General features: G+C 72.6%; 106 protein-coding genes and 2 riboswitches (1 of these 108 running past the window's edge). Of the genes, 59 read left to right on the top strand and 47 right to left on the bottom strand.

Translation table 11 applies throughout. The features are described from left to right. On the bottom strand, positions 1–320 hold the beginning of the coding sequence (locus ACWDAS_RS08155; protein WP_450388032.1) for an NAD(P)/FAD-dependent oxidoreductase. Its footprint begins 967 nt before the window's first position; only the first 320 of its 1287 coding nucleotides appear in the window; the start codon lies at positions 318–320; the stop codon falls past the left edge of the window. A 109-nt stretch (positions 321–429) separates the two neighbouring features. After that, entirely contained in the window at positions 430–1332 is a 903-nt protein-coding gene (locus tag ACWDAS_RS08150; RefSeq protein ID WP_450388031.1) for a TIGR01777 family oxidoreductase, read from the bottom strand. Between the two features lie 50 nt (positions 1333–1382). Here ACWDAS_RS08150 and ACWDAS_RS08145 point away from each other — a divergent pair, with 50 nt between their 5' ends. Beyond that, positions 1383–1868 (top strand): N-acetyltransferase family protein, encoded by a 486-nt coding sequence (locus tag ACWDAS_RS08145; protein ID WP_450388030.1) that lies wholly within the window; start codon positions 1383–1385, stop codon positions 1866–1868. Positions 1869–1885: 17 nt separating this feature from the next. Here the strand turns inward: ACWDAS_RS08145 and ACWDAS_RS08140 are convergent, their stop codons facing one another. From ACWDAS_RS08140 to ACWDAS_RS08110, 7 genes are all read right to left on the bottom strand, one after another. After that, complete coding sequence (locus ACWDAS_RS08140) at positions 1886–2401, bottom strand: DUF4240 domain-containing protein (RefSeq protein ID WP_450388029.1); 516 nt, start codon at positions 2399–2401, stop codon at positions 1886–1888. A 141-nt stretch (positions 2402–2542) separates the two neighbouring features. Next, positions 2543–3508: a helix-turn-helix transcriptional regulator gene (locus ACWDAS_RS08135; RefSeq protein WP_450388028.1), complete on the bottom strand. Its 966-nt coding sequence runs from the start codon at positions 3506–3508 to the stop codon at positions 2543–2545. A 107-nt stretch (positions 3509–3615) separates the two neighbouring features. After that, positions 3616–4410, bottom strand: a complete 795-nt coding sequence (locus tag ACWDAS_RS08130; protein WP_450388027.1) for a hypothetical protein — start codon at positions 4408–4410, stop codon at positions 3616–3618. A 200-nt stretch (positions 4411–4610) separates the two neighbouring features. Continuing rightward, a complete protein-coding gene (gene sucB / locus ACWDAS_RS08125; protein WP_450388026.1) occupies positions 4611–6371 on the bottom strand; it encodes a 2-oxoglutarate dehydrogenase, E2 component, dihydrolipoamide succinyltransferase in 1761 nt (586 codons plus the stop codon). A gap of 51 nt (positions 6372–6422) precedes the next feature. Then, a complete protein-coding gene (lpdA, locus tag ACWDAS_RS08120) occupies positions 6423–7811 on the bottom strand; it encodes a dihydrolipoyl dehydrogenase (protein WP_450388025.1) in 1389 nt (462 codons plus the stop codon). Between the two features lie 303 nt (positions 7812–8114). Continuing rightward, entirely contained in the window at positions 8115–9626 is a 1512-nt protein-coding gene (locus ACWDAS_RS08115; RefSeq protein WP_450388024.1) for a leucyl aminopeptidase, read from the bottom strand. A 301-nt stretch (positions 9627–9927) separates the two neighbouring features. Beyond that, entirely contained in the window at positions 9928–10737 is an 810-nt protein-coding gene (locus ACWDAS_RS08110) for an adenosylcobinamide-GDP ribazoletransferase (protein ID WP_450388023.1), read from the bottom strand. Positions 10738–10806: 69 nt separating this feature from the next. Between ACWDAS_RS08110 and ACWDAS_RS08105 the strand changes: the two genes are divergently transcribed. Next, entirely contained in the window at positions 10807–11544 is a 738-nt protein-coding gene (locus tag ACWDAS_RS08105) for a hypothetical protein (protein ID WP_450388022.1), read from the top strand. Here the strand turns inward: ACWDAS_RS08105 and ACWDAS_RS08100 are convergent. The 4 genes from ACWDAS_RS08100 to ACWDAS_RS08085 are packed head-to-tail and all read right to left on the bottom strand — an operon-like array spanning position 11511 to position 16238. Continuing rightward, positions 11511–12209 carry a hypothetical protein gene (locus ACWDAS_RS08100; protein ID WP_450388021.1) on the bottom strand — a complete coding sequence of 233 codons (699 nt, stop codon included), beginning with the start codon at positions 12207–12209 and terminating at the stop codon, positions 11511–11513. The two genes, ACWDAS_RS08105 and ACWDAS_RS08100, sit on opposite strands and share 34 nt — an antisense overlap. Continuing rightward, on the bottom strand, positions 12206–13912 hold the full coding sequence (locus ACWDAS_RS08095; protein WP_450388020.1) for a phosphatidylglycerol lysyltransferase domain-containing protein: 1707 nt from the start codon (positions 13910–13912) through the stop codon (positions 12206–12208). The genes ACWDAS_RS08100 and ACWDAS_RS08095 overlap by 4 nt, the downstream gene beginning before the upstream one ends. Before the next feature lie 39 nt (positions 13913–13951). Further along, positions 13952–14995 (bottom strand): nicotinate-nucleotide--dimethylbenzimidazole phosphoribosyltransferase, encoded by a 1044-nt coding sequence (gene cobT, locus ACWDAS_RS08090; RefSeq protein WP_450388019.1) that lies wholly within the window; start codon positions 14993–14995, stop codon positions 13952–13954. A 40-nt stretch (positions 14996–15035) separates the two neighbouring features. After that, positions 15036–16238, bottom strand: coding sequence for a bifunctional adenosylcobinamide kinase/adenosylcobinamide-phosphate guanylyltransferase (locus ACWDAS_RS08085; RefSeq protein ID WP_450388018.1), 1203 nt, complete (start codon positions 16236–16238; stop codon positions 15036–15038). A gap of 69 nt (positions 16239–16307) precedes the next feature. On the opposite strand from ACWDAS_RS08085, the gene ACWDAS_RS08080 reads away from it, so the two are divergent. Continuing rightward, a complete protein-coding gene (locus tag ACWDAS_RS08080; protein ID WP_450388017.1) occupies positions 16308–16514 on the top strand; it encodes a hypothetical protein in 207 nt (68 codons plus the stop codon). Between the two features lie 105 nt (positions 16515–16619). Here ACWDAS_RS08080 and ACWDAS_RS08075 read toward each other — a convergent pair whose 3' ends face one another. From ACWDAS_RS08075 to ACWDAS_RS08065, 3 genes are all read right to left on the bottom strand, one after another. After that, positions 16620–17720 carry a S1C family serine protease gene (locus ACWDAS_RS08075; protein ID WP_450388016.1) on the bottom strand — a complete coding sequence of 367 codons (1101 nt, stop codon included), beginning with the start codon at positions 17718–17720 and terminating at the stop codon, positions 16620–16622. Positions 17721–17769: 49 nt separating this feature from the next. Beyond that, positions 17770–18480 (bottom strand): class I SAM-dependent methyltransferase, encoded by a 711-nt coding sequence (locus tag ACWDAS_RS08070; protein ID WP_450388015.1) that lies wholly within the window; start codon positions 18478–18480, stop codon positions 17770–17772. Between the two features lie 68 nt (positions 18481–18548). Next, positions 18549–19139, bottom strand: a complete 591-nt coding sequence (locus ACWDAS_RS08065; protein WP_450388014.1) for a DUF3043 domain-containing protein — start codon at positions 19137–19139, stop codon at positions 18549–18551. Between the two features lie 198 nt (positions 19140–19337). On the opposite strand from ACWDAS_RS08065, the gene ACWDAS_RS08060 reads away from it, so the two are divergent. The 5 genes from ACWDAS_RS08060 (at position 19338) to ACWDAS_RS08040 (ending at position 25719) form a co-directional block, all read left to right on the top strand. Continuing rightward, on the top strand, positions 19338–20129 hold the full coding sequence (locus tag ACWDAS_RS08060) for a PspA/IM30 family protein (protein WP_450388013.1): 792 nt from the start codon (positions 19338–19340) through the stop codon (positions 20127–20129). Positions 20130–20150: 21 nt separating this feature from the next. After that, positions 20151–20429 (top strand): PspA-associated protein PspAA, encoded by a 279-nt coding sequence (pspAA, locus tag ACWDAS_RS08055; RefSeq protein ID WP_450388012.1) that lies wholly within the window; start codon positions 20151–20153, stop codon positions 20427–20429. A 110-nt stretch (positions 20430–20539) separates the two neighbouring features. Then, positions 20540–21718, top strand: coding sequence for a sensor histidine kinase (locus ACWDAS_RS08050; protein WP_450388011.1), 1179 nt, complete (start codon positions 20540–20542; stop codon positions 21716–21718). A gap of 37 nt (positions 21719–21755) precedes the next feature. Next, positions 21756–22421 (top strand): response regulator transcription factor, encoded by a 666-nt coding sequence (locus ACWDAS_RS08045; RefSeq protein ID WP_450388010.1) that lies wholly within the window; start codon positions 21756–21758, stop codon positions 22419–22421. Positions 22422–22578: 157 nt separating this feature from the next. Then, positions 22579–25719, top strand: coding sequence for an efflux RND transporter permease subunit (locus ACWDAS_RS08040; RefSeq protein WP_450388009.1), 3141 nt, complete (start codon positions 22579–22581; stop codon positions 25717–25719). 72 nt (positions 25720–25791) lie between these two features. Here the strand turns inward: ACWDAS_RS08040 and ACWDAS_RS08035 are convergent, their stop codons facing one another. Continuing rightward, on the bottom strand, positions 25792–26676 hold the full coding sequence (locus tag ACWDAS_RS08035; protein ID WP_450388008.1) for a GNAT family N-acetyltransferase: 885 nt from the start codon (positions 26674–26676) through the stop codon (positions 25792–25794). A gap of 15 nt (positions 26677–26691) precedes the next feature. Continuing rightward, entirely contained in the window at positions 26692–27867 is a 1176-nt protein-coding gene (nadA, locus tag ACWDAS_RS08030; RefSeq protein WP_450388007.1) for a quinolinate synthase NadA, read from the bottom strand. A 243-nt stretch (positions 27868–28110) separates the two neighbouring features. Here nadA and ACWDAS_RS08025 point away from each other — a divergent pair, with 243 nt between their 5' ends. Further along, complete coding sequence (locus tag ACWDAS_RS08025) at positions 28111–28464, top strand: HesB/IscA family protein (protein ID WP_431946412.1); 354 nt, start codon at positions 28111–28113, stop codon at positions 28462–28464. Positions 28465–28547: 83 nt separating this feature from the next. On the opposite strand, the gene ACWDAS_RS08020 is transcribed toward ACWDAS_RS08025, so the two are convergent. Together ACWDAS_RS08020 and ACWDAS_RS08015 are read right to left on the bottom strand one after the other, a co-directional pair. Then, on the bottom strand, positions 28548–29906 hold the full coding sequence (locus tag ACWDAS_RS08020) for a hypothetical protein (RefSeq protein ID WP_450388006.1): 1359 nt from the start codon (positions 29904–29906) through the stop codon (positions 28548–28550). 102 nt (positions 29907–30008) lie between these two features. After that, positions 30009–30212 (bottom strand): hypothetical protein, encoded by a 204-nt coding sequence (locus ACWDAS_RS08015; protein ID WP_450388005.1) that lies wholly within the window; start codon positions 30210–30212, stop codon positions 30009–30011. Positions 30213–30349: 137 nt separating this feature from the next. Between ACWDAS_RS08015 and ACWDAS_RS08010 the strand changes: the two genes are divergently transcribed. Beyond that, positions 30350–31324, top strand: coding sequence for a carbohydrate kinase family protein (locus ACWDAS_RS08010; RefSeq protein ID WP_450388004.1), 975 nt, complete (start codon positions 30350–30352; stop codon positions 31322–31324). Between the two features lie 336 nt (positions 31325–31660). On the opposite strand, the gene ACWDAS_RS08005 is transcribed toward ACWDAS_RS08010, so the two are convergent. Further along, entirely contained in the window at positions 31661–33058 is a 1398-nt protein-coding gene (locus tag ACWDAS_RS08005) for an aminotransferase class V-fold PLP-dependent enzyme (protein WP_450388003.1), read from the bottom strand. Positions 33059–33326: 268 nt separating this feature from the next. Here ACWDAS_RS08005 and ctaC point away from each other — a divergent pair, with 268 nt between their 5' ends. The 4 genes from ctaC to ACWDAS_RS07985 all read left to right on the top strand — a co-directional run bounded on the left by ctaC (position 33327) and on the right by ACWDAS_RS07985 (position 37812). Beyond that, entirely contained in the window at positions 33327–34292 is a 966-nt protein-coding gene (ctaC, locus tag ACWDAS_RS08000) for an aa3-type cytochrome oxidase subunit II (RefSeq protein WP_450388002.1), read from the top strand. Continuing rightward, the gene (gene ctaD, locus ACWDAS_RS07995; protein ID WP_450388001.1) at positions 34289–36028 is read left to right on the top strand and encodes an aa3-type cytochrome oxidase subunit I; all 1740 of its coding nucleotides are present in this window, start codon (positions 34289–34291) and stop codon (positions 36026–36028) included. The genes ctaC and ctaD overlap by 4 nt, the downstream gene beginning before the upstream one ends. After that, positions 36025–36423: a cytochrome c oxidase subunit 4 gene (locus ACWDAS_RS07990; protein ID WP_450388000.1), complete on the top strand. Its 399-nt coding sequence runs from the start codon at positions 36025–36027 to the stop codon at positions 36421–36423. Before ctaD ends, ACWDAS_RS07990 begins: the two co-directional genes overlap by 4 nt. 123 nt (positions 36424–36546) lie before the next feature. Further along, positions 36547–37812, top strand: a complete 1266-nt coding sequence (locus tag ACWDAS_RS07985) for an Ig-like domain-containing protein (RefSeq protein WP_450387999.1) — start codon at positions 36547–36549, stop codon at positions 37810–37812. A 62-nt stretch (positions 37813–37874) separates the two neighbouring features. Here ACWDAS_RS07985 and ACWDAS_RS07980 read toward each other — a convergent pair whose 3' ends face one another. Continuing rightward, positions 37875–38276: a hypothetical protein gene (locus ACWDAS_RS07980; RefSeq protein WP_450387998.1), complete on the bottom strand. Its 402-nt coding sequence runs from the start codon at positions 38274–38276 to the stop codon at positions 37875–37877. Between the two features lie 169 nt (positions 38277–38445). Here ACWDAS_RS07980 and ctaE point away from each other — a divergent pair, with 169 nt between their 5' ends. The 6 genes from ctaE (at position 38446) to ACWDAS_RS07950 (ending at position 45602) form a co-directional block, all read left to right on the top strand. Then, positions 38446–39066: an aa3-type cytochrome oxidase subunit III gene (gene ctaE, locus ACWDAS_RS07975; protein WP_450387997.1), complete on the top strand. Its 621-nt coding sequence runs from the start codon at positions 38446–38448 to the stop codon at positions 39064–39066. Between the two features lie 81 nt (positions 39067–39147). Next, positions 39148–39957, top strand: a complete 810-nt coding sequence (gene qcrC / locus ACWDAS_RS07970; protein ID WP_450387996.1) for a cytochrome bc1 complex diheme cytochrome c subunit — start codon at positions 39148–39150, stop codon at positions 39955–39957. An 8-nt stretch (positions 39958–39965) separates the two neighbouring features. Continuing rightward, positions 39966–41006, top strand: a complete 1041-nt coding sequence (qcrA, locus tag ACWDAS_RS07965) for a cytochrome bc1 complex Rieske iron-sulfur subunit (protein ID WP_450387995.1) — start codon at positions 39966–39968, stop codon at positions 41004–41006. Further along, positions 41003–42640 carry a cytochrome bc1 complex cytochrome b subunit gene (gene qcrB, locus ACWDAS_RS07960; RefSeq protein ID WP_450387994.1) on the top strand — a complete coding sequence of 546 codons (1638 nt, stop codon included), beginning with the start codon at positions 41003–41005 and terminating at the stop codon, positions 42638–42640. The genes qcrA and qcrB overlap by 4 nt, the downstream gene beginning before the upstream one ends. Positions 42641–42768: 128 nt before the next feature. Continuing rightward, positions 42769–43833: an anthranilate phosphoribosyltransferase gene (gene trpD / locus ACWDAS_RS07955; RefSeq protein ID WP_450387993.1), complete on the top strand. Its 1065-nt coding sequence runs from the start codon at positions 42769–42771 to the stop codon at positions 43831–43833. A 141-nt stretch (positions 43834–43974) separates the two neighbouring features. Beyond that, a riboswitch (SAM riboswitch) is annotated at positions 43975–44091 on the top strand. Between the two features lie 143 nt (positions 44092–44234). Beyond that, positions 44235–45602, top strand: coding sequence for an aminotransferase class V-fold PLP-dependent enzyme (locus ACWDAS_RS07950; protein ID WP_450387992.1), 1368 nt, complete (start codon positions 44235–44237; stop codon positions 45600–45602). Positions 45603–45635: 33 nt separating this feature from the next. Here the strand turns inward: ACWDAS_RS07950 and ACWDAS_RS07945 are convergent, their stop codons facing one another. Further along, entirely contained in the window at positions 45636–45917 is a 282-nt protein-coding gene (locus tag ACWDAS_RS07945; RefSeq protein ID WP_018557042.1) for an Lrp/AsnC family transcriptional regulator, read from the bottom strand. Next, a complete protein-coding gene (locus ACWDAS_RS07940) occupies positions 45914–46693 on the bottom strand; it encodes a rhomboid family intramembrane serine protease (protein WP_450387991.1) in 780 nt (259 codons plus the stop codon). The genes ACWDAS_RS07945 and ACWDAS_RS07940 overlap by 4 nt, the downstream gene beginning before the upstream one ends. 114 nt (positions 46694–46807) lie before the next feature. On the opposite strand from ACWDAS_RS07940, the gene ACWDAS_RS07935 reads away from it, so the two are divergent. The 6 genes from ACWDAS_RS07935 (at position 46808) to ACWDAS_RS07910 (ending at position 53468) form a co-directional block, all read left to right on the top strand. After that, positions 46808–47059: a hypothetical protein gene (locus tag ACWDAS_RS07935; protein WP_450387990.1), complete on the top strand. Its 252-nt coding sequence runs from the start codon at positions 46808–46810 to the stop codon at positions 47057–47059. A gap of 89 nt (positions 47060–47148) precedes the next feature. Continuing rightward, positions 47149–48552: an NYN domain-containing protein gene (locus ACWDAS_RS07930; RefSeq protein ID WP_450387989.1), complete on the top strand. Its 1404-nt coding sequence runs from the start codon at positions 47149–47151 to the stop codon at positions 48550–48552. A gap of 315 nt (positions 48553–48867) precedes the next feature. Then, positions 48868–49893, top strand: a complete 1026-nt coding sequence (locus ACWDAS_RS07925; protein WP_450387988.1) for an NlpC/P60 family protein — start codon at positions 48868–48870, stop codon at positions 49891–49893. Between the two features lie 152 nt (positions 49894–50045). Beyond that, positions 50046–51098, top strand: coding sequence for an NlpC/P60 family protein (locus ACWDAS_RS07920; RefSeq protein WP_450387987.1), 1053 nt, complete (start codon positions 50046–50048; stop codon positions 51096–51098). A 31-nt stretch (positions 51099–51129) separates the two neighbouring features. Next, entirely contained in the window at positions 51130–52308 is a 1179-nt protein-coding gene (locus ACWDAS_RS07915; protein WP_450387986.1) for a hypothetical protein, read from the top strand. Beyond that, positions 52305–53468, top strand: a complete 1164-nt coding sequence (locus ACWDAS_RS07910) for a M48 family metalloprotease (protein WP_450387985.1) — start codon at positions 52305–52307, stop codon at positions 53466–53468. Before ACWDAS_RS07915 ends, ACWDAS_RS07910 begins: the two co-directional genes overlap by 4 nt. 52 nt (positions 53469–53520) lie before the next feature. Here the strand turns inward: ACWDAS_RS07910 and ACWDAS_RS07905 are convergent, their stop codons facing one another. Continuing rightward, positions 53521–54045 carry a PadR family transcriptional regulator gene (locus ACWDAS_RS07905; RefSeq protein WP_450387984.1) on the bottom strand — a complete coding sequence of 175 codons (525 nt, stop codon included), beginning with the start codon at positions 54043–54045 and terminating at the stop codon, positions 53521–53523. Positions 54046–54160: 115 nt separating this feature from the next. On the opposite strand from ACWDAS_RS07905, the gene ACWDAS_RS07900 reads away from it, so the two are divergent. Next, on the top strand, positions 54161–55558 hold the full coding sequence (locus ACWDAS_RS07900; RefSeq protein ID WP_450387983.1) for an MATE family efflux transporter: 1398 nt from the start codon (positions 54161–54163) through the stop codon (positions 55556–55558). Here the strand turns inward: ACWDAS_RS07900 and ACWDAS_RS07895 are convergent. Beyond that, a complete protein-coding gene (locus ACWDAS_RS07895; protein WP_450387982.1) occupies positions 55443–56690 on the bottom strand; it encodes a glycosyltransferase 87 family protein in 1248 nt (415 codons plus the stop codon). The genes ACWDAS_RS07900 and ACWDAS_RS07895 overlap by 116 nt on opposite strands. 134 nt (positions 56691–56824) lie before the next feature. Between ACWDAS_RS07895 and ACWDAS_RS07890 the strand changes: the two genes are divergently transcribed. Together ACWDAS_RS07890 and ACWDAS_RS07885 are read left to right on the top strand one after the other, a co-directional pair. Further along, the gene (locus tag ACWDAS_RS07890; RefSeq protein WP_450387981.1) at positions 56825–57955 is read left to right on the top strand and encodes a glycosyltransferase family 4 protein; all 1131 of its coding nucleotides are present in this window, start codon (positions 56825–56827) and stop codon (positions 57953–57955) included. A gap of 55 nt (positions 57956–58010) precedes the next feature. Next, positions 58011–59630 (top strand): GMC oxidoreductase, encoded by a 1620-nt coding sequence (locus ACWDAS_RS07885; RefSeq protein ID WP_450387980.1) that lies wholly within the window; start codon positions 58011–58013, stop codon positions 59628–59630. Between the two features lie 76 nt (positions 59631–59706). Here the strand turns inward: ACWDAS_RS07885 and ACWDAS_RS07880 are convergent, their stop codons facing one another. Further along, a complete protein-coding gene (locus tag ACWDAS_RS07880) occupies positions 59707–61503 on the bottom strand; it encodes an AMP-dependent synthetase/ligase (RefSeq protein ID WP_450387979.1) in 1797 nt (598 codons plus the stop codon). 285 nt (positions 61504–61788) lie between these two features. Between ACWDAS_RS07880 and ACWDAS_RS07875 the strand changes: the two genes are divergently transcribed. From ACWDAS_RS07875 to ACWDAS_RS07850, 6 genes are all read left to right on the top strand, one after another. Further along, entirely contained in the window at positions 61789–62556 is a 768-nt protein-coding gene (locus tag ACWDAS_RS07875) for a metallophosphoesterase family protein (protein ID WP_450387978.1), read from the top strand. Between the two features lie 98 nt (positions 62557–62654). Beyond that, positions 62655–63098, top strand: coding sequence for an SRPBCC family protein (locus ACWDAS_RS07870; RefSeq protein ID WP_450387977.1), 444 nt, complete (start codon positions 62655–62657; stop codon positions 63096–63098). A 1-nt stretch (position 63099) separates the two neighbouring features. After that, positions 63100–64332 carry an ArsA family ATPase gene (locus ACWDAS_RS07865; protein ID WP_450387976.1) on the top strand — a complete coding sequence of 411 codons (1233 nt, stop codon included), beginning with the start codon at positions 63100–63102 and terminating at the stop codon, positions 64330–64332. A gap of 67 nt (positions 64333–64399) precedes the next feature. Beyond that, on the top strand, positions 64400–64801 hold the full coding sequence (locus tag ACWDAS_RS07860; protein WP_450387975.1) for a DUF5304 family protein: 402 nt from the start codon (positions 64400–64402) through the stop codon (positions 64799–64801). Positions 64802–64906: 105 nt separating this feature from the next. Further along, complete coding sequence (locus ACWDAS_RS07855) at positions 64907–65848, top strand: ROK family glucokinase (RefSeq protein ID WP_450387974.1); 942 nt, start codon at positions 64907–64909, stop codon at positions 65846–65848. Positions 65849–65995: 147 nt separating this feature from the next. Beyond that, positions 65996–66760, top strand: a complete 765-nt coding sequence (locus ACWDAS_RS07850) for an endonuclease/exonuclease/phosphatase family protein (RefSeq protein WP_450387973.1) — start codon at positions 65996–65998, stop codon at positions 66758–66760. A 197-nt stretch (positions 66761–66957) separates the two neighbouring features. Here the strand turns inward: ACWDAS_RS07850 and ACWDAS_RS07845 are convergent, their stop codons facing one another. Further along, on the bottom strand, positions 66958–67539 hold the full coding sequence (locus ACWDAS_RS07845) for a hypothetical protein (RefSeq protein WP_450387972.1): 582 nt from the start codon (positions 67537–67539) through the stop codon (positions 66958–66960). After that, entirely contained in the window at positions 67532–68317 is a 786-nt protein-coding gene (locus ACWDAS_RS07840) for an alpha/beta hydrolase (protein WP_450387971.1), read from the bottom strand. The genes ACWDAS_RS07845 and ACWDAS_RS07840 overlap by 8 nt, the downstream gene beginning before the upstream one ends. Positions 68318–68444: 127 nt before the next feature. Here ACWDAS_RS07840 and ACWDAS_RS07835 point away from each other — a divergent pair, with 127 nt between their 5' ends. The 5 genes from ACWDAS_RS07835 to ACWDAS_RS07815 all read left to right on the top strand — a co-directional run bounded on the left by ACWDAS_RS07835 (position 68445) and on the right by ACWDAS_RS07815 (position 73120). Continuing rightward, a complete protein-coding gene (locus ACWDAS_RS07835) occupies positions 68445–69155 on the top strand; it encodes a lysophospholipid acyltransferase family protein (protein ID WP_450387970.1) in 711 nt (236 codons plus the stop codon). A 141-nt stretch (positions 69156–69296) separates the two neighbouring features. Further along, entirely contained in the window at positions 69297–70433 is a 1137-nt protein-coding gene (macS, locus tag ACWDAS_RS07830) for a MacS family sensor histidine kinase (RefSeq protein ID WP_450387969.1), read from the top strand. A gap of 17 nt (positions 70434–70450) precedes the next feature. Continuing rightward, entirely contained in the window at positions 70451–71110 is a 660-nt protein-coding gene (locus ACWDAS_RS07825) for a response regulator (protein ID WP_450387968.1), read from the top strand. A 187-nt stretch (positions 71111–71297) separates the two neighbouring features. Next, the gene (locus tag ACWDAS_RS07820) at positions 71298–72326 is read left to right on the top strand and encodes a 6-phosphofructokinase (RefSeq protein ID WP_450387967.1); all 1029 of its coding nucleotides are present in this window, start codon (positions 71298–71300) and stop codon (positions 72324–72326) included. A 131-nt stretch (positions 72327–72457) separates the two neighbouring features. After that, positions 72458–73120, top strand: coding sequence for a uridine kinase family protein (locus ACWDAS_RS07815; RefSeq protein ID WP_450387966.1), 663 nt, complete (start codon positions 72458–72460; stop codon positions 73118–73120). Positions 73121–73298: 178 nt separating this feature from the next. Here the strand turns inward: ACWDAS_RS07815 and ACWDAS_RS07810 are convergent, their stop codons facing one another. Then, positions 73299–75242: an anthranilate synthase family protein gene (locus ACWDAS_RS07810; protein WP_450387965.1), complete on the bottom strand. Its 1944-nt coding sequence runs from the start codon at positions 75240–75242 to the stop codon at positions 73299–73301. Between the two features lie 286 nt (positions 75243–75528). Here ACWDAS_RS07810 and ACWDAS_RS07805 point away from each other — a divergent pair, with 286 nt between their 5' ends. Further along, positions 75529–76113 carry a Uma2 family endonuclease gene (locus tag ACWDAS_RS07805; RefSeq protein ID WP_450388217.1) on the top strand — a complete coding sequence of 195 codons (585 nt, stop codon included), beginning with the start codon at positions 75529–75531 and terminating at the stop codon, positions 76111–76113. 25 nt (positions 76114–76138) lie between these two features. Here ACWDAS_RS07805 and erm read toward each other — a convergent pair whose 3' ends face one another. Continuing rightward, positions 76139–76891: a 23S ribosomal RNA methyltransferase Erm gene (gene erm / locus ACWDAS_RS07800; RefSeq protein WP_450388216.1), complete on the bottom strand. Its 753-nt coding sequence runs from the start codon at positions 76889–76891 to the stop codon at positions 76139–76141. 245 nt (positions 76892–77136) lie between these two features. On the opposite strand from erm, the gene ACWDAS_RS07795 reads away from it, so the two are divergent. From ACWDAS_RS07795 to ACWDAS_RS07785, 3 genes are all read left to right on the top strand, one after another. Continuing rightward, positions 77137–77661, top strand: a complete 525-nt coding sequence (locus ACWDAS_RS07795) for an anthrone oxygenase family protein (RefSeq protein ID WP_450387964.1) — start codon at positions 77137–77139, stop codon at positions 77659–77661. A 295-nt stretch (positions 77662–77956) separates the two neighbouring features. Beyond that, positions 77957–79306, top strand: coding sequence for a class II 3-deoxy-7-phosphoheptulonate synthase (locus ACWDAS_RS07790; RefSeq protein WP_450387963.1), 1350 nt, complete (start codon positions 77957–77959; stop codon positions 79304–79306). A 124-nt stretch (positions 79307–79430) separates the two neighbouring features. Then, the gene (locus ACWDAS_RS07785; protein WP_450388215.1) at positions 79431–79751 is read left to right on the top strand and encodes a (2Fe-2S)-binding protein; all 321 of its coding nucleotides are present in this window, start codon (positions 79431–79433) and stop codon (positions 79749–79751) included. Positions 79752–79764: 13 nt separating this feature from the next. Here ACWDAS_RS07785 and bfr read toward each other — a convergent pair whose 3' ends face one another. Beyond that, entirely contained in the window at positions 79765–80244 is a 480-nt protein-coding gene (bfr, locus tag ACWDAS_RS07780; protein WP_450388214.1) for a bacterioferritin, read from the bottom strand. 161 nt (positions 80245–80405) lie between these two features. Between bfr and ACWDAS_RS07775 the strand changes: the two genes are divergently transcribed. After that, complete coding sequence (locus ACWDAS_RS07775) at positions 80406–81020, top strand: sulfite oxidase-like oxidoreductase (RefSeq protein ID WP_450387962.1); 615 nt, start codon at positions 80406–80408, stop codon at positions 81018–81020. A gap of 29 nt (positions 81021–81049) precedes the next feature. Here ACWDAS_RS07775 and ACWDAS_RS07770 read toward each other — a convergent pair whose 3' ends face one another. From ACWDAS_RS07770 to thiO, 6 genes are all read right to left on the bottom strand, one after another. Further along, a complete protein-coding gene (locus ACWDAS_RS07770; RefSeq protein ID WP_450387961.1) occupies positions 81050–81607 on the bottom strand; it encodes a DUF4396 domain-containing protein in 558 nt (185 codons plus the stop codon). Between the two features lie 78 nt (positions 81608–81685). Further along, entirely contained in the window at positions 81686–82591 is a 906-nt protein-coding gene (locus ACWDAS_RS07765) for a deoxyribonuclease IV (RefSeq protein WP_450387960.1), read from the bottom strand. Continuing rightward, a complete protein-coding gene (gene pknB / locus ACWDAS_RS07760; RefSeq protein ID WP_450387959.1) occupies positions 82579–84462 on the bottom strand; it encodes a Stk1 family PASTA domain-containing Ser/Thr kinase in 1884 nt (627 codons plus the stop codon). Before pknB ends, ACWDAS_RS07765 begins: the two co-directional genes overlap by 13 nt. A gap of 128 nt (positions 84463–84590) precedes the next feature. Further along, entirely contained in the window at positions 84591–85394 is an 804-nt protein-coding gene (locus ACWDAS_RS07755; protein WP_450387958.1) for a thiazole synthase, read from the bottom strand. Between the two features lie 6 nt (positions 85395–85400). Continuing rightward, positions 85401–85619, bottom strand: coding sequence for a sulfur carrier protein ThiS (thiS, locus tag ACWDAS_RS07750; RefSeq protein WP_450387957.1), 219 nt, complete (start codon positions 85617–85619; stop codon positions 85401–85403). Beyond that, positions 85616–86770 (bottom strand): glycine oxidase ThiO, encoded by a 1155-nt coding sequence (gene thiO, locus ACWDAS_RS07745; RefSeq protein WP_450387956.1) that lies wholly within the window; start codon positions 86768–86770, stop codon positions 85616–85618. The genes thiS and thiO overlap by 4 nt, the downstream gene beginning before the upstream one ends. Further along, a riboswitch (TPP riboswitch) is annotated at positions 86767–86879 on the bottom strand. Its footprint overlaps the gene before it by 4 nt. 82 nt (positions 86880–86961) lie before the next feature. On the opposite strand from thiO, the gene ACWDAS_RS07740 reads away from it, so the two are divergent. The 5 genes from ACWDAS_RS07740 to ACWDAS_RS07720 all read left to right on the top strand — a co-directional run bounded on the left by ACWDAS_RS07740 (position 86962) and on the right by ACWDAS_RS07720 (position 91567). After that, positions 86962–88167 carry an NAD(P)/FAD-dependent oxidoreductase gene (locus ACWDAS_RS07740; RefSeq protein ID WP_450387955.1) on the top strand — a complete coding sequence of 402 codons (1206 nt, stop codon included), beginning with the start codon at positions 86962–86964 and terminating at the stop codon, positions 88165–88167. A 161-nt stretch (positions 88168–88328) separates the two neighbouring features. After that, on the top strand, positions 88329–88694 hold the full coding sequence (locus ACWDAS_RS07735; protein WP_450387954.1) for an Rv2175c family DNA-binding protein: 366 nt from the start codon (positions 88329–88331) through the stop codon (positions 88692–88694). Between the two features lie 46 nt (positions 88695–88740). Beyond that, on the top strand, positions 88741–89433 hold the full coding sequence (gene thiE / locus ACWDAS_RS07730) for a thiamine phosphate synthase (RefSeq protein WP_450387953.1): 693 nt from the start codon (positions 88741–88743) through the stop codon (positions 89431–89433). Positions 89434–89615: 182 nt separating this feature from the next. Next, entirely contained in the window at positions 89616–90533 is a 918-nt protein-coding gene (metF, locus tag ACWDAS_RS07725) for a methylenetetrahydrofolate reductase [NAD(P)H] (RefSeq protein ID WP_450387952.1), read from the top strand. 56 nt (positions 90534–90589) lie between these two features. Further along, complete coding sequence (locus ACWDAS_RS07720) at positions 90590–91567, top strand: hypothetical protein (protein WP_450387951.1); 978 nt, start codon at positions 90590–90592, stop codon at positions 91565–91567. A gap of 85 nt (positions 91568–91652) precedes the next feature. Here the strand turns inward: ACWDAS_RS07720 and ACWDAS_RS07715 are convergent, their stop codons facing one another. The 5 genes from ACWDAS_RS07715 to ACWDAS_RS07695 form a co-directional block, all read right to left on the bottom strand. Then, the gene (locus ACWDAS_RS07715) at positions 91653–93182 is read right to left on the bottom strand and encodes a phytoene desaturase family protein (RefSeq protein WP_450387950.1); all 1530 of its coding nucleotides are present in this window, start codon (positions 93180–93182) and stop codon (positions 91653–91655) included. Positions 93183–93192: 10 nt separating this feature from the next. Next, entirely contained in the window at positions 93193–93807 is a 615-nt protein-coding gene (locus tag ACWDAS_RS07710) for a DUF4126 family protein (RefSeq protein ID WP_450387949.1), read from the bottom strand. 298 nt (positions 93808–94105) lie between these two features. Beyond that, a complete protein-coding gene (locus ACWDAS_RS07705) occupies positions 94106–94717 on the bottom strand; it encodes a TetR/AcrR family transcriptional regulator (protein ID WP_450387948.1) in 612 nt (203 codons plus the stop codon). A gap of 43 nt (positions 94718–94760) precedes the next feature. Continuing rightward, positions 94761–96875: a YhgE/Pip family protein gene (locus ACWDAS_RS07700; RefSeq protein WP_450387947.1), complete on the bottom strand. Its 2115-nt coding sequence runs from the start codon at positions 96873–96875 to the stop codon at positions 94761–94763. Then, positions 96847–97617, bottom strand: a complete 771-nt coding sequence (locus tag ACWDAS_RS07695; protein ID WP_450387946.1) for an ATP-binding cassette domain-containing protein — start codon at positions 97615–97617, stop codon at positions 96847–96849. Before ACWDAS_RS07695 ends, ACWDAS_RS07700 begins: the two co-directional genes overlap by 29 nt. Positions 97618–97816: 199 nt before the next feature. On the opposite strand from ACWDAS_RS07695, the gene ACWDAS_RS07690 reads away from it, so the two are divergent. The 3 genes from ACWDAS_RS07690 to ACWDAS_RS07680 all read left to right on the top strand — a co-directional run bounded on the left by ACWDAS_RS07690 (position 97817) and on the right by ACWDAS_RS07680 (position 99811). Continuing rightward, positions 97817–98308 carry an SAV_6107 family HEPN domain-containing protein gene (locus ACWDAS_RS07690; protein ID WP_450387945.1) on the top strand — a complete coding sequence of 164 codons (492 nt, stop codon included), beginning with the start codon at positions 97817–97819 and terminating at the stop codon, positions 98306–98308. A gap of 87 nt (positions 98309–98395) precedes the next feature. Then, the gene (locus tag ACWDAS_RS07685) at positions 98396–99166 is read left to right on the top strand and encodes a methyltransferase (protein ID WP_450387944.1); all 771 of its coding nucleotides are present in this window, start codon (positions 98396–98398) and stop codon (positions 99164–99166) included. A 234-nt stretch (positions 99167–99400) separates the two neighbouring features. Then, complete coding sequence (locus ACWDAS_RS07680; RefSeq protein WP_450387943.1) at positions 99401–99811, top strand: DUF3040 domain-containing protein; 411 nt, start codon at positions 99401–99403, stop codon at positions 99809–99811. Positions 99812–100065: 254 nt separating this feature from the next. Here the strand turns inward: ACWDAS_RS07680 and ACWDAS_RS07675 are convergent, their stop codons facing one another. The 4 genes from ACWDAS_RS07675 to ACWDAS_RS07660 all read right to left on the bottom strand — a co-directional run bounded on the left by ACWDAS_RS07675 (position 100066) and on the right by ACWDAS_RS07660 (position 105630). Beyond that, on the bottom strand, positions 100066–102624 hold the full coding sequence (locus ACWDAS_RS07675) for a transglutaminase TgpA family protein (RefSeq protein ID WP_450388213.1): 2559 nt from the start codon (positions 102622–102624) through the stop codon (positions 100066–100068). Continuing rightward, positions 102624–103967: a DUF58 domain-containing protein gene (locus tag ACWDAS_RS07670; protein ID WP_450387942.1), complete on the bottom strand. Its 1344-nt coding sequence runs from the start codon at positions 103965–103967 to the stop codon at positions 102624–102626. The genes ACWDAS_RS07675 and ACWDAS_RS07670 overlap by 1 nt, the downstream gene beginning before the upstream one ends. Positions 103968–104001: 34 nt before the next feature. Next, positions 104002–104979, bottom strand: coding sequence for an AAA family ATPase (locus ACWDAS_RS07665; RefSeq protein ID WP_450387941.1), 978 nt, complete (start codon positions 104977–104979; stop codon positions 104002–104004). A 108-nt stretch (positions 104980–105087) separates the two neighbouring features. Continuing rightward, the gene (locus ACWDAS_RS07660) at positions 105088–105630 is read right to left on the bottom strand and encodes a beta-class carbonic anhydrase (protein WP_450387940.1); all 543 of its coding nucleotides are present in this window, start codon (positions 105628–105630) and stop codon (positions 105088–105090) included. A gap of 235 nt (positions 105631–105865) precedes the next feature. Here ACWDAS_RS07660 and mraZ point away from each other — a divergent pair, with 235 nt between their 5' ends. The 6 genes from mraZ to ACWDAS_RS07630 all read left to right on the top strand — a co-directional run. After that, entirely contained in the window at positions 105866–106297 is a 432-nt protein-coding gene (gene mraZ / locus ACWDAS_RS07655) for a division/cell wall cluster transcriptional repressor MraZ (RefSeq protein WP_450387939.1), read from the top strand. Between the two features lie 157 nt (positions 106298–106454). Continuing rightward, positions 106455–107423, top strand: coding sequence for a 16S rRNA (cytosine(1402)-N(4))-methyltransferase RsmH (gene rsmH, locus ACWDAS_RS07650; protein WP_450387938.1), 969 nt, complete (start codon positions 106455–106457; stop codon positions 107421–107423). Next, a complete protein-coding gene (locus ACWDAS_RS07645; RefSeq protein WP_450387937.1) occupies positions 107420–107851 on the top strand; it encodes a hypothetical protein in 432 nt (143 codons plus the stop codon). Before rsmH ends, ACWDAS_RS07645 begins: the two co-directional genes overlap by 4 nt. Before the next feature lie 652 nt (positions 107852–108503). Next, the gene (locus tag ACWDAS_RS07640; protein ID WP_450387936.1) at positions 108504–110351 is read left to right on the top strand and encodes a peptidoglycan D,D-transpeptidase FtsI family protein; all 1848 of its coding nucleotides are present in this window, start codon (positions 108504–108506) and stop codon (positions 110349–110351) included. Between the two features lie 169 nt (positions 110352–110520). After that, entirely contained in the window at positions 110521–112152 is a 1632-nt protein-coding gene (locus ACWDAS_RS07635) for a UDP-N-acetylmuramoyl-L-alanyl-D-glutamate--2,6-diaminopimelate ligase (RefSeq protein WP_450387935.1), read from the top strand. Further along, on the top strand, positions 112149–112853 hold a 705-nt coding region (locus ACWDAS_RS07630), incomplete at its 3' end, for a UDP-N-acetylmuramoyl-tripeptide--D-alanyl-D-alanine ligase (RefSeq protein WP_450387934.1). The genes ACWDAS_RS07635 and ACWDAS_RS07630, both read left to right, overlap by 4 nt.

The following is a 112853-nucleotide window of genomic DNA, read 5'->3' as shown; positions in this document are numbered from 1 at the left end:
CGCGGATCGCCGACGCGGTAGCCACGGCCGTCGGCCCGGACCAGGACGCCGGGGGAGAACGGCCGCAGCTGCAGGCCCCGCAGGACCGGGGTACGGCGCAGCTCCGGGTAGGAGGTGTTGAGCAGTTGTGGGCCCCGGTCGAGGAGGAAACCGTCGACCTTCTCGGTGGCCATGCGGCCGCCGACCCGGTCCTCGGCCTCCAGGACGGTGACGGTGAGCCCCGCGCTGGTGAGGTGATGCGCCGCGGAGAGCCCGGCGAGGCCGGCCCCGATCACGCACACGTCCGTCAGTGAACCCGTAGAGCGTGCTGTAGAGAGCACGATGCCCCTCCCCGAGGTCGGCACGTTTCCCCGCTCGCGTCAGCTGGCGCTGGAACCGTCATGCCCACTCCCGTGCCAACTGATGCCGGAAAACGGGCCCAGGTGGCATTCAGTGCCTTTCTTCGGCCAGCGCGGCGCGGATCGCGTCGTCGATCCCGGGGTGGGTGAAGGCGAATCCGGAGTCCAGGAGCACCCGCGGCACCGCGCGCGTGCTGCTGAGGATCTCGGTGGCGAACTCCCCGACGACCGTGCGCACTACGGGCCCTGGGACCGCGAACACCGTGGGCCGGCGCAGCACCCGCCCCATCGCCTCGGTCACCTCGGCGTTGGTGAGGGCCTCTGGCGCGCACATGTTGACCGGGCCCGAGACGGACTCGGTGCCGATGATGTGGCGCAGCGCGGCGATCTGGTCGTACAGGGAGATGAAGCTCCAGTACTGGCGCCCGTCGCCGAGCCGCCCGCCCAGGCCCGCCTTGAAGAGCGGGAAGAGCCGCGCCCACGCCCCGCCCCTGCCGGACACGACCAGACCGGTGCGGATGAACGCGGTGCGGATGCCCGCCTCGCGGGCCGGATTGGCGGCGGCCTCCCAGTCGCGGCAGACGGAGGCGAGGAAGCCGGTGCCGAGCGGGGCGCTCTCGTCGACCCGGCGGTCGCCGGTGTCGCCGTACGCGGTGATCCCGGAGCCGCTGACGAGCACCCGCGGCGGTGCGTCCAGGGAGGCGAGGGCCCGCGCGAGGGTGGCGGTGCCCAGTACGCGGCTGTCGTGGATGGTCTTCTTGTACGCGTCCGTCCAGCGGTGGTCGCCGACCCCGGCGCCGGCGAGGTGGACGACGGCCTCCACGTCCGTGAGGCCGGAGGTGTCGACGGTGCCGCCTTCGGGGTCCCAGCGCACCTCGTCCGGCCCGGACGGCTCGCGCCTGACGAGGCGTACGACCTCGTGCCGGTCGGAGTGCAGGGAGCGGATCAGGGCGGAACCGATGAGCCCGGACGAGCCGGTGATGGCGATGCGCATGGGGACATCGTCGCGCGGAAGGGCCCCGCCGGTGTGGGAGGGTGACACGCATGTCCGACATCCGTGTGCGCCCGGCCCTGCTGTCCGACGACCCCGTGCTCGCCCGTCTGGAACGGGCGACCTGGTCCACCCTGCACGCGGTGCGGCCGCCGCTGGAGGAGCACGAGGACTTCTTCAGCGACCGCTTGGGCCCGGACGTGTGCCTGGTGGCGGAGGTCGAGGGCCGGGTCGCCGGATTCGTCGGGGTCGTGCCGCCGACTCCGCTGGCGTCCAACGCCCACGTACGCCAGATCCAGGGCCTGGCGGTCGACACCTGGGCGCGGGGCCGCGGGGTCGGGCTGGAACTCGTCATGGCGGCCGTGGACGCGGCCCGCCGGCAGGGGGCGCTGCGCGTCACGCTGCGGGTGCTGGGCCACAACACCCCGGCCCGCCGGCTGTACGAGGCGGCCGGGTTCGTGGTGGAGGGCGTCCTTCCGGGGGAGTTCCTGCTGGACGGCGCCTATGTGGACGACGTGTTCATGGGGCGCTCGCTGTGACGTGGTGACCGGGGAGTTCAGCCGAAGCGTTCCCAGAGCCTGGGGAATCGTTCCGCCACGGCGGCCGCGTTCTCGAAGTCGATGTAGACGCCCTCCGGCTCGGCGGGCTGCTCGGGAAGGCCGAGGTCCGGCAGCCGGACACCGGTGAGCTGCTCGTACGCCTCGTCCGCGGCGTAGCCGAGGTCCTCGGCGTCGCCGTCGACCTCCGGGTCGAAGGAGTCGCCCATGTCCGCGAGGGTGTCGGGGTCGTGGACGGCGCTCTCGAAGACGTGCCGGCCCTGCCCGATGAGCCAGCACCGGAAGAAGTCGAAGGCGTCGTCACCGGCGCCGCCCAGCATCAGGTCCGCGGCGGCCCACACGTCCCAGCGGTAGGCCCGGTTGAAGCGGCTCTCGAAGTGCCGTGCGAAGTCGACGACGGACTCCGGGTCCAGCTGGGTCAGCCGTTCCACCAGCAGGTCGGCGTGCTCCTCCGGATCGCCTCCCGCTGCCCCGCGTGTGCTGTCGACGATCTCCCAGAACTCCGTCTCGTCCATCACCGCTCCAGCATCCTGGCTGCGGCCCCCGGACGCACGCGGAACGGCGCAGACGCGCCCGTGTCGTGGGACATCCCGTGCGCGGCGGCGCCCTGATGACGGTCCGTCCGCAGCGTGTCCTCGCGCCGCACCGCGCGGTCCTCAGGCGTACGCGGCCGCCATCGCCCGGGCCGCCTCGGCCAGGCGCTTCCGCAGGGCGGCCGGGCGGAGGACCTCGGCGTCGGGGCCGAGAGCCAGGAGCTGGTCGTAGGCGACGTCCTGCGTCTCGACGGGGAGTGTGACGGTGACCCGTCCCCGCGGGTCGGGCGGCGCGGCGGCCGTGAGGGCCTCGCGGGCCGCGGTGCGGTCGGTGACGTACGGGAGGCGGCGGGCGCCGTCGGCCGAGAGGCGGACGACGACGGCCTCGCGGAGCACCGAGCGGGCGAACTCGGCGGCGCGGGCCTCCCAGAACGCGGGCAGATCGAAGTCCGGGTCTCTGCTGAAACGATCCGGCGAAGGTTCCGCGGCGCGGAAGCGGTCCACCCGGTAGACCCGGAAGTCCGTGCCGCAGCGTGCCACCGCGTACCAGACGCCCCCCTTCAGCACGAGCCCGTACGGATCCAGCTCCCGCTCCACCTCCTCGTCCCCGCGCCGGTAGCGGGCCCGCAGCCGCCGGTCCCCCCACACCGCCTCCGCGAGCGCCGGCAGCAGCCGAGGGGTCTCCGGCTCCTGCCACCAGCCGGGCGCGTCCAGATGGAAGCGCTGCGCCGCCGAGCGCGGCGCGTCCCGCAGTTCGGGAAGCAGGGCGGCCGAGACCTTCAGACGGGCCGAGGAGCCCGCGTCGTGCAGGCCCATGGCCCGCAGCGCGGCCGGCACCCCGGACAGGAAGAGCGCCTCGGCCTCCGCGCGGGCCAGTCCGGTCAGCCGGGTGCGGTAGCCGTCGACCAGCCGGTAGCCGCCGGAGCGCCCCCGTTCGGCGTAGACCGGCACGCCCGCCTCGGAGAGCGCCAGCACGTCCCGGCCGACGGTGCGCTCGGACACCTCCAGGGCCTTGGCGAGTTCGGTCGCCGTCATCGATTCACGGGACTGGAGCAGGAGGACGAGGTGGATCAGCCGTGCCGCACGCATACCCCCGAGGCTATGCGGTCTGCGCGGGCACCGGGACGGGGCCGGTCCGAGAGGTCCGGACCGGCCCCGCCGGGGCCCGCTGCGTGCGCGTCAGCGCGGGGGGAAGGTCAACGCAGCGCGCAACCCGCCAGGGCGGCCAGGCCGGTGGGGGCGGTGGCGCCCTGGCGGGAGATGGCGATGGTGATGCGGTCGATCACCGCGGCGCGCTTGCCCCGGAGCGGACCGAGGATCGCGTTGCCGACGAAGTTGGGCCCGCCCTGCCCGCGGGTGGTGACCAGCCGGTTCTCGGCCTCCTGGATCTGCCGTTGCAGCAGGGCGAGTTCACGGTCCACCTCGGCGCGGGCGGCGGCCGGGACGGCGCCCACGCGGGACGCCACGTCCGGGCACACGATGGAGTCGCCCGCGGCGGCCGGGGACCCGCCGGACGGGGCCGCGGACGCGGCCGGTGCCTGGGCGGCCGGTGCCGCCGTGGTACCGCCGGTGCTCAGGGCGCAGCCGGCGAGGGCCTCCAGCCCGGTGGGCCGGGCGGCGTGCCGGCCGATGGCGATGGCGATGCGGTCGAGTGTGGCGACCCGCTTGTCCTTCAGCGGCCCCAGGATGGCGTTGTCGACGAAGCCGGGCCCGCCCTCGCCCTGGGAGGTGACGAGCCGGCGGTCTGCCTCGGCGATCTGGGTGTCGAGCAGCGCGAGGTTGCGGTCGACCTCGGCCCGGGCCTGCGAGGGGATCGCCGGGAGAGCGCCCCGCACCGCGGGGCAGCTGACCGTGGGCGCGGCGGTGGCCGTGGGCCGTGCCTGGCCCGCCATGGCCGCTCCCACCACCACGACTCCCGACACCAGGGCACCGCCCACGACGCCGGCCACGAGCACGCGTCTGCGGTTGAAGGACGGAAGGGCACGCGACATCTGGTCTCCTCGACAGTGATCGACTGCTGGTCGCGCCCGTCTGGCCCCTCACGGGCGGTGCATGGCCTTGCCCCCTCCTATACGTCCGTCCGGCCCGAACCGCTCAACCCCGTACGGGATTTCCCGGAAAAGGCAGAGGCCCCAGCCCGGGAGGGGCTGGGGCCTCGGCCGCGGTACGGATCCGCGGGGTTCCCGGTCGGTTACAGACCCAGGTCGCCCTCGAACTCGCCGGCCTCGAGACGGGCCTTGACGTCGTTCAGGTAGCGGGCGGCGTCCGCGCCGTCGACCAGCTGGTGGTCGTACGACAGGGTCAGGTACGCCACGTCGCGGATCGCGATGGTCTCACCCAGGTCCGGGTGGTTGACCACCATCGGGCGGCGCACGGTGGCGCCGATGCCCAGCTCGGCGACCTGCGGGTAGTTCACGATGATCGTGTCGAACAGCGCACCGCGCGAGCCGGTGTTGCTGATCGTGAACGTGCCGCCGGACAGGTCGTCCGGGCTGATCTTCTTGTTGCGGACCTTGCCGGCCAGCTCGGCGGTCTTCTTGGCGATGCCGGCCAGGCTGAGGTCGCCGGCGCCCTTGATGACCGGGACCATCAGGCCCTGCTCCGAGTCCACCGCGATGCCGATGTTCTCGACGTCGTGGTAGGTGATGGTGCCGTCGTCGTTGATCTTGGCGTTGACGACCGGGTGGGCCTTGAGCGCCTCGGCGGCGGCCTTGACGAAGAACGGCATCGGCGAGAGCTTGACGCCCTCGCGGGCCAGGAAGGACTCCTTGGCCCGGGCCCGCAGCCTCATGATCTTGGTGACGTCCACCTCGACCACGGTCGACAGCTGCGCCTGGCTGTGCAGGGCCTTCATCATGTTGTCGGCGATGACCTTGCGGATGCGGGTCATCTTGACGGTCTGACCGCGCAGCGCGGCGGCCGCGGCCGGCACCGTGACGCCCGCGGCGGGAGCCGGGGCGGACGGGGCGGGAGCGGCGGCCTTGGCGGCCTCGGCGGCGGCCAGGACGTCCTGCTTGCGGATGCGGCCACCGACACCGGTGCCCTTGACCGTGGCGAGGTCCACGCCGTTCTCGGCGGCGAGCTTGCGGACCAGCGGGGTCACGTACGCGCCCTCGTCGGTCGGCGCGGTGGCCGACGGAGCGGCCGGGGCCGGGGTGACCGGAGCCGGAGCGGCGACGGGGGCCGGAGCGGGAGCCGGGGCCACCGGGGCGGGCGCGGGAGCCGGGGCCGACGGAGCGACCGGGGCGGGCGCCGGGGCCGGAGCCGCGGCGGCCGGGGCCGGGGCGGGAGCGGCGGGCGCCGGGGCCGGGGCGGGAGCGGCGGGAGCCGGGGCGGCGGCGGGCGCGGCACCGGCAACACCGATGACGGCGAGCTTGGCGCCGACCTCGGCGGTCTCGTCCTCGCCGACCAGGATCTCCAGCAGGGTGCCGGCGGCCGGCGACGGGATCTCGGTGTCGACCTTGTCCGTGGAGACCTCGAGCAGCGGCTCGTCGGCGTCCACGGTCTCACCGACCGACTTCAGCCAGCGGGTGACGGTGCCCTCGGTCACCGACTCGCCCAGCGCCGGCAGCAGCACCGGGGTGCCCTCGGCGGCGCCGGCCGGGGCCGGGGCGGGGGCGGGGGTCTCGGCGGCGGGCGCCGGGGCCTCCTGCACCGGAGCCGGCGCGGGCTCGGCCGCGGCGGCCGGGGCCGGGGCGGCAGCGGGGGCGCCCGTGCCGTCGTCGATGACGGCCAGCTCGGCGCCGACCTCCACCGTTTCGTCCTCGGCCACCTTGATGGAGGAGAGGATGCCCGAGGCGGGCGCCGGGATCTCGGTGTCGACCTTGTCGGTCGACACCTCGAGCAGCGGCTCGTCGGCCTCGACGCGCTCACCCTCGGCCTTCAGCCAGCGGGTGACGGTGCCCTCGGACACGCTCTCGCCGAGCGCCGGCAGGGTTACGGAAACCGCCATGGTTTCGGTTGCTCCTAACGATCTGTGCGGATGGTTCTGCGTGTCCGTGAATCAGTCGTGCGAGTGCAGCGGCTTGCCGGCCAGCGCCAGGTGGGCCTCGCCGAGGGCCTCGCTCTGCGTCGGGTGCGCGTGGATGAGCTGCGCGACCTCCGCGGGCAGGGCCTCCCAGTTGTAGACCAGCTGCGCCTCGCCGACCTGCTCGCCCATGCGGTCACCGACCATGTGGACGCCGACCACCGCACCGTCGCGGACCTGGACGAGCTTGATCTCGCCCGCGGTCTTGAGGATCTTGCTCTTGCCGTTGCCGGCCAGGTTGTACTTCAGGGTGACGACCTTGTCGGCGCCGTACAGTTCCTTGGCCTTGGCCTCGGAGATGCCGACGGAGGCGACCTCCGGGTGGCAGTACGTGACGCGTGGCACGCCGTCGTAGTCGATCGGGACGGTCTTCAGGCCGGCCAGCCGCTCCGCGACGAGGATGCCCTCGGCGAAGCCGACGTGGGCCAGCTGCAGGGTCGGGACGAGGTCGCCGACCGCGGAGATGGTGGGCACGTTGGTGCGCATGTACTCGTCGACCAGGACGTAGCCGCGGTCCATGGCGACCCCGGCCTCCTCGTAGCCCAGGCCCTGGGAGACCGGCCCGCGGCCGACGGCGACGAGCAGGACCTCGGCCTCGAACTCCTTGCCGTCGGCGAGGGTGACCTTGACGCCGTCGGCGGTGTACTCGGCCTTGGAGAAGAAGGTGCCGAGGTTGAACTTGATGCCCCGCTTGCGGAAGGCGCGCTCCAGGAGCTTGGAGCTGTTCTCGTCCTCGGCCGGCACGAGGTGCGGCAGGCCCTCGACGATGGTGATGTCGGCACCGAAGGACTTCCACGCCGAGGCGAACTCGACGCCGATGACGCCGCCGCCCAGGATGATCGCGGACTTCGGCACGCGGTCCAGGACCAGCGCGTGGTCGGAGGAGATGATGCGGTCGCCGTCGATGGCCAGGCCCGGCAGCGACTTCGGCACGGAACCGGTCGCGAGCAGCACGTGCCGGCCGGTGTAGCGCTGGCCGTTGACGTCCACCGTGGTGGGGGAGGAGAGCCGGCCCTCACCGGTCACGTAGGTGACCTTGCGGGAGGCCACCAGGCCCTGCAGGCCCTTGTAGAGGCCCGAGATCACGTCGTCCTTGTACTTGTGGACCCCGGCGATGTCGATGCCCTCGAAAGTGGCCTTGACACCGAACTGCTCGGCCTCGCGGGCCTGGTCCGCGATCTCACCGGCGTGCAGCAGAGCCTTCGTGGGGATGCAGCCGCGGTGCAGGCAGGTGCCGCCGAGCTTGTCCTTCTCGATCAGGGCGACGTCCAGACCGAGCTGCGCCGCGCGCAGGGCCGCGGCGTAGCCGCCGCTACCGCCACCGAGGATCACTAGGTCGAAAACGGTGCTGGCGTCGTTCGCCACGTCACGTCCTCCATGCATGGATACGCCGGAGCCGGTCCGTCGTGACCGGGCGGCGGCTTTTGTTCGGCCGCTTCTGTTAAACGGGGCCCTGTCGTGCCGAGACAACATCTTCGCACTTGTTCGGGGCGGGCGAGGCACCGGGCCGGTGTCTGAGACGTACGGAACGTCCCTGGCCGGGGCTACTCGCCGGTATCCCCTGCGAAATGCGAAGCGGTTGCACTCTTTGCTCGCTCTTGGCGAACGCGTACGGCCCCGGATGCCATACCCGGGGCCGTACCGAATGTGCTGAGGCTTACACCGCGGCTAGAGCAGCTCGCCCTCGCCCGCCTTCTCGGCCACGCGCACCAGGGTGCGGATGGCGGAGCCGGTGCCGCCCTTGGGGGTGTAGCCGAAGGGGCCGGACTCGTTGAAGGCCGGACCCGCGATGTCCAGGTGCGCCCAGGTGATGCCCTCGCCGACGAACTCCTTCAGGAACAGGCCGGCCGCCAGGCCGCCGCCCATGCGCTCGCCCATGTTGGAGATGTCCGCGGTGGGGGAGTCCATCGCCTTGCGCAGGTCGGCCGGGAGCGGCATCGGCCAGGACTGCTCGCCGACCTCGGTCGCGGTCTCGTGCACCGCGGTGCGGAAGGCGTCGTCGTTGGCCATGACACCGAAGATGCGGTTGCCGAGCGCCAGCACCATGGCGCCGGTCAGGGTCGCCACGTCGATGATCGCGTCGGGCTTCTCCTCCGAGGCGCGGGTGATCGCGTCGGCCATCACCAGGCGGCCCTCGGCGTCGGTGTTGAGCACCTCGACGGTCTTGCCGCTGTACATCTTCAGCACGTCGCCGGGACGGGCCGCGCTGCCCGACGGCATGTTCTCGGCGAGGGCCAGCCAGCCGGTGACGTTGACGGACAGGCCGAGGCGCGCGGCGGCGACCACGGTGGACAGCACGGCGGCGGCGCCGCTCATGTCGCACTTCATGGTCTCGTTGTGGCCGGCCGGCTTCAGGGAGATGCCGCCCGAGTCGTAGGTGATGCCCTTGCCGACCAGCGCGAGGTGCTTGGCGTCGCGGCCCTTGGCGCCCGCGTACGAGATCTTGACCAGGCGCGGCGGGTTCGCCGAGCCCTGGCCGACGCCCATGATGCCGCCGTAGCCGCCCTTGATCAGCGCCTTCTCGTCCAGCACCTCGATCTTGAGGCCGTGCTCCTTGGCGGCCTCCTGCGCGAGCGCGGCGAAGGACTTCGGGTTGAGGTCGTTCGGCGGCATGTTGATCAGGTCGCGCGCCCGGTTGACCTCGGTCGCGATGACGGTGGCCCGCTCGGCCGCGGCCTTGAACGCCTTGTCGCGCGGCTTCGCGCCGACCAGCGCGATCTCGGCGAGCGGCGCCTTGCCGTTGGCCGACTGGTACGCGGTGTACGCGTAGGCGCCGAGCAGCGCGCCCTCGGCGATCGCCTGCGCGGCGTCCGCGTCCTGCACCGGCAGCGCGTACGCGGCCTTCTTCGACCCGGCCAGCGCGCGGGCGGCGGCGCCGGCGGCCTTGCGCAGCGCCTCGGTGTCGTACGCGGCGCCGTCGGCCGGGGCCTCCCCGAGTCCGACCGCCAGCACGACCGGGGACTTCAGACCGTCCGGTGCGGGGAGCTTGGTCACCTCACCCTCAGCGCCCGAGGCGCCCAGTGTCTCGAGCGTCGCGGCGAGCCGGCCGGCGAAGGCCTGGTCCACCGCCTCCGCCCCGGCGGCGACCTCGGGGCCCTTCGCGCCCTTGGCCACGCCGACGACGACGGCGTCAGCGCGCAGCGCTGCCGCGGAGGAGGTGCTGAGAGTCAGTGCAGTCACGGTGATGCGGATCCTGTTCCTTCGGGGGTCCAATACTTGACGCCGGACTCCGTCCGGCTCCCCTCGTGTCTCGACGCCGGACTTCCTTCGCGGCACGGGGCGGGGGGTGCAGCACCGACCTTACGCTCACTCCTGTCGCTTGCGACCACGACCTGCGCCCATGGCGGTGAAGGCGCGGGTTTTCCCTATGGGAGCGCGGCCGCCCGGCATTCCGGGGGGATCCCCGAACCGGCGCCGCCCGGCGGGAGTTGGGGCCCCGCCCGGCGCGGGGGCCGGACGGCGGCCGCGCCGGCGCCGGCTCTCAGCCCAGGGAGAGGACCACCAGCGCTGCCGTCGCGGCGGTCTCGCACAACGCGCCGAAGACGTCACCGGTGACACCCCCCAGCCGCCTCCGGCAGCGGAGCAGCAGCAGTTCGGCGGCGGCCAGCGCCAGCAGCGCCGCCGCCGCGCAGCGCACGGCGTCCGGCACGCCGAAGGCGGCCCCGCAGGCCGCGCAGGCCAGGACCGTCAGCGCGGCGAGCGACCAGGCGGTACGGGCGGGGACGGCGCCCGCCACGGCCGCGCCGAGCCCGCCGGGGCGGGCCGGGGGCACACCCGCGCGGCAGGCGAGCGTCATGGCGGCGCGGGCGGTGAGGCCGGCCAGGGCGGCGGCCGCCGCGCCCCGGGTCCAGGACTGGCCGTACAGCCCGGCCAGCGCGGCGACCTGCGCCAGCAGGACGAGGACGAGGGTGAGCACGCCGAAGGGCCCGATGTCGGACTGCTTCATGATGCGCAGCGCGTCCTCGGCGGGCTTGCCGCTGCCCAGCCCGTCGGCGGTGTCCGCCAGTCCGTCCAGGTGCAGCCCCCGCGTCAGTGCGGCCGGTACGGCGGCACTCGCGACCGCGGCGAGCAGCGGGCCCGAGCCCAGGAGCAGCAGCACTCCGCCGGCCGCCGCCGAGCACAGCCCCGCGACCAGCCCGACGAGCGGCGCCCAGAGCATCCCCGCGCGGGCCGCCGGGCGGTCCCAGCGGGTGACCCGGACCCGCAGCACCGTCAACGTGCCGAAGGCGAAGCGCAGTCCGTCGCCGGGTGCGACGACGACAGGGTCAGCGGGGGAGGGGCCGGCGGTCATGGCGTGCAGGGTAACCGCCGGGCCGGAACCGTATAGTGCCGCGTACGGGGCGAAACGGGAGCAATCGGCATGAGCGACTGGTGGTATCGCAACATCATCGAGCCGGGGAAGCTGCCGCTGCTCCTGGCGCTCGGCGCCTTCGTGCTGACCTTCCTGATCACACGGATGATCACCCGCCTCATCCGGGCCGGGAAGGGCCCCTTCCGCAACATCTCGTCCGGCGGCACGCACATCCACCACGTGGTGCCCGGGATCGTCCTCATGACGATCGGCGGCTTCGGGGGCGTCGCCAGTTCCTCCCGCGGCTTCGGCGCCTACCTCTCGGCGCTGGTGTTCGGCGCGGGCGCGGGACTGGTCCTGGACGAGTTCGCGCTCGTGCTCTACCTGGACGACGTGTACTGGAGCGAACGCGGCCGCAAGAGCGTCGAGGCCGTCGTCGTCACCTTCTCCGTCCTCCTGATGATGCTCTGCGGACTGGTGCCCTTCGGCGTCAACTCGCTCACCCCCGACGAGCAGCAGAACCGCCTCTCGGTGATCGTCACCATCGTCGTCAACTTCCTCTTCGTCCTCGTCGCCCTCGTCAAGGGCAAGCTGCGCACCGCCGTCGTCGGCGTCTTCGTCCCCTTCGTCGCGCTGTACGGCGCCCTGCGGCTGGCCCGTCCGGGGTCCCTCTGGGCCGAGCGGTTCTACCACCGCAGGCCCAGGGCGGCCCGCCGGGCGGAGGTGCGCGCCGCCAAGCACGACGCGCGCTGGTCGGGACCGCTGAGGCGGCTTCAGGACTGGCTGGGCGGCTTCACCGAGCACTGAGCCCGGCGACGGGCGGCCAGGCGCTCCGCCAGGCACACCGGCAGCACCGCGGCGAGCGCCGCGCAGTGCTCGTACCCGGCGAGGTTGGGGACCAGCGCGGCCTCGGCCGCCATGCACACCACGACCGCCGACGCCGTCGCCCACGCCCGGTGGCGCACCGCCACGTACACCGCCAGCGCCGCGACGGCCGCCGACGGCCCGGTGTCCCGGACCGTCACCCACTCCGTGGGCAGGCCGAGGAAGCCGTCCGGGCCCACGGCCAGCGCGTAGCGGGCGTACGAGGTGCCGGCGAGCGTCGCGAGGTAGGCGACGGCGAGCGTGGGCAGCCGGCCGACGGCGATCTCCGCGACACCGAAGACGATCAGCACCTGGGCGAGCGCGCCCCACACCGGCAGCCCGAGGGCGGGCACGAACAGCGACAGCGGGGTGCGCAACAGGACCTGCCCGAAGGGCATGCCGGCCCGGACCACGCCGATGTGCGCGACCGGCCCGGCGCCCCAGGAGGTGATCTGCACCAGCTGCAGCAGACCGACGAGGCCGACCGCGCCGAGGGTCAGCGGCACCGCGCGCAGCCGCCGGCGCACCAGCGCCTCACGCACGTCCCACGCCAGAGCGCCCCACTCCGCGCGGGCGAACTCCCGCAGCCGCTTGCCGAGGCCCCTCACCGCCGCAGCGAGGGCAGCCGGGGCGCGGTGAGGAAGCCCTCCGCCCGTGCGCTGGCCAGCCCGATCCGGGGCAGCTCGCCGCCCTTCTCGAAGAGCAGGAAGCGCGGCTCCCAGATGGGCCGGTACTTGGCGTTGGCGCGGTACAGCGACTCGATCTGCCACCACCGGGAGAAGAAGGTCAGCAGTGCCCGCCACACCCGCAGCACCGGCCCGGCGCCCAGCCTCGCCCCGCGCTCGAAGACCGACCGGAACATCGCGAAGTTGAGGGAGACCCGTTCGACCCCGACCTCGTCCGCGTGCCGGATCAGCTCGATCACCATGAACTCCACCAGCCCGTTGTCGGAGTCCCGGTCGCGGCGCATCAGGTCCAGCGACAGCCTGTGCCGCCCCCACGGCACGAAGCTGAGCAGCGCCCGCGGCGCACCCCGCGCGTCCGCGCACTCCACCATGACGCAACGGCCGTCCGCCGGGCCGCCGAGCCGTCCCAGCGCCATGGAGAATCCCCGCTCTGTCTCCCCGTCGCGCCAGCGGTCCGCGCACTCCAGCAGCGCGTCCATCTCGGCCGCAGGGATGGACTCGTGACGCCGGATGCGGACCGTGTACCCGGCGCGCTGGACCCGGTGGTACGCCTGCCGAACGGTGCGCATCGCGCGGCCCTCCAGCGTGAACTCCTCGACCTCGACGATCGCCTCGTCGCCCAGCTCCAGGGCGCCCAGTCCGTGCCGCGCGTAGATCGTGCCGCCCTCCTCGCCGGCCCCCATCACGGCCGGCACCCAGGCGTGCGACCGGGCCTCGGCGAGCCAGGCGTCGATGGCCCCGGGCCACGCCTCGGGGTCGCCGATCGGGTCGCCGGAGGCCAGGGAGACCCCGCCGACGACGCGGTAGGCGATCGCGGACTTGCCCGTCGGCGACCAGACCACGCTCTTGTCGCGGCGGAGCGCGAAGTAGCCGAGCGAGTCCCGTTCGCCGTGCCGGTCCAGCAGGGCGCGCAGCCGCATCTCGTCCTCCGGGCAGAGCAGTTCGCGGCCGCGGGGGGCGCGGAACGCCACGTACAGCACCAGCAGGAACAACAGGGCACTCATGACGTTGATGACGACGTCGACCCAGCCCGGGGTTGAAATCCCCGGGAAGGATTCCTCGGCGCTCGCGAGCGAGACCACCCGGAGCATGGCGTACGCGTAGCGCTCGCCGAAGGTGGAGCCGTGCGCGGTGTCGGTGACAGTGACCAGCCCTGCGGCGAGCAGGCCGCCGATCGCGACGCCGCCGACGGCGACCGCGGCGGCCAGCCTCGCGTCGGAGCGGTCGCCCTTGGCGCGGAAGACGGGCCGGCCGGCGACCAGCGCGGCGCAGAAGGCGGCGGTGCACACCAGGGACACCCAGTTCTGGGGGTGGCCGCGGACCTCGGGGACGACCATCGCCACGACGAGGAGCAGCAGGTAGAGCCCGGCGGCGACGAGGTTGAGGATCCAGGCCGCGCGCTTCCTGCGGCGCATGGTGACGGCGAGGAAGAGCGCGAAGAAAGCCGTGGTGTAGCCGGCGGTCAGCAGGTAGGGGGTGAAGTACTCGTCGACGTCGTGGCGCCGGATGTCGTTGCCGAAGGACACCCACACGGCGCCCAGCAGGTCGACCAGGCCGACCAGGCGCAGATACCGGACGGTGAACACCGCGCCGCGCTCACGCCAGACCGAGACGGCCGTTCCCATGAGATCGAATCCTACGGGAACGGCCCGATTCGTGACGTATCAGAAACGTTCCGGCAGCTCCGCCGAGAGTGCCGCCGCCGCCTTCAGCAGCGGCAGCGCCAGCAGTGCCCCCGTGCCCTCACCCGCCGTCACCTTCTGCTCCAGCAGCGGCTCGATGGAGAGCCGGTCCAGCGCCTTGACCTGTCCCGGCTCACCGCTGGCCTGCCCGGCGAGCCACCAGTCCGGCGCCCGGAAGGCGATCCGCTGCGCCACCAGCGCGCAGGCCGCGGACACCACGCCGTCCAGCACCACCGGCAGCTTCCGCACCGCCGTCTGCAGCAGGAAGCCGGTGATCGCCGCCACGTCCGCGCCGCCGACCGCCGCCAGCAGCTCCAGCTGGTCGCCCAGCACCGGGCGGGCCCGGCGCAACGCGTCCCGGATCGCCGCGCACTTGCGCATCCACGCGATGTCGTCGATGCCCGAACCGCGGCCGGTCACCACCGAGGCGTCCGTACCGCACAGCGCCGCGATCAGCACGCCGGCCACCGTGGTGCCGCCCACGCTCAGGTCACCGAGCAGCACCAGGTCCGTGCCGGAGTCCGCCTCCTCGTCCGCGACGGCCATGCCGGCCCGGAACGCCGCCTCGGCCTCCTCGGCCGTCAGCGCGTCCTCCACGTCGATCCGGCCGGAGCCGCGCCGCACGCGGTGCGCCGTCACATCGGCGGGCAGGTCCTCGGCCGGGGCGTCCACGCCCACGTCCACCACCCGGACCCCCGCGCCGTACTGACGCGCCAGCACATTCACCGGCGAGGCGCCGTCCAGCACCCGCCGGACCAGCTGGACCGCGGTACCCGCCGGGCGGGCCGACACATTCAGCGCCGCCACTCCGTGGTCCGCCGCGAAGAGCACGGTCTTCGGGTGCCCGATCGGGCGTACGGTCGCCACGCCCTGGGCCGCCGACAGCCAGTCCGCGAGTTCGGCCAGCCCGCCCAGCGCGCTCGCCGGGCGCACCAGCCGCTGCCAGCGGTCGTGCGCGTCACGGCGGACACCGGCGTCCGGACGCTCCACCAGGGACGCGAAATCATCAAGGTTCAGGCCGCTCACGGGGTCGAACACTACCGGTCCCGAGGGCCGCGCGCCGAGGTCAGCCCCGCAGTGCCAGCGCCTGCCCCGCGACCACCAGCACCACGTGCTCGGACTCGTCCGCGACCGCCGCGTTGAGCCGCCCCAGCTCGTCCCGGAAACGGCGCCCGCTGGCCGTGGCCGGGACGACCCCGGAGCCGACCTCGTTGCTGACGGCGACGACCGTGCGGCGGGTCGCGCGCCACGCGGCGGCCAGCTCCGCGACACGGCGGCGCAGTTCGCGCTCCGCGCCCTCCGCCCAGTTCTCGTCGTCCCACGCGCCGAGCTCGTCCATGGTGTGCGTCAGCCACAGCGACAGGCAGTCGACCAGCAGCGCCGGGCCGTCCCCCTCCGCGAGCAGCGGCAGGAGGTCGCAGGTCTCCACCGTCTGCCACGACCCCGGGCGCCGCTCCCGGTGCAGCGCCACCCGCTGCGCCCACTCCGGGTCCCCGCCCCGCGTCCCGCCGGTGGCCACGTACAGCACGTCGGGGAAGGCCGACAGCCGCCGTTCCGCCTCCACCGACTTGCCCGAACGCGCCCCGCCCAGCACGAGCGTGCGCCGCGGCACGTCCGGCACGTCGTGAATGTCGCCGACCGTCAGCGTGGTGCCGTCCGGTATTGCCCGCGCGCCGAGCGCGGCCAGCCGGCGCCGCAGCTCGGGCCCCGGGTGGACGCGGTGGTCCAGGTGCACCGCGAGGACGTCGGTGGTGCTCCCGACCGCGCCCGCCCCCCGCAGCCGCGCCAGCGCGTCCGGCCGGGCCACGGCGTCCAGCAGCACGGTCCCATACGGCTCGACCGCCTCCGGGAGGCCCGCGGGGCCGCACTCCGGCGGCAGGTACAGCAGCCGCTGCCCGTCCGGCCCCGTCACCTCGTACCCGGAGCCGGGCGCGTCGACCGGCACCGCCCGTACGCGGTGCCCGGTCAGCACAGTGATCTCCTGCCCCGCCAGCACCCGGCTGGGAGCGGGCAGCCCCGCCGGGATCTCCACGGCCGGCCCGTCGTGCGGATGCGACAGCAGCACCTGGCGCACTCCCGCGAGCGACCGCCCCGACCGCGCGGCGGTCAGCGCCAGCCCCGGCGTCAGGTCGATCAGCACCGCCCCGTCCACGAGCAGCGCGGTCGCCGCCCGCGCCTGGTCGCCGACCGCCACCGCACACGCGGCGCACGGGCAGTCCGGGAGGGGCAGGCCGTCCGGGCCTCCGGTGCCGAGGAGAGTCAGTTCCACGTGCAGATCCTCTCGCGTCCGCGCACGCTACGCTGCCGGGCAGGCACCCCCAGGGACGAGGAGACGGACATGGCGTGGACGTGGCGTTTCGAGAAGACCGACGGCACGGAGGTCACCCCCGCGGTCGAGCCCGAGGAGTTCACCACCCAGGGCGACGCCGAGTCCTGGATCGGCGAGGTCTGGAAGGACCTCCTCCAGGGCGGTGCCGACCAGGTCGTCCTGTTCGAGGACAGCACGAGGATCTACGGCCCGATGAGCCTGCACGCCGACGAGTAGCCGCGCGGCCGGGCATCGGCCGGCCACGCACCGGCACCACGCCCGAGGGCGGGGCCGTGGGACGTCCCACGGCCCCGCCCTCGCGCGTATCCGGGCCGGTCCGGACTACTGGAGCTGACCCAGGGTGACCCGCACGGTCTTCTCGCTGCTGCCGCGCTGGACGGTGACGTCCACGGTGTCGCCGGGGGCGCGCTGTACCAGGGCCTCGGAGAGCGACTGGAGGGTCGTGATGTCGCTGTTCCCGACACGGGTGATGACGTCCCCGGGCTTGATGCCGGCCTTGTCGGCCGCGCCGCCCTTGGTGACCTCCACGACGCCCACCCCGGCGGGCTGGAAGTTCTCGTCGAGGACGGTGCGCCCGGCGATGCCGAGCGCCGCGCGGCCGGAGTCGACGACCTTGCCGTGCTTGATGATCTGGTCGGCGATGCGCGTGACGGTGGCCGCGGGGATGGCGAAGCCGATGCCCGGGGCGGCCGAGTCCCCCATCGAGGTGTTGACCGCGGCGAGGGTGGGGATGCCGATGACCTGGCCGGAGAGGTTGACCAGTGCGCCGCCGCTGTTGCCCGGGTTGATGGGGGCCGAGGTCTGCACCAGGTCGGCAAGGGTGGCGCCGACGCCGCCGCCGGACGGGGCCTCGCTGACCGTACGGCCGACGGCGGAGACGATGCCCTGGGTGACGCTGCTGTTCAGGCCGAGCGGACTGCCCATGGCGAGGACGATCTGGCCGACCTGGACGTCCCGGGAGCGGCCGAAGCTCGCCGGGCGCAACCCGTCGGGCGGGTCGTCGAGTTCGATGACGGCGAGGTCCTGCTCGGGATAGGCGGCGACGAGGCGGCCCTTGTGCGGGGCGTCGCTGTTGGCGAGGATGACCTCGAAGGTATCGGCGCTGCCGACGACATGGGCGTTGGTGACGATGTGGCCCTTGGTGTCGTAGAGGATGCCGGAGCCGAGCCCCTCGGACGTGTTGATCTGGACGACGGACGGCAGGACCGCCTTGACCACCTGCTGGTAGGAGTGCTCCAGATCGCGGGCGCCGGCCGCCTCGGAGGCGGCCACGGGCGCCGGCGCCGAGGACGACGCGGTGGGGGCGGCCGAGTCCCCCGTGCATCCGGCGGTCAGGCTTCCGGCGCACGCGACGGCCAGCAGCAGGGCCGCCGCTCGCAGTGCCGCCCGCGGCCGCCGTCGGTTCGGCTTCGAATCGCGCATGACCGAAGTGTCGCGTTCGCGGCGTCCCGTCCCCGGTAGCCCGCCCCGGTCAGCTCCGTACGCCGCACAGATGCAGCAGTGCCGCGACCGCGCGGTAGGGATCGGTGCGCCCGGCCAGTTCCTCGGCGGCCAGCAGTTCCCCGGGCACGTCCACGGCGTCGTCCGGCGCCGTGTCGGTGAAGACCCGCACCCCGTACCAGGCGTGCAGCGGCGCGCCGATCGCGCTGAGGGTCGTCGTCAGATCCGCGCGCCGGTCGGCGCGGGCAGGCAGGCCGAGCCGGTTGGTGTACGTGTCGGCCGCGAAGGCGGCCAGCGCGCCGGTCCAGTCGCCCTGCAGCGCGGGCCGCATCGCCAGGGCGTCCGCGTTCCGCACGAGCAGCGACAGCAGTCCGCCGGGGGCCAGGACCCGGGCGAGTCCGGCGACCATGGCGTCCGGCTCGGGCACGTACATCAGCACGCCGTGGCAGAGCACCACGTCGAAGCTGCCGGGCCCGAAGTGGCGACCGGTCTCACGACCGTCGCCCTCCAGGAGGGTGACCCGCTCGCGTATGCCCTCGGGCTCGGCGGCCAGCGCGTCCCGCAGGACGCCCGCCATGTGCGGATCGGCCTCCAGGCCGGTGACCAGGTGCCCGGCGCGGGCCATCCGCAGCGCCTGGGTGCCCTGCCCGGGGCCGACGTCGAGGATCCTCAGCCGGCGCCCGACCGGGAAGCGCGCGGTGATCTGCTCGTCGAGCTGGCGCGCGACCAGCTCCTGACGCACGGTGTTCCGGAGTCCGCCCAGCCGGTCCAGCCAGGATCCGGCCGCGCCGGCGAACCCGCCGTTCCCGCTCAGGGCTTGGTGCCGCGCTTGACCTGCGGCTTCGGCAGGCGCAGTCGGCGCATCTGGAGGGTCCGCATGAGGGCGTAGGCGACCGCGCCCTTGGTGGGCTTGTCCGGGAAGCGCTTGGCCAGCTCGCGCCGCAGCAGGAAACCGGTGATGATCGAGTCGATGACGATCAGCACGATCACCACGAGCCACAGCAGCAGCGAGAGGTTCTTCAGCGCGGTGCTCGGCACCATGCTCAGCACGAGGATGACCACGGCCAGCGGCAGGAAGAACTCGGCCACGCGGAAGCGGGAGTCCACGTAGTCGCGCGCGAACTTGCGGACCGGTCCCTTGTCGCGGGCGGGCAGATAGCGCTCGTCGCCGTTCATGAGCGCCTCGCGCTGCTTGGCGAGGTCGGCTCGCCGGGCGTCGCGGGCCTGCTTGGAGGCGGCCTTGCGGTCGGCGGGCGCGCTCACGGTCCTGCGGCGCTGGCTCTGGGCGTCACTGCGCTTGGGCGTGGGGCGACCCTTGGGAGCCTGCGGGTCGCGAGGCCGCGCGTCCTCCACCATGGTGGTGGACGCGGCCTGCTCGGTTTGGGAACGACGTCGGAACACGACTCCAAGGTTACGTGCTCGCCGACGGGACCCCCAGCCCCTCACCTACTCCCTGGGCCTGAGGTCATCGAACTGTGATCGTTCCTAAGGATGAGCGCATCCGCAACAGAACAGTGGGGTAATGGAACCAGGCCCCGTACTGTGGGGTCTGTAGATGTGGTGTGCTGGCGAGCTGAATGAAGGGGGCGCGCGAGGCCCATGAGCGGTGTCATGAAGCGGATGGGGATGATCTTCCGCGCGAAGGCCAACAAGGCCCTTGACCGGGCCGAGGATCCGCGCGAGACCCTCGACTACTCGTACCAGAAACAGCTGGAGCTGCTGCAGAAGGTGCGGCGCGGTGTCGCGGACGTCGCCACCTCGCGCAAGCGGCTGGAGCTGCAGCTGAACCAGCTGCAGCAGCAGTCGGCGAAGTTCGAGGACCAGGGCCGCAAGGCGCTCGCCCTGGGCAGGGAGGACCTGGCCCGCGAGGCGCTGTCGCGCCGGGCCGCGCTCCAGCAGCAGGTCACCGACCTGGAGACGCAGCATCAGACGCTGCAGGGCGAGGAGGAGAAGCTCACCCTCGCCGCCCAGCGGCTGCAGGCCAAGGTGGACGCCTTCCGCACCAAGAAGGAGACCATCAAGGCCACCTACAGCGCGGCCAAGGCGCAGACCCAGATCGGCGAGGCCTTCTCCGGCATCTCCGAGGAGATGGGCGACGTCGGCCTGGCGATCCAGCGCGCCGAGGACAAGACCGAGCAGTTGCGGGCCCGGGCCGGTGCCCTGGACGAGCTGCTGGCCTCCGGTGCCCTCGACGACCCGACCGGCATCGCCAAGGACGACATCCAGGCGGAGCTGGACCGTCTGTCCGGCGGCAGCGACGTGGAGCTGGAACTGCAGCGCATGAAGGCCGAGCTGGCCGGCGGCTCCCCGCAGCAGGCCATCGAGAGCGGCGGCCAGCAGGGCCAGAACCAGTCCCAGACCCAGGACCAGCCCCGGTTCGACAAGCAGTGAGGCACCCCTGAGGAGGGCGTCGTGATTGTACGGATCATGGGCGAGGGGCAGGTGACGGTGGCGGAGAGCCATCTCGCCGAGCTCGACAAGCTCGACGACGAGCTCCTGGCGGAGATGGAGAGCGGCGACGACGCCGGTTTCCGGCGCACGCTCACCGCACTCCTCGACGCCGTCCGCCGGCTCGGCACACCGCTGCCGGACGACTCCCTGGAGCCGTCCGAACTGATCCTGCCGGCCTCGGACGCCACCTTGGAGGAGGTCCGGGCGATGCTCCGCGACGACGGCCTCATCCCCGGCTGACCCTTCGCCGACCAGCGCACTCGCACGTGCCCCGGCCCGGTTCCGTACCGGGCCGGGGCACGGTCGTCTTGCGCGGCCCCGTACCGTTGATGAGCGTGCAGCATCGATCCATGAGGGACCGGGCCCGGCTGTGGCCGCAGGCCCACCCCATCGCCCTCGACGCCGGGCTGGCGCTCGCCGTCCTCGCGGTGATCCTCGGCAACATGTTCATCGGGCCGCACGCGGAGCGCTATGACGCCTCCGTCCCCGACATCGTCCTCAGCGTCGTCGCCTCCGCCGCGCTGCTGCTGCGCCGGCGGAGCCCGCTGGGCGTCCTCGCGGTCACCGGCGCGGTCACCGTCGTCTATCTGCTCACCGCGACGGGGGAGGGCCGCGCGCCGGTGGCGGCCGCCGTCGTCGTCGCGCTCTTCTCGGCCTCCACGCGCACCGATCGCACCACCACCTTCCGGCTGGGCCTGGCCACCTGCCTCCTGCTGCCCGCCATCGCGATGCTCTTCGGGTCGCGGCCCTGGTACTCCGCCGAGAACCTCGCGCTGTTCGCGTGGACCGGTATGGCCGCGGCGGCCGGCGAGGCCACCCGCAACCGCCGTGCCTACATCGCCGCCGTCGAGGAACGCGCGGAGCGGGCCGAGCGCACCCGGGAGGAGGAGGCAAAGCGCCGCGTCGCAGAGGAGCGGATGCGGATCGCCCGGGAGCTGCACGACGTGGTCGCCCACCACATCGCCCTGGTCAACGTGCAGGCTGGCGTCGCCGCCCACGTCATGGACAGCCGCCCCGACCAGGCGAAGCAGGCCCTCGCCCACGTCCGCGAGGCCAGCCGCTCCGCACTCGACGAGCTGCGCGCGACGGTCGGCCTGCTGCGGCAGTCCGGCGATCCAGCCGCCCCCATGGAGCCGGCGCCCGGCCTCGGCGTACTGGACCAGCTCGTCGACGGCTTCCGGCGGGCCGGGCTGCCGGTCGAGGTGGTCGAGGAGGCCCCGGGCACGCTGCCGGCCGGCGTCGACCTCACGGCGTACCGGGTCATCCAGGAATCCCTGACCAATGTGCACAAGCACGCCGGCCCGGGCGCGCGGGCGGAGATCCGCATCGCGCGCGGCGCCGACGCGCTCGAGGTCACCGTGCTCGACCGCGGCGGACGCCCGGACGCCCCGGTCACCGAGGGCGGCGGCCACGGTCTGATCGGCATGCGCGAGCGGGCCGCGGCCCTCGGCGGCACCTGCGAGGCCGGCCCGTGCACGCAGGGCGGCTTCCGCGTCCACGCGCGCCTGCCGCTGGCGGTACCGGCCTGAGCTCCGCCCGCCCGGCCGGGGATGGGAAAATGCCCGCATGATCAGGGTGCTGCTCGCGGACGACCAGGCACTGCTGCGCGGCGCGTTCCGCGTCCTCGTGGAGTCGGAACCGGACATGGAGGTCGTGGGGGAGGCCTCGGACGGCGCGGAGGCGGTCGCGCTGGCCCGCAGCACCCGGGCGGACGTCGTGCTGATGGACATCCGCATGCCCGGCACCGACGGCCTCGCCGCCACCCGCGAGATCACCGGTGCCGAGGACCTGACGGGCGTCGCGGTCCTCGTCCTGACCACCTTCGAGGCCGACGAGTACGTCGCGCAGGCGATCCGCGCCGGGGCCGCCGGCTTCCTCGGCAAGGGCGCCGAGCCGGACGAGCTGCTCGCCGCGATCCGCACCGTCGCCGCCGGGGACGCGCTGCTGTCGCCGTCCGCGACGAAGAGCCTGATCGGGCAGTTCCTGGCGCAGGCCGGCACACCGTCCCGCACCGCCCCCGAGCTCGACGCGCTCACCGCCCGCGAGCGCGAGGTGCTGATCGAGGTCGCGATGGGCCTGCCGAACGACGAGATCGCCGAACGCCTCGGCGTGAGCCCGCTCACCGTCAAGACCCATGTGAACCGCACCATGGCCAAGCTGGGCGCCCGCGACCGCGCTCAGCTGGTCGTGGCGGCGTACGAGTCCGGCCTGGTGCGCCCGGCCGGGCGCTGAACTACGCCCGGCGCCGTACCGCAGCCGCAGTACGCGACCGCCGCACACCACGACCTCGGAGTGAGGAAACCCCCCTCCCGGACGGGAGAAGCTGGGGTGGTCTGACGACCGATATCTGTATCCGCATCCTCTGACCCAGAGAAGAGACCGCACCACGATGTCCTGGCTGTCCAGAATCAGCCTCGCCCAGCGCGCCCTGATCGCGCTCATGGCCGTGGTCGCCGTCGTATTCGGCGCGATCGCGATACCTTCGCTCAAGCAGCAGCTGCTGCCCTCCATCGACCTGCCCGTCGTCTCGGTGATCACGACCCTCCAGGGTGCCTCGCCCGATGTCGTCGAGAAGCAGGTCGTCGAGCCGATCGAGGACGGCATCAAGGGTGTCGACGGGATCACCGGCATCACCTCGACGGCCAGCGAGGGCTCGGCCGTGATCATGGCCCAGTTCGACTACGGCAACGACAGCGACAAGCTGGTGGCCAACGTCCAGCAGGCCGTGAACCGGGTCTCCTCGCGTCTGCCGGAGGCGGCGGACCCGCAGGTCGTGGCCGGCTCGACCGACGACATCCCGACCGTCGTGCTCGCCGCCACCTCCACCGGGCTGGACCAGCAGGCGCTCGCCGACGGCCTGGACCGCTCCGTGGTCCCCGTGCTGCAGGACATCGACGGCGTCGGCCAGGTCACCGTCACCGGCGTCCAGGACCAGGTCGTCACGGTCACCCCGGACGACGCGAAGCTCGCCAGGGCAGGGATCGGCGCGGCCGCCGTGGTGCAGGCGCTGCAGGCCGGCGGCCACCCGGTGCCCGCCGGCTCCTTCGACGAGAACGGCAAGAGCCGTACCGTCCAGGTCGGCGGCGAGTACGCCTCGCTGGACGAGATCAAGGACCTGCGCGTCCCGGCGGCCGCCAAGCCCGTGCGGCTCGGTGACATCGCCACCGTCGTCGAGGCGCCGGACGCCACCGACTCCATCACGCGCACCGACGGCGAGCCGAGCCTCGGCATCGCCGTCACCATGACCCAGGACGGCAGCGCCGTCGCGGTCTCCACGGCGGTCAAGGACAAGCTGGCGGACATGGAGCGGGACCTCGGCAAGGGCGCGAAGCTCACCGTCGTCAGCGACCAGGGTCCGGCGGTCTCCAAGTCGATCCACGGCCTGACCACCGAGGGCCTGCTGGGCCTGCTCTTCGCGGTCCTGGTCATCCTGGTCTTCCTGGCGTCGCTGCGCTCGACGCTGGTGACCGCGCTCTCCATCCCGCTGTCGGTCGTGCTGACGCTGATCGTGCTGTGGACCCGCGACCTGTCCCTCAACGTCCTCACGCTGGGCGCTCTGACGATCGCCATCGGCCGGGTCGTCGACGACTCCATCGTGGTGCTGGAGAACATCAAGCGGCACCTGGCCTACGGCGAGGAGAAGCACTCGGCGATCATCACCGCCGTGCGCGAGGTCTCCGGCGCGGTCACCGCGTCCACGCTCACCACGGTCGCGGTCTTCCTGCCGATCGGACTGGTCGGCGGCCTGGTCGGGGCGCTGTTCGGCTCCTTCTCGCTGACCGTGGCGGCCGCGCTGCTCTCCTCGCTGCTGGTCTCGCTGACGGTGGTGCCGGTGTTCTCGTACTGGTTCCTCAAGCCCCCGGCCGACGCCGGCACGGCGGACCCGGACGAGATCCGCCGGGCGGCGGAGGCGAAGGAGGCCGGCAGCCTCCTGCAGCGGCTGTACGTCCCGGTGCTGCGCTTCGCCACCCGCCGCCGCATCACCAGCGTCGTGATCGCGGTCGCGGTGCTGCTGTGCACCTTCGGCCTGGTCCCGCTGCTGAAGACGAACTTCTTCGACCAGGGCGACCAGGACACCCTGACGGTCAAGCAGCAACTCGCGCCGGGCACCAGCCTGAAGACGTCCGACGCCGCGGCCGGCAAGGTCGAGAAGCTGCTGGGGAGCATCGACGAGGTCAAGGACTACCAGGTCACCGTCGGTTCCTCCGGCTTCCTGGCGGCCTTCGGCGGCGGTACCGGCGCCAACCAGGCCAGCTTCCAGGTCCGGCTGAAGGACGCCGGCGACACCGCCGCCGCCCTGGACAAGATCCGCGCCGGCCTGAAGACGCTCGACGGCGTCGGCACCACCTCGGTCTCCGCGGGCGGCGGCTTCGGCAGCCAGAACCTGTCGGTCGTGGTGAAGGCCGCCGACGGCGACACCCTCGCCAAGGCCGCGGACCAGGTCCGTGACGCCGTGGCCGGACTGGACGACGTCACCGACGTCACCAGCGACCTCGCGCAGTCCGTGCCCCGGATCGAGGTCCACGCCAAGCAGGCCGAGGCGGCGAAGTACGGCCTCAACGACACGACCATCGGCGCCGCCGTCACCCAGGCCGTGCGCGGCACGACCGTCGGCAAGGCGGTGCTGGACGACACCGAGCGCGATGTGCGGGTCACCTCCGCGCAGGGCGCCACGACCCTCGCCGGGCTCAAGGCGCTCACCATCGCCACCCCGGCGGGCCCGGTGAAGCTGGGCAAGGTCGCCGACGTGGTGGAGGCCCCCGGGCCGGTGCAGAAGACCCGGATCGACGGCGCTCGGGCGGCGACGATCACGGCGACGCCGACCGCCGACAACACCGGCGCCGTCAGCACCGCCCTGCAGAACAAGATCAAGTCGCTCCACCTCCCCAAGGGGGCGACGGCCGAGATCGGCGGCGTCTCCTCGGACCAGGGCGACGCCTTCTCGGGGCTCGCGCTGGCGATGCTCGCCGCCGTCGCCATCGTCTTCATGCTGCTGGTCGGCACGTTCCGCAGCCTGGTCCAGCCGCTGGTGCTGCTGGTGTCCATCCCGTTCGCCTCGACCGGCGCCATCGGCCTGCTGCTCATCACCGGCACCCCCCTGGGTGTGCCGGCACTGATCGGCATGCTGATGCTCATCGGCGTCGTCGTGACCAACGCGATCGTGCTGATGGACCTCATCAACCAGTACCGCGCCCAGGGTTACGGCGTCGTGGAGGCGGTCATCGAGGGCGGCCGGCACCGTCTGCGGCCGATCCTGATGACCGCGCTGGCGACCATCTTCGCCCTGCTCCCGATGGCCCTCGGGGTCACCGGTGAGGGCGGCTTCATCGCCCAGCCGCTCGCCGTGGTCGTCATCGGCGGTCTGCTCACCTCGACGCTGCTGACGCTGCTGCTCGTCCCGACCCTCTACACGATGGTCGAGATCCGCAAGGAGCGCCGCGCCAAGCGCAAGGCGCTGAAGCGGGCCGCCAAGAACGGCGGTCCCGGAGCCGGCGAGGCCGAGCAGGAGCCGGTACTGGCCGAGGTGTAGCGGCAACCTGCGGCAGGGCCCGGGGCGTTCACAGTCGCCCCGGGCCCCGCCGTACGTCCGGGGCCGCCGGTCCTACAGGAAGAACCCCGACGGGATGTACGGCTCCGGCGGTCGCATCCCGCGCAGGCAGACATAGCCGGACGTGCTCAGCTCCAGCCCGGCCGTCAGGCCGACGTCCACCGCCCACTGCTGCTCGGCCGTCAGATTGCCGACCCGTGCCGGGGTGCCCTCGGGCAGGCTCAGCAGCGCGGCCGTGAGCAGCCGGGTCGCCAGCCTGCGCGACGTGGCGGCCAGCAGCCGTACGTACCCGTCCTCGCCGACGTAGCAGTAGCCGCTGCCGGCGAGGTCGTCGACCACCAGCAGGCCGCTCTCGGTGAGCAGTTGGTCGTGGTCGGGGCCGTGCGCGCCGCCCCGGGTGCGCCGGTCGACGGAGTCCATCAGGTCGCGGTGCTTGGCCGACCCCTCGTGCACCGCCCCGTCCGGCGCCGGCAGGTCGCCCTTGCGGACGGCCCCCTCCAGGCGCATCGCCGGATGCAGCGCGAAGCCCGCCCGGCGGTAGGTCGCCGCCGCGCGCGGGTCGGGGGAGCTGCAGATGATGGCGCGCAGGCAGCCGCGCCCGTAGGCCAGGGCGGCGGCGAGCAGTTCGCGTCCGACCCCCTGCCGCTGCGCGGACGGCAGCACGGCGAAGAGCGACAGTCCCCAGGTCCCCTCGCGGCGCGTCGACATGGCGACCCCCAGTGGCATGCCGGAGGTCTCGTCGACGGCCAGCCAGCAGCCGCCGGGGTCGGTACGCGCGACGTACCGGTTGCGCCGTCGCAGCAGCGCGGCCCGCTCGGGAGGCATCTCCTCGGGCGGGCCGCCGCCGGGCAGGGCGCCGGAGGCGCCGAACGCGGCGGCGGCCACGACCGCTACCGCGTCGGCGTCCTCGTCGGTGTCGTGTAACGGGCGCAGGATCATGCGCCCATCCTGCCCCTACGGCAGGGCGAGCATCCGCTCCAGCGCGAGCTTGGCGAAGTGCTCGGTCTCCTGGTCGACCTGGATCCGGTTGACGACCTTGCCGTCCGCGAGCGACTCCAGCGCCCACACCAGGTGCGGCAGGTCGATCCGGTTCATGGTCGAGCAGAAGCAGACGGTCTTGTCGAGGAAGACGATCTGCTTGTCCGGGTGCGCCTTGGCCAGCCGGCGCACCAGGTTGAGCTCCGTGCCGATCGCCCAGGCGGAGCCGGCCGGGGCGGCCTCCAGGGCCTTGATGATGTACTCGGTCGAGCCGACGTAGTCGGCCGCGGTGACGACCTCGTGCTTGCACTCGGGGTGCACCAGGACGTTGACCCCGGGGATGCGGGCGCGGACGTCCTCCACCGAGTCCAGCGAGAAGCGGCCGTGCACCGAGCAGTGGCCGCGCCACAGGATCATCTTGGCGTCGCGCAGCTGCTCCGCCGTGACCCCGCCGTTCGGCTTGTGGGGGTTGTAGACGACGCAGTCCTCCAGCGAGAAGCCCATCTCGCGGACCGCGGTGTTGCGGCCGAGGTGCTGGTCGGGGAGGAAGAGCACCTTCTGCCCCTGCTGGAAGGCCCACTCCAGGGCCCGCTTGGCGTTGCTGGACGTGCAGATGGTGCCGCCGTGCCGGCCGGTGAAGGCCTTGATGTCGGCGGAGGAGTTCATGTACGAGACGGGCACGGTGACGTCGGCGACGCCGGCCTCGGTGAGCACGTCCCAGCACTCGGCGACCTGCTCGGCGGTGGCCATGTCGGCCATGGAGCAGCCGGCCGCCAGGTCGGGCAGGATCACCTGCTGGGCCTGGGAGGTCAGGATGTCCGCGGACTCGGCCATGAAGTGCACACCGCAGAAGACGATGTACTCGGCCTCGGGGCGGGCGGCGGCGTCACGGGCCAGCTTGAAGGAGTCGCCGGTCACGTCGGCGAACTGGATGACCTCGTCGCGCTGGTAGTGGTGACCCAGGACGAAGACCTTGTCGCCGAGCTTCGCCTTGGCGGCGCGGGCGCGCTCCACCAGATCCGGGTCCGAGGGCGCGGGCAGGTCACCGGGACAGTCGACACCGCGCTCACTGCGCGGGTCGGACTCGCGGCCCAGGAGGAGCAGGGCGAGCGGGGTCGGCTGGACGTCCAGCGGTTCGGATGTGGTGGTCACGGGCCCGGAGCCCTTTCTCTGCGGAACTGCGGCTCAAACCTTTTCGTCTATTTGACGCTATCTATCATAACCCGTTCGCGTCAGAATGACGATGGCCCTCGCGTCAGTGTGACGCATTACCCGTAGCCGGTCCGGTGTGCGAGCATGGAGGGCGCCAAGACGCATCGGACCCGGAGGAATGAATCCGGGAGGCCACCGGTTAACGGTCGTGCCAGCAGTCCGTACAACCCGGGAGTGAATCAGATGACGGTTCAGGACGAGACCAGCCAGAGCGAGGGCATCATCCTGTCCGACGCGGCGGCCTCCAAGGTCAAGAGCCTGCTCGAGCAGGAGGGCCGCGACGACCTCGCGCTGCGCGTCGCCGTCCAGCCGGGCGGTTGCTCCGGCCTGCGCTACCAGCTCTTCTTCGACGAGCGTTCGCTCGACGGCGACGTCGTGAAGGACTTCGGCGGTGTGAAGGTCGTCACCGACCGCATGAGCGCCCCCTACCTGGGCGGTGCCTCCATCGACTTCGTCGACACCATCGAGAAGCAGGGCTTCACGATCGACAACCCGAACGCCACCGGCTCCTGCGCCTGCGGCGACTCGTTCCACTGAGCCTTGTCGCACGAAGGCGGCGGACACCCGAGGTGCCCGCCGCCTTCGGCATGTCCTGAGGGTCCAGGCGCCCGCGTCCGCGGTCACCGCTGCTTCCGCGGCACCGTGCTGCCGTCGGAGAGGTCGACGACCTTGCGGTCGCCCAGCGGGGTGTCGAGACGCACTGTGCGGGTGAACCGCTTGGCGATCATGATGCAGGCCCTCCCCGGGTCCTTCTGGACCACCGTGATCCGGACCTTCACCACCGCGCCCGACTCGTCGGCCGAGGCCGTGTAGTCGCTGCACACCCCGCCCCAGAAGCGCAGCGAAAGCTGCGTGCCCTCGGCGCGGTACGACTCCACCTTCGCGGCCGAGGTGGCCGGGGCCGCCGTCCCCGAAGGCAAGGGAGAGGCCGTGCCGCCGCTGATGTGGGCCGGGTCCACCGCCGGCTGGGCCAGCACCGAGGTCCGCTTGACACCCTCCTGCGCCACCTCGAAGAGCCACGAGGGCACCAGCACCTGCCGTCCGGCCACGAACTGCGCCGACAGGCCGAACTCGGCCTTCCGCACCTCCATCGGCCGGTTCGCGCTCGGCACGCAGGGCATCACCTGCGGCAGGGCCGGATCGTCGCCGGGGGAGCGGGACGGCTTCGGCACCACCGTGGGGCAGTCGCCGATCCCCAGGTCACCGCCCGTCCCGGGGCGCTCCAGCTGCTTCAGGGCCTCCTTCGCGGACACCACGGGATAGGTGGCGCCCTCGGACAGCGGCGACATCATGCCGTACCCGCTCACCAGCAGGCCGTCCGAGCCGACCCGCACGGCCGACCGCCAGCCGTGCGTGGGCAGCCCCGCCACCCGCGGATCCGCGGTGACCGTGCGCAGCGCGCCGGAGACCTCGCTCGCGTCCGTACGGGCGCCCTTCAGCCCCAGCGCGGCGAAGACGGGAGCGGCCTTGCGCAGTGCCTCCGCCTCCGGCACCACGAGGTCGTCCCGGGCCGGGGCGCGGTTCTTGTGGGGCACGGCGCCGTAGTACGAGTACGCCCAGGTGCCCGGCGCGTCCTTGTTCACCCGGAGTGCGGGACCGCCGCCGTCGGGTGTGCCCCCGGCCTTCCAGACGCCGTGGTCGGACTTCACGGTGCCGGGCACGCCCAGAGCGCGCGCCAGCTTCTCCACGGCGGCACGCGACACGACGCCGGGCCGCTGGACGGCAGCTGAGGATGGGCCGTCGGGCAGATCGCCCCCGGCGGTGAGCTCGGCGCCGGTGGGGCGGAACCCCCCGTCCAGCCGCAGCGGCTCCGGGGAATCGCTCCCGCTGCCGCCCGAGGCCCTCGGCGCGCCTTCTCCGGCGCCCGACGAGGCCCAGTACGCACCGCCGCCCCCGGCGGCCAGCACGGCGACGGCGACCGCCGACATCACCCAGGGCGACGTGTGCCGGCGGCGCGGTCGTGTCGGCTCGCTCTCCACGATGGCTCCTTCGGCTCCGTACAACTGCGTGCAGCTGCTGACGTCCCGGTCCTTCAACCGGGGGACGTCACTTGGACGGGCCGGAGCGCTTCGCGGTTCCGATCAGTCGGCGTACTCGGCCATGCCCTCGACGACGTGCGCCGATGCGGCCGGCACGGTGATCCCGTGCAGGCTCGACGGGGTGACCCGCGCGGATTCGGCCTTCGCGGGGACCTCCCAGTGCTCGGCCATCTTGCGGCAGTCGCCGATGAGCTCGGCGAGCGACTCCGGGTCGCCGAGGGGGGCAGCGGGAAGAGGAGTGGTCATAGACACGACCCTAGGCACCCGGGGTCACGGGAGAAAGCCCTACTATCGGGTAGTTTCACCGTGTCGGCGCCCACCGGCCCAGCCGGTAGCGTGGACAGGTCCCGTCCGCCGCCCGCCTCCGCAGGAGCATCCCAGCCGTGCGTATCGCAGTCACCGGCTCCATCGCCACCGACCACCTGATGACCTTCCCCGGCCGATTCGCCGACCAGCTGGTCGCCGACCAGCTGCACACGGTCTCCCTCTCCTTCCTGGTCGACACGCTCGACGTACGCCGTGGTGGCGTCGGCGCGAACATCTGCTTCGGTATGGGCCAGCTGGGTGTCCGGCCCATCCTCGTCGGCGCCGCCGGCTCCGACTTCGACGACTACCGCGCCTGGCTCGACCGGCACGGCGTCGACACCGCGTCCGTCCGGATCTCCGAGGTCCTGCACACCGCGCGCTTCGTCTGCACCACCGACGCCGACCACAACCAGATCGGCTCCTTCTACACCGGCGCCATGAGCGAGGCCCGCCTCATCGAGCTGCAGGCCGTCGCCGCCCGCGTCGGCGGCCTCGACCTCGTCCTCATCGGCGCCGACGACCCCGAGGCGATGCTCCGCCACACCGAGGAGTGCCGCACCCGCGGCATCCCGTGGGCGGCGGACTTCTCGCAGCAGATCGCCCGCATGAACGGCGACGAGATCCGGATACTGCTGGACGGCGCGGCCTACCTCTTCTCCAACGAGTACGAGAAGGGCCTGATCGAGTCCAAGACCGGCTGGACGGACGAGGAGATCCTCGGCCGGGTCGGCACCCGCGTCACCACGCTGGGCTCGCGCGGCGTCCGCATCGAGCGGTCCGGCGAGGAGCCGATCGTCGTGGGCTGCGCGGAGGAGGACGCCAAGGTCGACCCCACGGGCGTCGGCGACGCCTTCCGCGCCGGCTTCCTCTCCGGCCTCGCGTGGGGCGTCGGCGTGGAGCGGGCGGCGCAGGTCGGCTGCATGCTCGCGACGCTGGTGATCGAGACCCTCGGCACGCAGGAGTACCAGCTGCGCCGGGCCCACTTCATGGACCGCTTCACCAAGGCCTACGGCGACGACGCCGCCGAAGAGGTCCGCGCGCACCTGCGGTGACGCGCTGACGACGTCGGCGGGGCAAGGCGCCCGGCTTCCCCCGGCCCTCGAAGGGCCAGGGGGAGCCGGGCGCACTTGTCTCCCGGGTTGCGGCCGGCGCCCGAGGCCGAGGCCGGGGCAGAGGCCGGGGCGGCCCGGCACGGGCCGGGGAAGAGCCGGCCCGGTCCCGCCCACCTGCGTGCGGGCGTGAGGCACTGCCCGGCCGTGGAGCCGGGGAAGAAGCGGTGGGCGCCGCGCCGTCAGGGCCGGTCCGCCCTCGCTCCGGCCGCCGCCGGGAGGGCCCCGTACCCCGCGGCGGACGGGCCGACCGCGCCCCGGGCGTGGGCGACGCCGAGGTCAGGAAAGGCGGCGGACCCAGTAGGCCGTGCCGCGCGCGGCGGGGTGCGCGCCGAGGTACTCCTGGGCGCGCATGTCGCACCAGGCGGGGATGTCGAGCCGGGCGGCCTCGTCGTCGGAGAGGACTGAGACGACGCCGCCGACCGGCACGTCGCCGATGACCTTCGCCAGCTCGATGACCGGAATCGGACACCGCTTGCCGAGGGAGTCGACGACGAGGTCGGGCCCGCCGACCTCGTCGTCCGCCGCCCCGGTCACCCGCCCCCCGCGCGCGGGTGCCGGCGTCGGCGCCCCGAGCCGCTCCCGTACCGTCCGCACGACCCCCGGCAGCACTTCGAGGAAGCGGTCGACGTCGCCCGCCTCCGCCCCCGCCGGCAGCGAGACCCGGACGTTCCCCTCCGACAGCACGCCCATCGCCTTGAGCACATGGCTGGGCGTCAGCGTGCTGGACGTGCACGACGACCCGGAGGAGACGGAGAAGCCCTCCCGGTCCAGCTCGTGCAGGAGCGCCTCGCCGTCCACGTAGAGGCAGGAGAAGGTCACCACGTTCGGCAGCCGCAGCTCGGGGTGGCCCACCACCTCGACGTCCGGGACCAGTTCGGGCACCGCGGCCCGGATCCGGTCGACCAGCGCGGACAGCCGTGCCGCCTCCGCGTCCGCCTCCGCGCGCACCGCCCGCAGGGAGGCCGCCGCGGCGACGATCGCGGGGAGGTTCTCGAAACCGGGCGCGCGCCCCGACTCCCTTTCGTCGGTGGGGCCCTGGGCGGCGAAGCGGGTGCCCTTGCGGACCGCGAGCAGGCCCACCCCGGACGGACCGCCCCACTTGTGGGCGCTCGCCGTCAGCAGCGACCAGCCGCCCGCCACCGCCCCCCAGCCCAGCGACTGGGCGGCGTCCACGAGCAGCGGCACCCCGGCCGCCCGGCACAGCTCGGCGGCCTCCTCGACCGGCTGCACCGTGCCGACCTCGTGGTTGGCGGACTGCAGGCACGCCAGCGCGGTGTCCTCCCGCAGCGCGGAGCCGAAGGCGTCGGCGTCGACCAGACCCGAGCGGTCCGTCCCGACCTCCGTGACGTCGGCGCCCTCGACCGCGTGCAGCACGGAGGAGTGCTCGACGGCCGAGACGACCACGTGCCGGCCGACCCGGCGGCGCCCGGCGAGCGCCCCGGCCACCCCCGTGTGCACGGCACGCGTACCCGAAGGAGTGAAAACGAGTTCGTCCGGACGGCACCCGGCGGCGTCGGCCGCGGCCTCCCGGGCGGCGTCGAGCAACAACCGGGCGCGGCGCCCCTCGCGGTAGAGCCGGAGGGGATCCGCCCACCCCTCGTCGAGCGCGGCGAGCAGGGCCTGCCGGGCGACGGGATGCAGTGGTGCGGCGGACGCGGCATCGAAGTAGGGCACGTTGTGCACGGTACGCCCAGCCGCCGCGGAGGTCGTCTGGGGACCAGTCAAAAGGCCCCGAAACGGGGCCCTCCGCAGGTGCGGAGCGGTGCCCGGCACCCCTTCGGGGGCCGCCCCGGCGCGTTGGCCCCCCTCCCCGCGCGCCCCAAAATCGAGTCCAGTAGGGTTTGGTCCGCATAAACATCCACACCACTGCCCGCGCCAGGGCGACCGACCAGCACAGGCCGGGAATCCGGACGCGCGGGCGAGACTCTCGGGAAGGCGCTACGTGAGTCCCTACGGCTCCGACCGCTCGTCGCGGCGCCCGATGCGGCGGATTCTGCCGCAGGCGCTGGCCGCGGGCCTGGTCCTTGCGACCGCCACCGGTTGCACATACGAGGACTTCCCCCGCCTCGGCATGCCCAGCCCCGCCACGGAGCAGGCACCGCGGATCCTGTCGCTCTGGCAGGGTTCCTGGGCCGCCGCGCTCGCGGTCGGCGTGCTCGTCTGGGGACTGATCCTCTGGAGCATCATCTTCCACCGGCGCAGCCGCACCAAGGTGGAGATCCCGCCCCAGGTCCGCTACAACATGCCGATCGAGGCGCTCTTCACCACGGTCCCGCTGGTCATCATCTCGGTGCTGTTCTACTTCACCGCCCGGGACGAGTCCAAGCTCCTGGAGACCTCGAAGACCCCTGACCACGTCGTCAACGTGGTCGGTTTCCAGTGGAGCTGGGCCTTCAACTACGTCGAGGACGTGGACGGCAACCCGTCGACCCCCAAGGCCGGCACGGTGCCCCCGGAGCTCTCCTCGATCCCGGCGAAGAAGCTGGACGCGCCCGCGGGCGCCGACGGTGTCTACGACTTCGGCACGCCCGCCTCCAAGGACCAGGACACCGGCAACCCGGGCCCGACCCTGTGGCTGCCCAAGGGCGAGTCGGTCCGGTTCGTCCTCACCTCGCGTGACGTCATCCACTCCTTCTGGGTGGTGAACTTCCTGTTCAAGATGGACGTCATCCCCGGCCACACCAACGTCTTCCAGGTGACCCCCAACAAGGAGGGCACCTTCGTGGGCAAGTGCGCCGAGCTGTGCGGCGTGGACCACTCCCGGATGCTCTTCAACGTCAAGGTCGTCTCGCCGGAGGCTTACAAGCAGCACCTCCAGGACCTGGCGAAGAAGGGCCAGACCGGTTACGTCCCGGCAGGCATTGCCACCACCGGCAACGCCAAGAACGCGGAGACCAAGACCCAGTGAGCATTCTCAACGAACCCCACGGTGCGGCCGCCGCCCACGACGCGTACGCGGACGAGATGCCGGTCCGCACGAAGCAGCCCGGCAATGTCATCGTCAAGTGGCTGACCACCACCGACCACAAGACGATCGGCACGCTCTACCTGGCGACGTCGTTCTTCTTCTTCCTCATCGGCGGCGTGATGGCGCTCATCATGCGCGCCGAGCTCGCCCGCCCGGGCACCCAGGTGGTGTCCAACGAGCAGTTCAACCAGCTCTTCACGATGCACGGCACCGTGATGCTGCTGATGTTCGCGACGCCGCTCTTCGCCGGCTTCGCGAACTGGATCATGCCGCTGCAGATCGGCGCGCCCGACGTCGCCTTCCCGCGGCTGAACATGTTCGCCTACTGGCTCTACCTGTTCGGCTCGCTCATCGCGGTCGCCGGCTTCCTCACCCCGAACGGCGCCGCCGACTTCGGCTGGTTCGCCTACTCCCCGCTGACGGACGCGGTCCGCTCGCCGGGCATCGGCGGTGACCTGTGGATCATGGGTCTGGCCTTCTCCGGCTTCGGCACGATCCTCGGCTCGGTCAACTTCATCACCACGATCATCTGCATGCGCGCCCCCGGCATGACGATGTTCCGTATGCCGATCTTCGTCTGGAACGTGCTGCTCACCGGTGTGCTGGTGCTCTTCGCCTTCCCGGTGCTGGCCGCCGCGCTGCTGGCCCTGGAGGCCGACCGCAAGTTCGGCGCCCATGTGTTCGACGCGGCCAACGGCGGTGCCCTGCTATGGCAGCACCTGTTCTGGTTCTTCGGGCACCCAGAGGTGTACATCATCGCGCTGCCGTTCTTCGGCATCATCAGTGAGGTCATCCCGGTCTTCTCCCGGAAGCCGATGTTCGGCTACGTCAGCCTCATCGCGGCGACGATCTCCATCGCCGGCCTCTCGGCGACGGTGTGGGCCCACCACATGTACGTCACCGGCGGTGTGCTGCTGCCGTTCTTCTCCTTCATGACCTTCCTGATCGCCGTACCGACCGGTGTGAAGTTCTTCAACTGGATCGGCACGATGTGGAAGGGCTCACTGAGCTTCGAGACACCGATGCTCTGGGCGATCGGCTTCCTGATCACCTTCACCTTCGGCGGTCTGACCGGCGTCATCCTGGCCTCTCCGCCGCTGGACTTCCACGTCTCGGACTCGTACTTCGTGGTGGCCCACTTCCACTACGTCGTCTTCGGCACCGTCGTGTTCGCGATGTTCTCCGGCTTCCACTTCTGGTGGCCGAAGTTCACCGGCAAGATGCTCGACGAGCGACTGGGCAAGATCACCTTCTGGACGCTGTTCTTCGGCTTCCACGGCACCTTCCTCGTCCAGCACTGGCTGGGTGCCGAGGGCATGCCCCGCCGGTACGCGGACTACCTGGCCGCGGACGGCTTCACCACGCTGAACACCATCTCGACCATCAGCTCCTTCCTGCTGGGCCTGTCAATGCTGCCGTTCCTCTACAACGTGTGGAAGACCGCCAAGTACGGCAAGCCGGTCGAGGTCGACGACCCGTGGGGCTACGGCCGCTCGCTGGAGTGGGCGACCTCCTGCCCGCCGCCGCGGCACAACTTCCTCACGCTGCCCCGCATCCGGTCCGAATCCCCGGCCTTCGACCTCCACCACCCGGAGATGGCCGCTCTGGACCAGCTGGAGAACGTCGGCGCGGCCCCGGCCGTGTCCGGCGGCGATGAGAAGGAGAGCGGCAAGTGAAGTTCCAGGGCAAGCTGTTCCTGTGGCTGTCCGTCTTCTTCCTGGGCATGGCCACGGTCTACGGCCTGTGGTCCAAGGAGCCGGTCGGCACCACGGCGCTCTTCCTCTCCTTCGGCCTCTCCGTGATGGTCGGGTTCTACCTGGCCTTCACCGCCCGCCGCGCGGACACGGGAGCCCAGGACCGCGAGGACGCGGACGTCGCGGACGACTCCGGCGAGCTGGGCTTCTTCAGCCCGCACAGCTGGCAGCCGCTGCTGCTGGCCTTCGGTGGTGCCACGGCCTTCCTGGGCATCATCTTCGGCTGGTGGCTGATCTACTTCGCGTCGCCGTTCATCCTCGTCGGCCTGTGGGGCTGGGTCTTCGAGTACTACCGGGGTGAGAACCGCACCCAGTGAGCGCTCCGCGCGCCCACCCGCGACACGGCGATGGCCCGGACACCCGGAAGGGGGTCCGGGCCATCGCCCGTTCGTACGCGCTCGGCGGGCGGCGGGAGATCATCTCTGCCTAGCGTGGTGACCATGGGTCACTTTTCTCCGCGCCGCATGGCGATCGCGATCGCAGCAGTGACACTGTCGGCGCCGCTGGCTTCCTGTTCGGACAACGGCGATCCCCTCGCCACGGTCCCCTACGACGCCGCTGGCCAGGTCGTGTGGACCGGGGGCATCACCGGGTCGAAGAAGGCCGACCCCAAGAAGCCGCTCGAAATCACCGTCAAGGGTGACGGCAACCGCATCACCGATGTGACGGCCACGGACAGCTCCGGACGCTACGTGAGCGGCCGCCTGTCCGCGGACGGCAGGCGCTGGAGCAGCACCTCCAAGCTCTCCGCCGCGTCGCACTACGTCGTCCAGGTGACCACCGAGGACACGAAGGGCCGTCAGGGCCGCAAGACGCTCGCCGTCGACACCTCGGGCACCAAGCGCCGCCTGAACGTCACCTTCGGCCCGGAGAGCGGCACCTACGGCGTCGGCCAGCCCATCACGGCCGAGCTCAGCGCGCCCGTGAAGGACCGCCTCAGCCGGAGCATGGTCGAGCGCAATCTGCACGTCAACGCCTCCCCGGCGGCCGACGAGGGCGCCTGGTACTGGGTCGACGACCGCACCCTGCACTACCGTCCGCGCACCTACTGGCCGGCGCACGCCCGTATCGACGTCCGCAGCACGCTGAACGACGTCCACGTCAAGGGGTCCCTCTACGGAGGCAAGGTCAAGCCGCTGACGCTCAGGACCGGCGACCGCATCGAGGCCGTCACCGACGCGGCCACGCACACCATGACCTTCAAGCGCAACGGCAAGCTCGTCCGCACCATCCCGGTCACCACCGGGAAGCCCGGCTTCTCGACCCGCAACGGCATCAAGGTGGTGCTCGGTCAGGAGGCCAACGTACGGATGCGCAGCGAGACCGTGGGCATCGCCTCGGGCAGTTCCGACTCCTACGACCTGCCCGTCCAGTGGGCCACCCGGGTGACCTGGAGCGGTGAGTACGTGCACGCGGCGCCCTGGTCCGTGGGCTCGCAGGGGATCGCCAACGTCAGCCACGGCTGCGTCGGCATGAGCACCGAGAACGCGCACTGGTTCTTCGACAACGTGCGGCGCGGCGACCTGGTCTCGGTCGTCCACAGCCTGGGTGAGGACATGCCCGCCTTCAGCAACGGCTTCGGCGACTGGAACCTCACCTGGAGCCAGTGGCGCAAGGGCAGCGCGGCAGGCACGCGCGAGGGCGCCGACCCGGCCGTGGCGGACCGTACCGACGCCCCTGAGGCCCGCCTGCGGCCGGAGATGTGACGCCGCCAGGGCCCTGCCTCCGGCTCCCCGGGGCATCGCGCCAGGGAGCCGGAAGCAGGGCCCTACGCGTCGATGGACAGCCGCTGCCTCAGCAGCCCCGCCAGGGCGGCGCTCAGCTCGACCGGGTCGACGGGGTGGCTCACCGCCGCGTCGGCCCGGCTCCAGCTGGCCAGCCAGGCGTCCTGGGGACGCCCGATGAGCACCAGCACCGGCGGGCACCGGAAGATCTCGTCCTTCACCTGACGGCACACGCCCATGCCGCCGGCCGGGACGGCCTCGCCGTCCAGCACGCACGCGTCGATGCCGCCGTTCTCCAGCGCGCTGAGCACCGCCGGGAGGGTCGCGCACTCCAGGTACTCGACCGGCGGGAGATCGCTCGCAGGGCGGCGGCCGACGGCCAGACGGACCTGTTCCCGGGTGTTCCTGTCGTCGCTGTAGACCAGCACCGTCGCGGTCGTCTGCATCCGTGCCTCCTCGCCGTCGTGGAGTCGCCTGCCTGTGGCCGAACCCTACTCCCGAGCAGGGGGCTTCGAGGAGGGTTAGCCCCTTCGGGCGATGCCTTTCCCTACCTCAAGGGCCTTGACACACCGAATGGCACCCCCCGGAGTGAGCGCGAGATAAGCGACCGACATAATGTCGGTCGTGGCGACAGCAACAGCAGTAGAAACCGGGCACGCGCACCCGTCGGTCAACCGGCCGAACCTCACCAGCGTCGGAACCATCATCTGGCTGAGTTCCGAGCTGATGTTCTTCGCGGCCCTCTTCGCGATGTACTTCACCCTTCGCTCGGTGACGGGTGCCGAGTACTGGAAGGCACACGCCGACCTCCTGAACGTCCCGTTCTCGGCGGCGAACACCACGATCCTCGTGCTCTCCTCCTTCACCTGCCAGATGGGTGTCTTCGCCGCCGAGCGCGGCGATGTGAAGAAGCTGCGCGCGTGGTTCATCGTGACCTTCATCATGGGCGCGATCTTCATCGGCGGTCAGATCTTCGAGTACACCAACCTGGTGAAGGAGGACGGCCTCTCGCTCTCCTCCGACCCCTACGGCTCGGTGTTCTACCTGACCACCGGTTTCCACGGTCTGCACGTGACGGGTGGTCTCATCGCCTTCCTGCTGGTCCTCGGACGGACCTATGCGGCAAAGCGGTTCACCCACGAGCAGGCCACCGCGGCCATCGTCGTGTCCTACTACTGGCACTTCGTCGATGTCGTCTGGATCGGCCTCTTCGCCACGATCTACCTGATCAAGTAGTCGGACGGCCGCTCGAGTTGCGGCAGACGGTCACGACATCCAGAACCATCGACGCAAGAGATCCTGACACCGGGGTAATCCGTGAAAAAGCTCTCCGCACGACGGCGCCACCCGCTGGCGGCGCTCGTCGTCCTACTTGTCGCGCTCACGGCCATCGGGGGGCTGTACGCCGCGCTCGCGCCGGCGCCGAAGGCGCAGGCCGACGACAGCTCGCAGTCCCTCGCGATCGAAGAGGGCAAGAAGCTGTACGCCGTCGGTTGCTCCAGCTGCCACGGTACGTCGGGCCAGGGCGGCAGTGACGGCCCGAGCCTGGTCGGCGTCGGCTCCGCGGCCGTGGACTTCCAGGTCGGCACCGGCCGCATGCCGGCCCAGCAGCCCGGCGCCCAGGTGCCGAGCAAGAAGGTCATCTACGACCAGAAGCAGATCGACCAGCTCGCGGCATACATCGCCTCGCTGGGTCCCGGCCCGGTCACGCCCACCGAGGAGCAGTACAACCCGGCCGGCGCCGACATGGCCCGCGGCGGGGAGCTGTTCCGCACCAACTGCGCCCAGTGCCACAACTACCAGGGCAAGGGCGGTGCGCTGACGCACGGCAAGTACGCGCCCACGCTGGCGGGCGTCAGCAACAAGCACCTGTACGAGGCCATGCTCACCGGCCCGCAGAACATGCCGTCGTTCCCCGAGACGACGATGCCGGAGGAGAACAAGCGGGAGATCATCGCGTACCTCAACGCGGTCAACGGTGAGGGTTCGCCGAGCCCCGGCGGTATGTCGCTGGGCAGCCTCGGCCCGGTCACCGAGGGTCTGTTCGGCTGGATCTTCGGCCTCGGTGCCCTGATCGTCTGCGCCATTTGGCTCGCGGCCCACACCACCAAGGCGAAGAAGTCATGAGTCAGGACATGTCAGAAGAGAACCTGCCGGACAGGCCGGCACACGAGGGCGGCGGCCAGGTCGCGACGGTGGAGAACCCGTTCGCGGACCCCGGTCTCCCGGCGCACGAGCCGCGTCGCCAGGACATCGACGAGAAGGCCGCGAGGTCCTCCGAGCGCACGGTGGCGTTCCTGTTCACCGTGTCGATGCTCGCCACGCTCGGCTTCATCGCCAGCTTCGTCGTCCTCCCGATCGACAAGATCGTCTACATCTGGCCGCTGGGCCACATCAGCGCGCTGAACTTCGCGCTGGGCATGACCCTGGGCGTCTCGCTCTTCGCCATCGGCGCGGGCGCCGTCCACTGGGCCCGCACGCTGATGTCGGACGTCGAGGTCGCCGACGAGCGTCACCCGATCGAGGCGAGCCCCGAGGTCAAGGCGAAGGTCATGTCCGACTTCGCCGACGGCACGGCGGAGAGCCAGATCGGCCGCCGCAAGCTGATCCGCAACACCATGCTCGGCGCGCTCACCCTGGTGCCGCTGTCGGGTCTGTTCCTGCTGCGCGACCTCGGTCCGCTGCCCGAGGACAAACTCCGCCACACGCTGTGGTCCAAGGGCAAGCTGCTGATCAACCAGAACACCAACAAGCCGCTGCGTGCCGAGGACGTCGCCGTCGGCTCCCTGACCTTCGCCGTGCCCGAGGGCCTGGAGGAGGATCAGGCGGACTTCCAGGAGCAGGTCGCCAAGGCGGCGCTGATGATCGTCCGGATCCAGCCGGAGGACATCAAGGACAAGAAGTCCCGTGACTGGGCGCACCAGGGCATCCTGGCGTTCTCCAAGATCTGCACCCACGTCGGCTGCCCGATCAGCCTCTACGAGCAGCAGACGCATCACGTGCTCTGCCCGTGCCACCAGTCGACGTTCGACCTGTCCGACGGCGCCCGGGTGATCTTCGGCCCTGCCGGTCACGCCCTGCCGCAGCTGCGGATCAGTGTGAACGGCGAGGGCTACCTCGAGGCGCTGGGCGACTTCGAAGAGCCTGTGGGCCCTGCCTTCTGGGAGCGTGGATGAGCACCAACGAGAGCGCGAGCGCGAAGCCGCGCGGCAAGGCGCCCGCCGGCGAGCGCGTCGCCGACTGGGCCGACGGCCGGCTGGGCCTCTACAGCCTCGCCAAGGCCAACATGCGGAAGATCTTCCCGGACCACTGGTCCTTCATGCTCGGTGAGATCTCCCTCTACAGCTTCATCATCGTCATCCTGACCGGCGTCTACCTGACGCTGTTCTTCCACCCGGCGATGAACGAGGTCGTCTACGACGGCTCCTACGCGCCGCTGCAGGGCATCAAGATGTCCGAGGCGTACGCGTCGACCCTGCACATCAGCTTCGACGTGCGCGGCGGTCTGCTGGTCCGGCAGATCCACCACTGGGCGGCGATCGTCTTCGTGGCCGCGATGCTCGTGCACATGATGCGCGTCTTCTTCACCGGCGCGTTCCGCAAGCCGCGCGAGGTCAACTACCTCTTCGGCTTCCTGCTGCTGTTCCTCGGCATGTTCGACGGCTTCATGGGCTACTCGCTGCCGGACGACCTGCTGTCGGGCACCGGTATCCGCTTCATGGAAGGCGCCGTGCTGTCCGTGCCGATCGTCGGCACGTACATCTCGTTCTTCCTGTTCGGCGGGGAGTTCCCGGGCCACGACATCGTGCCGCGGTTCTACACGATCCACGTGCTGCTGATCCCGGGCATCATGGCGGGCCTGCTGGTGGCCCACCTGATCCTGATCGTGTACCACAAGCACACCCAGTTCCCCGGCCCCGGCAAGACCGAGAAGAACGTCGTCGGCATGCCGCTGTTCCCGGTGTACACCGCCAAGGCGGGCGGCTTCTTCTTCCTGGTCTTCGGTGTCATCGCGGCCATGTCCGCGCTGGTCTCCGTGAACCCGGTGTGGGCCTACGGTCCCTACCGGCCGGACCAGGTGTCGACCGACGCCCAGCCCGACTGGTACATGGGCTTCTCCGAGGGCCTGATCCGCATCATGCCGGGCTGGGAGATCAACCTGTGGGGCCACACGCTCGTCCTGGGCGTGTTCATCCCGCTGATGGTCTTCCCGCTGGTCCTGGGCTTCATGGGCGTCTACCCGTTCCTGGAGTCCTGGGTCACCGGTGACAAGCGCGAGCACCACCTGCTCGACCGGCCGCGCAACCGTCCCGTCCGTACGGGTATCGGCGCCGCATGGATCAGCCTCTACCTGATCCTGCTCGTCGGTGGTGGCAACGACCTCTTCGCCACCCGCTTCCACCTGTCGATCAACGCGATCACCTGGGTGGTCCGGATCTCGTTCTTCGTGCTGCCGGTGCTGGTCTTCTTCATCACCAAGCGGATCTGCCTCGGTCTGCAGCGGCGCGACCGCGACAAGGTGCTGCACGGTCGCGAGACCGGCATCATCAAGCGGCTCCCGCACGGTGAGTTCATCGAGATCCACGAGCCGCTGGAGCAGGGCGCGCTGTTCAAGCTCACCCAGCACGACCAGCCCAGGCCCCTGGAGATCGGCCCCGAGGTCGACGAGAACGGCGTGGAGAAGAAGATCGGCCGTACCGCGAAGCTGCGCGCGAAGCTGTCGCGCGGCTACTACGGCGAGGGGACCCAGATCCCCAAGCCGACGGCCGAGGAGTTCGAGGAGATCACGAGCGGCCACGGTCACCACTGATCACTGAAGCTGTGCCACCGGGCAGGGTCCCGTCCATCCGATGGACGGGGCCCTTTCCCGTTCCCCGGCGCCGATAGGCTGGGGCCGAAGGATTTCCGTTGCACGTCAGACCACCCGGAGTGTGGACCATGAGCGTTGTGAACCCCGCCGGAGGCGCATCAGTGGCGGGCGGCTCCTGGCCCGACGTCCTGGGTGCCCTGCTGAACGGACAGGACCTGAGCGCCGCCGACACGGCCTGGGCGATGAACCGGATCATGAGCGGCGAGGCCTCGGACGCCCAGGTCGCCGGCTTCATGGTGGCCCTGCGGGCCAAGGGGGAGACCGTCGAGGAGGTTACCGGCCTGGTCGAGGCGATGTACGCGCACGCCGAGCCGCTGCACATCGCCGGCCCCGCCGTGGACATCGTCGGCACCGGCGGCGACCGGGCCAGGACGGTGAACATCTCGACGATGTCGGCCATCGTCATCGCCGGTACGGGCGCCAAGGTCGTCAAGCACGGCAACCGCGCGGCCAGCAGCGCCAGCGGCGCCTCCGACGTCCTGGAGAAGCTCGGCATCAACCTGGACCTGCCCGCCGACCGGGTGGCGGAGGTCGCCGAGGAAACCGGGATCACCTTCTGCTTCGCGGCGAAGTTCCACCCCGCGATGCGGTTCGCCGCCCCGGCGCGCCGGGACCTGGGCGTCCCCACCTCCTTCAACCTCCTCGGCCCGCTGACCAATCCTGCGCGTGTCGGCGCCTCCGCCGTGGGCTGCTTCGACACCCGGATGGCCGGGCTGATCGCGGGTGTGCTGGCCCGCCGCGGATCCTCGGCGCTGGTGTTCCGGGGTGACGACGGGCTGGACGAGCTCACCGTGACGGCCACCTCCCGGATCTGGGTCGTCCGGGACGGCGAGGTCGAGCAGGTGTCCTTCGACCCGCGGGACGTCGGCATCGAGCTGGCGCCGATCGAGGCGCTGCGCGGCGCGGACGCGGCGCACAACGCCGATGTCGCCCGGCGGCTGCTGGCCGGTGAGACCGGTGCGGTCCGTGACGCGGTGCTGCTCAACTCGGCGGCCGCGCTGGTGGCGCTGGAGGCGGGCGAGGGTCCGCTGACCGACCGCATCGCGGCCGGGATCGCCAAGGCGGCGGAGTCGATCGACTCGGGCGCGGCCGCCAGGACGCTCGAGCGGTGGGCCGCGGCGACGCAGGCGTAGCGCGCGGGGACGACGCGGGAGGGCCGGGGCCGTTGCCCCGGCCCTTCGCGCTGCCGGGGCCGGTGGACCCGGGCCGGGGCGGCCGTCCGCGATACGGACCCCGGCTTGCGGCGGGCCGGCCGTATGGCATGATGCTGCGCAGGTCACGAGTGACAGCGAAACGGCCCCGGCCCGCTGTCCGGCAACCCTCCTTCCGTGGCGGGGTGCCCCGGGTGATGACCAGGCCGCAGGCAGCGAGGTCTGTGGCAAGCGCGGTCAGAGGAGTTCTTCCGTGAGCAACCGAATGCGCTAGGGCCCGTAGGCCCTGTTTCCCCCTCCCCGGGCCGCGGCCCGTTGTGCCGAGGGCTGTTCCGTCATCACTGACGTTCCTTCACTTCTGCCTGCTCACAGGAGACTTCGCCATGTCGCTGCGCCCTGCCGTCCCCTCGGCCCTGCACGCCCCGCTGCCCGTCCTGGGACGCGACGTCCTCGTACCGCTCGTGGCCGGGGGCGAGGTCGGATACGCCGCCCTCGACTACGCGGCCAGCGCGCCCGCGCTGCAGCGGGTCTGGGACGACGTGGCCGCCTACGCGCCCTACTACGGCAGCGTGCACCGGGGGGCGGGGTACCTCTCGCAGCTGTCGACGGACCTGTTCGAGCAGAGCCGGGCGACGGTCGCGGAGTTCCTCGGCTGCCGCCCCGGCGACCAGGTGATCTTCACCCGCTCGACCACCGACTCGCTGAACCTGCTGGCCGCCGCGGTGCCGGACGGCACGAGCGTCTTCGTCTTCGAGACCGAGCACCACGCGTCCCTGCTGCCGTGGCGGGACGCCGACGTCACGTACCTGAGCGCTCCCCGTACTCCGGGAGAGGCCGTGGCGACGCTCGAGCGGGAGCTGGCCGGCCGGGAGCCGCACGGGACCGCGCTGGTCTGTGTGACCGGTGCGTCGAATGTGACCGGTGAGCTGTGGCCGGTCCGTGAGCTGGCGGCGGCCGCCCACGCCCACGGTGCCCGGATCGTGCTGGACGCGGCGCAGCTCGCCCCGCACCACCCGGTGGACATCGCGGAACTCGACGTGGACTGGGTCGCCTTCTCCGGGCACAAGCTGTACGCGCCCTTCGGCTCGGGTGTGCTCGCCGGCCGCGCCGACTGGCTGCGCGAGGCCGAGCCCTACCTGGCCGGGGGCGGTGCCTCGCGGCGGGTCGCCCGGCGCGAGGACGGCGGGGTGGACGTCCACTGGCACACCACGGCCGCCCGGCACGAGGCCGGTTCGCCCAATGTCATCGGCGCCTACGCGATCGCCTCGGCCTGCCGCGCGCTGACGGAGGCGGGGTTCGAGCGCCTGGTCGAGCGCGAGCAGGCGCTGGTCGACCGGGTGCGGGCCGGACTCGCGGAGGTGCCCGAGGTGAAGGTGCTCTCGCTGTTCGGCGACGACGCCCCCCGGGTCGGCGTCATCTCCTTCGTCGTCGAGGGCTGGAACAGCTCGCACTTCGCGGCGGCCCTCTCCGCCGAGTACGGGATCGGCGTGCGCGACGGCCTCTTCTGCGCGCACCCGCTGGTCCGAACCCTCCTCGGCGGCGCGCCGCAGGAGCCGGGCGAGTGCGGTGCCCCCGACGCGGCCCCCGGCGAGAGATCGCTGAACGCGATCCGCGTCTCCTTCGGCGCCGGCACCCCGGACGAGCACGTGGAGCGGTTCGTCGGCGCGGTGCGGGAGCTCGTGACGGACGGTGCCAAGTGGCGCTACCGCACCGAGGACGGCCGCTGCGTCCCGGACCGGGGCCACGCCTAGCCCCGGCGCCCGGTCCCGTGGCCGGGCGCCGGATCAGGCGTCGAGGCCGATGGCGAAGGCCGTCTCCAGGTCGTGCTGGGAGTACGTGCGGAACGCGACGTGCGTGTCCGTGGCCTCGACGCCGGGGATCTTGCTGATCCGGCCCGGGATGACGTCCGCCAGTTCGTCGTGCCGGGCCACCCGCACCATGGCGACCAGGTCGTACGTACCCGTGACGGAGTAGACCTCGCTGACGCTGTCGAGCGCGGCGATGGACTCCGCGATCTCGGGGATACGGTCGACGCTGGTCTTGATGAGCACGATCGCGGTGATCACGGCTGTAGGTCTCCTTGGGTCGCCCTGGCTGCGGGCTCAAGCTTAGGCGCTGCGCGGTAGCACACCCACGTGCACAGGAAGCCGAAGACGAAGCCGGCGATGTGGGCGAGGTAGGCCACGCCGGGACCGGTCTGGTGGACCTCGCCGGCGAGCCATTGCAGGACGAACCAGAAGATCAGCACCATCCAGGCCGGGAAGCGCAGCGGGAGGAAGAAGAGGAAGGGGAAGACGCTGGTCACCCGGGCCCGGGGGTAGAGGTAGAGGTAGGCGCCGAGGACCCCGGAGATCGCACCGGAGGCGCCGACCAGGGTCTGGGTGGAGGAGGCGTGCGCGAGCGCGTAGCCGTACGTCGCCAGATAGCCGGCGGCGACGTAGAAGAGGAGGAACCGGAAACGGCCCATGCGGTTCTCGACGTTGTCGCCGAAGACATGGAGGAAGAGCATGTTGCCGAGCAGGTGCACCCAACTGCCGTGGACGAACAGCGCGGTGACCACCGACAGCAACGGCGACGTGGCGAAGGACCGCAGCGCCGGGCAGCCGGCGGGCATCGGTACCTCCCCAGGGGGGATCCGGCCGTGCCAGAGTTCGGCGGGGATGACACCCCAGCGGGCGAAATAGTGCGCCTGGGCGCACATCTGCTCGTGGCCGGTGCCGTAGAGGGGGTTGAGCCCTGAGGACGGCCCGATGAGGAAGACCAGTGCGCACAGCCCGATCAGGGCGTACGTCACCACGGGTGTGCGGCGGACGGGGTTCTTGTCGTACACCGGGATGACCATGGTCCGATCATGACGGAACGGGTGTAACGGTCATAGGGTGCCTCGCCGCAGCGCGGGGGACCACCGAGGCCGTAGGGTGACCGGAACGCATTCGCGCGACCGAGGAGACGATCGATGCCGGTTCCCCTGCCGACCGCCACGACCCGTTGGCGTTGCACCCTCTGCGGCAATCTGACCCGGTTCGACGTCACTCGTTCCAGCAAGGTCGTGGAGTACGTCCACCTGGATCTGGCGGGCGAGCCCACGGTCGAGGAGCGCGAGGTGCTGAGCGAGACCGTCGAGTCGGTGCGCTGCCGCTGGTGCAACGCCGTGGACCAGATCGAGCTGGTCGACCGCCCCGACGCGGCGGCCGCGACGCAGGCCTGAGCGCCGCCGGGGACAATAGAAGAATGCGGCGCGGCCAGAGAGGTTGAAGGAGGCCGGGGAGGCGCCCACGGACTGGACGGGAGTGACTGGTGGACGGGACCGGCGGTAACCCGGGCCGCGGGGACGCAGCGGCCGCGCCCGAGGCTGCGCCTGCCCCCGAGGACTCCGTCCACGGTGAGTCGCTCGACCGTCCGCTCCCCGAGGGTGTGCGCCACCGCGTGGTCGCCCTGGCGGCGGACGCGTTCGGCGGTCTGACGCCTAACGAGCTGCCCTCGGTGCTGCGCCCGTACGCGAGGTTCACCCCGAGCCGCCGCGCCAAGTTCGCCGCGACCGCGCTCGCCACCGCACTGGAGGGCGATCCCGCCTTCCGGCAGCGGGTGGCGGCCCGGCTGCGCGACTCCGAGCCCGATCTGTGCGAGGCGCTGGACGCCGGCACCCCGCCGCCCGCGGTCGATCCGCTCGACGTGGCGGCCGCGGCCTATCTGCTGCGCCCCACGGGCTGGGCCAAGCTGGTCGCCGCGGCGGGCGAGGAGGCGCAGCGGGTCAGCGCCGAACGGGCGGGCGAGGAGGCGCAGCGCGAGCTGCGGCAGCTGAAGGCCGAGCTGGACGAGGCGCGCGCCCAGGCCCGTACCGAGGGCGTACGGATCCGTACCGAGCTGGAAGCGGCCCGCAAGGAGGCCGAGTCGCTGCAGCGCAAACTGCGCAGCGCGGCGAGCGATGTGAAGCGGGCCGAGGCGGCGCTGCGCAAGGTCGAGGCCGAACTGGACGAGACGCGTGCGTCCGCCGCCGCGGAGAAGGCGGCGGCGGACGGCGAGGCACGCCGGCTGCGGGCCCGGCTCGCCGAGGCCGAGCAGTCCGTCGAGGCGTCCCGCCGGGCGGCCCGGGAGGGCCGCAGCACGGGGGACATGCGGCTGCGGCTGCTCCTCGACACGGTGCTCGACGCCGCCTCGGGGCTGCGCCGCGAGCTGGCGCTGCCGCCGCGTGACACCCTGGGGGCCCGGCCGGCGGACACCGTCGACGCCGTGACGCCGGGGGCGATCAGCCCGAAGGACATCGCGCGGCGCGCCCTGTCCGAGGACGACCCGGCGCTGCTGGACCAGCTGCTGGCGCTGCCGCAGTCGCATCTGGTGGTCGACGGCTACAACGTGACCAAGACGGGTTATCCGGCGCTGCCGTTGGAGAAGCAGCGGCTGCGGCTGCTGGGCGGCCTGGCGGTGCTGGCGGCGCAGAGCGGCTCCGAGGTCACCTGTGTCTTCGACGGTGCCGACCTGGACGCCCCGGTGCTGCTGGCGCCACCGCGCGGGGTACGGGTGCTGTTCAGCAAGGCCGGTGAGACCGCGGACGAGTTGATCCGCCGTCTGGTTCGGGCGGAACCTCCCGGTCGTCCGATTGTGGTGGTTTCTTCCGATCGCGAAGTTGCTGACGGTGTGGCCCGTGCCGGCGCCCGTCCGGTCGCATCCACCTTGCTGCTGAAGCGACTTGCCCGGGTGTGACCTGGAGCACACCGTGAGGCGTGTGAGGCGCTTTTCGGGGACGCTGCGTCAACTCGTCATCACTGCAGGTGCGATGTATGTAAAGAAAACGTGGCTGAGCGACTTTTTTTCTTCAGAGATTTGATCCGATCACAAGATGGTCACTAGGGTCGTGCCTCGAACCTCTGCCCAGTCGATCATCCAGCCCGGATGGCGGCGGAGGTCCCGCCGATCTGAAGTGCCGGTCGTACGACGGGGGACGCCGACGCTCGGAGCCGGGGAACGCTGTTCCCAATGCACGCGGCAGGCGGCTGGAGGAAGAAGGAGCTCGCCCGAGTGGCGTCCCACCGTCGTCCCAAGCAAGCCAGTCGCGCACGTGTCACCGTGCTCACCGCGACCGCCGCCGCAGCCGTCGCCCTGTCCGCGCAAGCCGCCCAGGCCGCCCCGGCGAAGCCGTCCGTCAAGAGCGTCAAGGCCAAGGTCGACGGGCTCTACGAGCAGGCCGAGCAGGCGACCGAGAAGTTCAACGGCGCCAAGGAAAAGCAGGGGAAGCTGCAGAAGCAGGTCGAGGACCTGCAGGACGAGGTCGCTCGCGAGCAGTCCGAGCTCAACGACCTCATGGACGACCTCGGCACCCTCGCCAGCGCCCAGTACCGCAGTGGCGGCATCGACCCGTCGCTCCAGCTCTTCCTCTCCTCCGACCCGGACACCTACCTCGACAAGGCGTCCACGCTCGACCAGTTGAGCACCAAGCAGGCCGACGCGCTCAGGCAGATCGCGGAGAAGAAGCGCACGCTCAACCAGCAGAAGGCCGAGGCCGCGAGCAAGCTCAACGAGCTCGACGAGACCCGCACCGAGCTGGGCAAGAAGAAGAAGGAAGTCCAGGCGAAGCTGGCCGAGGCGCAGAAGCTCCTCAACTCCCTCACCGCCTCGCAGCGTGCGGCCCTCGCCGCCGCCGACGCCCGCGCCAACCGCTCCAACGAGCGTGTCGACCTGGGCAACGACACCGCCGCCTCCTCGCGTGCCGCCGCCGCTCTCGCGGCCGCCAAGACCAAGCTCGGTTCGCCGTACGTCTACGGCGCCACCGGCCCGAGTTCCTTCGACTGCTCCGGCCTCACCTCCTGGGCGTACGCCCAGGCCGGTGTCGGCATACCGCGGACCTCGCAGGCCCAGGCCGGCGCCGGCGCGCACCTGTCGATGAGCCAGCTGCAGCCCGGCGATCTGGTCATCTTCTACGGCGACCAGCACCACGTCGCCCTCTACGCGGGCAACGGCATGGTCCTGCACGCGCCGCGCACCGGCACGGTCGTCCGCTACGAGTCGATCAACAACATGCCGTTCCAGTTCGGCGTCCGCATCTGACCCACGGATCCGGCGCCCAACGCGTTGAACCTATCGGGTGATCTCGTACGGTGACGGCCGGGCGGTGACCTGCGCAAGCGGAGCACCGCCCGGCCGCCCGGCGGTACGCGGTCTTTGAACTCCCCGTGTCCGGCTGACTACTGTCAGCCGACGTGCCATCCCATCGACGCAACCCGCAGCCCGGCCGGGCCCCGCAGAGCTCCAGGACCACGGTCCTGACAGCGGCGGCGGCCACCGCCGCCGCGATGGCGGGCGCGGTCACCGCGCCGACGGCGGCCGCCGACCCGGCGGACACCCCCGTCGATGTCGCCGCCCGCATCGATCAGCTCTACACACAGGCCGAGCGGGCCACCGAGCAGTTCAACGCCGCCCGCGAGAACACGGGGCGGCTCCGACGCGAGGTGGAGGTCCTCCAGGACCGGGCCGCGCGCGGCCAGGAGCGGGTCAACCGGCTCCGCGACGACCTCGGCACGCTCGCCGGGGCCCAGTACCGCGGCGGGGGAGTGGACCCCACCCTCGCCCTGCTGCTCTCCCCCGACCCCGAGACCTACCTCGACCGGGCCGCCACCCTCGACCGCATCAGCAGCCGAGGCAACGCGCGCCTCGGCGAACTCCGCTCCGCCCAGCGCTTCCTGGACCAGGAACGCGCCCGCGCCACCGAACGGCTCGGCGAACTCGAGCGGGCCCGCAGCAGCCTCACGGCCCGCAAGAAGGCCGTGCAGCGCAAGCTGATGGCGGCCGCGCGCCTGGTCAACTCCCTCTCCCCGGAGGAGCGGGCGCGGCTCGCCCGCCGCCTGGAGGCACGTGCCTCCCGTTCCGGCCGCATGGTCGACATCCCCGATCTCGGCCCTCTCTCCGTACGCGCCGCCACGGCCGTCGCCGCCGCACGCTCCGCCGTCGGCGCCCCCTACGTCTGGGGCGCCACCGGGCCCGGTTCCTTCGACTGCTCCGGCCTCATGGTCTGGGCGTACCGGCAGGCGGGCGTGGGGCTGCCCCGTACCTCCCAGGCGCAACTGCACGCCGGACGGCATGTGCCGCTGAGCCAGGCCCGCCCCGGCGACCTGGTCATCTACCGCGGCGACGCCAGCCACGTCGCCATGTACATCGGCGACGGCCAGGTCATCCACGCGCCCTACCCCGGGGCCCGGGTCCGCTACGACCCCGTCGGCATGCTGCCGATCGCGGCGGTGACCCGGCCCACGTGACCGCCCCCGCCGGGACCGTACGATCGGCGGCGTGGCCCCTTTCCGTTCGCCGACCCGCGCCGTGGCCGCCGCGCTGTGCTGCGCGGCGGTGGTCCTCGCCGGCTGCGGGCCCGTGGACGGCGGGCGGGCCGGTGGCACGGGGCGCCCCGGCGACCCGGCCGTCCGGCAACTGCTGGACCGGCGGGCGGACGCGGTCCTGCGGCACGACGAGAAGGCCTACCTGGCCGAAGTGACGCCCTCCCGGCGGGCCGCCGAACGGGAGGTCTTCCGCAACCTCGCGGGGCTCCCGCTCGCCTCCTGGTCGTACCGGCTGGTCTCCATCAAGGGCGCCGACCCCGTGACGGCCGGCGTCCAGCTCCGCTACCGCCTCAAGGGCTACGACAGCGCGCCGGTCGTCTCGGACGAGTCGCTGCTCCTGCGCCCCGACGGCGCCGGCCGCTGGCGGGTCGCGGGCGACGGCGACCCGGGCGGTCAGCTGTGGGAGCAGGGCCGGCTCCACGTCGTCCGCGGCACCCGCAGCATCGTCCTCGGCACCGGCGACCGGGCGTCGCTCACCGGGTACGCCGCCGACGCGGACCGGGCGGTCCCGCAGGTGCGCCGGGCCTGGGGCACCGGGGGATGGACCGGGCGGGTCGTGCTCGAAGTGCCCGCCTCCCTGCGGCGCATGGGCGAACTGCTCGACGCCCCCGCGGACACCTACGCGGGCGTCGCGGCCGTCACCACCGGGGAGGCGGGCGGTCACGGCACCGCACCGGCGGGACGCATCGTCGTCAATCCCGAGGCCTTCGCGGGGCTGTCGGGCTTCGGCCGCCAGGTCGTGCTCACCCACGAGACCACCCACGTCGCCACACGCGCCGCGACGACCTCCCGCACCCCGCTGTGGCTGTCCGAGGGCTTCGCCGACTGGGTCGCCTACCGGGACTCCGGCCGCTCGGCGGCGACCCTCGCGCCGGAACTGCGCCGCGACGTCACCGCCGCCGGGCCGCCCGTGCATCTGCCGTCCGACGCCGACTTCGCGCCCGGCGCGCCCGCGCAGGCCCAGGCGTACGAGGGCGCCTGGCTGGCCTGCCGGCTCATCGCCGGCACATGGGGCGCCGGCCGGCTGGTCGCGCTGTACCGTTCCGGTGCGGATCTGCACGGTGTCCTCGGCATCGGCGAGGACGCCTTCACCGCGCGCTGGCGCGCTTACGTCAAGGGGGAGTTGGCATGAGCGGCACGGGCGATGACGCCGGCGGCGACGTCTCGGGCGACGCTACGGGCGGCCTCACGGCCGACGCCACGGCGGACGTCACGGACGACTTCACGGAAGAGGAGACCGCGCGGGGCAGGGCGCTGCGCCGCGCGCAACTGCCGCCCCTGCTCGGCGGACGCCTCGCTGGGCTCGCGCTGCTGCTCGCCTTGGGGCTGACCCCCGCCGGCGCCGCCCTCACGGGGGTGTTCGGCGACGCCTGGGCGCTGCGTGTCCTGGCCGGCGGCCTGCTGCTGGTGCTGCTGCAGCAGGCGGTCACCCTGCCCTTCTCGGCCCGGGTCCGCGTCGTCCGGCGCGGCTACGGGCTCGTCACCCAGGGCTGGGGCGGCTGGGCCGTCGACGTCCTGCGCGGGCTCCTGGTCTCCGTACCGCTGGTGCTGGGCGCCCTGTACGGCTACTACGGCCTCGGCTGGGCCTGGGCCGCCCTGGGCGCCGTCGGCGCGGCCGTCGTCCTGTCCTGGCTCGCCCCGGTGGTGCTGGAACCGCTCTTCAACCGCTTCCGGCCGATGGAGGACGGGTCCTTGCGCGACGCGCTGCTGGCGCTGGCCGAGCGCGACGGGATCCCCGTACGGGCGGTGCTCGTCGCCGACGCGTCCCGGCGCACGACCGCGCTCAACGCGTACGTCTCCGGCTTCGGGCGCACCCGGCGCATCGTCGCCTACGACACCCTGCTGGACACGGCGCCTGCGGGGGAGGTCGAGCTCGTCGTCGCCCACGAACTCGGGCACGTCAAGCACCGCGACGTGCTGCGCGGCACGCTGCTGGGCGCCGCCGGCGCGGGGGCGGGGGTGTGCGTGCTCGCGGCCGTCATGTCCGCCTCCTCCTACGGCACCGGCGATCCGCGCGGGCTGTTCCTGCTGGCGGCGGTGGCCGCGGTGCTGTCGGCCTGCGCCGGTCCCCTCGGGTGCGCGCTGAGCCGGCGTGTCGAGCGGCGGGCGGACACGCACGCGCTGGAACTCACCGGCGACGCGGAGCGGTTCATCGCCATGCAGCGCAGGCTCACCGTCGCCAACGTCTCCGACCCCGAGCCCCCGCGGCTCCTTCACACCCTCTTCGGCACCCACCCCACCCCCGTCCAGCGCATCGCCGCGGCCCGGGCCTTCGGCTCCGCCGCGCGGTAGCGCCTCCCCGCGCCCGCGTCGGGGCACCCCGACGACTCCTCGGTGCCCGGGTTCAGGCGGTGAGGTCCGCCAGGGCCTCCGTGAGCCACTCGCGCTCCGCACGACCCGTGGCGCGGGCGACGCGGAGCATGCCGCGGCGGAAGGGATCCTCCGCCTCCTCCGCGCGCACCGGCTTGCCGCGGTCGTAGAAGAAGCTGGCCGGCGTCTCGAGGAACTCCAGCCGCCGGCGCAGCACCCCGGCCTGGGCCGCAGTGTCGGGTAGGTGCCTCAGGAAGGCGAGCACCGCGAAGAAGCGCGTGGAGTCCGTGATCTCGATCGGCTTGGGGTCGCGGAGCCGGGCGAGCAGCCGGGCGCGGCCGGTGTCGGTGAGGGAGAGCACGCGGCGCGGGGCGGCACCGACGCCGGGCTCGGTGTGCTCGATGAGCAGACCGGCCGCGGCGAGCCGGTTGATGGCGGGGTAGAGCGCGCCGTCGCTGACCGGGCGGACGTGGCCGTTCAGGGCGGCGATGCGCTCCTTGAGCTCATAGCCGTGCAGGGGCTCCTCGTACAGGAAGCCCAGGATCGTCAGCTCCAGCACCGCTCGCCGCCTCCTCGATCACGCGTTCGCCCTTGCCCGTGCGATGCCATGATGATACCTCTAATCGTGGTACCTCGAATCGAGATGGCGTCAAGGGGGAGGGATGGGGACATCCATGACGCACCGCGCACGCCTGGTCGCGCTTGCCGGCCCGGTCTACCTGGAGCTGCTGGCCGGTGTCGTCGCCGGGATCATCGACGTCCTGTGGGTGGCCCGGCTCGGCGGCGGGGGAGCGGCCGTCGCGGCCGTGGCGGTGGCCACGAACACCGAGAACGTGCTGCTCGGGGTCGTGCTGACGGCCGCGCAGGGGGCGACGGTGCTGATCGCCCGGGCCGCCGGGGCACAGGACCCGGCGGCGGTGCGGGCGGCGGTCCGCGGCGGGTGGGCGCTGTGCGCGCTGCTGACGCCCGTGGTGGCCGCCGGCGGCTTCCTGTTGCGGGAGCCCCTGGCGGTCCTGCTGCTCGGCGGGCACGGCGACCCGCGGGCGGTCCGGCTCGCGGCCGAGTACTTCGCGGTGTCGCTGCCGGGCATGGCGGTGTTCTCCGCCCAGAACACCCTGGACGGCGTGTTCAAGGGCGCCGGCGACACCCGCACCCCGATGCGGCTGGCGGTGCTGGCGAACGGGCTGATCCTGCTCCTCGACCCGTTCCTGATCCACGCGCTCGGGGTGCGCGGCGCGGCCGTGGCCACCGTCGCGGGCCGGGCGTCGGCGCTCGCCGCAGGGCTCGCGCTGCTGCGCCGCAACCCCCTGGTACGGGAGGCCGCGACGGTGCCGCCCGCCGAGCCGGTGGCGCTCGCGCTGCGCCGTACGGCAGGGACCGGGGCGCCGATGGCGGCGGACTTCCTGATCCGCATGGCCGGTTCGCTGACCCTGGTGGCGATCGTGGCACGGCTGGGCGTGGCGCAGGTCGCGGCCTTCGGGATCGCGACCAAGGCGATGTACGTGGCGACGATGGGCTTCTACGCGGTGCGCCAGGCCGCCTCCATCCACACCGCGTACCACCTGGGCGCCGGCCGGGACGGGCGGCGCCCGATCGGCCGCCAGGCGCTGCTGCTGGGCGGCGGGCTGGGACTGGCCGCGGCGGTCGTGCTGCTGCCGGCGGCGCCGTGGATCATGGCCGCGTTCGGGGCGGAGCCGGACGTGGTGGCGGCCGGGACGCTCTTCCTCCGCACGCTGGGGCCTTATCTGGTGCTGCTGGCGTGCTTCATCGCGCTGGGCGGGGTCTTCCAGGGCGGGGGCGGGGCCGCGCTGCTGGTGCGGGTGACCGCGGTGGGCACAGCGGTGCAGCTGCCGCTGGCCTACGCGCTGTCCGGCCCGGCCGGCCTGGGCCTGGCCGGGGTGAGCGCGGCGCTGGCGGTGGCCGCGGGGCTGCAGTGCCTGGCCGTGACGGCGGCCTTCACCAGGTCAGCAGCTTCTCGGCGTCCTGGCCGGGCTCGGGCAGCGGCATCGCCGGCGTCTCCGGGAGCGGCCGCGGCCGCGCCGAGGCCACCCACAGCCGGCGGCAGGCGATGAGCGAAGCGGCGACCAGCAGGCCGTTGCGGAGCAGCAGCAGCGTGATGCCGAGGTCGGTGCTGCCGACGACGTCCGAGAAGCGCACGGGGAACTCGTAGAGCGTGAGCACCGTCGCCGCCAGCACCAGCACGGCCGGGACCGCCATCACGCTGGCCCGCAGCGTAAGGCAGACGGCCGCCAGGCCGATCAGCCAGATCATGTACTGCGGGCTGATGACCCGGCTGGTCGTGGTGAACAGCAGCACGGCGGTGAAGGCGGCGTCGAAGGGCGTCTCCGGGCCGTACGCACGCGCCCGCAGTCGCCACAGCAGCAGCCAGGCGAAGGCGAGGGCGGTCAGCGCGAGCGCGATGTTGCTGACCAGGCCGACGTAGGGACCGAGGAACTCCACGGAGCCGTAGTTGAGCAGCACCTGTCCCTGCCAGCCGTGGTGCCGGGCGATGTGGAAGACCAGGGAACCGAGGGACTCCACCTCGGTGCCGCGCTCGCCCTGGAAGCGCAGGAAGGCGAAGGCCCCCGGCATCCACAGCCAGAAGCCCAGGGCGAGCAGGCCCGCACCGGCCGCGGCCGCGGTCCAGACGCGGCGGTCGCGGACCCCGGTCAGCAGCAGCACCGGCCAGACCTTGAGCATCGCGCCGAACGCGATCAGCGCGCCCGCGACCTTGGGCCGGCGCACCGTCGCCAGCAGCGCGGCGATGGCGACGGCGGTGACCATCACGTCGTAGCGCGCGTACGCGGTCGGCCCCAGCAGCGGTACGCCCAGCACCCACACATAGGCGCCGGCCACGCGCCGCCCCTCGCCGCGCGAGCCGCGCAGCAGCACCGCGAAGGCGACGGCGTCGGCGGCGCAGGCGAGCCAGAAGAAGGCGGTCGCGTAGTCGAGGAAGGGCAGCAGAGCGGGGGAGAGCACCGCGAGCGCGGCGGCGGGCGGGTACTGCCAGGTGACGTCGTGGTGGGGGAAGATGCCGGACCGCAGGACCTCGTACCAGCCGTGGTAGATCCCCGAGATGTCGGTGGTCACGTCCAGTGGGGACAGGCTGAGCACCTTGAAGACGTAGAGCAGCAGCACGACCCTGGTGGCCACCCAGGCAAGGACCGGCCCGATCGGGAGCCGTTTGCCGCTGACGCCTGCCATGTCCACCTCGTCGAATCGGTTCTGCTGTGATGATGCATGATGCCGGTCTCACCTGTGGACAGGCGTGTGGACCATAGACGCGCAGGGGGCCGCGCTCGGTTGCCGCGGACCGCACCGGATACCCTCGGCGACGTATGGACAAGACCCTGATCGTCACCAACGACTTCCCGCCACGCCCCGGTGGCATCCAGGCGTTCGTGCACAGCATGGCGCTGCGCCTCGATCCCGGCCGGGTGGTGGTGTACGCGTCGACCTGGCGGGACGGCTCCGAGGTCGCCGCGTTCGATGCCGAGCAGCCCTTCCCGGTCGTACGTGATCGTACGACGATGTTGCTTCCGACCCCGAGGGTGACCCGGCGGGCCGCCGCGCTCCTGCGTGAACACGGCTGCGCCTCGGTGTGGTTCGGGGCGGCGGCTCCACTCGGGCTGATGGCGCCCGCACTGCGGAAGGCGGGGGCGCGCCGCCTGGTGGCGACGACCCACGGTCACGAGGCGGGGTGGGCGCAGCTGCCCGCGAGCCGCGGGCTGCTGCGGCGGATCGGCGAGGGCACGGACACGATCACGTATCTGGGCGAGTACACCCGGTCCCGGATCGCGCGGGCGCTGACGCCCGAGGCCGCCGCGCGCATGGTGCAGCTGCCGCCGGGCGTCGACGAGAAGACCTTCCACCCCGCCTCCGGCGGTGAGGCCGTGCGCGCCCGGCTGGGGCTGACGGACCGGCCGGTGGTCGTCTGCGTCTCCCGCCTGGTGCCGCGCAAGGGCCAGGACACCCTGATCCAGGCCATGCCGCTGATCCTGGCCGCGGAGCCGGACACGGTCCTGCTGATCGTGGGCGGCGGTCCCTACGCCGACGAGCTGAAGCGGCTGGCCGAGCGGACCGGGGTGGCGGACTCGGTGCGGTTCACCGGGGCGGTGCCCTGGGAGGAGCTGCCCGCGCACTTCGGCGCCGGGGACGTCTTCGCCATGCCGTGCCGCACGCGCCGCGGCGGACTGGACGTCGAGGGGCTCGGCATCGTCTACCTGGAGGCCTCGGCCACCGGCCTGCCGGTCGTCGCGGGCGACTCCGGCGGCGCGCCGGACGCGGTGCTGGACGGCGAGACCGGTTGGGTGGTGCGCGGCGGGGAGCCCGGGGAGGCCGCCGAGCGGATACTGGCGCTGCTGGGCGACGCGGAGCTGCGGCGCCGGATGGGCGAGCGCGGGCGCAAGTGGGTCGAGGACGCCTGGCGGTGGGATCTGCTCGCGGAGCGGCTGAAGGCCCTCTTGTAAAAGACCATGAGCGCACGGTATGGGCGGAATCCGCCATTCCGCCCATGATTCGCCCATGACATCAAATCTGACGCGCCGTCACATTCTGGGTATCGCCGCCCTGCAGACGGCCGCTGTGATGGGTCTCACCCGCATCGACCTCTCCCCGACCGCCGCGGCGGCCGGGGACGCTGCCGACTACGCACCCGCCGTCGTCATCGGCTCCGGATACGGAGGCGCGGTCGCGGCGCTGCGCTTGGCCGAGGCGGGCGTGAGAACCCTCGTACTGGAAATGGGGCGGGCCTGGGACGCGCCTGCCTCCGACGGCAAGGTCTTCTGCAGCACCGCCTCGCCGGACCGCCGCTCGATGTGGTTCCGCACCCGCACCGCGGCACCCCTGGCCAGCTTCCTGTGGCTGGACGTGGTCAACAAGGACATCACGCCCTACCCCGGCGTCCTGGATCGCGTCGACCACCCCGGCATGTCCGTCTACGTCGGCCGCGGCGTCGGCGGCGGCTCCCTCGTCAACGGCGGCATGGCCGTCACGCCCGACCGCGCCTACTTCCAGGAGGTCCTCCCGCAGGTCGACGCGGACGCCATGTACGGCACGTGGTTCCCGCTCGCCAACCGCATGCTCGGCGTCAACACCATCGCGCCGGACTGGTTCGAGAGCGCCGAGTGGTACCAGTTCACCCGCGTCTCCCGTGCCCAGGCCGCCAAGGCCGGGCTCGCCACCACCTTCGTGCCCAACGTCTACGACTTCGGCTACATGCAGCGCGAGGCCGCGGGCACCGCCACCAAGTCGGCCCTCGCCCAGGAGGTCATCTACGGCAACAACTTCGGCAAGCGCAGCCTCGACAGGACCTACCTCGCCGCCGCCCTCGGCACCGGCAACGTCACCATCGAGACGCTCAGCCGTGTGACGGCGATCCACAGGAACCCCGACGGCACCTATGTGCTGACGGTGGCGCAGACGGACCTCACCGGCACCGTCGTCTCCACCCGTGAGGTCGGCTGCCGCCGGCTGTTCCTCGCCGCCGGGAGCCTCGGCACGACCGAACTGCTGCTGCGCGCACGGGAGACCGGCGCCCTGCCGAACCTCAGCCCCGCCGTCGGCAAGGGCTGGGCGGGCAACGGGAACATCATGCTCGGCCGCGCCAACTACCTGTGGAACCCCACCGGCGCCCACCAGTCGACCATCCCCGTGATGGGCATCAACGACTGGAACAACGCGGCCAATCCGGTCTTCGCCGAGATCGCCCCGCTCCCCACCGGTCTGGAGACGTGGGTCAGCCTCTACCTCGCCATCACCAAGAACCCCGAGCGGGGCACCTTCGTCTACGACCCGGGCGGCGACAAGGCCGTGCTCGACTGGACCCGTTCGCAGAACCAGCCCTCGGTCAACTCCGCGAAGACCCTCTTCGACCGGATCAACCGGGCCAACGCCACCATCTACCGCTACGACCTGTTCGGCGACACCCGCGCCTTCGCCGACGACTTCTGCTACCACCCGCTCGGCGGCTGCGTCCTCGGCAGCGCCACCGACTCCTACGGCCGCGCCAACGGCTACGACGGCCTGTACGTCGTCGACGGCTCGCTGGTGCCGGGCTCCATCGGGGTCAACCCGTTCGTCACCATCACCGCCCTGGCGGAGCGCACCATGGCCAGGGTCCTGGCACAGGACGGCATCACCTAGGAACGCCGGCGGCCGCCGTGCGCGCGAGGCGTACGGCGGCCACCGTCAACGAAGGTGAGAGCCCGTCAGGGACGGCTCACTTGGCGTAGATCGCGGCGATCTCGTCCGCGTAGTCCCGCAGCACCACGTTGCGCTTCAGCTTCAGCGACGGCGTGACGTGCCCGGACTCCTCGGTGAACTGCGTTGCCAGGATGCGGAACTTCTTCACCGCCTCCGCCTTGGAGACCGCCGCGTTGCCGTCGTCGATCGCCGACTGCACCTCGGCCAGCAGCTCCGGGTCCTGGCGGAGCTCCGCGACCGTGCGGCCGGCCTTGCCGTGCTGCTCGGCCCAGCGGGGCAGGAACTCCTCGTCCAGGGTGACCAGCGCGCCGATGAAGGGCTTGCCGTCGCCGACCACCATGCACTCGGCGATCAGCGCGTGGGCGCGAATGCGGTCCTCGATCACCGCGGGGGCGACGTTCTTGCCGCCCGCCGTGACGATGATCTCCTTCTTGCGGCCGGTGATGGTGATGTAGCCGTCCTCGTCCAGCGTCCCGATGTCGCCGGTGTGGAACCAGCCGTCGGTGACCGCCTCGGCCGTGGCCGCCTCGTTGTTCCAGTAGCCGGCGAACAGGTGCTCGCCATGGAGCAGGACCTCGCCGTCGTCGGCGATGCGGACCGTGGAGCCGGGCAGCGGCTGTCCGACGGTGCCGATCTTCGTACGGTCCCAGGGGTTGAAGGCGGTGGCCGCACAGGACTCCGTGAGGCCGTAGCCCTCCAGCACCGTGAAGCCGATGCCGCGGTAGAAGTGGCCCAGCCGCTCGCCCAGCGGGGCGCCGCCGGAGATCGAGTACTCGGCGCGGCCGCCGAGCACGGCGCGCAGCTTGCTGTAGACCAGCCGGTCGAAGACCTTGTGCTTGAACTTCAGGCCCAGCGTCGGGCCGCTCGCCGAGTCCAGCGCGCGGCTGTACTCGATCGCCACCTCGGTGGCCTTGTCGAAGATCTTCCCCTTGCCGCCGGCCTGCGCCTGGGCGCGCGCGGAGTTGTAGACCTTCTCGAAGACGCGCGGCACGCCCAGCAGCAGCGTCGGCCGGAAGGCGGCCAGCTCACCGGTGAGGTTCTTGATGTCGCTGACGTGCCCCAGCTTGATCGGCGCCATGACGCTGGCCACCTCGACCAGCCGGCCGAAGACGTGGGCGAGCGGCAGGAAGAGCAGGATCGAGGAGTCACCGGTGCGGAAGAGCGGCTTCAGGCGCTCCACGACGTTGCCGCACTCGGCGAAGAACGCGCGGTGCGTGAGCACACAGCCCTTGGGACGCCCGGTGGTGCCGGAGGTGTAGACGATCGTGGCCGGGGAGTCGGCCTTGGCGTGGGCGCCGCGCTCGTCCACCATCGCCTCGGCGATGTCCGTGCCCGCCGCGCCGAGCGTCTCCACGGCGCCCGCCTCGATCCGCCACACGTGCTTCAGCTGCGGCAGCCGGTCGCGCACCGACTCCACCGACTTCTCGTGGCCCTCGGTCTCCACGATCGCCGCGACCGCGCCCGAGTCGCTCAGGATCCACTCGATCTGCTCGGCCGAGGAGGTCTCGTAGACCGGGACGGTGACCGCTCCCGCGCTCCAGACGGCGAAGTCGAACAGGGTCCACTCGTACCGGGTGCGGGAGATCAGGGCGACCCGGTCGCCGGGCTGCACACCCGAGGCGATCAGGCCCTTGGCCGCGGCACGTACCTCGGCGAGGAACGCCGTGGCGGTGACGTCCGCCCACTCACCGGCCGAGGTCTTCCGCGCGATGACGGGAACATCGGGATGCTGAGCGGCGTTGCGGCGGATGAGATCCGTCAGATTGCCGTCCGCAGGGACCTCGTAGAGAGCCGGAAGGCTGAACTCGCGCAAGACTGCTGCTCCTCATCGGCGCCGGCGGCGGTGCTGGCTGCGTCCACTGCATGGTTGAAGCATGGAACGGTCTGCCCGGACGTTACCCACCGGTAAAGCTTCTGCGGTAGGGGGTGCCGTGTAGATGTTTTGTGTGTCACATCGTCGTCACACGCCGGAGCTCCGCGGCGGCACACTGCGGATCTACTGGTCCGAAGCCTAGTCGAGGCCACAGGTGACCCGCAGGTAACAAGGGTCCCGGTGTGCCCTCCCCAACCCCGGCCGTCGCGTCCTAGAGTGATCGCCATGCGGGTCCATGTCGTCAGCGACGTCCACGGCGCCTCCGAAGCGCTCGCCAAGGCCGGAGACGGGGCCGACGCGCTGATCTGCCTCGGCGACCTGATCCTCTTCCTCGACTACGCGGACCACTCCCGGGGCATCTTCCCGGACCTCTTCGGCGCCGAGAACGCCTCCCGCATGGTGGGCCTGCGCACCGCCCTGCGCTGGGACGAGGCCCGTGCCCTCGACCGCGAACTGTGGGACGGCCTCGGCACCGACCGGCGCACCGCCATCGAGTCCGCCGTACGCCGCCAGTACGCCGAGCTGTTCGCCGCCTTCCCCGAGCCGACGTACGCCACCTACGGCAACGTCGACATCCCGGGGCTCTGGCCCGAGTACGCCCGGCCCGGCACCACGGTGCTCGACGGCACCACCGTGGAGATCGGCGGCCTGGTCTTCGGCTTCGTCGGTGGCGGGCTGCGCACTCCCTACCGCACCCCGTACGAGATCGACGACGAGACCTACGCCGCCAAGGTGGAGGCCCTCGGCGAGGTCGACGTGCTGTGCTCGCACATCCCGCCAGCCGTCCCCGAGCTCTGCTACGACACCGTGGCCCGGCGCCTCGAACGCGGCAGCGAGGCGCTGCTGGAGGCGATCCGTCGGGTGCGCCCCCGGTACGCGCTGTTCGGCCACGTCCACCAGCCGCTCGTGCGGCGGATGCGGCTCGGGATGACCGAATGCGTCAACGTCGGCCACTTCAACTCCACCCGAACGCCATGGGCGCTGCAATGGTGACGCCCCCGGCGGTCTACGGCCGCCCGACCAGGCGGTAGCCTTCACCGGCAGACACACAACAGCACTACACGACGCGACGTCCCGGAGGGGCCACGGCGATGGCGGAACACACCAGGTCGAGCATCACGATCGACGCGGCACCGGCCGATGTCATGGGCGTCATCGCGGACTTCGCCCGGTACCCGGAGTGGACCGGCGAGGTGAAGGAGGCCGAGATCCTCTCCGCCGCCGGCGACGGCCGCGCCGAGCAGGTCCGGCTCCTCCTGGACGCGGGTGCCATCAAGGACGACCACACCCTCGCCTACACCTGGGTCGGCGACAACGAGGTCCACTGGACGCTGGTCAAGTCGCAGATGCTGCGCACCCTCGACGGGGCCTACATCCTGGCCCCGCTCGAGGACGGCAAGCGCACCGAGGTCACCTACCAGCTGACCGTCGACGTCAAGATCCCCATGCTCGGCATGATCAAGCGCAAGGCCGAGAAGGTCATCATCGACCGTGCCCTCGCCGGCCTGAAGAAGCGCGTCGAGTCCCAGGGCTGACGTGCGCACGGTTCTGGTCACCGGGACGGGCGGCGCCGGACGCACGACGGTCGCCGCCGCCACGGCCGTGGCCGCGAGCGCGTCCGGGCGGCGCGTGCTGGTGCTTTCCACGGACCGCGACGGATCGCTCGAAAGGGTGCTGGGCCACCGGCCGCCCCGGGGCGCGGCCGGTGCCGGGACGGCGGGGGACGACGCCGTACCGCTGCCCATCGCCCCCGTCGAGTCCGTTCCCGGTCTGTGGGCCGCGCGCCTCGACGCGGCCGCCGCCTTCCGGGCCGACGCCGGGGCCGTCCAGCAGCGCCTGGGTTCCCTGCTCGACCTGCTCGGCGCGGCACCGCTCGACCCCGAGGAACTGACCGAGCTCCCCGGCGCCGAGGCCTTCGCGCTGCTGCGCGCCCTGCGGGACACCGCCGGCGGCTGGGACCTCGTCGTCGTCGACCTCCCGCCGGTCCACGACGCCCTCGCCGCGCTGGCCCTGCCCGCGCAACTGCGCCGGTACATCGCCCGGCTGGTGCCCCAGGAGCGGCAGGCCGCCCGCGCCCTGCGCCCGGTCCTCGCCCAGCTCGCCGGCGTACCCGCGCCCGGCGCCTGGGCGTACGAGGCCGCCGCCCGCGCCGACCGGGAACTGGCCGCCGCCCAGGCCGTCGTCGAGGACGCGGCCACGACCGTACGGCTCGTCGTCGCCCCCGGCACGCACGCCGCGGACGCCGTACGCCGCGCCCGCACCGGACTGGCCCTGTACGGCCACCGCCTCGAGGCCGTCGTCGCCAACCGCCTGCTGCCCGCCGAGTCCCCCGATCCCTGGCTCGCCGAACTGTCCGGCCACCGCCGCAAGGAACTGCGCGCCCTCCGCGCCGAGCTGGCCGGCACACCCACCGAGCTCCACGAACTGCCGCACCTCGGCCGCGAACCGCGCGGCGCCGAGGACCTCGCCCGGCTCGCCGCCGCTCCGCCCGCGGACGTGCGGGAGGGCGCCGCCACGCCGCCGTGGACCACCGAGGACCGGCTCGCCGCCGAGGGCCACTTCGTCTGGCGGCTGCCGCTGCCCGGTGCGACCCGCGACACCGTCGACCTCGTGCGCCGCGGCGACGAACTCGTCGTCGACGCCGAGGGGTACCGCCGCATCCTCCCGCTGCCCTCCGCGCTGCGCCGCTGCACCGTGGCCGGGGCGGCCCTCCGCGACGGCGCGCTCCAGGTCCGGTTCGCCCCCGATCCCGGTCTGTGGCCCCGCTGACCCCTGAAAGCGCCGCCTCCCTTCAGGTACCGTCGTGGGTACCAAGCCGGAGCCTTACGGAGCCACCATGAGCGAATCCACGGACCGTGCGGACCGCCCCGACACCGATTCCGACGCCTGGGCCAAGGCGAGTGCGGAGGACATCGCCGCGGAGAACGCCCGCCGAAGGCAGCGGAACGGACAGACCGCCGGCAGCGCCGGCGAGGAGCTGCGCCGTCTCGCCGAAGCGGTCGGCGACCGGCTCTCACTGCTGCGCAGCCCCGCCGCCGAGATGGCCGCGCAGGGGCTGATCGCCCAGGTCAAGCAGGCGGTGGAGCCGATCGTCGAACGCAACCCCGAGGTCTTCGACCATCTCGCCGCCGCGGGCGCCGAGATCCTGGCCGCCTACCGCGCCGCGGTCAGCGGGCAGGAGCGCCGGTGGACCTCCGGCGGTGACACGTCGTCCAGCGAGCGCATCGACCTGGAGTGAAAGCCACGACACGACCGCGAACCGAGGCATCGGGGCCGAACAGGGCGCACCTCGCCCTCCGGTACGGTTGGACGCAGCGGGGATCGACCGAATACTGAGGGACACATGGGACTCACCATCGGCGTCGACATCGGCGGCACCAAGATCGCGGCCGGCGTGGTCGACGAGGAAGGCTCGATTCTCGAGATCGTCAAGGTGCCGACCCCGCAGACCTCCGAGGGGGTCGTCGACGCCATCGCCACCGCGGTGCACGACGTCAGCGCGCAGCACACGGTCGAGGCCGTCGGCATCGGCGCCGCCGGCTATGTCGACGACAAGCGCGCCACCGTGCTCTTCGCGCCCAACATCCGTTGGCGTCACGAGCCGCTGAAGGACAAGGTCGAGCAGCGCGTCGGCCTCCCCGTCGTCGTCGAGAACGACGCCAACGCCGCCGCCTGGGGCGAGTACCGCTTCGGCGCCGGCCAGGGGCACGACGACGTCATCTGCATCACCCTCGGCACCGGGCTCGGCGGCGGCATCATCATCGGCAACAAGCTGCGCCGCGGCCGTTTCGGCGTGGCCGGCGAGTTCGGCCACATCCGCATGGTGCCCGACGGCCTGCTGTGCGGCTGCGGCAGCCAGGGCTGCTGGGAGCAGTACGCCTCCGGCCGGGCGCTGGTGCGGTACGCCAAGCAGCGGGCGGTCGCCCAGCCGGAGAACGCGACGCTGCTGCTGTCGCTCGGCGACGGCACCCCCGAGGGCATCCAGGGCCAGCACATCAGCCGGGCCGCGCGCGGCGGCGACAAGGTCGCCGTCGACTCCTTCCGCGAGCTGGCCCGCTGGGCCGGCGCCGGCCTCGCCGACCTGGCCTCGCTCTTCGACCCCTCCGCCTTCATCGTCGGCGGCGGAGTCTCGGACGAGGGCGAGCTCGTCCTCGAGCCCATCCGCAAGTCGTTCCGCCGCTGGCTGGTCGGCGGCCAGTACCGTCCGCACGCCCAGGTCCTCGCCGCCCAGCTCGGCGGCAAGGCCGGCCTCGTCGGCGCTGCCGACCTCGCCCGCCAGGGCTAGAGCCCGCCGGTTCCGGCCCCGGCGGTCACCCGCCCGGCACCGCTGCCCCCGCACTCCCCGCACAGGGGTGCGGGGGCAGTCGCCTTTCGGGGCGGGCACCCGCCCTCGTGACCCGTGCGGCGGCGGCCGCGCCGCTACAGTGAGCCCGTGAGCGAGGGCCCGCTGCCGGATCTGCCGGCGTCCCGCACGGAGCCGGACGGCTCCGCCGTCATCCGCGTGCTGAGCTACAACATCCGCTCGATGCGGGACGACACCGTCGCGCTCGCCCGGGTGATCCGCGCCTGCGCCCCCGACCTCGCGCTGATCCAGGAGGCGCCGCGCTTCTTCCGCTGGCGGAAGGCCGTCGCGCGTCTCGCTCGCGGCTCGGGGCTGGTCGCCGTGACCGGCGGGGCCACCGCCACGGGACCGCTGCTCCTGTCGTCCCTGCGGGTGCACGTGGAGCGCACCGAGGACGTCCTGCTGCCCCGCACGCCCGGCCTGCACCGGCGCGGTTTCGCCACCGCCGTCGTGCGCGTCGGAGGCGCCCGGCTGTCCGTCCTCAGCTGCCACCTCTCGCTCCAGGCCCGCGAGCGCTACGACCAGGGCGGCATGCTGCTGGACCGCATCGCCGCGATGGGAGAGCCGTACGCGATCGTGGGCGGCGACCTCAACGACAGCCCGCACGGCCGCACCTTCCGCAGGCTGGCCGGCGATCTGCAGGACGCGTGGGCGACCAGACCCTGGGGCGGCGAGTACACCTCCACCCCGCACGACCCGCACCAGCGGATCGACGCGATCTTCGCGACCCCGGGCATCGAGGTCCTCGGCTGCGGGGTCCCGCACGGCCTGCCCGGCATCACCCCGGACGACCTGAGGGCGGCCACGGACCACCTCCCGGTCCTGGCCGCCCTCAGGGTGCCCGCGTCCGCCTGACGGCGACGCGGGCTCAGGGGCTCTGTTTCGCCCGGTCGGTGATCGCCCGGCTGCCGAGGCAGGAGAGCTGGACGAAGATCCGGCCCCCGGAGGTGCGGACATCCTCGGAAACCGAGGAACTCGTACGTCCGGGCGTCGAAGATGAAGTCGCGGCCGAAGGAGGCGTGGAACCCCGCCGGATCGTCGGAACGCGCCGGTCAGACGACCGCGCCGCCGCCCGGCAGATCGTCGTCCTCGTCGCCGCCCGGACGCATCCGCGTCACCAGGGTGGCGAAGCCGCCGAGGAAGCCGCCGATGCCGACGGTGACCGCCCACCACGGCAGCGGCTCCTGGAACAGGACGAACCCGAAGATGAGCAGCGGCCCGCCGAGCGCGCCGAGCCAGGCGAACTTCGTCGTCACGTCCGCCTCCGGCAGCGGCGGCGGCTCGGGCGGCACGTAGTGGCCCTCGTCCTCGTCCTCGTCCAGCTCGAAGTCACGGGGACCGGACAGCACGGGGTGGATGACGATGCGCGTCGCGTCCGGGGCGGAGGGCAGGGCGGCCGGGTCGGCCACGCCCTCGCTCCCGTCCCGGTCGCCCTTGCCGTCGGCGTCCCCGGCGCCGGACTTCCCGTCCGCCTCGGGGACGTCCTCGGCCGCCGGCCAGGAACCCGTCCCGGGCGCCGGGTCGTTCTCGTACGCCGCGACGAGCTGGGCCCACGCCGCCTCCTCGTCGAGCGGCGCGCGCTCCGGCTCGCCGCCCTCGGGGACCTGGCGGCGCTCCTCCTCGTGCTCACCCACTGGCCGCGTCCTCCTTCTCCGCCTGCTCTCCCGCGCCCGAGAGCCGCTCGACGAAGGCGTACGACTGCTCGAAGATCGTCTCCGCGTCGTGGTCCAGCGTCGCGACGTGATAACTGCGTTCCAGCACCGTCTCCGTGACGTCCGTGGACGACACCCGGCTCAGCACGACCGCGGAGTTCGACGGGTGCACGACGTGGTCGACGCGGCTGTGCAGCAGCAGAAGCGGCTGCGTCACCTGCGGCAGCTCATGCCGTACCAGCGTCCAGAAACGGCTCAGCGAGTACACCGCGCGCAGCGGGGTGCGGTCGTAGCCGACCTCCGCCGCGTCCTCCTTGGCGATGTCGCTCACGATGCCGGGCACCGACGGCACGAAGTGCCGCAGCAGGGGAACGACCTTCAGTTGATGACTGTCCGCCTTGACCGAGGGGTTGACCAGCGTGATGCCGCTGATCGCGCTGCCGTGCTGGGCGGCCAGCCGCAACGTCAGGGCCCCGCCCATGGACATTCCGAAGACAAACACCCGGTCACAGCGTTCGGAGAGCGCGCGGAATTCCCGGTCCACCTCCGCGTACCAGTCCTCCCAGCCGGTGAGCTGCATGTCCTGCCAGCGCGTGCCGTGCCCCGGCAGCAGCGGCACGGACACGGTCAGGCCCCGCTCGGCGAGGTACTCGGCCCACGGCCGCAGCGACTGCGGTGTGCCGGTGAATCCGTGGCACAACAGGACACCGACCTCGCCGCCGTCGTGGCGGTAGGGCTCGGCTCCGGGCATCAGCGGCACCGTAAGTCTCCTGTTCGGTGGAATGCGCGAAAAGCGATACCTCACAGTACGCGGACGGCCGACGCCGGGGGAGAGCACCGGCGGATCTGGCGTTAAGGTCTTCCCGTCAGACACAGGAGGTCATCGGTTGTTGTACGGCGTGATGAAGGTCGCCATCGGCCATCCCCTGCGGGCCGCGTTCCGGCCGTGGGTGGAGGGGCTGGAGCACATCCCCAAGCAGGGGCCGGCGATCCTGGCGAGCAACCACCTGTCCTTCTCGGACTCCTTCTTCCTGCCCGCCGTGCTCGACCGCAAGGTCACGTTCATCGCCAAGGCGGAGTACTTCACCACGCCGGGCATCAAGGGCAAGCTCACCGCCGCCTTCTTCAAGGGCGTCGGCCAGCTCCCCGTGGACCGCTCCGGCGCGCGGGGCGCGGGCGAGGCGGCCATCCGCAGCGGGATAAAGGTCATCGAGGCCGGCGAGCTCTTCGGCATCTACCCCGAGGGCACCCGCTCGCCCGACGGCCGCCTCTACCGCGGCAAGCCCGGCGGCCTGGCCCGCATCGCGCTCGCCACCGGCGCACCCGTGATCCCGGTCGCCATGATCGACACGGAGAAGATCCAGCCGCCGGGGCAGGTCATGCCCAAGCTGATGCGCCCCGGCATCCGGATCGGCAAGCCGCTGGACTTCAGTCGCTACATGGGCATGGAGCAGGACCGCTTCATCCTGCGCTCGGTCACCGACGAGGTGATGTACGAGATCATGAAGCTCTCCGGCCAGGAGTACGTGGACATCTACGCGACCGCCGCCAAGCGGCAGATCGCCGAGGCGGCGAAGAGGCAGCAGAGCGAGTCGTAACCCGGGGGAAACGGGGGGACGGGGGGACGGCCCATGGCCGGGGACAGAGCCGGGGACGACAGAGCCGGAGGGGGATCCGGCGGCAAAGCCGTGGAGAGAACCCGCGGGGGAGCCGCGGGGCGGGCGCCGAGCGTCGCACGCATGTCGGTCGAGCAGCCGCTGTGGCGCGCCCTGACCGGCTACCGGCTGCTGACCGCGGCGTACGCCATCGGCCTGTACGCCCTCGCCTACCGCGAGCACGCGCACCCGCTGGCGGGCGCGGCCTACATGGCCGTGCTCACGGTGTGGACGCTGGCCACGACCGGCAAGGTGAGCTCGCCGCAGCGCTGCACCAGGCCCTTCCTCTTCGCCGACCTCGGCATCGCCCTCACCGGCATCCTCATCACCCCGCTCGTCGAGTCGCACCAGCGCATCCTCGACGGAGGCCCCACGCTCCCGTCGATCTGGACGGCCGGCTCGGTGCTCGCCTTCGCCATCAAGGGCGGCTGGCGCTGGGCGGCGGCCGCCTCCTGCCTGGTCGGCGGTGCCAACATCGTCGAACGGGGGGCACCGGCCCGCGACACCGTGCACAACGTGCTGCTGGTCGCCATCGCGAGCATCGCCATCGGCTACGTCGTCGAGGTCGCCCGCGCCAGTGAGCGCACCCTCGCCCGCGCCCTGCAGATCGAGGCCGCCACCCGCGAGCGGGAGCGGTTGGCCCGCGACATCCACGACAACGTGCTGCAGGTGCTCGCCATGGTGCAGCGGCGCGGCGCCGAGATCGGCGGCGAGTCCGAGGCCCTGGGCCGCATGGCCGGGGAGCAGGAGGCCGCGCTGCGCGCCCTGGTCACCGACGGCGCCGCCGCGCTGCCGTCCCCCCGCGGCGACCGGGACGAGGACGGGGACGAGGACGCCCCCCGCGATCTGCGCGCCCTGCTCGCCCCGTACGGCAGCACCCGGGTCACCGTCTCCGCGCCCGGCACCCCCGTCCTCGTCCCGGCGCGGGCCGCACGCGAAGTCGCCGCCGCCGTGGGCGCCGCCCTGGAGAACGTCCGCCGGCACGCGGGCGAGGACGCCCACGCCTGGATCCTGGTCGAGGACGAACCCGACGCCGTCCTGGTCAGCGTCCGCGACGACGGCCCCGGCATCCCCGCGGGCCGCCTCGCCGCCGCCGAGGCGGAGGGCAGGCTCGGGGTCGCCCAGTCCATCCGCGGCCGGCTGCGGGACCTCGGCGGCACGGCGGAACTGGTGTCGGTGCCGGGCCAGGGGACAGAAGTCGAGTTGAGGCTCACGAAGTGAAAGAGGAGATTGGGGTCATGGCCGTGAAGGTGATGGTGGTCGACGACCACCCCATGTGGCGGGACGCGGTCGCCCGCGACCTCACCGAGGCCGGCTACGTGGTGGTCGCCACGGCGGGCGACGGCCCGGAGGCGGTGCGGCGCGCCAAGGCGGCCATGCCCGAAGTGCTCGTCCTCGACCTCAACCTCCCCGGCCTGTCCGGGGTCCAGGTCTGCAAGGACGTCATCGCCGACAACCCGGCCCTGCGGGTGCTGGTGCTCTCGGCGAGCGGCGAGCACGAGGACGTCCTGGAGGCGGTCAAGTCCGGCGCCACCGGCTACCTGCTGAAGTCCGCCGGCCGGGAGGAACTGCTCGACGCCGTCCGCCGCACCGCAGTCGGCGACCCCGTCTTCACCCCGGGCCTCGCCGGCCTCGTCCTCGGCGAGTACCGCCGTCTCGCCTCCGACCCCGCCCCGGCGGCGGCCGACACCCCGGAGGCGCCCCGCCTCACGGACCGCGAGACGGAGGTCCTGCGACTGGTCGCCAAGGGGCTCAGCTACAAGCAGATCGCCGAGCGCCTGGTCATCTCCCACCGCACCGTCCAGAACCACGTCCAGAACACCCTCGGCAAGCTCCAGCTCCACAACCGCGTCGAGCTCGTCCGCTACGCCATCGAACGCGGCCTCGACGAGGAGTAGCCCCGACGGCCCGACCGCCCGGGGGCGCGCTCGCGTCTTCGGGCGCGCGCCCTCCGGAAGGGTGAAATCGGCGGGCCAACATCCCCGTGGATCAAGGGATTTCACCGAACGGCCCATCCCATCTGTGACGCCGGTCACGCTAGCGTCTTCGACGCAGGCAAAAGGTGCGAACGGGAAGGGATGGATCATGCGAGTTGGCGTGCTGACCGGCGGCGGAGACTGCCCCGGGCTCAACGCGGTCATCCGTGCCATCGTGCGCAAGGGTGTCCAGGAGTACGGATACGAGTTCACCGGTTTCAGGGACGGCTGGCACGGCCCCCTCCAGGGGGACACCGTGCCGCTCGACATCCCCGCCGTGCGCGGCATCCTCCCGCGCGGCGGCACGATCCTCGGCTCGTCGCGCACGAACCCGCTCAAGGCGGAGAACGGCGTGCGCCGCGTCAAGGAGAACCTCGTCAAGTACGAGGTCGACGCACTGATCGCGATCGGCGGCGAGGACACCCTCGGGGTCGCGACCGCACTGTCGGACGAGTACGGCGTCCCCTGTGTCGGCGTACCGAAGACCATCGACAACGACCTGGCGGCCACCGACTACACCTTCGGTTTCGACACCGCCGTCAACATCGCCACGGAGGCCATCGACCGCCTCCACACCACCGCCGAGTCGCACATGCGCGTCCTCGTCGTCGAGGTGATGGGCCGCCACGCCGGATGGATCGCCCTCCACTCGGGCCTCGCAGGCGGCGCCAACGCCATCCTCATCCCCGAGCAGCGCTTCGACGTCGACCAGGTCTGCGCCTGGGTGGAGAGCCGCTTCAAGATCCGCTACGCGCCCATCGTCGTGGTCGCGGAGGGCGCGATGCCCAAGGACGGCGACATGGTGCTGAAGGACGAGTCGCTCGACTCCTTCGGCCACGTGCGCCTGTCCGGCGTCGGAGAGTGGCTCGCCAAGGAGATCGAACGGCGCACCGGCAAGGAGGCCCGCACCACCGTGCTCGGCCACATCCAGCGCGGCGGCACCCCCAGCGCCTTCGACCGCTGGCTCGCCACCCGCTTCGGGCTGCACGCCATCGAAGCGGTCCGCGACCAGGACTACGGGAAGATGGTCGCCCTGCGCGGAACGGACATCGTCCGGGTGCCGCTGCGCGACGCGACGACGCACCTCAAGACGGTCGATCCCCGGCTCTACGCCGAGGCGGGAGTCTTCTTCGGGTAAACACGTCGTTTCCCCGGCGCCGTCTGCGCTTTCCCCGCTTGCCATGGGCGATCACGCGGCCGTACATTCCCTGCACCCGGCTTGTCCGGCCGCTTCGTTTATCCCCCTTGAGCACATGAGGAGCGCCCGGCATGACGGGTGTACTGGCGGTCGCAGGCGGCACCGCATCCGGCAAGTCCACCCTTGCCGAAGCCCTGTCGCTGAAGTGTCCCGAGAGCATCGCACTGGTCCATCTGGACGACTACTACGTGCCCGCGCACGACCCCCTGAGGGGCGTGTGGACGGTCAGCGCCGGCGGGCACGCCATCCTCGACTGGAACCATCCCGGCTCCATCGACGAGGCCGCCGTCAGCGCCGCGATCGACGCGGCGCTGGCCCGGCCCGGCGTGCGCCTCGTGGTGGTCGAGGGCCTCTTCGCCCTGACCCTGCCCTCGGTACGGGAACGGGCGGACTGGCGGGTGTACGTCGACACCCCCGACGACGTGCGGCTGGCCCGCAAGATCCTCCGCAAGATCGAGATCCAGCGGCAGGACCCGCGGCTGTCCCTGCTGAACTACCTGCAGAGCGGGCGGGAGCGTCACGTCGCCCATGTCGCGCCCTCCCGGGCGCTGGCCGACCTGGTGGTCGACGGCACCGCCGACGGCCCGGAGATGCTGGCCGCGGTGCTGGGCCTGGTCGGCCCGCTCCTGTCACCAGTCCCCGAGTCGGTCCCGGAGCCGGTTGCGGCCGTCCGTCCCCGGCGCCCCCGCGCCGCCTCCCCCCGCACCCACCCGTTCCCCGCGGCGGCCGTCTGACCGGCCCCCCGGCGCAGCGCGTCACACGTTGCAGGCGGCTGTGCGGACCAGGGCCGTGCCGTCCCGCCGGTAGGTCACCGTCACCGCCACGGCGTCCGACAGCGCGGCGTCCCCGCGCTCGTCCGGCCAACGATTTCGGCGGTGCGGGGGCGCCGCCCCCGCACCCGACGGCCGGCCGCTACCCGGCGACGGTCACGCCCGCCAGCAGTTCCGCCACGATCGCGGTGCCGTTGAGGGTGAGCACCGACTCCGGGTGGAACTGGACGCCCGCGAAGCCCGGGCCGCGCATCGCGTGCACGTCGCCCGTGGCGGGGTCGCGGCTGAGCTCGACCCGGTGCATCGCCAGTTCCTCCGCCGTCGCGTCGTCACAGCGCGCGGTGAAGGAGTTGTAGAACCCCACGGTCTCGGGCCGCCCGAACAGGTCGATCGACGTCTGCGCGCCCTGGAAGGGGACGTCCTTGCGGACGACGTCCAGCCCGAGCTCGGCGGCGATCAGCTCCTGGCCGAGGCAGACCCCCAGCAGGCCGTGCCGGTGACCGCGCACCAGCTCGGCGGCGAGGCCGCGGAGGAGGACCATCTTGGGGTCGCCGGTGTCGGCCGGGTCGCCCGGCCCCGGACCGAGGACGACCGGGCCCTCGTGCGCCAGGACGGCTCCCCGCAGCCCCGGCTCGTCGTAGCGGCGCACGGTCACTCCCAGCCCGGACGACCGCAGTACGTGCGCGAGCATCGCCGTGAAGGTGTCCTCGCCGTCCACCACGAGGGCGCGCCCGGTCAGCGCGCCGGGCTGTTGCGCGGTCCGCATCCGCAGCCAGAACGGCGCCAGGTTCCTGCGCCGTCCGTCCAGGGCGGCCCGCACCCGGATGTCGTCGCCCAGCCGCGGCCGTTGCGCCGCCCGGCCGTCCGCCCGTCCCGGCCCCACCCCGAGCGCGGCCAGCACGCCCGCCGCCTTCGCGTGCGTCTCGGCGACCTCCCCGTACGGGTCGGAGCGCCGCACCAGCGTCGCGCCCACCGGGACCTTCAGCACACCCCCGGCGTCGATGTCCGCCGTGCGGATGAGGATCGGCGAGTCCAGGGTCTGCGCCCCGCCCGCGTCCCGTCCGATCAGCGCGAGGGCGCCCGCGTAGTAACCGCGGCCGCCCGGTTCGTGGCGCTCGATCACCCGGCAGGCGTTCTGCACCGGTGATCCGGTCACCGTCGCCGCGAACATCGTCTCGCGCAGCACGTCCCGCACGTCCATGGTGCTGCGGCCGCGCAGCTCGTACTCGGTGTGCGCCAGGTGCGCCATCTCCTTCAGCCGGGGGCCGACGACGACGCCGCCGAGGTCGCCGACGGTGCACATCATCTTCAGCTCCTCGTCGACCACCATCGTCAGTTCCTCCACCTCCTTCGCGTCGCGCAGGAAGGCCAGCAGCCCCTCCATGTCCGGGCCCTGGGCGGGGTAGCGGTAGGTGCCGCTGATCGGGTTCATCACGACCGTGCCGCCGGCCATCCGCACGTGCACCTCGGGGCTCGCCCCGACCAGCGTGCGTTCCGGCGTCCGCACCACGAACGTCCAGTACGCGCCGCGCTCGCCGTCGAGCAGCCGCCGGAACAGCGCCAGCGCGTCCGCGGCGCCGAACCCGGGGATCGCGCCCCGGAAGGTGCGCCGGATGACGAAGTTCGCGCCCTCGCCGCGTCCGATCTCGTCCTCGATCACGCGCTCCACGATCCCGGCGTACGTCTCGTCGTCGACGTCGAACGCGCCGCCGTCCACCCGCACCGCGTGCGCCGGCAGTGCCGCCATGAGCTCGGGCAGCGAAAGCTCGTACGCCTCCAGCGGCCGCAGCACCACCAGGGGCGTCCCGTCGTCGCGCACGTCGAAGCCGCGCTCCCTGATCTGCCGGTACGGGACGAGGGCCAGCGCGTCGACCTCCGGCCGCGCTCCCTCGGGGGCCCCGGTGGGCAGCGCGATGTCCGTCAGCCGCCCGGCCGTCGAGACCGGCCCGAGCAGCACTTCGACGGTGTCCGCGGCGCGGCCCGGCGCCCTGCGCCTGAGCAGTGCGAACGGTGGGCAGGCAGGGTCCAGCAGCCGCGCGACGAGTGCGGCGGCGGAGGGCGTGGTCGGGGGATCCTGGTTCTCCACGGCGGGTTCCTTCCGGTCTTCGGCGAAGGGAAGGGACGGCCGCAGAAACACCGAAGGCCGCCCCTGGGGCGGCCTGAGCGTCTGCCTGTGCCTACGCGCTGCTAGTGGGCCGCCGGATCTGCGGTCCACCACCACTGCAGGTGCGTCTGCTGCGCGTACATGCTCCGCACCCTAACGCATGCGTCCGCGATGCGGTGCCCGTGTCTCACGCTTTCCGGGCATCGCGGGGACGAGCCTCGCCGGTACGCTCGGGGGTGCGTCCAGAATCCCGTCCATGGGAGGAATCATGACCGCCGAACCGCTGCCGGCCTGGGCGATTCCGCCGCGTGGCGGCTTCACCTCGGACGACCTGGACCGCATTCCCGACCTCCCGCCGCACACGGAGTTGATCGACGGGAGCCTGGTTTTCGTGAGCCCGCAGAAGAGCTTTCACTCGTTGGCGATGTACCTGCTGGAGCAGGGCCTGCGGGCGACGGTCCCGGAGACCCTCCGGGTGCGGCGGGAGATGAGCGTCGTCCTGAACAGGCGCAACCGCCCCGAGCCGGACCTCGTTCTGGTGCGGGCCGAGGCCGCGAGCGACGGGGCCGACGAGACGGGGTACCAGGCGGCCGACGCCGTGCTCGTGGTCGAGGTGGTCTCACCCGACTCCGAGGAGCGCGACCGCAAGCGCAAGCCGCAGCTCTACGCCGAGGCGGGCATCCCGCACTTCTGGCGGGTCGAGAAGGGCGAGGGCCGGCTCCCCGTCGTCTACGTCTTCGAACTGGAGCCGGCCACGGGCACCTACGTCGCGACCGGCATCCACCACGAACGCCTCAAGGTCTCCGTGCCGTTCGCCGTCGACATCGACCTCGCCGAGATCGAGCGGCTGTAGCCGCCGCCTCCCGGAAGCGTCCCGCTCACCGCACCAGCCCCCACAGTGACGCCCATTGCTCCGCCGTGAGGTCCTTGGGCAGGGCGTACGGCGGCACGCGCTCGGCCCGCAGCCAGTCGCGCAGCGCCGTGCGGTCGAAGTGCCCGGTACGGGTAAGGACTTCGCGCAGGCCGCGGCCCGGGCCCGTGAAGACGTCCCGGACGAAGGCCTGGTAGGCGCGGCGGCCGTCCGGGACGAGCGGTGCCGGCCGCCGGGTCATCGTCAGCAGGCCGCCGTCGACGGACGGTGCCGGGCGGAAGGCCCTTGCGGGGACGCGGGAGTGGAGGGCGAAGCCGTACCAGGGCCACCAGGCGGCCGTGAGCATGCTGGCACCACCGACGCCCGCGCGGCGGCGGGCCACCTCCCACTGGACGAGGAGCACAGCGGACTCCCAGCGTTCTGCGGCGAGCACGCGCCGCAGGATCGTGGTCGTCAGGTGGAAGGGCAGATTGCCGACGATCACATGCGGCTCCCGGGGGAAGCGGTAGCGCAGGATGTCGGCGTTGACGACGCGTGCGCCCGGCGGCAGCCGCCGCTGGAGGCGCAGCGCGCGCCGGGGGTCGATCTCGACGGCCGTGAGGGGGCGGCCGGCCCTGCTCAGGGGGACGGTCAGCGCGCCGTCGCCGGGCCCGATCTCCACGATGGGTCCGCTGGTGGCGGCGACGAGTGCCTCGATGGAGGCGATGACCGTGTGGTCGGTGAGGAAGTTCTGGCCGAGCTCGTGCCGGCCGCCCACCATGGACCGGTGGTGAGGCATGGGTGTGCACTCCGCGACATGAGAGGTTCCGACGATGGACCCGATGCCGCGGCGAAGAGCGCCGCGGCTATGCCCGGCGCAGCTTGATGTAGTAGGTGCAACCCATGTGCCGCACGCTATCCGGGCCCGGACAGCGGACGCACCTGGTTTTCGGGCGTGGACGTTCACGTATGGGATCGCGCTCTTCGGCCATGTTCCGTCTCGGCGCGGGCCGTTTCACTGGTCGCATGACCTCCCGAGACGCCGTCCTTCTCGCGGCCACCGTCGCCGTCGGCCTCATGGCCGGACTGTTCTTCGCGTTCTCCGTCGCCGTCATGCCGGGCCTGGCCAGGTCGGGCGACCGCACCCTGGTGGAGGCGATGCAGCGCATCAACGTCGCCATCCAGAACGGCTGGTTCCTCCTGGCCTTCGGCGGCGCCCTGCCGCTGTCCGCCGCCGCGGTGGTGCTCTGCCTCCGCGACGGCGGGCGTGTCCTCCTGCCGTGGGTCGTCGCCGCGGCCGCGCTCTACCTGGCGGTGCTCGTCATCACCTTCGGCGTCAGCATCCCGCTCAACAACCGGCTGGACGCGGCGGGCGACCCCGGCCGCATCGCCGATCCCGCCGCCGTGCGCGCGGCGTTCGAGTCGGCCTGGGTCCGCTGGAACCTGCTGCGCACGCTCCTGTGCACGGCCGCGCTGGGCTGCCTCGGCCGGGCGCTCCTCCTCAGCGGCCGGGCCGCGGCGGAAGCGGCGCTTCGCACAGGGCACATGTGAAGCCGCCGTCCTTGACGAGGTTGCGCTCCCCGCACCGCGGACAGTGCCGGAAGACCACCGCCTGTGTGAACCACGCGGGGCGTCTCACTGGGTGGACGCCGACGGGGCGGCCGTGCCGGGGCGCACCGCCGGGGCCGCCGGCGACGCACCGGGGCGCGGGCCCCGTGCGGGGGCGGTCGCGGCCGCGGAGAGCGAGGTCGGGCGGGGTGGACCGGGGTCCAAGGGGGTCACTCGGTCGTCTCATCCTCTGGTCCGATGCGCAAAGGAACGGACACGACCACGTAATGTGGACTGCGTGACCGTGACCGCTGAAACCCACGCCGGGCGCCAGACCTGGCGCTCACTGCCCGCGGCGCAGCAGCCTGAGTACCCCGACCCCGAGGCTCTGCGCGAAGTGATCGCGGAGCTCGAGTCGTATCCGCCGCTCGTCTTCGCAGGCGAGTGCGACCAGCTGCGCGACCGCCTGGGGGCTGTGGCCCGTGGTGAGGCGTTCCTGCTGCAGGGCGGCGACTGCGCCGAGGCCTTCGACCAGATCGGCGCCGACCAGATCCGCAGCAAGCTCAAGACGCTGCTGCAGATGGGCGCCGTCCTCACGTACGCCGCGTCCGTGCCGGTCGTGAAGGTCGGCCGGATCGCCGGCCAGTACAGCAAGCCGCGTTCGAAGCCGACGGAGACCCGGGACGGGGTGACCCTCCCCACCTACCGCGGTGACTCGGTCAACGGCTTCGAGTTCACCGAGGCGGCCCGCGTGCCGGACCCCGAGCGGCTGAAGCGCATGTACCACGCGTCCTCGGCGACGCTGAACCTCGTACGGGCCTTCACCACCGGCGGCTACGCCGACCTGCGCCAGGTGCACGCCTGGAACCAGGACTTCGTGAGGTCCTCGCCGTCCGGGCAGCGCTACGAGGCCCTCGCCCGCGAGATCGACAGAGCGCTGAACTTCATGCACGCGTGCGGCGCGGACCCGGAGGAGTTCAAGACCGTCGAGTTCTACGCCTCCCACGAGGCGCTGCTGCTGGACTACGAGTCGGCGCTCACCCGCGTGGACTCGCGCACCGGGCAGCTGTACGACGTGTCCGGGCACATGGTCTGGATCGGTGAGCGCACCCGTCAGCTCGACCACGCGCACATCGAGTTCGCGTCGAAGATCCGCAACCCGATCGGCGTGAAACTCGGCCCGACGACCACGCCCGAGGAAGCGCTCACGCTGATCGACCGGCTGGACCCGGCCCGCGAGCCCGGCCGCCTGACGTTCATCACGCGTATGGGCGCCGGCAAGGTGCGCGACCTGCTGCCGAACCTGGTGGAGAAGGTCACAGCCTCCGGCGCGCGGGTCGCGTGGGTGTGCGACCCGATGCACGGCAACACCTTCGAGGCGGCCTCCGGCCACAAGACCCGCCGATTCGACGACGTGCTCGACGAGGTCAAGGGCTTCTTCGAGGTGCACCACGGCCTCGGCACCCACCCCGGCGGCATCCACGTGGAGCTGACCGGCGACGACGTGACCGAGTGCGTGGGCGGCGGCGACGAGATCTTCGTCGACGACCTGCACCAGCGCTACGAGACGGCCTGCGACCCCCGGCTCAACCGCAGCCAGTCCCTGGACCTGGCCTTCCTGGTGGCGGAGATGTACCGCGGCCAGTAGAGCCGAGGAAACGGAAGAGGGGCGCGGATCACATCGATCCGCGCCCCTCGTCGGTTTTCAGCCATTCGCCTGGCGGGTAAGGTTAGGTTAACCTCAGTCCGGGACCAAGAGAGAGGTGAACCGCGTGTACGTCTGCTCGTGCTTCGGCATCACCGAAGAGCAGGTCAAGCAGCATGCGGACGCCGGCCGCTGCACACCTCGCCAGATAGCCTCCGCCTGCAAGGCGGGTACGGACTGCGGTTCCTGTGTGCGCCGGATACAGGCGCTTCTCGGCCGTGGCGAAGCCTGTGCGACGCGTACCAAGCTCGGCACCGAGGCGCCCGCGGCGCCCGTCGCGGCGCCGGCGGAGGTTCCCGCGGCGCCTTCCGCGCTGCCGGTCCCCGTGCCGGTCCCGCCCGTGATGCCGGTGCCGGTCGCGGCGGCCGCGGCGGTCACCGCCGCCTGAACCGCGGCTCCGGTCAGCTGTCCGGCTGCTCGATCAGCTGCGCGATGTAGAGCGGTTCCCCGAGCTTCTCGATGAGGTCGAGCTGGGTGTCCAGGTAGTCGATGTGGTGCTCCTCGTCGGCGAGGATGTCCTCGAAGATGTTGGCCGAGGTGATGTCGCCCTTGGTCCGCATGACCTCGATGCCGCGCTTGAGCCGGTCGATCGCCTCGACCTCGACCTGGCGGTCGGCCTGGAACATCTCGGTGAGGGTCTGGCCCACCCGGACGTGGAAGAGCCGCTGGTAGTTCGGCAGCCCTTCGAGGAAGAGGATGCGGTCGGTCAGCACCTCCGCGTGCTTCATCTCGTCGAAGGACTCGTGCCGGGTGTACTGGGCGAGCTTCGTCCAGCCGAGGTTCTCCTGCATCTTCGCGTGCAGGAAGTACTGGTTGATCGCCGTCAGCTCGCCCGTCAGCTGCTCGTTCAGGAACTCGATGACCTCGGGGTCGCCCTGCATGGCAAGCCCGTCCTTTCGGGAGGAATCCACACGATGGGCGCATCTTCGCACCGCCGGTGAGAGCGATCCAGTAAGTTCACACTTACTCCGGTGGCCCGAGTTGTCATGCTTTATCCGGGTGCTGGTCGGTAGCACTGCATGCGGTCTGTCACCATGGATGCATGGGTCAGTCGGAACGCCGCGAAGGGGAGCTCCCCCCGGGGCAGCGGCTTCAGCGCGGCTGGCCGGTGACCCACTACGGTCCGGTGCCCAGGTTCAAGCCCGACCGGTGGGAGTTCCAGGTCTTCGGTGCCACGGCGGACGGCGGCAAGCACGCGTGGGACCACGAGGAGTTCTCCGCGCTGCCGTACACGACGGTCATGGCCGATTTCCACTGCGTGACCAAGTTCAGCATGCTCGGCGTCGAGTGGGGCGGCGTCGCCACCGCCGAGATCCTGCGGCTGGCGCCGCCCGCGCCCGAGGTCACGCACGTCATGGTGTGGGCCGAGTACGGATTCAGCTCCAACCTGCGGCTCGCGGACTTCGCCGACCCCAAGTCGATATTCGCGACCCACCGGGGCGGTGAGCCGCTGACCGCGGAGCACGGCTTCCCGGCCCGGCTGATCGTGCCCCACCTCTACGCCTGGAAGGGGCCCAAGTGGGTCCGGGGCGTGGAGTACATGACGTCCGACCGCCGCGGCTTCTGGGAGGAGCGCGGCTACCACAACATCGGTGACCCTTGGGTCGAGCAGCGCTACTCGTACCAGGAGGAGCCCGGCGACGGGCCGGAGCTCTGACGGGCCGGGAGTCGCCCCTCCACCGCCGGTCAGTGGTACTGGTGGACGACCGCGTGACCCTTGCCGCGGCCGATCATCCACTTGTTGACCGGCGTGGTCACCAGGAAGGCCACCGCGAAGGACAGTGCGAGGCTGAGCCAGAACAGCGCGTCCGACAGCGTCGCGTCCATGGCGCCGGGGAAGATCAGGATCGTGCCGTTGTCCGCGAGCTCCATGAAGACGATCGAGACGGTGTCGGCGGCGAGAGCGACCCGCAGCGCGCTGCGCGGGTCCAGCCCGGCCCGCAGCACGCCGCGCATGGTCAGCGAGTAGCCGAAGACGAAGGCCAGCACGATCGCCAGGGCCATCGTCGGGACGTTGTGCCAGCCGAGCGCGGTGCCGATCAGCATGCCGAGGACCTCGCCGATGGCGCAGCCGGTGAGGCAGTGCAGGGTGGCCTGGACGGCGGTGCCCCAGGAGGCGGGGCCGGCGGTGTGGTGACCGGCATGCCCGGTGTGATCGGTTTTCTCGGTGCGGCGGGGCGCGCCGAGGTGGTCCTGGTGGTCCGTGTGGTGGTGTCCGTGGTGGGAGTGCTCGACGTGCTGCATCCTGCGTCCCCCAGAGGTGAGTGCGGCGGCGTGGTGCATTCCGACAGCCCCAACGATATACCCCCCGGGGGTATTCCGTCAGGCCGGACGCAAGGACTTCAGCACGGCCACGTCCGTCGCCATGCCCGTGCCCTTGGGGCCGCCGTTCGGCGTCTCCACGATGAGCGGGACGCCCTCGGTCGCGGGGTGGCGGAACAGTTCCCCGAAAGCGGCGGCCCCGATGTGACCGGCACCGATGTTCTCGTGGCGGTCCTTGCGGGCGCCGGCGACGTCCTTGGAGTCATTGGCGTGGATCAGCCTCAGCCGTCCCTCGCCGACCGTCGCCACCAGCTCGTCGAGGGTGGACTTCACCCCGCCGGCCGCCGCGAGGTCGTGACCGGCCGCGAACACATGACAGGTGTCCAGGCAGACGCCCAGCCGCGGGTGGTGGTCCAGGGCGTCGAAGTACGGGCCCAGATCCTCCACCAGCGAGCAGAGCGAGAAGCCCTGCCCCGCGGTCGGCTCCAGCAGCAGCCACGGGTCGTCGTCGTGCGTCAGCTCCTCCAGCAGCGGCAGCATCCGCTCCCGCACCTGCGCCAGCGCGGTGGCCCGGGCGCGGCCACCGGTCGCGGAACCGGTGTGCACGACCGCGCCCAGGGCGCCGATCGCCCGGCCCCGGCGCAGGGAATGGCGCAGCGAGTCCACCGAGCGGTCGACGGTCGCCTCCGTGTGCGAACCGAAATTGATCAGGTAGGGCGCGTGGACGTACGCGGGGATGCCCTCGGCGGCGCAGCGCTCGCGGAACTCCTCGTCCTGCCGCGGGCTGCCCGCCGGGGTCGCCCAGCCGCGCGGGTTGGCGACGAAGACCTGCACGGTCTCGGCGCCCATCCGTGCGGCCTCCGCCAGCCCCGTGGTGGCCAGGCCGCCGGCGACGGCGACATGGCCGCCGACCGGGTTGCGGGCGGCGGCAGCGCCGCCGTCGGTGGTGGTGGCTAGCGCACCCACAGTGTGATCGTGCTGCCCTTCGGTGCCTCGGTGCCGCCGCCGGGCGACTGGTTGTTGACCTTGCCGGTGAAGAAGAACTGGATCACGCGTACGTCGAAGCCCGCGCCCTCCAGCTTCGCCTTCGCCTTGTCGGCGTCCAGGCCCACGACGTCCGGGACCTCGATCATCTCCTGGCCCTTGGAGACCGTGAGCGTGACCGTGTCGCCGGCCGCCAGCTGCGTGTCCGCGCCGGGGCTCTGCTCGGCGACCGCGCCCTCGTCCGCCTGGTCGGAGTAGACCCGCCGCGGGTCGACCTTCACCCGCAGCCCGGCGTCCTCCAGCTGCAGACGGGCGTCCTCCAGCGGCTGCCCGACCACGTCGGGGGCGTCGACCGGCACACCCTTGCTCACCACCAGCGAGACGCCCGAGTCGGGCCGCCTGCTCGCGCCCGAGCCGGGGTCGGTGGAGATCACCCGGCCCTGCGGCACCTCGTCGCTGAACTCCCTGGTCACGGTGGCCGGTGTCAGGCCCGCGGTCTTCAGCGCCCGCTTCGCCTCCGCCAGCGTCCGGCCCACGACGTCGGGCACCTTCACCCGCTCCGGGCCCTTGGAGACGGTGATCGTCACCGTGCCGGTGTCCCGGATGCGCTCACCGGTCCCCGGGTCGGTCGAGGCGACCCTGCCCCTGCTCGTCGTCGAGTCGAAGGCCTCCACGACCTTGACCCCCAGCCCGGCGTCGCGCAGCTGCTGCTCCGCCTGGGCCCGGGTCAGCCCGACGAGGGCGGGCGTCCTGGTGAACTGGCCGTCGTTGATGTACCAGACGCCCGCGCCGACCCCGAGGATCACCAGCAGGGTCGCCACGACGGCGACCACCCCGGGGCGCTTGCGGGAACGGGCCGCGGGCCGGGGCTGCGGCCGGGGCGGCTCGGGCGACAGCTCCAGTCGCGCGGTGCGGTTCACCACCGCCGTGCGTTCCTCGGAACCGGCCGGGACGGCGGGGCCGGGCGCGGGGGTCCGCGCGCCGGGCGGAACGACGTCCAGCTGCTGGGCGGTCATGCTCTGGCGGACCGCCTGCAGCCGTCCCAGCAGCTCCGCGGCGTCCGCGGGGCGCCGGGCCGCGTCGCGGGCGGCCGCGTCGGCCACCAGCGCGTCCAGCTGCGGGGCGAGCCCGGGGACGGCGGCGGACGGCGCCGGGACGTCCTCGTTCAGGTGCTGGTAGATCACCTGCATCGGCGTACCGCCGGTGTGCGGCTTGCCGCCGGTCAGCACCTCGTAGAGCAGCACCCCGCACGCGTACACATCGGTGCGGGCGTCGGTCGTGCCGCTCTCGATCTGCTCCGGCGCCATGTAGGAGACCGTGCCGAGGACGCCGGTCGTGGAGGTGGTGTGCGTGTCCGCGGTCCTCACCAGGCCGAAGTCCGCCACCTTGACGCGGCCGTCGTCCCCTATGAGGACGTTCTCCGGCTTCATGTCGCGGTGCACCAGGCCCGCGCGGTGCGCGGCGCCCAGCGCGGCCAGCACGGGCTCCAGGATGTCCAGCGCGGCGCGGGGCGGCAGGGCGCCGCGGTCCCGCAGCACGTCGCGGAGGGTGCAGCCCGCGATGTACTCCATCGCGAGGTAGACGTACGTGCCGTCCATGCCCTGGTCGTAGACCTGCACGACATTCGGGTGGTCCAGGCGCGCCACCGACCTCGCCTCGCGGATGAAGCGCTCCACGAAGCCGTACTCGGCGGCGAGGGCGGGGTGCATGACCTTCAGGGCCAGCACACGGTCCAGGCGGGTGTCCAGCGCCCGGTACACCGTCGCCATGCCGCCGACCGCGATCCGGGACTCCACCCGGTAGCGGCCGTCGAGCGTCTGCCCGACGAGCGGGTCCTGAAGCGTCGTATCCACGACGGTGCAGTTTACGGTGCCAAGATGACCCTTCTGGGCTAAGCGCCCAAGTTGTGCCCCACTCGTGCGGTTCCGCAACCGGCCCGTGACCGGTGCGGTGGCGGGGTGAGCGGCGGGTACCGCGGGAGTCAGGGGGAACCGAAGGCGGGGCGTTCGGGGTCGAACGTGGCGAGTCCCGCAGCGGGGGAGGACGCGGCGGCGTAGTGGCGGCGGGGGATGCGCCCCGCGCGGTACGCGAGGCGTCCGGCCTCGACGGCGTGCCGCATGGCCTCCGCCATGAGCACCGGCTCCTGCGCCCGGGTGACCGCGGAGGCCAGCATGACCGCCGCGCACCCCAGCTCCATCGCCAGGGCCGCGTCCGAGGCCGTACCGGCCCCCGCGTCAAGGATCACCGGCACCGTCGCCCGCTCGACGATCAGCTCGAAGTTGTGCGGGTTCCGGATGCCGAGCCCCGACCCGATCGGCGAGCCGAGCGGCATGATCGCCGCGCACCCCGCGTCCTCGAGCTTCCGGGCGAGCACCGGGTCGTCGTTGGTGTAGGGCAGCACCGTGAAGCCGTCGTCCACGAGGGTCTCCGCCGCCTCCAGCAGTTCCACGGGGTCCGGCAGCAGCGTGCGCTCGTCGGCGATGACCTCCAGCTTCACCCAGTCCGTGCCCAGCGCCTCCCGCGCCAGTCGGGCGGTGAGGACGGCCTCGCCCGCGGTGTAGCACCCGGCGGTGTTCGGCAGCACGCGGATGCCGTGCCGGGCGAGCACGGACAGCACGGAGCCCTTGACCGTGGGGTCCAGCCGCCGCATGGCGACCGTGGTCAGCTCGGTGCCGGAGGCGAGCAGCGCCTGCTCCATGATCTCCAGGCTGGGCGCTCCGCCCGTGCCCATGATCAGGCGGGAGTCGAAGGCGGTGCCGCCGATGGTCAGCGGGTCGTCGGCCATGGTGGGTCAGCCTCCCTGGACCGCGGTGAGGACCTCGACCCGGTCGCCGTCGCGGAGCGGGGTCACGGGCCACTGGGCGCGGGGTACGACGGTCTCGTTGAGCGCGGCCGCCACACCGGACGGGGAGGCGGTCAGGGTCGCGACAAGGCCGTCGAGGGTGACGCCCGCGGCGACCACCCGCGCCTCGCCGTTGACGGAGACGGAGAGAAAGAGGGGCGCGGTCATGCGTACTGCTCCTGGGGTGTGGACGTGAACCGGTCGGGGGAGAAGGGCCGGGCCTGCGCGGGGGTGTCCGCCCCGGTGAGGATCTCGGCCATCACGTCGCCGGTCAGCGGCGTGAGCAGCACGCCGTTGCGGTGGTGCCCGGTGGCGAGCACCAGGCCGTCGAGCGCGCCGCGCCCGAGCAGCGGGGCGTTGTCGGGGGTGCCGGGGCGCAGTCCGGCCTGCGTCTCGGTCAGGGGCAGTTCGGTGATGCCGGGCAGCAATTCGTGGGCGTCGCGGAGCAGTTCGTAGACCCCGCCGGCGGTGACCGTGGTGTCCCAGCCCATCTCCTCGCTGGTGGCGCCGACGACCAGTTCGCCGTTCTCGCGGGGGACCAGGTAGACGTGCCCGCCGCGCACGACGGCCCGTACCGTCCGGGACAGGAACGGCGCGTACGCCCGCGGTACCCGCAGCCGCAGCACCTGCCCCTTCACCGGACGCACGGGCGGCAGCACGCGGTCGGGCAGTCCGCCGATCCGGCCGCTGAGACTGCCGGCGGCCAGCACGACCTGCCCGGCGGCGAGCCGCGTGCCGTCCTCCAGGACGACGCCCCGCGCGCGGTCGCCCGCGACGTCCACCCGCGCCACCCGCGACCGCCGGAACCCCACCCCGGACAGCTCGCAGGCGCGCAGCAGCGCCGCGGCCAGACGCCGCGGGTCGACCTGGTGGTCGCCGTCCACCCGCAGCCCGCCGCGCACACCGGGGGCGAGCATCGGTTCCAGACGGCGGCACTGGCGGCCGCTGAGCCACTCGGACTCAAGGCCCAACGAGTCCTGGAAGGAATGGAGTTCGCGCAACTGCGCGCGGTCGTCGGCGTCGAGGGCGACGGCGAGGGTGCCGCAGGTGCGGTAGCCGAGGCCGAGCTCCGTGACCTCCTCCAGTTCGGCCACGAAGGACGGATAGCGGCGCGCCGCGGCGAGGTTGAGGTCGAGCAGGGCCTGCTCGCCGTACTGCACCTCGGTGACCGGCGCCAGCATCCCGGCCGCGACCTGCGCGGCGCCGCCGCCCGGTTCGGGGTCCGCGACCGCCGTCCGCAGGCCGCGCTGGGCCGCCCGCCAGGCGGTGACCAGTCCGATGATCCCGCCGCCGATCACGACGACGTCATGACGGTGCATGGTTTTCCCGCTCCTCCCTTCGCCGGCATGACCCGGATCAGGTTCGTACGGTCGGCGGCCGCCCAGCCGCCCTCTCAGCCCGGTGCGCCGGGCTCCCGCGAGTGCTCTCCTGCCACCTTAGTACGCACCATCGGCAGCGAGTAGGGCACCGGTACCGCCGGGCGGCGCCCCCGCGGCGTTACCGTGATCGCGTGACCAGCAGCAGCGAGCAGCGCGTCGTCGTCGTCGGGGCCGGGATGGCCGGAGTGCAGACCGCCGTGTCCCTGCGCGAGCAGGGGTGGGGCGGGACGGTCACGCTGCTCGGCGCGGAGCGGCACCCCCCGTACGACCGGCCGCCGCTCTCCAAGGGCGTGCTCTTCGGCGCCGACGAGGGCCCGCTGCTGGACGTCGACTTCCCCGGCATCGGCGTCGAGCTGCTGCTGGGGCGGCACGCGACCGCCCTGCGGCCGAGCGAGCGGCAACTGCTCACGGACGGCGGCCCGGTCGGGTACGACAAGCTCGTCCTCGCCAGCGGCGCCGAACCGGTCATGCTGCCGGGCAGTGAGGGCACGCCCGGCGTGCACGTGCTGCGCACCCTGGACGACGCCACCGCGCTGCGGCCGGTGCTGGAGAACCAGCATCGGGTCGTCGTGGTCGGCGCGGGCTGGATCGGGGCCGAGTTCGCGACGGCGGCCCGCCACGCGGGGTGCGAGGTGACCGTCGTGGAGGCGGCCGAACGGCCGCTCGCCGGGGTGCTGCCGGCGCGGATCGCCGAACGGATGCGCGGCTGGTACGCGGAGGCGGGCGTCGACCTGCTCACCGGCGCGGTCGTCTCCTCCGTCGAGCAGGGCGCCGTGCGCCTCGCGGACGGCAGCGTGCTCGCCGCCGAGGCGGTCGTCGTCGGGATCGGCGCCCGGCCCGCGACCGGGTGGCTGGCCGGCTCCGGTGTCGCCCTCGGACCGGACCGCTCGGTCCTCGCCGACGACCGGCTGCGCACCTCGGTGCCCGAGGTGTACGCCGTGGGGGACTGCGCCTCCTTCCCCTCGGCCCGGTACGGGGAGCGGCTGCTGATCCACCACTGGGACAACGCGGTGCAGGGGCCGCGCACGGCCGCCGCGAACATCCTGGGCGGCGACGAGGCCTACGACCCGGTGCCGTACTTCTGGTCGGAGCAGTTCGGGCGTTTCGTGCAGTACGCCGGGCACCACGTGGACAGCGACCACATGCTGCTGCGCGGCGACCCGGACGGGCCCGCCTGGTCGGTTCTGTGGCTGCGCGAAGGCCGTCTGGTCGCGCTCTTCGCCGTGGGGCGGCCCCGCGACCTGGCCCAGGCCCGCAAGCTCATCGCCCGCGGCGTCCACCTCGACGAGGCCCTGGCCGCGGATCCGGCGGTGCAGCTCAGGGCCGCGCTCGTCTGATCCCGCGCTCGTCCCGTCCCGTCCCGCCCTGTCCCGCCCCGTTCCGCCATGGGGCCGGCGGTCGCCGGACCCATGGCGGACCCGTAGCGGAGCCGTCAGGACGGAGCAATGGGTGCCCTGAGCGGTTCCACGGCACCCGTCCGGGATGGCACGCTTGTCCTGTGACCGAGATCGACGCAAAGATTGACTCCCTCGTCCCTTCCTGGCTGAACGTCCCCGACATCGCCGAACGCCTCGACGTCGAGGTGACCCGGGTCCGTCAGCTCATCAAGGAGGGCCAGCTCATCGCCGTTCGCCGGGGTGAGAACCGGGTGCTGATGGTCCCCGCCGACTTCATCGGCGAGGGGAAGATCGTGAAGGGCCTCACCGGCACGCTCAACCTGCTCAAGGACGACGGGTTCAGCGACGAAGAGGCCCTGGAGTGGCTGTTCACCCCTGACGAGAGCCTGCCCGGCACCCCCGTCCAGGCGCTGCGCGAGAATCGCGGCACCGAGGTGAAGCGCCGCGCCCAGGCGCTCGCCGTCTGACCGACCGGCCCGCCACCTCAGCAGCCACCCGAGGGGACCCGCCCGCATGAGCACGAGCACCCGCGCGCAGCTCGCCGACGCCCGGCTCTACCTGTGCACCGACGCGCGCAAGCGCCAGGGCGGCCTGACGGAGTTCGCCGCGTTCGCGGACGCCGTGCTGGCCTCCGGGGTCGACGTCATCCAGCTGCGCGACAAGAGCCTGGAGGCCCGCGAGGAGCTGGAGTACCTCGCGGTCCTCTCGGAGGAGTGCGGACGGCACGGCAGGCTGCTCGCGGTGAACGACCGCGCCGACGTGGCGCATGCCGCGGGGGCGGACATCCTCCATCTGGGCCAGGGCGACCTGCCCGTGGCCGCCGCCCGTGCGCTGCTGGGCGACGAGGTGATCATCGGGCGGTCCTGCCACTCCGAGTCCGAGGCCGCAGTCGCGGCTGGGGTTGCCCATGCCGAAGGCCAGGGCCCCGTGGAGCCCGGTGCGGACTACTTCTGCACCGGGCCGGTGTGGCCCACCCCCACCAAGCCCGGCCGGCCCGCGCCCGGCCTCGGCCTGGTGCGGTACGCGGCGGGCCTGGGCGCGGACCGGCCGTGGTTCGCGATCGGCGGGATCGACCTGTCCAACGTGGAGCAGGTGCTGGACGCCGGCGCCCGCCGGATCGTCGTCGTACGGGCCGTCACCGAGGCCGGCGACCCGGGCGCGGCGGCGGCCGAGCTGGCCAAGCGAGTGCGCTCGTACGAGGACTGAGCGCGGACCGGGTGAGGGCCGGGCGAGGGCCGAGCAGGCACTGAACAGGCGCGGAGCAGGCACCGGGTGAGGACCGGGCACCCCTCGGGGCGTCTCGCGGCGCGAGCGCGGCATGTCCAAGGGGTGGACATTCGGGTGGCGTCTGTTGGGGCGTCCCAGCCCTCGCCGTTAGCCTGAGGCGCATGGCCCTCGGAACCGCCTCCACCAGGACCGACCACGCGGTCACCATTCGTGAGCTGCTCGCCTCCGGCGAGCGCTCGTACTCCTTCGAGTTCATGGCGCCGAGGACCGAGAAGGGCGAGCGGACGCTGTGGAACGCGATCCGCCGCATCGAGGCGGTGGGCCCGACCTTCGTCTCCGTCACCTACGGCGCAGGCGGCAAGTCACGCGAGGGCACGGTCCGGGCGACCGAGCGGATCGCCTCCGACACCACCCTGACCCCCGTGGCGCACCTGACCGCGGTCAACCACTCCATCGCCGAGCTGCGCAACATCATCGGCCAGTACGCGGACGCGGGCATCCGGAACATGCTCGCGCTGCGCGGCGACCCGCCCGGCGACCCCATGGGGGAGTGGCAGCGGCACCCGGAAGGCGTCGACTACGCCTACGAACTGGTGCGGCTCATCAAGGAGTCGGGCGACTTCTGCGTGGGCGTCGCCGCCTTCACCGAGATGCACCCCCGCTCGACGGACTGGGAAAGTGATACGCGTCACTTCGTCGAGAAGTGCCGGGCGGGCGCGGACTACGCCATCACCCAGATGTTCTTCAACGCCGAGGACTATCTCCGGCTGCGTGACCGGGTGGGGAAGGCACGCTGCGAGACGCCCATCATCCCCGAGATCATGCCGGTCACGAACGTGCGGCAGATCGAGCGCTTCGCCCAGCTGGGCAACGCGCCTTTCCCGCAAGAGCTCGCGGACCGTATCCTCGCGGTCAAGGACGATCCGGCCGCGGTGCGGGCGATCGGGGTCGAGTACGCGACGGAGATGTGCCGGCGGCTGATGGCCGAGGACATCCCCGGACTGCACTTCATTACCCTTAATCACTCCACGGCGTCGTTGGAAATCTACGAGAATCTGGGACTGCACCAGAGGTCGTGAGGGCGGAGCCGCCGCCCCGGTGGGCCGACGACGGTGAACGGTGAGGAAGTGCGCTCATGGCCTACACAGTGCTCTACATCGCCTTCGGGGTGGTCGCGCTGTGGCTGCTCGGTGAAGTGCTCCTGCAGTACAAGGCTCGGCTGAGGTGGCGGCTGCTCGCCTTCGCGGGGTTCCTTGGCGTCGTCCTGGGCGTCTCCCTGCCCTCGGTCCTCGTCATCGTGGTGGGCGCCGTCGCCTTCGGCGCCGGCCAGACCTTCGTCACGCTCTCCTACCGCCGCGGCTTCGTCGAGGGATGGGCGCTGCGCTCTCCCAAGGAGGACGCCGACGACGAGGACAGCGAGGAGGAGGCACCGCCGCTGCCGCGCCGTGCCGGCGGCCGCAGGGGCCGGGGCGCGCAGCGAGACGAGGCGGCTGCCGACGGCATGACCGCGTACGAGACGCCCGCGGACGGCCTGACCGGGTACGAGGACTCCGGCACCGGAACCCCTGCCGGGGCGGGCGTCGGGCAGTCCTACGACAGCTACGCGGCCGCCGGGCCGGCCGCCGCGGGCCCCGCCGGGCCCGGGATGGACTCCACGCAGGTCTACCAGCCCGTGCCCATGCACGAGGACAGCGGCGAGTACCCGATGTACAACGGGCAGCCCAACTACAACCAGGAGCCCTACGCCGGCGCCGGCTACGAGAACTACGGCGCCACCACCGGCTACGGCGACTGGAACGGCGCCCAGCAGCAACAGCAGCCCGCGGCCGCCTCGTACGACGCCTACGGGCAGCAACAGCAGCAGCCCGGCGGCTGGGACCAGCAGGCGGCGTACGGCACCTACGGCGGTGGCTACCAGGACCCGTACCAGCAGAACCAGGGCACGCAGCAGTACGGCTACGACACCCCGGCCGGCGGCGTCTGGGTGCCCCAGCAGGGCGGGGAGCAGCAGCCGTACATCCCGCAGCAGCAGAACACCTACGACCAGCAGCAGGGGCAGCAGCAGGGCCAGCAGGGTCAGTACGACCCCTACGACCCCTACCGCTACAACTAGGCCGCTGCCGGCCCGCTCCAGCCGGAAGTCCGGCAGCCCGGCGTCGCCGAGGACCTCTCGTCCGCGGCGGCGCCGGACGCGTATGTCAGCGGCTGCCGCCCGGACCGCCCGCTATCAGGTCCGCGGCGATGGCGCCGGACATGCCGGTGTGGGCGAGTCCGCCGCCGGGGTGGGACCAGCCGCCCACGAGGTACAGACCGGGGACGAGCAGGCGGTTGCCGGGGTGCAGATGCGCCCCGTCGGCGCCGGCCAGGGCAGGGCGGGGGAGCCGGCCGCCAGGGGTGCCCGTCTCGTCCTCGGTGTCGGCGGGTGTGTGCACGGCCCGCCACAGCAGGCGGTCCGTCAGATCGGGCAGGACCGCCGCCGCGACCGACTGCACCGCGTCCGCGGCGCGCTCGGCCAGGCCGGGTGCCCGCCAGTCCACCCCTTGAGGGCCGTGGGGCGGGGCTGTGACGCTCAGCGTGACGGCCTCCGTGGCGCCGTCGGGCCGCAACGAGTCGTCGTCGGGGCGCAGCACCGTGACCGTCGGGCGGTCGCACAGCTCCCCGCGCGCCAGGGCCGCCGCCTCGGCCTCCGGGGCCGCGGCGTGAACGACCGTACGGTGCACGGCGTCCGAGGGCCGGGCCCCGCGCAACGCAAGGCAGACCGTGAGCCGCCCGGGGCCCTCGCAGCCGGGGCCGGGGCCGACGCCGTCCCACAGTCGGTCGCCGCGCCAGGACCCCCCGGAGCCCCGCGACAGCAGCGGGGGAAGCAGCCACGGAGCGACACCGGCGACCACGGTGTCGGCCTCCACCTTTGTGCCGTCGGTGAGTTCGAGCCCGGCCGCGCGGCCGTCCTTCTCCGTGATCCCCGCGACCTCGGCGCCGAAGCGGAACTCCACCCGGCGCGCCACGCACCGCGCGTGCACCGCGTCGGCCAGCGCCCGCATGCCGCCGCGCACGTACCAACTGCCGAAGGTCTGCTCCATGTACGGCAGTACGGTGGCGCTGCCGGGGACCGTACGCGGGTCGAAGCCGTAGGCCAGCGCGTACGAGCCGAGCAGCGCGGCGAGCCGCGGGTCGCCCAGTTCACGCGCGGCGACCTCGGCCAGCGTGGGCGCGCCGCGCCGGAACAGACCGCGCCGCACGGCGGGCGCCGGATACGGATCGCGGAGGAGCAGGGCCGGGTCGGGGGCGAGCGCGTCCTCCAGCAGCGGGCGGCGCGTGGCGTCCCAGACGTCCCGGGCCCGGACCAGCATCTCGCTCCAGCGCTCGCCCGCGCCGGCCCCGAGCGCCGCGTCGAGGGCCGTGACGACCCCGCCGCGCGACGCGTTGGGCAGCGACACGGCCGTGCCGTCGGCGAAGACGTGCCGGCTCGCCGGATCGACCTGGGTGAGCGCGACGCTGTCCTCCAGGCTCTCCTTGCCGGTCTTGACGAACAGGTCGCGGTAGACCGCGGGCAGATGCAGCAGTCCGGGGCCGGTGTCGAAGCCGAAGCCCGCGCGCTCCAGCCGCCGCAGCCCGCCCCCGTGGGTGGCGGCGCGCTCGTACACCGCCACCCGGTGCCCGCCGGTGGCGAGCCGGGCGGCGGCCGCCATGGCGCCCATTCCCGCGCCGATCACCGCAATCCGTGCCATGTCAGGGACTCTAGCCCCAGCCACCGACAACGTCGCTACCGGCCTTGCGGCGTTCGCGACGGGCCTTCCAGCGCTGCCGGAAACGGCGGATCCGGGACAGTATGAAGATCACCGTGATGACGCCGAGCACCAGCAGCACCGCCGCGATGCTCGCCGCGGCCACCGGGTGGAAGAGCGCGAAGACGATGATCCCGGCGACGCCGACGTCCTCCGCGAGACTGATCACGATGTTGCTCGCCGGCTCCGGCGAGGTGTTGACCCCCATCCGGACGCCGGCCTTCACCAGATGGCTCACCAGTGCCGTCGTCCCGCCGACCGCGGCCGCCGCCAGCTCCGGCAGCGAACCGTTCTGACCGGCCAGCAGGGCCGCCACCACGCCCCCGGCGACCGGCCGGATCACCGTGTGCACGGCGTCCCACGTGGTGTCGACGTAAGGGATCTTGTCGGCCACCGCCTCGCAGAGGAACAGGATCCCCGCGGCGATCAGCACGTCGGTGCGCTCCAGGGCCGGGGGCACCTCGTCGCTGACGCCGGTGACGCCCATCAGGCCGAGCAGGAAGACCACGGCATAGGCGTTGATCCCGCTCGCCCAGCCGCTGGTGAACACGAGCGGAAGTACCGACATGGGCCGTGATGGTACCGACCCGCGAAAAAGCACCGCACCCTTTGAGCGATACCGCCCAGTAGTGAGTACCTGTACTCAGACCCCCACTTGAGTACGTGTACGGATGGGCGCGGGCCCGCGCGGACGCCAAGGTGGAGGCAACGGAAGGGCACGGCACCGGCACCGCCGACACGGGGCGGCGGAACGGCGCGGCGCCCGGCCGTATCGGGGGTGCACTGGGGGAAGCGCCGCCCTGGAACGGCCCGACGGGGGATCGGGCCGCGCCGGGGCGGCGCACCGTCGTACCGGCCGCGTACACCTAGGCGCGGGCGTGCCCGGCGACCCGGCCCTGCAGCAGCCGCGACAGGGCCGCGTGCACGTCGTCGATCGACCGCTCCGGCTGGAACGACAGCCAGTCGAGCGCCGCGACGAGCACCATCCCGAAGAGCGCCGCCGCCGTGAGCGGCACATCGATCTCGTCGCTCAGCTCCTCCGCCGCCACCGCGTCGCGCAGCGTCTGCTCCACGACCGCGACCGCCTCCCGGCGCAGCACCATGAGCGTGTCCTGCCAGGCGCGGTTGGTCCGCCACAGCTCGGCCACGTACAGCTGCGTGAAGGACGGGTACTCGGCGATGAAGGCGAGCCCGGCCCGGATCATCGCGTCGATCGCGTCCACATTGCTGCCGCCGCGCGCGGTGACCCCGGCCCCCGCCTCCCGGAGGGAGGCCGTGAGCAGGCCGACGCCGTGCCGCAGCAACTCCTCGAAGAGCTCGTTCTTGCTGGCGAAGTTGTAGTAGACGGTGCCCTTGGCCACCCCGGCGCGCTCGGCGATCTCGTCGACCGTGGTGGCGGAGAAGCCCTGCTCGGCGATGAGCGTGACCGCGGCCTGGAAGAGCTTCTGCCGGGTGGCCTGGCGTCGTGCACTGTTCATGACGACGATTCTCTACGGTCCCGGCGGCCGGATCCGTCCGGCCTCACAGAGACAGCTCCGGATGCAGCCGGTCCACGGTCCACACCTGCTTGCGGCGGGCCGACACCGCGGTGAGCGCCAGTGCGCCCGCGGTGAAGGCGAGCAGCACCAGGACGGCCCGCCACACCGGCCAGAGCCCGCCGCCCGTGATCAGGTGGCGCAGCCCCTCCACGACGTAGGTCATGGGCAGGAACGGGTGGATCGCGTTGAAGAAGTCCGGGCTCGTCTGGACCGGGTAGGTGCCGCCCGCCGAGGTGAGCTGCAGCATCAGCAGCGCCAGCACCAGCACGCGGCCCGCCGGCCCGAAGCGCGCGTTGAGCCACTGCACGATGGCGGCGAAACACGCCGTCACCAGGATGAGGAAGCCGATCGTGCCGGCCGCCCGCGCCATCTGCAGACCGATCGCCCAGTGCAGCACCGCCATCAGGGCCAGCGTCTGCGCGATCCCTATGGCGAGCACCGGCAGCCAGCCTGCCACCGCGATCCGCCAGGCCGGGGCGCCCGCGGCCATGGCGCGCCTGCTCAGCGGCTGGAGCAGCATGTAGGCGACCATCGCCCCGACCCACAGGGACAGCGGGATGAAGTAGGGCGCGAAGCCCGTACCGTAGTTGGGCGCCTTGTGCAGGGACCGCGCGGCGAGCCGGACCGGGTCGGCCATCACCTCGGTGCGGTCGGCGCGCTCCTTCCGGTCGTAGTCGGGGATCCGGGACGCGCCGTCGTGCAGGCCGTCGGCGAGCTGCCCGCTGCCGTCGGTCAGTCGGGTCAGGCCGGTCGTCAGCTGGTTGCTGCCGTCCGACAGCCGGTACATCCCGCCCGCGAGGGTGTCGGCACCCGAGGCCAGGTCCCCGAGTCCGGAGTCGAGGGTGCCGGCGCCGGCCGAGGCGGTCCCCAGGCCGCGCGCCACCTTGTGGGCGCCGTCGTTGAGCCGGTTGACGCCGTCGACGGCGTTCTGCAGCTTGGTGGCCAGCGCGGGGTCGGACAGCTTCACGGCCGCCGAGTGGAGCGTGCCGAGGTCGCCTCGCAGCTCGTTCAGGGTCGCGGTGTGCTGGCGCACATAGGTGTCGAGGCGGGCGGCGACGTCCGCGACCTCGTCGGCGGTGTCCGCGGCCTTCTTCACCGCCCGGCACTCGGGCGTGACTCCGCCCAGCGGGCACTGCTCGGCATAGGTGTCGTGGATCCCGGCCGCGGCCGCCCGCGCGTCCTTGGCCGCCTTGGCCGCCTGCCGCGGCAGGTCTCCGAGGCCGCCCTGAGCGGCCTGCGAACCCCGGGCGACGACCCGCGCCACCGCGTTGATCTCCTTGATGTGCTTCTTGACGAAGGTCAGCTCGTCGGAGGCGCTGTTCACCTTGTCGGCCAGCGCCTGGGTCCCGGCGGCGACCTGGCCCGCGCCGGAGTCGAGCGCCCCCAGGCCGCTCGCGAGGGAGTGGCTGCCCTTCTTCGCCGTGTGCAGGCCGCCGGCCAGCTGCCGTGCGCCGTCCTCGGCGGTCGAGATGCCGTCACCGAGCTTCTTGGAGCCCGTGCGGGCCGTGCCCGCGCCCTTGGTGACGTCGTCCGCGCCGTCCGCGGCCTTGACCGTCTCGCCGTGGAGGTCGGAGAAGGCCACGAAGATCTTGTCGTAGAAGCCGCGCGACGCATTGGTGGAGGCCGCCGACCGCACCTCGGAGAAGACCGTGCGGGAGATCTGCCCGACGATGTAGTTGTTGGCGTCGTTGGTGCGCACCTGGAGCGCGCCGGTCTGCGGGCGCCTGCCGGAGCTCGACGCGACGCGTGCGCTGAAGTCGGACGGAATGGTGAGCGACAGGTAGTACGTGCCGTCCTCGACGCCCTCGGCGGCCTCGGCCGCGCTGGTCTCGTGCCAGTCGAAGGTGTCGCTGTCCCGCAGTCCGCCGACGATGGACTCGCCCGCGGCGAGCCGTTCCCCGTTCACGATGGCGCCCTTGTCGGCGTTCACCAGGGCTACGGGGATCTTGTCCAGCCGCCCGTAGGGGTCCCAGAAGGACCACAGGTACAGCGCGCCGTAGAGCAGCGGCAGGAGCAGCAGCGACACCATGGCCGCGCGCGGCAGCCTCCCCCTGCCGAACTTCCTCAGCTCAAGCGCTGCCAGCCTCGGCGTGCGCATCGGCCGCCCCCTCCTCGTCGGTCTCGTCATCGGTGTTCGCCGCCGTGTCCACGGCGGTGTCGGCGGCGGGGTCCTGGGTGCGCACCACCACGGCGTCCCCGGGCGCCTCGGAGCACACGGCCAGTACCGTCGTGCCGCTCGCGGCGATGCCGCGCAGCATCGCCCAGGCCTGGTCGCGTTCGGCCGGGCCGAGCTTGTGGTCGGTGTCGTCCACCGCCAGCACCTTCGGGCGGGCCAGCAGCGCGAGGGCGGTGCCCAGGCGCAGAGCCTCTAGCCGCTCCAGGTCCCGGGCGGCGGTGCGTTCGGCCTTCGGCAGCGCGGCGAGGTCCAGCCCGGCGGCGGTCAGCGCCTTGTCGACGCGTACCCGGGCCGCCGCCTCGTGGTCCGCGCGGGGCCGCGCCAGTTCGCGCAGCGACTCGCTGAACCGCCGCTGCAGCAGCACGCGTTCACGCAGGTGCTCGCCGACCGTGAGCGCCGGGTCGAGTTCGGCGACCCCGGTCACGGGGCCGAGCGCGGCGACGCGGCGGACCGCGGCGAGCTGCTTGGGCAGCCGGTGGCCGGCGACCTCGGCCGTGCCCTCGGTGGCGCGCATGCGCCCGGTCAGCGAGAGCAGCAGACAGGTGCGGCCCGAGCCGGAGGCGCCCTCGACGGCGATCAGACTGCCCGCCGGCGCGGTGAAGGTGACGTCCCGGAACACCCAGCCCCGTGGCCCCTCGAGTCCGAGGCCCTGCGCGGTGATCACTCGCCCGCCCCCATTCTTTGAACTGACCAGTCAGTGCAAAAACTCTACCGCAGGGGTTCACTGCTCCGCGAATCCAGGGGCGTTGTCCGGTCATCGTGACCGTTTGCCCAGGTCAGGGCGATTGTCAGTGGTGTGCTTCACGATGAGTGGTGAAGGCCAGGAACTGTCGGACACGTCATACGAAGACAGGAGGTATGTGATGACCGCGTCAGTCCGCAGCGCCGCCGTCGCCGGCGGCAGTGCCACCGACGTTCATCCCGTGCTGCGCAAGGCCACCGCCCCCGCGGCCGCAATCGACCTGCTCGTCCAGGCCCGGCGGGGGCTCGACGAGGCCGCCGTCCTCGAGACCCCCAACGACCGCTTCGCCACCGCCCACTTGGCCGCTCTGCGCACCGCCGCCGCCGTCCTCGCGGTGCGCGGCCGTCCCGAGCCCACCAGGCGGCGCCGGCAACGGATACGCAGCGCCTGGGAGGTGCTGCCCGAGGTCGCGCCCGAACTCGCGGAATGGAGCGCCCTCTTCGAGGCGGGCGCCCGGCAGCGGGCCCGCGCCGAGGCCGGCATCCAGGGAGCCGTCACCCCCCGGGAGGCCGACGATCTGATCCGCGCGACGGGGATGTTCCTGCGGCTGGTGGAGCGACTGCTGGCGCTGCAGCCCGCGCTGTACCGGCAGCAGGCCGACCGTCCCGCTTGATCGGCCGCCGGGCGGCCGCCCACTAGAGTGGGTCCCAGGCTGGGCCGACCGGACCCCAGCCCCGTCCGCCCGCGAGGAGCCGTCCGCATGTCCCGTCCAGGAGGGGCCGAACCGCTGCGGCCCCGCGCAGCCCTGCGTACCGCCGTGGTCTGGGAGGTCCTGCGCGATGCGCTGGACCGGCAGGCCAAGGCCTCCGGACGGGACGTCCTCGACGTGCTCGACACCGGTGGCGGCACCGGCAACTTCGCGGTGCCGGTGGCCAGTCTGGGCCACCGGGTGACCGTCGTCGACCCCAGCCCCGACGCCCTCTTCGCCCTCGAACGCCGCGCCGCGGAGGCGGGCGTCACCGAACGCGTCCGCGGAGTGCAGGGCGACGCCCACGGACTGCTCGACGTCGTGCCCGCCGGCAGCCACGACGTCGTGCTCTGCCACGGCGTCCTGGAGTACGTGGACGACCCCGCCGAGGGCGTGCGCAACGCCGCGGGCACCCTGCGCCCGTCCGGCACCCTCAGCCTGCTCGCGGCCAGCCGTCACGGCGCCGTGCTCGCCCGCGCGCTCGCCGGTCACTTCGGCGAGGCCCGGCACACCCTCGACGACCCCGACGGCCGCTGGGGCGAGGGCGATCCGATGCCCCGTCGCTTCACCGCCGACGAACTGACCGCGCTGGTCGCCGACGCCGGACTGCGGGTCGGCGCCGTGCACGGCGTACGTGTCTTCGCCGACCTGGTCCCCGGCGTCCTGGTGGACACCGAACCGGGCGCGATGGACGCCCTGCTGCGCCTGGAGCTGGCCGCCGCAGAGCAGCCCGCCTTCCACGCCGTGGCGACCCAGTTGCACGTTCTGGCCGAGCGCGGCTGAGCCCCCGCGGGGGACGGCTTCCCCTACACCTTCCGGTCACCCAGCGGGAGGAGTCCGTCACACGCCCCCCGATTCCCGGTTCAGGGCCGTATGCTGGCATGACGTGGCGTTCGACGGGGAAAACACCCACCGTCGGATTGGCGTAGTGGGGCGGGTTTCACGGGGGCGATTCCCTGCCTATCCTGGAAGGGTCGTACTGGTCGCTCCCCCGCGACCGACGAGGAGGAGGACTCCGTGCCGCTCTCGGAGCACGAGCAGCGCATGCTCGAGCAAATGGAGCGAGCGCTGTACGCCGAAGATCCCAAGTTCGCGTCGGCGCTTGAGGGAAGCGGGCTGCGCACGTACACCAGGCGGCGGGTCTACCTGGCTGTGGCGGGCTTCCTGGTGGGCATCGGGCTGCTGATGGCAGGCATGATCGCCCAGCAGCCATGGATCAGCGTTGTGGGCTTCCTCGTGATGCTGGGCTGTGCCGTTCTCGCGGTCACCGGCTGGCGCCGTGCCGCCAAGCCCGGTACGGCGGCCGCTCCCGCAGGGCACTCCCAACCGGGTGTCCCCGGACGAGGCAGGCGCCACCAACCGCGCCGCAAGATGATGGACCGCATCGAGGAGCGGTGGCAGCGCCGCCGCGACGAACACGGCCACTGACACACCGACCATCGCAAGGGGGCGGGGTTCCGACCGGAACCCCGCCCCCTTGCGCTGTGCCTTCCGCCGCGTGGCCCTCGCGGCACCCACCGGGTCCTGAAGGTGTGGGCGTCCCCGGCCCCGCGTGCCGGGCGGACCCGGCCGCGGGCGCGGGCGGGACCTGCCCGGAACCGCCCGGAACCGTTTCGAGGCCGTTCAGAGCCGTTCGCGGCCCGTCCCGGCCGGGGGACGGGCCCCGAACGGGCCGGAACCGCTTAGGAGGCCCGGCGCTGCCGCAGCGGCCGCATCACGGCATCGCCGGCACCCCGCAGCCGGGCCGAGAACCGGGCCGTCGCCTCCGACCAGCGCTCGGTGAGCCGCCACACGACCCGGACCGTGGAGCGCGGCAGGAGCACGGCGCGGATCCGCGTCACGCGGTCGACGTTCCGGCGCAGCCCCTGGCGCACCAGCTGCACGTCCTTCGCCGTGCCCGTGGCCTTCGGCGGCCGCGGTGAGAAGAGGGCCTGCTCCACCGCGGTCGCCAGGCGCTGCGCCGCCTCCGCCGGGGCCCCTTCCAGCCCGCCGTCGCGGATGAGGCGTGCCGCGACCCGGCGCGGGGTCTCGGACTCGTCGGGCCGCAGACCGTAGTCCCAGGCGGTGTCGATCAGCTCCAGCCATGCCGCCAGTGTCCGGGCACCCTCCCGGGCGCCCGTGTCGTCCAGCTCGCGGCCGGTCAGCCCCTGCCGGGCCGCGTCCTGCTGCCCGTCTTCCCCGTCCGTCGCGGCCGGGGCGTGGCCGGTGAGCTCCAGCCACGCCGCCAGGGCCACCGGGTCGTGGCCGCCGCGCAGCCGCTGGAGGCGCTGCTTGCGCCGCCACAGCAGCGGCAGCAGGAGGACCAGGACCACGAGCGGCACCACGGCCCAGGCGATGACGCGCAGCGTCCAGTCGGCCACCTGCGGCCAGATGCCTTCGTCGCCCGCCCCGCTGCCCGAGGCCCCTCCGAGGGGGCCGCAGTTGCCGAGCTGGGCGTCCTTGCCCAGGCAGGCCGACGGGGCGGTCGGGCCGGTGCTCGCGACGGCACCGGCGCTCGCCTCCGGGGTGTCGGGTGCCGCGGGGCCGCTGTCGGAGGTGGCCGCATCCTGGGTGTAGTCCGGCGGGGTGCCCCGGGTCGGCGTGGGCTCGAACCGCGTCCAGCCGACGCCCTCGAAGTACAGCTCGGGCCAGGCGTGCGCGTCCTTCAGCCCCACCGCGTAGGCGCCGCCCGACTCCGGGGATCCGGGCGTGAAGCCGACCGCCACCCGCGCCGGGATCCCGAGGGTCCGCGCCATCGCCGCCATCGTGAAGGCGAAGTGGATGCAGAACCCTTCCTTGTTGCGCAGGAATCTGGTGATCGCCTGTACGCCGGTGCCCGAGCGCACCGAGGTGTCGTACTGGAAGGCGCCGGAGGTGAACCAGCGCTGCAGCGCGACGGCCCGCTCGTAGTCGTTGGAGGCGTTCTTGGTGACCTGCAGGGCCGTCTTCGCCACCACGTCGGGCAGCGTGCCGGGCACCTTCGTGTACTCGGCCCGCAGCCTTTCGTCCGCCGGCGGCGCGGCGGCCAGCTGCTGCGCGGTCGGCTCCAGATGCAGGCTGCTCACCTGATACCGGGCGCCGGAGGTGTTCTGGCCCCGGTCGCCGATGATGGTGCGCCCCGTGGGCTCGTAGCGCCAGCGGCCGTCGATCTGCACGCGCGTGGCCGGGTACGGGAGCGGCAACCACATCTGGACGTAGTTCTTGTCCGCCGCGACCGAGGTGACGACCTCCGAGGACTTCACCTCGGAACCGAGCCCCGGCGGGGCGGGCAGCGCCTTCGGCACGGCGAAGAGGGAGCGCTGCGAGGGCTCCCACTTGTCGCCGGTGAACCGGTCGAGTGCCACGATCCGCAGATACATGTCCGAGTTGGAGGCGGCGTTCGTCCGGTACCGCAGCACCACCCGGTCGTCGGGCTGGTTGAGGTTGTCCTGGAGCGCGACCACCGGGTTGACCGCGGAGATCGTGCCGCCGCCGCGTCCGTTGCCCGTCCCCGAGCCCCCCATCGGCAGCAGACCCACGCCCATCGAGGGCAGCGCGGCGGGCGCCACCAGGGCGATGCCGAGCGCCATCGCCCCTATGCGGCGCCCGGTGCGCACCGGAGCCATCGCCGGCCCGGACGGCCCGCCCAGGGGACCGGCGTACCCGGAGCGCGCCGCGCCCCCCGAACCGCCGAAGACCCGGCCCCAGCGCGAGATGCGGTCCCGGCCCTCGGCGAGCAGGAGTAGCAGATAGCCGGTGGCCGCCAGCAGGAAGTACGGCCAGCGGGTGCCGTCGCCGCCGGCCAGTCCCGCCGCGATCGAGTACAGGGCCAGCAGCGGCAGGCCGGCCGGGGCCGCGCTGCCGTAGGTCACCGCCAGGGCGTCCACGGTCAACCCGATCAGCAGCACACCGCCCAGCAGCAGCAGGCGGATGCCCGGGGTGACCGGCGCCGGGATCGCGAACTGGGTCACGTCCTGCATGGCCGCCGTGAGCAGGTGGCCGAACTCGGTGTACGCGGCCGGCCCCGGCAGGAACCCCAGCAGCGCCTGCTCGCGCGCGAACATCAAGGTCAGCACCAGCAGTGTGACCGCCGCCTGCGCCAGCACGGTCAGCGGCCGGGCCAGCGGCACCCGCCGGGTCAGCGCGCCCACCCCGGTCTGCAGAAGCACCAGGAAGGTCGCCTGCAGGATCCAGGTGCTCGGCGTCGCCAGCGGCAGCAACGAGAAGGCGGTCATCAGTGTCGCCGCCGCCGCGCAGACCGCGAGCCGTCCCCGTCCGCTCATCATCGCGTCCCCGCCTCCTCACGCGACCGGTACCGGTCGGCGCGCTGCCACAGCTCGGGCAGGGCGGCGCCGGCGGCGGCCGGGAGCACCGTCCAGCCCGCCTCGTGCAGCATCCGTACGGTCCGTGCCGAGCCGTCCTCCGGCTCCTCGCCGTTCCCGCCGTGCGGCGGCGCAGCGGGCCGGGCCGGCCCGTCCACGTCCAGCGCCCCCCACACGGCGCTGTCCAGGACGAAGGCGACGGCGGCGCCGGCCCGCTGCCGCATCCGGCCCGCCATCGCGGCCTGCTCCTCGTTCAGGTCGCCGAAGAAGGCCACCAGCAGGCCCTCGCTGCCCGTGCGCAGCACGTCCAGGGCCCGCGACAGCCCGGCGCCGTCGGAGTGGTCGACCACCGCCAGGGTGTCCAGCAGGGCACCGGCCGCGTCGGAGGAGTCGGTGCCGCCGAAGCCCTCGGACCCGGGCACGGTGGTCCCGGTGTCGGTGAGCAGCCGCACGGAGTAGCCGCGCTCCAGCATGTGCACCGCCACGGACGCGGCGCCGGACACCGCCCACTCGAAGGCCGAGTCGGGCCCGGCGCCGAAGTACGCCTCTGCCCGGGTGTCCAGCAGCACCGTGCACTGGGCGCGGTGCGGCTGCTCCTCGCGGCGCACCATGAGCTCGCCGTACTTGGCGGTGGAACGCCAGTGCACCCGGCGCATGTCGTCGCCGTGGCGGTAGCCGCGCGGGATGACGTCGTCGTCTCCGGCCAGCGCCAGGGCGCGGGTGCGGCTCTCCCCGTAGCCGGAGGAGTCGCCCCTGAGCTTGACCGGCGGCAGCGGCTCCACCCGGGGCACCACGGTCAGGGTGTCGTACGCGCTGAAGGAGCGGGTCAGCTCGCACATGCCGAAGGGGTCGGTCAGCCGCAGCTGCAGCGGCCCGAGCGGGTAACGCCCGCGCAGGTCGGAGCGGACCCGGTAGGACACCTCGCGGTGCCCGCCGGGCTCCACCCGGTCCAGGATGAAGCGGGGCCGCGGCCCCAGCACGTACGGCACCCGGTCCTGCAGCATCAGCAGCCCGGTCGGCAGCCGCGACACGTTGTCCACCCGCAGGTGCACCCGCGCCTCGGACATCGCCGGCACGCGCGAGGGCGACAGCCGGCGGCTGCCGGCGACGCGGTAGCGCGTGCGGTACAGGACCGTCACGCAGACCAGCGGCAGCACGGCCAGCAGCAGGCCGACCCGCAGCAGGTCCGGCTGCCCCAGGACGTAGGCGCAGACGGCCGCCGCGATCCCCGCGGCGAGGAAGGACCGGCCACGGGTGGTGAGGCCGCCCAGGGCGGCCCGGAGGCCGCTTTCACGCTCGGTCACGCGGTACCTCCAGCACCCACGCCCGTCGTTGGGGTCATCGGCTGCCGTACGGGTCGGGGACCGGCGTGCGTTGCACGATCTCCGCGACGACCTGCTCCGGGGTGCGCCGGTTCAACTGGGCCTGCGCGGTGGGCAGCAGACGGTGCGCCAGTACGGAGGAGGCCAGCGACTGCACGTCGTCGGGGAGCACGTAGTCCCGGCCGTCCAGGGCCGCCGCGGCGCGTGCCGCGCGCACCAGGTGCAGGGTGGCGCGCGGGGAGGCGCCGAGTCTCAGGTCCGAGTGGCTCCGGGTGGCCGAGACCAGGCTCACCGCGTAGTGCCGTACGGCGGCCGACACGTGCACTGTCCGTACCGCTTCGACCAGTTTGACGATCTCGTGGGCGTGGGCGACCGGTTGCAGGTCGTCCAGCGGGCTGACCCCCGCGTGCACGTCGAGCATCTCCAGCTCGGCCTCCAGGCTGGGGTAGCCGATGGAGACGCGGGCCATGAAGCGGTCCCGCTGCGCCTCGGGCAGCGGATATGTTCCTTCCATCTCCACCGGGTTCTGGGTGGCGATGACCATGAAGGGGCTCGGCAGCGGGTACGTACTGCCGTCGATGGTGACCTGCCGCTCCTCCATCGACTCCAGCAGCGCCGACTGCGTCTTGGGCGACGCGCGGTTGATCTCGTCGCCCACGACGATCTGCGCGAAGATCGCGCCCGGCTTGAACTCGAAGTCGCGGCGCTGCTGGTCGAAGACGCTCACCCCGGTGATGTCCGACGGCAGCAGGTCCGGCGTGAACTGGATGCGCCGCACCGAGCAGTCGATCGACCGGGCCAGCGCCTTGGAGAGCATGGTCTTGCCGACGCCGGGGACATCCTCGATCAGCAGATGTCCCTCGGCGAGCAGCACCGTCAGCGCAATCCGTACGACCTCGGGCTTGCCCTCGATCACGTTCTCCACCGACCGGCGTACGCGGTCCGCCGTGGCGGTCAGATCGCTGAGGCTTGCTCGCGCGTCATAGGTCGTCACCCGGTTCTCCTCGGCCCGTTCCTGGGGACACGGCCATCCCTGGACCGGCCCTCCCCGTTACACAGAGCATTCTCTCCTTCAACTATGCTCCGCGTCACTCCGCTTCCGTTACTCGTTTGTGATTTCCCGCAGCAGGCCGGTGTGCACGTCGAACACAAACCCCCGCACATCGTCCGTATGGGTCAGGAAGGGCGAGGTGCGGACCCGCTGTATCGACTGGCGTACGTCCTGGTCGACGTCCCGGAAGGACTCCACCGCCCAGGTCGGGCGCTGGCCGACCTCCTCCTCCAGCTCCGTGCGGAAGTCCTCGGTCAGGGACTCCAGGCCGCAGCCGGTGTGGTGGATCAGCACGACCGAGCGGGTGCCCAGGGCGCGCTGGCTGATGGTCAGCGAGCGGATGGCGTCGTCGGTGACGACGCCGCCGGCGTTGCGGATGGTGTGGCAGTCGCCGAGCTCGAGGCCGAGCGCCGCGTGCAGGTCGAGCCGGGCGTCCATGCAGGCGACCACGGCCACCTTGAGCACCGGGCGGGCGTCCATGCCGGGGTCACGGAACTGCGCCGCGTAACGCCGGTTCGCCTCGACCAGCCGGTCGGTGACGGACGCGGTGTCGGTGGTGGCGCGAGCTGCGGACTGATGCGCGTTTATCGACATGACACGACCGTAGAGGGCGCGGCCTGTTCCGACCTGCTGTGAGGCCCGACAAATCTCGGTCAAACGGGTGCACTGTGAGGTAACCCACAGGCGTCGCGCGCGCTCGCCCGTGCGGGTGATTCGGGCGCCGGTGGCCACCAGGGCCCCTGTGCCGGGGCAGGCTTCTCGTTGACCGTGGGGGCCGGTGGAGTAAAGTGGCGCGAAGTGGGTCGCCAACCAAGCGCGGGAGGTGCGGATGTTCCTCGGGACGTACGCGCCACGGCTGGACGACAAGAGCCGGCTGGTCCTCCCCGCGAAGTTCCGCGAGCAGTTCGCGGACGGCCTGGTCATCACCAAGGGCCAGGAGCGCTGCCTCTACGTATGGCCGGTCGAGGGCTTCCACGCCCTCACCGAGGAGCTGCGCCGGGCACCGCTCACCTCCAAGGCGGCGCGTGACTACATGCGCGTGCTGTTCGCCGGCGCCCACGACGAGGTCCCCGACAAACAGGGCCGGGTCACCCTTCCGCAGCCCCTGCGCGACTACGCCGGACTGCGCCGCGACTGCGCGGTCATCGGCGCGAACACCCGGGTCGAGGTCTGGGACGCGGCGGCCTGGGAGGACTATCTGGCGGGTCAGGAAGACGCCTTTTCGGCGTTGTCCCAGGAGGTGCCTCCCGGCTTACTGTGACCTCGCCCGTAGCCTGATGACTCACGTACGAGTACGTGACGCTCGGCCTCCTCCCGCTCCCCGGTCCGCTGGCACTCCTTCCCCGGTGCCAGAAGGCCGCCCACGAGCGGGCGGGGACCCAGTGGTACGTCCCCGCGAGCATGAGAAGAAGGGCTACATGAGCACCACCCCCTCCGAGCCACGCCACGTCCCGGTGATGCTGGACCGCTGCCTGGACATGCTGGCGCCCGCGATCGACGCACCGGGCGCCGTGGTCGTGGACGCCACCCTCGGCCTCGGCGGGCACAGCGAGGCGCTGCTGCGGCGGTTCCCCGAGGTCCGGCTGATCGCCGTGGACCGCGACCCCGCAGCGCTCAAGCTCGCCGGCGAGCGGCTCGCGCCGTACGGGGACCGGGCCACCCTCGTGCACGCCGTCTACGACGAGATCCCCGAGGTGCTGGAGCGGCTCGGCGTGCCCAAGGTGCAGGGCATCCTCTTCGACCTCGGCGTCTCCTCCATGCAGCTGGACGAGGCCGAACGCGGCTTCGCCTACGCCCAGGACGCGCCGCTGGACATGCGCATGGACCAGACCACCGGCGTCAGCGCCGCCGAGGTCCTCAACACCTACCCGCCGGGCGAGCTGGTGCGGGTGCTGCGCGAGTACGGGGAGGAGAAGTTCGCCCGCAAGATCGTGGACGCGATCGTGCGCGAGCGGGCCCGCGAGCCCTTCACCAACAGCGCCCGGCTCGTCGAGCTGATCCGCGAGGCGCTGCCGCAGGCGGCCAAGCGGACCGGCGGCAACCCGGCCAAGCGCACCTTCCAGGCGCTGCGGATCGAGGTCAACGGGGAGCTGACGGTGCTGGAGCGGGCCGTCCCCGCGGCCGTCGCCGCGCTCGCCGTCGGCGGCCGGATCGCCGTGCTGTCGTACCACTCCCTGGAGGACCGGCTGGTCAAGGGCGTCTTCGCGGCCGGAGCGGCGAACACCGCGCCGCCCGGGCTGCCCGTCGTCCCCGAGCAGTACCAGCCCCGGCTCAAGCTGCTCACCCGCGGCGCGGAACTGCCGACGGAGGACGAGATCGCCGCCAACCGCCGGGCCGCCCCGGCGCGCCTGCGCGGCGCCCAGCGGATCCGCGAGGCCGTGGCGTGAGGCGGCGCACGTCGGCGGCGCGCTCGCCCTTCGTCCTGCTCATCGTGCTGCTGCTGGGCGGCGGCCTGATCACCCTGCTGCTTCTCAACTCGGCTGTGAACCGGGACTCCTTCAAGCTCAGCGAACTGCAGAAGAAGACCACGCAGTACACCGACGAGGAGCAGGCGCTGCAGCAGGAGGTCGACGAGTTCTCGGCGCCGGACGCGCTGGACGATCAGGCCAGGGAGCTGGGCATGGTCCCCGGGGGCAACCCGGCCTTCCTCGCCCCCGACGGCACCGTCCTCGGCAGCCCCGGCGCCGCCCCGTACGTCCCGGCGCCCGCCCCGAGCACCGCCCCCGCCACGGTCGCCCCCAGCGGCTCCGCGGCCGCCTCCCTGGGCCCCTCGCCGTCGCCCGCGCCCAGCACCACCCCCGAGGAGACCCCGTGACCACCGCTCCGGGGCCCCGTGCCCTCCGCCCGCCCCGATCCGCCCGCCCGGACGGCCGGGAAGGTGCCGGGGCGTGGTGACCCGCGACGGGGAGCCGCCGCGCAACCGCGGCGACCGCGGCGGCGACCGGGAGAACGGCGCCGGCGGTCCGGGCCGTGGCGCCCAGGGCCGTGGGCGCGGCGGTCGGAACCCCGCCGCCGGCCGGGGCGGGGGAGCCCCCGGCAGCCGCGGTGAGGGCACCGGAGGCGCCCCCCGGCGCAATCAGGTGCCCCGGGGCCGTGACGGCGGCGCCGGAGCCGCAGGACGGGGCTCCGGGGCGGGAGCCTCAGGACGCGACGGCGGCGCCGGAGCCGGCGGACGCGGTGGCGAATCCGGAGAGCCCCGCCGCAGGCCGGCCCCCGGTCAGCGGGCGGGGGCCGGACGTCCCGGCGCACGCGGCGCCCGGCCGCGCGACGGCGAGGCACGGGCCGCCCGCGAGACGGGCCGTGACCCGCGCGGCCGCAGGCCGTCACCCCGCGCCGAGGGATCCGAGGCGCCGCACGGGCGCACCCCCGGAGCGCGCAGGCCGTCCGGCGGGCGCGAACGCGACGCCAGGGCCCGAGACCGGGCCGGCCGCCAGGCCGTGCCGCCGCGGCGCAGGCCCCCGCGCCCGGTGGCCCCGTCGGGCGTCCCGCTGCTGCGGCTGGGCAGGCCGCGCCCCCGGCTGCGGCTGGTCAGCTTCGCCCTGACGCTGGTGATGCTGACGTTCGTCATCAGGCTCTTCCAGGTGCAGGCCGTGGACGCCGCGACGTACGCCGCCAAGGCCGAGGTCAACCGGAACGTCAAGGTGACCCTCGCCGCCGAGCGCGGCACGATCACCGACCGCAACGGGATCGACCTGGCCACCACCGTCGACGCGTACGACATCACCGCCGACCCGATGCTCTTCACCCCCGAGTACGCCAAGGCGAAGGACGCCCCGGCGCGCGCCGCCGAACTGCTCGCGCCGATCGTCGACGGCGACGAGAAGAAGATCGCGAAACAGCTCGCCGACTACCCGGGGTCCCGCAACGAGATCATCGCCCGGCAGCAGTCCCCGCAGGTCTGGAACCAGATCAAGGACCTGCAGAGTGCGCTCGCCGACAAGGCGGAGAAGGGGGACGGCGTCAACTACCTCGCCGGGGTCTTCCGGCTGCGGCACGCCAAGCGCGTCTACCCCGCCGGAGACCTCGCCGCGGGAGTGATCGGCTGGGTGAACGCCTCCGGCGCCGGCGGCGGAGGCCTGGAGAGCCGGCTCGACAAGGCCCTGGCCGGCAAGGACGGCACCGTCACCTACGCCCAGTCCGGCGGCCGCCGGGTGCCCACGGCGAATGTGCAGGAGCGAGCCGCCGAGCCCGGCACCGACGTGGAGCTGACCCTCGACCGGGACATCCAGTGGGCCGCCCAGCGGGCGATCACCCAGCAGGTGAGGGAGTCCGACGCCGACCGCGGCTACGTGATCGTCCAGGACACGCGCACCGGGGAGGTGCTGGCCATGGCGAACGCCCCCGGCTTTGACCCCAACGACCTGACCAGGGCGGACCCCACCGCCCTGGGCAACGCCGCCCTGCAGGACGCGTACGAGCCCGGCAGTGTCAGCAAGCTGATGTCCATGGCCGCGGTCCTCGACGAGGGCGTGGCCGCCCCGGACACCCACGTCACCGTCCCCGGCACCCTGCCCCGCGCCGACCGGGTCTTCCACGACGACGTGGACCACGGCACCTGGCATCTGACCCTCAACGGCGTGCTCGCCAAGTCCAGCAACATCGGCACGATCCTGGCCGCCGAGCACCTCGGCAAGAACCAGAGGCAGGCGAACCGCGTCCTCTACTCATATCTGAGGAAATTCGGCATCGGGCAGCCCACGGGGGTCGGCTTCCCCGGGGAGACGCCCGGCATCCTGGCGAGGCCGGACCAGTGGAACGCGTCCCAGCAGTACACCATCCCCTTCGGACAGGGCCTGTCGCTGAACGCGCTGCAGGCCACGTCGGTCTACTCGACGATCGCCAACGGCGGAGTGCGGATCGAGCCCAGCCTGGTGCGCGGTACGACCGGCCCGGACGGCCGCTTCGTCCCGTCCCCGGAGCCCGCGAAGACCAGGGTGGTCACCAAGAAGACGGCCAGGACGCTCTCCACGATGCTGGAGTCCGTCGTGGGCGACGAGCAGGGTACCGGCATCAAGGCCCGGATCGCCGGATACCGCGTCGCGGGCAAGACCGGCACGGCCAACCGGGTGGACCCGGAAACGGGCACCTACAGCGGCTACACGGCCTCCTTCATGGGCTTCGCTCCCGCCGACGACCCGCGGCTGACCGTGTCCTGCGTGATCCAGAACCCGACCCGCGGCAGCTACTTCGGCGGCCAGATCTGCGGTCCGGTGTTCAAAAGGGTCATGGAATTCGCCCTGAAGTCCCTGCAGGTGGCGCCCAGCGGTGCCAAGACCCCGAGCCTGCCGGTCGAGTGGGACCCCTCGAAGCCGTGACCGGCGCGCACGGGAGGAAGGAACGGCGGCCGTGAACGGACACGACCCCAGCCCGGCGGGTACGGGCGGTAGCCCCGCGCACGCGGAAAGTACCGGAGAAAGCAGCAGGCCGGAAGCCCGGCGAGGGCCTTTTGGCCGGGAACCCGGCCCGGCGGGTACTCTCACCGCCGTGTCACTCGCTGATCAGTCCCCCCACCGCAAACAGACGCAGCCGGGCGCGCCCCGTCCCTCCCGGGTCCGGCCCGTGCCGCCCGCGGAACTGGCCGCGCGGCTGGGCGCGGAACCGCCCGCGCCGAGCGCCGCCCCGGTCACCGGGATCACGCACGACTCGCGGGCCGTCCGCCCCGGCGACCTGTACGCCGCGCTGCCCGGCGCCCGCTTCCACGGTGCCGACTTCGCCGCCCAGGCGGCCGAACTGGGCGCCGTCGCGATCCTGACCGACCCGGCGGGCGCCGAGCGCGCCGCCGCGACCGGACTGCCGGTGCTGACGGTCGAGGACCCACGGTCCCGGATGGGCGACCTGGCCGCCGAGATCTACGGTCGGCCCGGAGAGGAGCTGCTGCAGATCGGCATCACGGGCACCTCCGGCAAGACCACCACCGCCTACCTCATCGAGGGCGGCCTGCGGGCCGAGATGGAACGGCGCGAGGCGCTCGGACAGCAGGTCGGTGGCGAGCGCAGGACCGGCCTGATCGGCACGGTCGAGTCGCGGATCGGCGACGAGCGGATCAAGAGCGAGCGGACCACTCCCGAGGCCACCGACCTGCAGGCGCTCTTCGCGGTGATGCGCGAGCGCGGGGTCGAGGCCGTGGTCATGGAGGTCTCCAGCCACGCACTGGTGCTGGGCCGGGTGGACGGCGCGGTCTTCGACGTCGCCGTCTTCAACAACCTCAGCCCCGAGCACATGGAGTTCCACTCGGGCATGGAGGACTACTTCCAGGCCAAGGCGCAGCTGTTCACCCCGCGGCGCAGCAGGGCCGGCGTGGTCAACATCGACGACGAGTACGGCCGCCGGCTCGCCCGCGAGTCCCAGGTGCCGGTCACCACCTTCTCCGCCGACGGCCACCCGGACGCCGACTGGCGCGCCGAGCACGTCGAGACCGGGCCGCTGCGCTCCACCTTCACCGTCGTGGGCCCGAACGGCGAGCGGATCGATGCCGCCTCGCCGCTCCCCGGCCCCTTCAACGTCGCCAACGCGCTCGCCGCGATCGCCGCCCTGGCCGTGGCCGGGATCGACCCGCAGACGGCCGCTCAGGGCGTCGCCGCCGTGCCGGGCGTGCCGGGCCGGCTGGAGCGCGTCGACGCGGGCCAGCCGTACCTCGCGGTCGTCGACTACGCCCACAAGACCGACGCCGTCGACTCGGTGCTGCGCGCACTGCGCAAGGTCACCAAGGGCAGCGTGCACATCGTTCTCGGCTGCGGCGGGGACCGCGACGAGACCAAGCGCGGCCCGATGGGTGCCGCCGCGGCACGGCTCGCCGACACCGCCGTGCTGACCTCCGACAACCCCCGCTCCGAGGACCCGCTCGCGATCCTCACCGCGATGCTGGCCGGAGCCGCGGGCGTGCCCGCGCACGAGCGGGGCCATGTCGTCGTCGAACCCGACCGGGCGGCGGCCATCGCGACCGCCGTCGCCCTGGCCCGGCCGGACGACACCGTACTGGTGGCCGGCAAGGGCCATGAGCAGGGCCAGGACATCGCCGGAGTGGTACGCCCCTTCGACGACCGAGAAGTGCTGCGCGCGGCCATCGAACGGGCCGCCGGCACACCAGCGCAGGAGAAGGACCAGGACCAGCTGTGATCCCACTCACCCTCGCCGAGGTCGCACACGCGGTCGGCGGGAGCACGTACGACATACCGGACCCGACGTTGCCCGTCACCGGGTCCGTGGAGATCGACTCCCGCAAGGTGACACCGGGCGGCCTGTTCGTCGCTTTCCGGGGCGAGCACGTGGACGGCCACGACTACGCGGAGCAGGCCGTCGCGGCCGGCGCGGTCGCCGTACTGGCCGCCCGGCCGGTCGGCGCCCCCGCGATCGTCGTGGACGACGTCCAGCTCGCCCTCGGCGCACTGGCCAGGCACGTCATCGAACGGCTCGGCGCGACCCTCGTGGCGCTGACCGGATCGGCGGGCAAGACCAGCACCAAGGACCTCACCGCCCAGCTGCTGCAGCGGCTGGCGCCCACCGTGTGGCCGCCCGGCTCGCTCAACAACGAGATCGGGCTGCCGCTCACCGCGCTGCGCGCCGACGCCTCCACCCGGCACCTGGTGCTGGAGATGGGCGCCCGCGGCGTCGGCCACATCAGGTACCTCGCCGGTCTCACCCCACCGCGTATCGGCGTGGTCCTCAACGTCGGCACCGCCCACATCGGCGAGTTCGGCGGCCGCGAGCAGATCGCCCTGGCCAAGGGCGAACTGGTCGAGGCGCTGCCGGAGGCCGCCGCGGGCGGCGTCGCCGTGCTCAATGCGGACGATCCCCTCGTACGCGCCATGTCCTCCCGC

This window comes from Streptomyces sp. NPDC001070, from assembly GCF_053598835.1.
Note: the sequence above shows the minus strand (reverse complement) of the source record. Positions and strands in the feature narration are given on the sequence as shown.

Excerpts from the sequence above, each read along its gene's own strand:
- ACWDAS_RS07720 (WP_450387951.1), top strand. The coding sequence starts at position 90,590 with ATGGCCTACACAGTGCTCTACATCGCCTTCGGGGTGGTCGCGCTGTGG.
- erm (WP_450388216.1), bottom strand. The coding sequence starts at position 76,891 with ATGGTGGGCGGCCGGCACGAGCTCGGCCAGAACTTCCTCACCGACCAC.
- qcrA (WP_450387995.1), top strand. The coding sequence starts at position 39,966 with ATGTCAGAAGAGAACCTGCCGGACAGGCCGGCACACGAGGGCGGCGGC.
- ACWDAS_RS08135 (WP_450388028.1), bottom strand. The coding sequence starts at position 3,508 with ATGCGTGCGGCACGGCTGATCCACCTCGTCCTCCTGCTCCAGTCCCGT.
- ACWDAS_RS08050 (WP_450388011.1), top strand. The coding sequence starts at position 20,540 with ATGAGGGACCGGGCCCGGCTGTGGCCGCAGGCCCACCCCATCGCCCTC.
- ACWDAS_RS08140 (WP_450388029.1), bottom strand. The coding sequence starts at position 2,401 with ATGGACGAGACGGAGTTCTGGGAGATCGTCGACAGCACACGCGGGGCA.
- mraZ (WP_450387939.1), top strand. The coding sequence starts at position 105,866 with ATGTTCCTCGGGACGTACGCGCCACGGCTGGACGACAAGAGCCGGCTG.
- ACWDAS_RS07860 (WP_450387975.1), top strand. The coding sequence starts at position 64,400 with ATGAGCGAATCCACGGACCGTGCGGACCGCCCCGACACCGATTCCGAC.
- ACWDAS_RS07825 (WP_450387968.1), top strand. The coding sequence starts at position 70,451 with ATGGCCGTGAAGGTGATGGTGGTCGACGACCACCCCATGTGGCGGGAC.
- ACWDAS_RS07875 (WP_450387978.1), top strand. The coding sequence starts at position 61,789 with ATGCGGGTCCATGTCGTCAGCGACGTCCACGGCGCCTCCGAAGCGCTC.
- ACWDAS_RS07690 (WP_450387945.1), top strand. The coding sequence starts at position 97,817 with ATGACCGCGTCAGTCCGCAGCGCCGCCGTCGCCGGCGGCAGTGCCACC.
- ACWDAS_RS07815 (WP_450387966.1), top strand. The coding sequence starts at position 72,458 with ATGACGGGTGTACTGGCGGTCGCAGGCGGCACCGCATCCGGCAAGTCC.
- ACWDAS_RS07855 (WP_450387974.1), top strand. The coding sequence starts at position 64,907 with ATGGGACTCACCATCGGCGTCGACATCGGCGGCACCAAGATCGCGGCC.
- ACWDAS_RS07675 (WP_450388213.1), bottom strand. The coding sequence starts at position 102,624 with ATGAGCGGACGGGGACGGCTCGCGGTCTGCGCGGCGGCGGCGACACTG.
- ACWDAS_RS08145 (WP_450388030.1), top strand. The coding sequence starts at position 1,383 with ATGTCCGACATCCGTGTGCGCCCGGCCCTGCTGTCCGACGACCCCGTG.
- ACWDAS_RS08040 (WP_450388009.1), top strand. The coding sequence starts at position 22,579 with ATGTCCTGGCTGTCCAGAATCAGCCTCGCCCAGCGCGCCCTGATCGCG.
- ACWDAS_RS08080 (WP_450388017.1), top strand. The coding sequence starts at position 16,308 with ATGGCGTGGACGTGGCGTTTCGAGAAGACCGACGGCACGGAGGTCACC.
- ACWDAS_RS07890 (WP_450387981.1), top strand. The coding sequence starts at position 56,825 with ATGGACAAGACCCTGATCGTCACCAACGACTTCCCGCCACGCCCCGGT.
- ACWDAS_RS08095 (WP_450388020.1), bottom strand. The coding sequence starts at position 13,912 with ATGGGAACGGCCGTCTCGGTCTGGCGTGAGCGCGGCGCGGTGTTCACC.
- ACWDAS_RS07820 (WP_450387967.1), top strand. The coding sequence starts at position 71,298 with ATGCGAGTTGGCGTGCTGACCGGCGGCGGAGACTGCCCCGGGCTCAAC.
- ACWDAS_RS07775 (WP_450387962.1), top strand. The coding sequence starts at position 80,406 with ATGGGTCAGTCGGAACGCCGCGAAGGGGAGCTCCCCCCGGGGCAGCGG.
- ACWDAS_RS07795 (WP_450387964.1), top strand. The coding sequence starts at position 77,137 with ATGACCTCCCGAGACGCCGTCCTTCTCGCGGCCACCGTCGCCGTCGGC.
- ACWDAS_RS08025 (WP_431946412.1), top strand. The coding sequence starts at position 28,111 with ATGACGGTTCAGGACGAGACCAGCCAGAGCGAGGGCATCATCCTGTCC.
- ACWDAS_RS07980 (WP_450387998.1), bottom strand. The coding sequence starts at position 38,276 with ATGCAGACGACCGCGACGGTGCTGGTCTACAGCGACGACAGGAACACC.
- qcrB (WP_450387994.1), top strand. The coding sequence starts at position 41,003 with ATGAGCACCAACGAGAGCGCGAGCGCGAAGCCGCGCGGCAAGGCGCCC.
- thiS (WP_450387957.1), bottom strand. The coding sequence starts at position 85,619 with ATGACCGCGCCCCTCTTTCTCTCCGTCTCCGTCAACGGCGAGGCGCGG.
- ACWDAS_RS07900 (WP_450387983.1), top strand. The coding sequence starts at position 54,161 with ATGACGCACCGCGCACGCCTGGTCGCGCTTGCCGGCCCGGTCTACCTG.
- thiO (WP_450387956.1), bottom strand. The coding sequence starts at position 86,770 with ATGCACCGTCATGACGTCGTCGTGATCGGCGGCGGGATCATCGGACTG.
- ctaE (WP_450387997.1), top strand. The coding sequence starts at position 38,446 with ATGTCGGTCGTGGCGACAGCAACAGCAGTAGAAACCGGGCACGCGCAC.
- ACWDAS_RS08110 (WP_450388023.1), bottom strand. The coding sequence starts at position 10,737 with ATGACCGCCGGCCCCTCCCCCGCTGACCCTGTCGTCGTCGCACCCGGC.
- ACWDAS_RS07700 (WP_450387947.1), bottom strand. The coding sequence starts at position 96,875 with ATGCGCACGCCGAGGCTGGCAGCGCTTGAGCTGAGGAAGTTCGGCAGG.
- ACWDAS_RS07770 (WP_450387961.1), bottom strand. The coding sequence starts at position 81,607 with ATGCAGCACGTCGAGCACTCCCACCACGGACACCACCACACGGACCAC.
- ACWDAS_RS08035 (WP_450388008.1), bottom strand. The coding sequence starts at position 26,676 with ATGATCCTGCGCCCGTTACACGACACCGACGAGGACGCCGACGCGGTA.
- macS (WP_450387969.1), top strand. The coding sequence starts at position 69,297 with ATGTCGGTCGAGCAGCCGCTGTGGCGCGCCCTGACCGGCTACCGGCTG.
- ACWDAS_RS08105 (WP_450388022.1), top strand. The coding sequence starts at position 10,807 with ATGAGCGACTGGTGGTATCGCAACATCATCGAGCCGGGGAAGCTGCCG.
- ACWDAS_RS07685 (WP_450387944.1), top strand. The coding sequence starts at position 98,396 with ATGTCCCGTCCAGGAGGGGCCGAACCGCTGCGGCCCCGCGCAGCCCTG.
- ACWDAS_RS08060 (WP_450388013.1), top strand. The coding sequence starts at position 19,338 with ATGAGCGGTGTCATGAAGCGGATGGGGATGATCTTCCGCGCGAAGGCC.
- ACWDAS_RS07660 (WP_450387940.1), bottom strand. The coding sequence starts at position 105,630 with ATGTCGATAAACGCGCATCAGTCCGCAGCTCGCGCCACCACCGACACC.
- ACWDAS_RS08130 (WP_450388027.1), bottom strand. The coding sequence starts at position 4,410 with ATGTCGCGTGCCCTTCCGTCCTTCAACCGCAGACGCGTGCTCGTGGCC.
- rsmH (WP_450387938.1), top strand. The coding sequence starts at position 106,455 with ATGAGCACCACCCCCTCCGAGCCACGCCACGTCCCGGTGATGCTGGAC.
- ACWDAS_RS07755 (WP_450387958.1), bottom strand. The coding sequence starts at position 85,394 with ATGGCCGACGACCCGCTGACCATCGGCGGCACCGCCTTCGACTCCCGC.
- ACWDAS_RS07885 (WP_450387980.1), top strand. The coding sequence starts at position 58,011 with ATGACATCAAATCTGACGCGCCGTCACATTCTGGGTATCGCCGCCCTG.
- ACWDAS_RS07935 (WP_450387990.1), top strand. The coding sequence starts at position 46,808 with ATGCCGGTTCCCCTGCCGACCGCCACGACCCGTTGGCGTTGCACCCTC.
- metF (WP_450387952.1), top strand. The coding sequence starts at position 89,616 with ATGGCCCTCGGAACCGCCTCCACCAGGACCGACCACGCGGTCACCATT.
- ACWDAS_RS07805 (WP_450388217.1), top strand. The coding sequence starts at position 75,529 with ATGACCGCCGAACCGCTGCCGGCCTGGGCGATTCCGCCGCGTGGCGGC.
- trpD (WP_450387993.1), top strand. The coding sequence starts at position 42,769 with ATGAGCGTTGTGAACCCCGCCGGAGGCGCATCAGTGGCGGGCGGCTCC.
- ACWDAS_RS08150 (WP_450388031.1), bottom strand. The coding sequence starts at position 1,332 with ATGCGCATCGCCATCACCGGCTCGTCCGGGCTCATCGGTTCCGCCCTG.
- thiE (WP_450387953.1), top strand. The coding sequence starts at position 88,741 with ATGAGCACGAGCACCCGCGCGCAGCTCGCCGACGCCCGGCTCTACCTG.
- ACWDAS_RS07950 (WP_450387992.1), top strand. The coding sequence starts at position 44,235 with ATGTCGCTGCGCCCTGCCGTCCCCTCGGCCCTGCACGCCCCGCTGCCC.
- sucB (WP_450388026.1), bottom strand. The coding sequence starts at position 6,371 with ATGGCGGTTTCCGTAACCCTGCCGGCGCTCGGCGAGAGCGTGTCCGAG.
- ACWDAS_RS07985 (WP_450387999.1), top strand. The coding sequence starts at position 36,547 with ATGGGTCACTTTTCTCCGCGCCGCATGGCGATCGCGATCGCAGCAGTG.
- ACWDAS_RS07895 (WP_450387982.1), bottom strand. The coding sequence starts at position 56,690 with ATGGCAGGCGTCAGCGGCAAACGGCTCCCGATCGGGCCGGTCCTTGCC.
- ACWDAS_RS07715 (WP_450387950.1), bottom strand. The coding sequence starts at position 93,182 with ATGGCACGGATTGCGGTGATCGGCGCGGGAATGGGCGCCATGGCGGCC.
- ACWDAS_RS07705 (WP_450387948.1), bottom strand. The coding sequence starts at position 94,717 with ATGAACAGTGCACGACGCCAGGCCACCCGGCAGAAGCTCTTCCAGGCC.
- bfr (WP_450388214.1), bottom strand. The coding sequence starts at position 80,244 with ATGCAGGGCGACCCCGAGGTCATCGAGTTCCTGAACGAGCAGCTGACG.
- ACWDAS_RS08045 (WP_450388010.1), top strand. The coding sequence starts at position 21,756 with ATGATCAGGGTGCTGCTCGCGGACGACCAGGCACTGCTGCGCGGCGCG.
- ACWDAS_RS07910 (WP_450387985.1), top strand. The coding sequence starts at position 52,305 with ATGAGCGGCACGGGCGATGACGCCGGCGGCGACGTCTCGGGCGACGCT.
- ACWDAS_RS07710 (WP_450387949.1), bottom strand. The coding sequence starts at position 93,807 with ATGTCGGTACTTCCGCTCGTGTTCACCAGCGGCTGGGCGAGCGGGATC.
- ACWDAS_RS08015 (WP_450388005.1), bottom strand. The coding sequence starts at position 30,212 with ATGACCACTCCTCTTCCCGCTGCCCCCCTCGGCGACCCGGAGTCGCTC.
- ACWDAS_RS07870 (WP_450387977.1), top strand. The coding sequence starts at position 62,655 with ATGGCGGAACACACCAGGTCGAGCATCACGATCGACGCGGCACCGGCC.
- ACWDAS_RS07940 (WP_450387991.1), bottom strand. The coding sequence starts at position 46,693 with ATGGTCATCCCGGTGTACGACAAGAACCCCGTCCGCCGCACACCCGTG.
- ACWDAS_RS08075 (WP_450388016.1), bottom strand. The coding sequence starts at position 17,720 with ATGCGCGATTCGAAGCCGAACCGACGGCGGCCGCGGGCGGCACTGCGA.